General features: G+C 45.7%; 73 protein-coding genes and 5 pseudogenes. 45 read left to right on the forward strand and 33 right to left on the reverse strand.

What is annotated here, in order from left to right:
* Nucleotides 1–240: 240 nt before the first annotated feature.
* A complete protein-coding gene (locus DXD04_RS09395) occupies nt 241–645 on the reverse strand; it encodes a DUF1573 domain-containing protein (RefSeq protein WP_007563525.1) in 405 nt (134 codons plus the stop codon).
* Nucleotides 646–747: 102 nt separating this feature from the next.
* Nucleotides 748–2,958 carry a RelA/SpoT family protein gene (locus tag DXD04_RS09400; RefSeq protein ID WP_117672868.1) on the reverse strand — a complete coding sequence of 737 codons (2,211 nt, stop codon included), beginning with the start codon at nt 2,956–2,958 and terminating at the stop codon, nt 748–750.
* Between the two features lie 134 nt (nt 2,959–3,092).
* Between DXD04_RS09400 and DXD04_RS09405 the strand changes: the two genes are divergently transcribed.
* Complete coding sequence (locus DXD04_RS09405) at nt 3,093–4,616, forward strand: DUF4301 family protein (protein WP_117672870.1); 1,524 nt, start codon at nt 3,093–3,095, stop codon at nt 4,614–4,616.
* Nucleotides 4,617–4,702: 86 nt separating this feature from the next.
* Here the strand turns inward: DXD04_RS09405 and DXD04_RS09410 are convergent, their stop codons facing one another.
* On the reverse strand, nt 4,703–5,617 hold the full coding sequence (locus DXD04_RS09410) for an AraC family transcriptional regulator (RefSeq protein ID WP_117672872.1): 915 nt from the start codon (nt 5,615–5,617) through the stop codon (nt 4,703–4,705).
* Between the two features lie 209 nt (nt 5,618–5,826).
* On the opposite strand from DXD04_RS09410, the gene DXD04_RS09415 reads away from it, so the two are divergent.
* From DXD04_RS09415 to DXD04_RS09435, 5 genes are all read left to right on the forward strand, one after another.
* Complete coding sequence (locus DXD04_RS09415) at nt 5,827–6,852, forward strand: efflux RND transporter periplasmic adaptor subunit (protein ID WP_259296075.1); 1,026 nt, start codon at nt 5,827–5,829, stop codon at nt 6,850–6,852.
* 15 nt (nt 6,853–6,867) lie between these two features.
* Nucleotides 6,868–9,957, forward strand: coding sequence for an efflux RND transporter permease subunit (locus DXD04_RS09420; protein ID WP_117672876.1), 3,090 nt, complete (start codon nt 6,868–6,870; stop codon nt 9,955–9,957).
* A 36-nt stretch (nt 9,958–9,993) separates the two neighbouring features.
* Nucleotides 9,994–11,283 (forward strand): TolC family protein, encoded by a 1,290-nt coding sequence (locus DXD04_RS09425; protein ID WP_117672878.1) that lies wholly within the window; start codon nt 9,994–9,996, stop codon nt 11,281–11,283.
* Nucleotides 11,284–11,806: 523 nt separating this feature from the next.
* Complete coding sequence (locus DXD04_RS09430; protein ID WP_007563542.1) at nt 11,807–12,085, forward strand: LysO family transporter; 279 nt, start codon at nt 11,807–11,809, stop codon at nt 12,083–12,085.
* Nucleotides 12,082–12,714: a LysO family transporter gene (locus tag DXD04_RS09435; protein WP_007563544.1), complete on the forward strand. Its 633-nt coding sequence runs from the start codon at nt 12,082–12,084 to the stop codon at nt 12,712–12,714. Before DXD04_RS09430 ends, DXD04_RS09435 begins: the two co-directional genes overlap by 4 nt.
* Before the next feature lie 51 nt (nt 12,715–12,765).
* Here DXD04_RS09435 and DXD04_RS09440 read toward each other — a convergent pair whose 3' ends face one another.
* Nucleotides 12,766–13,263: a GNAT family N-acetyltransferase gene (locus DXD04_RS09440; RefSeq protein WP_117672987.1), complete on the reverse strand. Its 498-nt coding sequence runs from the start codon at nt 13,261–13,263 to the stop codon at nt 12,766–12,768.
* A gap of 167 nt (nt 13,264–13,430) precedes the next feature.
* Here DXD04_RS09440 and DXD04_RS09445 point away from each other — a divergent pair, with 167 nt between their 5' ends.
* The 4 genes from DXD04_RS09445 (at nt 13,431) to DXD04_RS09460 (ending at nt 18,139) form a co-directional block, all read left to right on the forward strand.
* Nucleotides 13,431–13,760 (forward strand): PadR family transcriptional regulator, encoded by a 330-nt coding sequence (locus DXD04_RS09445; RefSeq protein ID WP_007563549.1) that lies wholly within the window; start codon nt 13,431–13,433, stop codon nt 13,758–13,760.
* 12 nt (nt 13,761–13,772) lie between these two features.
* Entirely contained in the window at nt 13,773–14,852 is a 1,080-nt protein-coding gene (locus tag DXD04_RS09450) for a PspC domain-containing protein (RefSeq protein ID WP_117672880.1), read from the forward strand.
* A 190-nt stretch (nt 14,853–15,042) separates the two neighbouring features.
* On the forward strand, nt 15,043–16,959 hold the full coding sequence (gene dnaK, locus DXD04_RS09455; protein ID WP_117672883.1) for a molecular chaperone DnaK: 1,917 nt from the start codon (nt 15,043–15,045) through the stop codon (nt 16,957–16,959).
* Nucleotides 16,960–17,032: 73 nt separating this feature from the next.
* The gene (locus DXD04_RS09460; protein ID WP_117672885.1) at nt 17,033–18,139 is read left to right on the forward strand and encodes an HAD family hydrolase; all 1,107 of its coding nucleotides are present in this window, start codon (nt 17,033–17,035) and stop codon (nt 18,137–18,139) included.
* Between the two features lie 123 nt (nt 18,140–18,262).
* Here the strand turns inward: DXD04_RS09460 and DXD04_RS09465 are convergent, their stop codons facing one another.
* The 3 genes and pseudogenes from DXD04_RS09465 to DXD04_RS09475 all read right to left on the reverse strand — a co-directional run bounded on the left by DXD04_RS09465 (nt 18,263) and on the right by DXD04_RS09475 (nt 22,544).
* The gene (locus DXD04_RS09465) at nt 18,263–21,196 is read right to left on the reverse strand and encodes a TOTE conflict system archaeo-eukaryotic primase domain-containing protein (RefSeq protein ID WP_117672887.1); all 2,934 of its coding nucleotides are present in this window, start codon (nt 21,194–21,196) and stop codon (nt 18,263–18,265) included.
* Between the two features lie 3 nt (nt 21,197–21,199).
* A pseudogene (locus tag DXD04_RS09470) lies at nt 21,200–21,814 on the reverse strand (DUF3307 domain-containing protein); the annotation flags it as partial.
* 70 nt (nt 21,815–21,884) lie between these two features.
* Nucleotides 21,885–22,544: an RNA polymerase sigma factor sigma-70 region 4 domain-containing protein gene (locus DXD04_RS09475; RefSeq protein WP_117672889.1), complete on the reverse strand. Its 660-nt coding sequence runs from the start codon at nt 22,542–22,544 to the stop codon at nt 21,885–21,887.
* 619 nt (nt 22,545–23,163) lie between these two features.
* Between DXD04_RS09475 and mads1 the strand changes: the two genes are divergently transcribed.
* The 6 genes from mads1 to DXD04_RS09510 all read left to right on the forward strand — a co-directional run bounded on the left by mads1 (nt 23,164) and on the right by DXD04_RS09510 (nt 27,866).
* Complete coding sequence (mads1, locus tag DXD04_RS09485; RefSeq protein ID WP_048927615.1) at nt 23,164–23,517, forward strand: methylation-associated defense system helix-turn-helix domain-containing protein MAD1; 354 nt, start codon at nt 23,164–23,166, stop codon at nt 23,515–23,517.
* Nucleotides 23,514–24,113 (forward strand): BT4734/BF3469 family protein, encoded by a 600-nt coding sequence (locus DXD04_RS09490; RefSeq protein ID WP_087207462.1) that lies wholly within the window; start codon nt 23,514–23,516, stop codon nt 24,111–24,113. The genes mads1 and DXD04_RS09490 overlap by 4 nt, the downstream gene beginning before the upstream one ends.
* Nucleotides 24,064–25,869, forward strand: coding sequence for a DUF3987 domain-containing protein (locus DXD04_RS09495; protein ID WP_117672891.1), 1,806 nt, complete (start codon nt 24,064–24,066; stop codon nt 25,867–25,869). The genes DXD04_RS09490 and DXD04_RS09495 overlap by 50 nt, the downstream gene beginning before the upstream one ends.
* A 101-nt stretch (nt 25,870–25,970) precedes the next feature.
* A complete protein-coding gene (locus DXD04_RS09500; protein WP_117672893.1) occupies nt 25,971–26,339 on the forward strand; it encodes a MobC family plasmid mobilization relaxosome protein in 369 nt (122 codons plus the stop codon).
* A complete protein-coding gene (locus DXD04_RS09505) occupies nt 26,323–27,222 on the forward strand; it encodes a relaxase/mobilization nuclease domain-containing protein (protein ID WP_117672895.1) in 900 nt (299 codons plus the stop codon). Before DXD04_RS09500 ends, DXD04_RS09505 begins: the two co-directional genes overlap by 17 nt.
* The gene (locus DXD04_RS09510; protein ID WP_117672897.1) at nt 27,222–27,866 is read left to right on the forward strand and encodes a hypothetical protein; all 645 of its coding nucleotides are present in this window, start codon (nt 27,222–27,224) and stop codon (nt 27,864–27,866) included. The genes DXD04_RS09505 and DXD04_RS09510 overlap by 1 nt, the downstream gene beginning before the upstream one ends.
* A 204-nt stretch (nt 27,867–28,070) precedes the next feature.
* On the opposite strand, the gene DXD04_RS09515 is transcribed toward DXD04_RS09510, so the two are convergent.
* Entirely contained in the window at nt 28,071–28,877 is an 807-nt protein-coding gene (locus DXD04_RS09515) for a tyrosine-type recombinase/integrase (RefSeq protein ID WP_117672899.1), read from the reverse strand.
* Nucleotides 28,878–29,066: 189 nt separating this feature from the next.
* Here DXD04_RS09515 and DXD04_RS17105 point away from each other — a divergent pair.
* Nucleotides 29,067–29,252 (forward strand): annotated as a pseudogene (locus DXD04_RS17105) (restriction endonuclease subunit S); the annotation flags it as partial.
* 142 nt (nt 29,253–29,394) lie between these two features.
* Here the strand turns inward: DXD04_RS17105 and DXD04_RS09525 are convergent.
* From DXD04_RS09525 to DXD04_RS09535, 3 genes and pseudogenes are all read right to left on the reverse strand, one after another.
* Nucleotides 29,395–29,601 carry a helix-turn-helix transcriptional regulator gene (locus tag DXD04_RS09525; protein WP_117672901.1) on the reverse strand — a complete coding sequence of 69 codons (207 nt, stop codon included), beginning with the start codon at nt 29,599–29,601 and terminating at the stop codon, nt 29,395–29,397.
* Between the two features lie 115 nt (nt 29,602–29,716).
* Nucleotides 29,717–30,420: pseudogene (locus tag DXD04_RS09530) on the reverse strand (hypothetical protein).
* A gap of 4 nt (nt 30,421–30,424) precedes the next feature.
* Nucleotides 30,425–31,945 carry an RNA-binding domain-containing protein gene (locus tag DXD04_RS09535; protein WP_117747470.1) on the reverse strand — a complete coding sequence of 507 codons (1,521 nt, stop codon included), beginning with the start codon at nt 31,943–31,945 and terminating at the stop codon, nt 30,425–30,427.
* 487 nt (nt 31,946–32,432) lie between these two features.
* Between DXD04_RS09535 and DXD04_RS09540 the strand changes: the two genes are divergently transcribed.
* Entirely contained in the window at nt 32,433–33,266 is an 834-nt protein-coding gene (locus tag DXD04_RS09540; protein WP_117672905.1) for a YqhG/Tai3 family protein, read from the forward strand.
* 12 nt (nt 33,267–33,278) lie between these two features.
* On the opposite strand, the gene DXD04_RS09545 is transcribed toward DXD04_RS09540, so the two are convergent.
* Together DXD04_RS09545 and DXD04_RS09550 are read right to left on the reverse strand one after the other, a co-directional pair.
* Complete coding sequence (locus DXD04_RS09545; RefSeq protein WP_117672908.1) at nt 33,279–33,854, reverse strand: Crp/Fnr family transcriptional regulator; 576 nt, start codon at nt 33,852–33,854, stop codon at nt 33,279–33,281.
* A gap of 39 nt (nt 33,855–33,893) precedes the next feature.
* Nucleotides 33,894–35,237 (reverse strand): MATE family efflux transporter, encoded by a 1,344-nt coding sequence (locus DXD04_RS09550; RefSeq protein ID WP_117672989.1) that lies wholly within the window; start codon nt 35,235–35,237, stop codon nt 33,894–33,896.
* Nucleotides 35,238–35,470: 233 nt separating this feature from the next.
* Here DXD04_RS09550 and DXD04_RS09555 point away from each other — a divergent pair, with 233 nt between their 5' ends.
* The 4 genes and pseudogenes from DXD04_RS09555 to DXD04_RS09575 all read left to right on the forward strand — a co-directional run bounded on the left by DXD04_RS09555 (nt 35,471) and on the right by DXD04_RS09575 (nt 40,427).
* The gene (locus DXD04_RS09555; protein ID WP_229035406.1) at nt 35,471–35,833 is read left to right on the forward strand and encodes an efflux RND transporter periplasmic adaptor subunit; all 363 of its coding nucleotides are present in this window, start codon (nt 35,471–35,473) and stop codon (nt 35,831–35,833) included.
* A gap of 478 nt (nt 35,834–36,311) precedes the next feature.
* Nucleotides 36,312–38,138, forward strand: a pseudogene (locus tag DXD04_RS09560) (efflux RND transporter permease subunit); the annotation flags it as partial.
* A gap of 58 nt (nt 38,139–38,196) precedes the next feature.
* The gene (locus DXD04_RS16915) at nt 38,197–38,784 is read left to right on the forward strand and encodes a LytTR family transcriptional regulator DNA-binding domain-containing protein (protein ID WP_259295982.1); all 588 of its coding nucleotides are present in this window, start codon (nt 38,197–38,199) and stop codon (nt 38,782–38,784) included.
* A gap of 272 nt (nt 38,785–39,056) precedes the next feature.
* Entirely contained in the window at nt 39,057–40,427 is a 1,371-nt protein-coding gene (locus DXD04_RS09575) for an MATE family efflux transporter (RefSeq protein ID WP_117672910.1), read from the forward strand.
* Here the strand turns inward: DXD04_RS09575 and DXD04_RS09580 are convergent.
* The 4 genes from DXD04_RS09580 to DXD04_RS09595 form a co-directional block, all read right to left on the reverse strand.
* Complete coding sequence (locus DXD04_RS09580) at nt 40,417–41,145, reverse strand: SDR family NAD(P)-dependent oxidoreductase (RefSeq protein ID WP_178288457.1); 729 nt, start codon at nt 41,143–41,145, stop codon at nt 40,417–40,419. The genes DXD04_RS09575 and DXD04_RS09580 overlap by 11 nt on opposite strands.
* Nucleotides 41,146–41,159: 14 nt before the next feature.
* Complete coding sequence (locus tag DXD04_RS09585) at nt 41,160–45,407, reverse strand: DEAD/DEAH box helicase (protein ID WP_117672914.1); 4,248 nt, start codon at nt 45,405–45,407, stop codon at nt 41,160–41,162.
* Nucleotides 45,408–45,431: 24 nt separating this feature from the next.
* Nucleotides 45,432–46,262 carry a hypothetical protein gene (locus tag DXD04_RS09590; protein WP_117672916.1) on the reverse strand — a complete coding sequence of 277 codons (831 nt, stop codon included), beginning with the start codon at nt 46,260–46,262 and terminating at the stop codon, nt 45,432–45,434.
* Nucleotides 46,263–46,493: 231 nt separating this feature from the next.
* Nucleotides 46,494–49,031 carry a heavy metal translocating P-type ATPase gene (locus DXD04_RS09595; RefSeq protein WP_117672918.1) on the reverse strand — a complete coding sequence of 846 codons (2,538 nt, stop codon included), beginning with the start codon at nt 49,029–49,031 and terminating at the stop codon, nt 46,494–46,496.
* 138 nt (nt 49,032–49,169) lie between these two features.
* Here DXD04_RS09595 and DXD04_RS09600 point away from each other — a divergent pair, with 138 nt between their 5' ends.
* Nucleotides 49,170–51,446 (forward strand): cation:proton antiporter, encoded by a 2,277-nt coding sequence (locus DXD04_RS09600; protein ID WP_117672920.1) that lies wholly within the window; start codon nt 49,170–49,172, stop codon nt 51,444–51,446.
* A gap of 62 nt (nt 51,447–51,508) precedes the next feature.
* Here the strand turns inward: DXD04_RS09600 and DXD04_RS09605 are convergent, their stop codons facing one another.
* The 4 genes from DXD04_RS09605 to DXD04_RS09620 form a co-directional block, all read right to left on the reverse strand.
* Complete coding sequence (locus DXD04_RS09605) at nt 51,509–51,937, reverse strand: RNA-binding S4 domain-containing protein (RefSeq protein ID WP_007563610.1); 429 nt, start codon at nt 51,935–51,937, stop codon at nt 51,509–51,511.
* A 5-nt stretch (nt 51,938–51,942) separates the two neighbouring features.
* Complete coding sequence (pth, locus tag DXD04_RS09610; protein WP_117672923.1) at nt 51,943–52,506, reverse strand: aminoacyl-tRNA hydrolase; 564 nt, start codon at nt 52,504–52,506, stop codon at nt 51,943–51,945.
* Nucleotides 52,507–52,539: 33 nt separating this feature from the next.
* A complete protein-coding gene (locus DXD04_RS09615) occupies nt 52,540–53,136 on the reverse strand; it encodes a 50S ribosomal protein L25/general stress protein Ctc (protein WP_117672925.1) in 597 nt (198 codons plus the stop codon).
* 189 nt (nt 53,137–53,325) lie between these two features.
* Nucleotides 53,326–53,700: a PUR family DNA/RNA-binding protein gene (locus DXD04_RS09620; RefSeq protein ID WP_022053234.1), complete on the reverse strand. Its 375-nt coding sequence runs from the start codon at nt 53,698–53,700 to the stop codon at nt 53,326–53,328.
* A gap of 180 nt (nt 53,701–53,880) precedes the next feature.
* On the opposite strand from DXD04_RS09620, the gene nusB reads away from it, so the two are divergent.
* From nusB to cbiB, 12 genes and pseudogenes are all read left to right on the forward strand, one after another.
* On the forward strand, nt 53,881–54,807 hold the full coding sequence (nusB, locus tag DXD04_RS09625) for a transcription antitermination factor NusB (protein ID WP_007563617.1): 927 nt from the start codon (nt 53,881–53,883) through the stop codon (nt 54,805–54,807).
* A 40-nt stretch (nt 54,808–54,847) separates the two neighbouring features.
* Entirely contained in the window at nt 54,848–55,156 is a 309-nt protein-coding gene (yajC, locus tag DXD04_RS09630) for a preprotein translocase subunit YajC (protein ID WP_117672927.1), read from the forward strand.
* A gap of 12 nt (nt 55,157–55,168) precedes the next feature.
* Nucleotides 55,169–56,203, forward strand: a complete 1,035-nt coding sequence (locus DXD04_RS09635) for a CdaR family protein (protein ID WP_117672991.1) — start codon at nt 55,169–55,171, stop codon at nt 56,201–56,203.
* Entirely contained in the window at nt 56,200–56,805 is a 606-nt protein-coding gene (gene coaE, locus DXD04_RS09640) for a dephospho-CoA kinase (protein WP_117672929.1), read from the forward strand. The genes DXD04_RS09635 and coaE overlap by 4 nt, the downstream gene beginning before the upstream one ends.
* Before the next feature lie 65 nt (nt 56,806–56,870).
* Nucleotides 56,871–57,284: a DUF5606 family protein gene (locus DXD04_RS09645; protein ID WP_022053238.1), complete on the forward strand. Its 414-nt coding sequence runs from the start codon at nt 56,871–56,873 to the stop codon at nt 57,282–57,284.
* Between the two features lie 151 nt (nt 57,285–57,435).
* Nucleotides 57,436–57,945 carry a bifunctional adenosylcobinamide kinase/adenosylcobinamide-phosphate guanylyltransferase gene (cobU, locus tag DXD04_RS09650; RefSeq protein WP_117672931.1) on the forward strand — a complete coding sequence of 170 codons (510 nt, stop codon included), beginning with the start codon at nt 57,436–57,438 and terminating at the stop codon, nt 57,943–57,945.
* Between the two features lie 3 nt (nt 57,946–57,948).
* Entirely contained in the window at nt 57,949–58,989 is a 1,041-nt protein-coding gene (cobT, locus tag DXD04_RS09655) for a nicotinate-nucleotide--dimethylbenzimidazole phosphoribosyltransferase (RefSeq protein ID WP_117672933.1), read from the forward strand.
* Between the two features lie 4 nt (nt 58,990–58,993).
* The gene (locus DXD04_RS09660; protein WP_117672935.1) at nt 58,994–59,740 is read left to right on the forward strand and encodes an adenosylcobinamide-GDP ribazoletransferase; all 747 of its coding nucleotides are present in this window, start codon (nt 58,994–58,996) and stop codon (nt 59,738–59,740) included.
* A gap of 19 nt (nt 59,741–59,759) precedes the next feature.
* Nucleotides 59,760–60,269, forward strand: a pseudogene (cobC, locus tag DXD04_RS17115) (alpha-ribazole phosphatase); the annotation flags it as partial.
* A complete protein-coding gene (locus DXD04_RS09665; protein ID WP_409034801.1) occupies nt 60,270–61,778 on the forward strand; it encodes a cobyric acid synthase in 1,509 nt (502 codons plus the stop codon).
* Nucleotides 61,771–62,784 carry a threonine-phosphate decarboxylase gene (locus tag DXD04_RS09670; RefSeq protein ID WP_117672939.1) on the forward strand — a complete coding sequence of 338 codons (1,014 nt, stop codon included), beginning with the start codon at nt 61,771–61,773 and terminating at the stop codon, nt 62,782–62,784. Before DXD04_RS09665 ends, DXD04_RS09670 begins: the two co-directional genes overlap by 8 nt.
* Nucleotides 62,766–63,707, forward strand: coding sequence for an adenosylcobinamide-phosphate synthase CbiB (gene cbiB / locus DXD04_RS09675; RefSeq protein ID WP_117672941.1), 942 nt, complete (start codon nt 62,766–62,768; stop codon nt 63,705–63,707). Before DXD04_RS09670 ends, cbiB begins: the two co-directional genes overlap by 19 nt.
* Before the next feature lie 153 nt (nt 63,708–63,860).
* Here the strand turns inward: cbiB and DXD04_RS09680 are convergent, their stop codons facing one another.
* The 4 genes from DXD04_RS09680 to DXD04_RS09695 form a co-directional block, all read right to left on the reverse strand.
* Complete coding sequence (locus DXD04_RS09680) at nt 63,861–66,170, reverse strand: hypothetical protein (RefSeq protein WP_117672943.1); 2,310 nt, start codon at nt 66,168–66,170, stop codon at nt 63,861–63,863.
* 41 nt (nt 66,171–66,211) lie between these two features.
* Nucleotides 66,212–68,422 carry a hypothetical protein gene (locus tag DXD04_RS09685; protein WP_181977476.1) on the reverse strand — a complete coding sequence of 737 codons (2,211 nt, stop codon included), beginning with the start codon at nt 68,420–68,422 and terminating at the stop codon, nt 66,212–66,214.
* Between the two features lie 33 nt (nt 68,423–68,455).
* Entirely contained in the window at nt 68,456–70,309 is a 1,854-nt protein-coding gene (locus DXD04_RS09690) for a hypothetical protein (protein ID WP_117672947.1), read from the reverse strand.
* A 297-nt stretch (nt 70,310–70,606) separates the two neighbouring features.
* Nucleotides 70,607–71,515, reverse strand: a complete 909-nt coding sequence (locus DXD04_RS09695; protein WP_117672949.1) for a helix-turn-helix domain-containing protein — start codon at nt 71,513–71,515, stop codon at nt 70,607–70,609.
* A 191-nt stretch (nt 71,516–71,706) separates the two neighbouring features.
* On the opposite strand from DXD04_RS09695, the gene DXD04_RS09700 reads away from it, so the two are divergent.
* Genes DXD04_RS09700 through DXD04_RS09710 form a run of 3 tightly spaced genes read left to right on the forward strand, consistent with a single transcriptional unit; the run spans nt 71,707 to nt 77,394 of the window.
* Nucleotides 71,707–72,816: an efflux RND transporter periplasmic adaptor subunit gene (locus tag DXD04_RS09700; protein ID WP_117672993.1), complete on the forward strand. Its 1,110-nt coding sequence runs from the start codon at nt 71,707–71,709 to the stop codon at nt 72,814–72,816.
* Nucleotides 72,817–72,825: 9 nt separating this feature from the next.
* On the forward strand, nt 72,826–76,017 hold the full coding sequence (locus tag DXD04_RS09705) for an efflux RND transporter permease subunit (protein ID WP_117672951.1): 3,192 nt from the start codon (nt 72,826–72,828) through the stop codon (nt 76,015–76,017).
* A gap of 9 nt (nt 76,018–76,026) precedes the next feature.
* Complete coding sequence (locus tag DXD04_RS09710; RefSeq protein WP_409034802.1) at nt 76,027–77,394, forward strand: TolC family protein; 1,368 nt, start codon at nt 76,027–76,029, stop codon at nt 77,392–77,394.
* Nucleotides 77,395–77,548: 154 nt separating this feature from the next.
* Here the strand turns inward: DXD04_RS09710 and DXD04_RS09715 are convergent, their stop codons facing one another.
* The 7 genes from DXD04_RS09715 to DXD04_RS09750 form a co-directional block, all read right to left on the reverse strand.
* Nucleotides 77,549–78,208, reverse strand: a complete 660-nt coding sequence (locus DXD04_RS09715) for a carbohydrate-binding family 9-like protein (protein WP_117672956.1) — start codon at nt 78,206–78,208, stop codon at nt 77,549–77,551.
* Between the two features lie 31 nt (nt 78,209–78,239).
* Nucleotides 78,240–78,395: a YqaE/Pmp3 family membrane protein gene (locus DXD04_RS09720; protein WP_022053772.1), complete on the reverse strand. Its 156-nt coding sequence runs from the start codon at nt 78,393–78,395 to the stop codon at nt 78,240–78,242.
* A 605-nt stretch (nt 78,396–79,000) separates the two neighbouring features.
* Complete coding sequence (locus tag DXD04_RS09725; RefSeq protein WP_117672959.1) at nt 79,001–79,429, reverse strand: Fur family transcriptional regulator; 429 nt, start codon at nt 79,427–79,429, stop codon at nt 79,001–79,003.
* Between the two features lie 80 nt (nt 79,430–79,509).
* Nucleotides 79,510–80,697, reverse strand: coding sequence for a C1 family peptidase (locus tag DXD04_RS09730; RefSeq protein WP_117672961.1), 1,188 nt, complete (start codon nt 80,695–80,697; stop codon nt 79,510–79,512).
* Nucleotides 80,698–80,738: 41 nt separating this feature from the next.
* Nucleotides 80,739–82,337 carry a dipeptidase gene (locus tag DXD04_RS09735; protein ID WP_117672963.1) on the reverse strand — a complete coding sequence of 533 codons (1,599 nt, stop codon included), beginning with the start codon at nt 82,335–82,337 and terminating at the stop codon, nt 80,739–80,741.
* A gap of 377 nt (nt 82,338–82,714) precedes the next feature.
* Nucleotides 82,715–84,289: an Rne/Rng family ribonuclease gene (locus DXD04_RS09745; protein WP_007563673.1), complete on the reverse strand. Its 1,575-nt coding sequence runs from the start codon at nt 84,287–84,289 to the stop codon at nt 82,715–82,717.
* A gap of 244 nt (nt 84,290–84,533) precedes the next feature.
* Nucleotides 84,534–84,809 carry an HU family DNA-binding protein gene (locus DXD04_RS09750; protein WP_007563675.1) on the reverse strand — a complete coding sequence of 92 codons (276 nt, stop codon included), beginning with the start codon at nt 84,807–84,809 and terminating at the stop codon, nt 84,534–84,536.
* A 208-nt stretch (nt 84,810–85,017) separates the two neighbouring features.
* On the opposite strand from DXD04_RS09750, the gene mutY reads away from it, so the two are divergent.
* The 7 genes from mutY to DXD04_RS09785 all read left to right on the forward strand — a co-directional run bounded on the left by mutY (nt 85,018) and on the right by DXD04_RS09785 (nt 94,294).
* Nucleotides 85,018–86,082, forward strand: coding sequence for an A/G-specific adenine glycosylase (gene mutY, locus DXD04_RS09755; protein WP_022053768.1), 1,065 nt, complete (start codon nt 85,018–85,020; stop codon nt 86,080–86,082).
* A 4-nt stretch (nt 86,083–86,086) separates the two neighbouring features.
* Entirely contained in the window at nt 86,087–86,518 is a 432-nt protein-coding gene (locus DXD04_RS09760) for a single-stranded DNA-binding protein (protein ID WP_117672977.1), read from the forward strand.
* Between the two features lie 43 nt (nt 86,519–86,561).
* Nucleotides 86,562–87,923 (forward strand): gliding motility-associated protein GldE, encoded by a 1,362-nt coding sequence (gldE, locus tag DXD04_RS09765; protein WP_117672979.1) that lies wholly within the window; start codon nt 86,562–86,564, stop codon nt 87,921–87,923.
* A 2-nt stretch (nt 87,924–87,925) separates the two neighbouring features.
* On the forward strand, nt 87,926–88,585 hold the full coding sequence (locus tag DXD04_RS09770; RefSeq protein ID WP_117672981.1) for a 4'-phosphopantetheinyl transferase family protein: 660 nt from the start codon (nt 87,926–87,928) through the stop codon (nt 88,583–88,585).
* 22 nt (nt 88,586–88,607) lie between these two features.
* Nucleotides 88,608–91,604, forward strand: coding sequence for an AsmA family protein (locus DXD04_RS09775; RefSeq protein ID WP_117672995.1), 2,997 nt, complete (start codon nt 88,608–88,610; stop codon nt 91,602–91,604).
* Between the two features lie 100 nt (nt 91,605–91,704).
* Nucleotides 91,705–93,261, forward strand: a complete 1,557-nt coding sequence (locus tag DXD04_RS09780; protein ID WP_117672983.1) for a peptide MFS transporter — start codon at nt 91,705–91,707, stop codon at nt 93,259–93,261.
* 82 nt (nt 93,262–93,343) lie between these two features.
* Nucleotides 93,344–94,294 carry a M23 family metallopeptidase gene (locus tag DXD04_RS09785; RefSeq protein WP_022053762.1) on the forward strand — a complete coding sequence of 317 codons (951 nt, stop codon included), beginning with the start codon at nt 93,344–93,346 and terminating at the stop codon, nt 94,292–94,294.
* Nucleotides 94,295–94,339: 45 nt separating this feature from the next.
* On the opposite strand, the gene DXD04_RS09790 is transcribed toward DXD04_RS09785, so the two are convergent.
* Nucleotides 94,340–95,086 (reverse strand): SEL1-like repeat protein, encoded by a 747-nt coding sequence (locus DXD04_RS09790; protein WP_022053761.1) that lies wholly within the window; start codon nt 95,084–95,086, stop codon nt 94,340–94,342.
* Nucleotides 95,087–95,223: the final 137 nt, after the last annotated feature.

Genomic DNA, 95,223 nt, shown 5'->3' on the forward strand with positions numbered 1-95,223 from the left:
ACTTTGTCAGGAATTAATCTTCAAACTGACAACTATTTTCAGTACACTTCAAAACGCCCTTACGTTTGGAGTCAAACGCACTTGCGTTTTAACTAAAACGTACTTGCGTTTCAATTGAAACGTCCTTGCGTTTTCTTCCAGGCTCAAAGACGTTTTTCCGTGTGTATTTTCGGGCATAAAAAAACAGGAGAAACATCGTTGAAAATGTTCCTCCTGCCAAGTATGAAAAATGATGAATTGTTACTGATTGATGTCGGCTGATGCCGGAGTCATGTCACCTTCTACTACCAGACGGGTGATTTCGTTCTTTGAGTTGGTACGCAGGGTGATGGTCTTACGGAAATGTCCCGGAAATTTGCCGGCACCGTTGTAAGTGACTGTCACCTCACCGCTTTCTCCCGGTTTGATGGGTTCTTTCGGATATTGAGGTACGGTGCATCCGCAAGAAGCAATAGCCTGATGAATTACTAATGGACCGTCGCCTGTATTCTTAAATTTGAATTTGCAAGTTACTTTCGGACTGCTTTCTGAGAAAGAGCCAAAGTTGTATGAGGTCTTTTCGAATGTAATTTCTGCCGTTCCCTGAGCAATGACAAACAATACATTCATGACACATAATAAGGTTGTAAATAAAATTTTCTTCATTTTCTTTGATTTTAATCCTTACTTCTGACAACTTCGCAAAGATACTACTTTTGCGTGAAACTGTTACTTTTGTGCAGGTTAATTAACAAACTTGAAGTGTTGTTATCGGTTTACCTGCTTCACGCCCTTCACCGTTTTAATCTTCTTTATCAGCGATTCCAGCTTGGCGTTGTCGTCTACGGTCACCGTCAGCATGCCCGAGAACAATCCGTCGTGTGAGTCGATGCTGATGGAGCGCAACAGGATGTTGTTCTCCTTATTAATAATAGACGTGATGTTCGTCACGATACCGATGTCGTCATGGCCGATAATACGGAGGGTAATCGGATACTGTTTGCCCTGACTCTTTCCGGCCCAGCGGGCTTTCACGATGCGGTAGGGGAAGCGGGAACGCATCTCCTTGGCATTCGGGCAGTCACAACGGTGAATCTTGATACCACCGTTGATGCTGACGAATCCGAACACTTCGTCACCGTAAATAGGGTTACAGCATCTGGCCAGCGTAAAGTCGAGTCCTTTCAGGTTCCGGTCGATGACCAGTACGTCATCCTTGTAGTCCTTCGCGTCGGTGGGCTGCTGTATGTTGAAGCCTTCCGCACTGCGGTAGCTGATTTCTTCGCGCTGCTCGGTTTCCCGCTTCTGCATGTCAAGGTACTTGTCGATGATGTCGTTCACGTCCATCGATTCGTTGGCAATACTCTGATAGAAGTCGGTTACGGTCTTGAAGCCCAGTTTCCGAATCAGACGCATCAGGATGGCCTCATCATATTCCAGCTTCCGGTTCTTGAATTTACGTTCCAGTGTCTCCTTGGCAAACTGTGTCTGACGGGCTGCAATCTCCTTCAGGGCCTGACGTATCTTGTTGCGTGCCTTCGACGTGGTGACAAAGGTCAGCCAGTCACGCTTCGGTGTCTGCGTATTCGAAGTCATGATTTCCACCTGGTCGCCACTGTTCAGTTTCTGGCGGAGCTGTACATTTTTCCCGTTGACGCGGGCACCCGTACACCGGCATCCCAAGTTGGAGTGGATAGAAAAGGCAAAGTCGAGCACGGTAGCCCCTTGCGGCAGTTTGTACAAGTCACCTTTCGGAGTAAATACGAATACCTCGTCCTTATATAAATCCAGCTTGAACTGGTCCATGGCCTCCATGTCGCTGTCGGAGTTTTCCAGCGTTTCACGGATGGAGTTCAGCCATTCATCCAAGCCGCTTTCTCCCTTTATACCTTTATATCTCCAGTGGGCTGCCAGACCTTTTTCGGCAATTTCGTCCATGCGTTCCGTACGAATCTGCACTTCCACCCATTTCCCTTCCGGTCCCATCACGGTGATGTGCAGTGACTCGTATCCGTTGCTTTTCGGCACGGACAGCCAGTCGCGCAAACGCTTGGGATTGGGCAGATACATATCCGTCACGATGGAATAAGCCTGCCAGCATTCCTGTTTCTCCTTTTCAAGCGGAGAATCAAGAATGATGCGGATGGCAAACAGGTCGTACACGCCTTCGAAAGGACATCCCTGTTTCTTCATCTTCTGGTAGATGGAGTGGATGGACTTGGTACGTCCCTTCATGTGGAACTTCAGTCCGGCATCTTCCAGCTTTTTGCGTATCGGTTCGATAAAAGCCTCGATGTAGCGGTCGCGGGCCTGCTTGGTGGCATTCAGTTTCTCTTTGATATGATAGTACACGTCGTGCTGCGTATATTTCAGTGACAAGTCCTCCAGTTCTGATTTCAGTTTGTACAGTCCTAGCTTGTGGGCCAGCGGTGCATACAGATAGGCAGCTTCGTTGGCCACTTCCAGACGAGCTTCTTCGTTGGGGCTGTTCTTGATTTGCCGCATCAGGTTCACACGGTCGGCAATGATAATCAGGATGACCCGCATGTCTTCGGCAAACGACAGGAGCAGATTGCGGAAGTTTTCCGACTCAATGATGGGGCTTTTGGAATACAGCTCGTTGATTTTGACGAGTCCCCGTATGATGCCGGCCACGTCTTCTCCATATTCCTCTTTGACCGATTCCAGACCGCAAAGATTGTATTTCACGGATTCATGGAGCATGATTCCCAGAATCGAGGCGCGGCGCATGCCGATTTCTTCGGCCACGATGACAGCCGTCTGCATATCCTTGATAATGGGATTCATCTGGAATACATTTCGCGGAATGGTACCTTCTGCCATTGCCTTGACCAGATGGGTTTTCAGCTTGTGGCAGTCATCCTTTTGTAATGTATCTTTCGACAACCGCAGCAGTCGTTTGTAGAGTTGAATCAGTTGTTTGTGTTCCTCTTGTGTAAAAAAGTCGTTGTTCTCCATAATTCCTCGTTTTGCTGTTTGTGGGTAAAGTTACTTTTTTTCTGTTGATATGGTGCACTCTTCCCGTATTTTTTATATTTTTGGACGTAATTCTAAAAACAGAAAGAAATTCATTACCTAAATAAAAAACTATTATGTTAACACACGAAGACAAAGAATTGTTGGCCAAGAAGGGCATTTTGGAAGAAAAGATTGCCGAACAGTTGGCTTGTTTTGAAAAGGGGTTTCCATTCTTGAAGCTTTCAGCAGCTGCTTCCGTAGAAAACGGAGGTATTATGAAAGCCGATGAGAAAGAATGCGAACAGTATCTTGCCGCATGGGATGCATACAAGGCAGGTGATAAGAAAATCGTCAAGTTTGTTCCGGCTTCGGGAGCTGCCAGCCGTATGTTCAAGAATATGTTCGAATTCTTGGGTGCCGAGTATGACAAACCTACTACCGATTTTGAGAAGAAATTCTTCGATCACATTCATGATTTTGCATTCTATAATGACTTGAATGCGGCTTGTTTGGATAATACAGGAAAGAACATCAATGCCCTGTTGTCTGAACATAATTACAAGGCAGTGGTTTCTAACTTGCTGGAGTCTGCCGGACTGAACTATGGAGCGCTGCCTAAAGGTTTGCTCAAGTTCCATCGTTATGCAGATGGCGTGCGTACACCGCTGGAAGAACATCTGGTAGAAGGGGCATTGTATGCTGCCGGAAAGAGTGGGGAAGTGAATGTACACTTCACTGTCTCTACTGAGCATCGTGCATTGTTCGAGAAACTGGTGGCTGCCAAGGCTGCCGAATATGAGGCTAAGTATGGTACGACTTATCACATCAGTTTCTCTGAACAGAAACCGAGTACGGATACAGTGGCTGCCGATATGGAAAACAAACCGTTCCGCGACGAGGACGGTAAATTGTTGTTCCGTCCGGGTGGTCACGGTGCCTTGATTGAGAACCTGAACGACTTGGATGCTGATATCGTATTTATCAAGAACATTGATAATGTGGTGCCCGACCGCTTGAAAGCTGATACCGTGACTTACAAGAAGTTGCTGGCCGGTGTATTGGTTACGCTGCAGAAGCAGGCATTTGAATACCTGGAACTGCTGGATGGCGGACATTATAGTCACGAACAGCTGGAAACCATTATCCGCTTCGTACAGCAGCAGTTGCGTTGCCGCAGAACGGACTTGAAAGAGCTGGAAGATGCTGATTTGGTCATCTATCTGCGTAAGAAACTGAATCGTCCGATGCGTGTTTGCGGTATGGTGAAGAATGTGGGCGAACCGGGCGGTGGTCCGTTCCTGGCCTATAATCCGGATGGAACCATTTCCTTGCAGATTCTGGAAAGTTCTCAGATTGATATGAACGACCCGGAAAAGAAAGCCATGTTCGAAAAGGGTACACACTTCAATCCGGTGGATTTGGTATGTGCCGTTCGCGACTACAAGGGCAATAAGTTCAACTTGCTGAAACATGTGGATAAGGCTACCGGCTTTATTTCTTACAAGTCAAAGAATGGAAAAGACTTGAAGGCACTCGAATTGCCGGGCTTGTGGAACGGTTCAATGAGCGACTGGAATACCGTGTTCGTAGAAGTTCCTTTGAGTACTTTCAATCCGGTAAAGACCGTGAACGATTTGCTGCGTGAACAGCATCAGTAATTTCCGGATAGTGGAAAAATAAAAATGTCCGCCTGTCATCTTTGTGAGATGGGCGGACATCTTTTTTATATATATGAAGAAAGTTATTACACATTTCCTTCTTGTTGAGATAATTTCTCTCTGTATTCTTTCGGGGAAAGTCCTAAATTCCTTTTTACATATTTACCGAAAAATGACAAAGTAGCAAAATTGAGTTCATTGGCAATTTCCTTGATGCTCTTATCGGGAGATTTCAGCAGGCACACTATATCCTTCATGACATAACAGGTGATGAGGTCGGAAGCTGTTTCACCGGAATTTTCCTTACATACAGCCGACAGGTATTTGGAGGTGACAAACAACCGGTTGGCATAGTAGCTTACCGACCGTTCCTTGGGGTAGGAAGATATCAGCAGTTCCATGAAGGCATTGAACAGATTGTTGGACGAATTGAATGCGACCGGTTTTAACTGGATGTATTTCTCCATGGAGTCCTGAAATTCATAGATGAAGGCCTGCAGGAGGGCATTGATCAGTTCCTTCTGGTGGCGGTGAGGAGTACCGGTCAGTTTGGAATTCAGCAGATTATAGTACTGGCAGAAAAGCTGGCTTTCTTCATCATTCAGGGAAATGATAGGATGCTGTTCCAGGTACAGGCGTGAGTACCAGTTGTTTGCGGATGTGGACATCACAAAAATACGTTTGGCATATTCTGGTGAAAGACAGAATCCGCAGCACTCAAAATCATCTCCTATCATGCCGTGTTTGAGCAGCGTCTGCGGGTGACAAATCATCAAATCATTCCGACCGATTTCATAAGAATTGTTGTTGAGAGATAAAGACGCTTTTCCTCGCAGGCATAAGATCGCCAGGAAAAAGTCAGCCCGTATGGGGGAGTATTGTTCGGTTTCACTTACTTTATTTACCTGGTTCAAGATGATAATCTGTTCGTCTTTATAGGCAGCTACCTTTTCCATGATTTCGGTGCTGGACATTCTGATGAGTTCTATTTCTTTCTCCATAACATTGATTAATCTATTCGGTTGCAAATGAACAGAATGTTTTTCAATTCTCAGTGTCCTATTTTTCCTGATGAGTATTCCATAGGGAAGATAGTGGGGACGGATAGAAAAATAGAACACTTCCAAGGTGGTATGTATGCCGTATATTTCGTGTAATGCCTTTTTCTTTGCGCTCACAAATTGCAGACATACTAAACATTTTAGAATTTATGAAAAAGAATTATCTGATGGCCGTTTGTTTGTTTCTGACTGTGATGTCAGGGTGTGGAAATAAAGAGCAGGCACCGCAGCAGGCAGAACCGGTAAAGGTCAAAGTGATGAGCGTAGTATCATCCGTACGTAATGAAGCCGTTCGTTTTTCAGGTACGGTGCAGGAGGAAAACGGCAGTTCATTAAGTTTCCCGCTGATGGGACGGGTAAAGTCGGTAAAGGTCGATTTAGGAAGCCGGGTGCGGCAGGGACAATTGCTGGCTACACTGGATGAGGTTTCGATGCAGAATACGTATCAGGCGGCAAAGACTGCTTTGAAGCAGGCGGAAGATGCCTACCAACGTATGAAAGAATTGCATGAAAAAGGGAGTCTGGCCGAAATGAAGTGGGTGGAAGTACAAAGCAAGTTGCAGCAGGCGCAGTCTATGGAGGCAGTGGCCCGGAAGAATCTGACCGACTGTCAGCTGTACGCTCCGTTTTCCGGGGTCATTGCCGAGAAGAGTCTGGAGGTCGGACAGAACGTCGTGCCTGGTGTTCAGGTGCTGAAACTGGTATCCGACGACCGGCTGAAGGTACGGATTTCCGTGCCGGAGACGGAAATCGCGCGCGTGGCAAGAGGACAGAAAGCCGTGATAGAGGCACCGGTTCTGAATGGAACGAAGGCAGAAGGCGTAGTGACGGAAAAAGGTGTACAGGCCAATCCGCTGTCACGGTCGTATGAGGTAAATGTCGGTATTCAGACAAAAAATACGGGACTGCTGCCCGGCATGGTGACAGAAGTCTGGTTGCAGGATGCCGATAAAAGTCAGGCGTGCGTACTTCCGGCCAATGTGCTTCAGCTGGACGAACACAACAACTACTTCGTGTGGCTGAAAGGTGAGGATGGAAAAGCATCGAAGCGTGTGGTGATGTGCGGCAAGTTCACGGCGACGGGTGTCACGGTGGTGAACGGTTTGAATGAAGGGGATGAAGTGATAGTAGAAGGACAGCAGAAAGTGTGCGAAGGAACTCCTCTGGCACTGTAAAAATGAAGTAAGACAATGGAAAAGAAAAGGAACATAGTGGAATGGGCCACGCACTATCGTCAGATTGTAATTCTGGTGACGTGCTGCCTGGTGGCATTCGGAATATACAGTCTGCCGCAGATGCAGAAAAATGAATTTCCTGATTTTACCATACGTCAGGGAATGGTGATTGCCGTGGCTCCGGGAAATACGGTCAATGAAATGGTGGAACAGGTGACGAAGCCTCTGGAAGACTACATCTTTTCATATAAGGAAGTAAAGAAGGAGAAGACGTTCTCTACTACGCGCGACGGGATTGTCTTTGTGCAAGTGGAGTTGAATGACGAACTGAACAACAAAGATGAGTTCTGGAGCAAGTTCAAGCATGGAGTAGCCACCTTCAAGTCGCAGCTTCCGCCGAATGTGCTTGCCATACAGGTGATGGATGATTTTGGCGATACATCGGCGTTGCTGATTACCATGGAGAGCAAGGATAAGACGTATCGGGAACTGTCCGACTATATGGATGAGCTGAAGAACCGTTTGCGTCGCATCAGCAGTGTGGGACGACTCACCGTGAGCGGAGAAAGGGCCGAACAGATTTCCATCTACCTGGACCCGGAACGTCTCTCGCATTATGGACTGAACGGGCAGTTGATTGCCGGACAGCTGTTTGCCAAAGGATTCGTGACCACGGGCGGACGCATACAGACCCCTCAGTATGTATTGCCGGTGCACGTGGAGAAGACATTCAACACGCTGTACGACGTGCAGCAGCAGATTGTGTACAGCGATCCGTCGGGCAATGTGGTACGCTTGCAGGATGTGGCTCGTGTGGTCAAGGAATATCCACATGCCGACAGCTACATCAAGAACGACGGGACGAAGTGTATCCTGCTGAGTGTGGAAATGAAGAAAGGAAAGAACATCGTACAGATGGAAAATGATATCGACCGCGTGCTGGAAGAGTTTAAGACAGAGCTTCCGTCGGAGGTCAATATGTTCCGCATTACCGACCAGGCACAGGTGGTGGGCGACAGTGTCAATGCTTTCTTGCGTGAGCTGGTGATTGCTATCGTGGCCGTAGTGATTGTGGTGATGCTGCTTTTACCGTTGCGAGTGGCACTGGTAGCTGCTTCCACCATTCCGGTTACCATTTTTATCTCACTGGGACTTTTCTATGCCTTTGGCATTGAGTTGAATACCGTGACGCTGGCTGCCTTGATTGTGACGCTGGGAATGATTGTGGACAACTCCATTGTCATCATCGACAGTTATCTGGAGAAAATCGGAGAGGGAATGTCGCGCTGGCATGCGTCTATCTTCAGTGCCACACATTTCTTCAAGTCCATATTCTCAGCTACACTGGCCATCAGTATCACATTCTTCCCCTTCCTGATTGTGATTCCAGGCATGATACACGACTTCCTGCTGAGTTTCCCCTGGTCCATTACGCTGATTCTGGGCATCTCTTTGCTGGTAGCCATGCTGCTGGTACCGTTCATGCAGTTCTGGTTCATCCGTAAGCCGATACCTTCGCATAAAAAAGGATTCTCGTTCATGGAACTCCTGCAAACCTATTATAATAAGTTGCTTGACAAATGTTTTGCCCATCCGTATGTTACTCTGCTGGGAGGAATCGTTTCCGTGCTGGTGGGTATCTTCCTGATGGGAAAACTGCCGCAAAAGCTGATGCCGGTGGCCGACCGTAACCAGTTTGCCGTAGAAATCTATCAGCCTACGGGCTCGGCTGTAGAAAAAACGGCCTGGGCTGCCGATACCATGGAGCATGTGTTCCGTAAAGACCCGCGGGTGACTTCCGTCACTTCATTTATCGGTTGTTCTTCCCCTCGTTTCCATACGGCATACGCTCCGCAATTAGGAGGAACGAACTACGCCCAGCTGATTGTGAACACGAAGGGAAACAAGGAAACCGTGGAACTGCTGGATGAATATGCTCCGCGTTACACCGATGCTTTTCCGGATGTGCGGGTAAGGTTCAAGCAAATCAGTTTCAGTCAGGCAGTCTATCCGATAGAACTCCGTCTGAGTGGAGAGAATCTGGATTCACTGAAAACCGTGGCCGGGAAATACCTGAGCATGTTGCGTCAGATGCCGGAAATACGGCTGGCACAGACCAACTTCAGTGAACCGCAGACTTCGGCCAAGGTGGTGCTGAAAGAAGATGAGGCTTCTCGTCTGGGCATACAGAATGTGCAATTGGAAAGCACGCTGGCCATGCGCTATGGCGACGGTATAAAGGTGGCTAGTGTGTGGGAAGGAGATTATGACATCCCCGTGACATTGAAAAGTGAGAGAGCCGATTGTGCCGGTTTCTCCGATCTGGAAAACGAACTGATTCCGGTATTGGGCGGTACGCAGGTTCCCTTGCGGCAGGTGGCAGAAGTGATACCTTCCGTAAAAGACGGACAGCTGGTACGCCGGAACGGTATCTATACCATTACGGTCATGGCCGATGTGCGCCGTGACGTGAACGTGACTGCCCTGACGAGTGTGATAAAGGAAAAAGTGGCAGCTATCCCTCTGCCGGATAAAGTGACGTTGGCTTACGGAGGTGACGACGAGCAGGACAATGAAAACCTTCCGCCTATCATGGCAGCTCTGGCCATTGCGGCTTTCATCATCTTCTTCATTCTGCTGGCTCATTTCAAGCGTATTAGCATTGCTCTACTGATATTTGCCAGCATGACGCTGTGTGTGTTCGGTACGGCAGTGGGCGTACTGATACAAGGAGTGGATTTCGGTATGACTTGCACACTGGGTATTATCAGCCTGATGGGAATTATCGTGCGTAACGGTATTATCATGATTGACTATGCTGAGGAACTTCGGGCTACGGAGAAACTATGCGTGCGTGATGCCATTTACCATTCTGCCCGCCGACGTATGCGACCCATCTTCCTGACTTCGGCCGCTGCCTCCATGGGAGTCATTCCGATGATATTGGGCAAGAGCGGACTCTGGATGCCGATGGGTACGGTGATTTGTTACGGTACGCTGATTACCATGCTCTTCCTCTTGACGGTGCTTCCGGTAGCTTACCTAGTGATTTTCAGGGGAAGCAGTCAGAAACGTGCCCAGCTGGAAGCATTGGAGAAAGCCTGATGAGGTGATTAGGAATCAATCAAAAGAAGAATCATTATGAAAACGAATCGAAACAGAATAATAGCTTTTCTATTGATAGGTGGGGCGTGCATGAATGGGGCTTTCGGACAGAAAGCCTATACGCTGGATGAATGCATTCAGGCTGCCTTGACAAACAATGTGCGAATGAAGAATGCAAACAATGAACTGGAAATGGCCAAGCAGGATAAGAAAAAGGCATTTACCAATTATTTTCCGAGCGTGAGCGCGGCTGGAACCGGTTTCATGGCTGATAAAGGATTGATGCAGATGAGTTTGGGACCGGACATGAACATGTCCATGCTGAAGTACGGAATAGCAGGGGGAGTCGGTGCCTCCCTGCCGTTGTTCACCGGCGGACAGATTGTGAACGGAAACCAGCTGGCCAAGGTAGGAGTGGAAGTGAAACGCCTGCAACGGAACTTGTCCGACAATGAAGTATGCCTCACCACGGAACAATATTTCTGGCGGGTAGTGATACTGAAAGAAAAGCTGAAAACCCTGTCCAAGGTCGAAGCCCAACTGGCACGCATCCTGAGTGATGTGGAAGCTTCGGTACAGGCTGGAATCGTGACGCGGAACGATTTGCTTCAGGTACAGTTGCGGCAGAATGAAACAAAGAGTACTCGTTTGCAGGTGGAAAATGCCTTGTCGGTATCCCAGAATATGCTGGCACAGTACACCGGACTTTCATCCGATACCCTTGACGTGGCCTTTGCGGTGGATACTCAGCTGCCTGCACGTCCTGACAGCCTTTATTGCGATCCGGAATCGGCATTGGGACTTACCAGCGAATATGCCCTGCTGCAACAAAACGTAAAGGCCAGTCGCCTGCAATACAAGATGGTGGTAGGAAAGAACCTGCCTACGGTGGCCATTGGCGGAGGCTATGTATACCATAACTTCTTGCCGGAAGACCAGCGTTTCTGGGTGGGATTTGCTACGGTGACCGTTCCCCTGACCGGATGGTGGGGAGGAAGTCATGCCATTAAGAAAGAAAAGCTTCAGGTGAAGAACACGGAAAACCAGTTGGCCGACCAGAGAGAATTGCTGGTTATCCGTATGAAGAATGCCTGGAACGGGGTGAACGAGGCATACGAGCAGATGAAGATTGCCCGTCTGTCCATTGAGCAGTCCACCGAGAATCTCCGCCTGAATACCGATTATTACAAGGCAGGCACCTGCACGATGAGCGATTTGCTTGATGCACAGACTTTGTATCAGCAGAGTCGTGACAAGTATGTGGAAAGCTATACGGATTATGAATTGAAAAAAAGAGAATATCTGCAAGTCACGGGGCGTCGTTAAAACAACTTTTTCTTGATGTGAAGGGCTGTCGGGAAGTATTTCCGATGGCCCTTTGTGATAAATTCTGCATATTAATTGCATATTAATTTGATTTGAGCTATCTTTGCAGCGCAATTGGGAAGCAGATAAAGTAAAAACGTCCTGAAGAAGATGTAGCTTTTTCAGGAACTTTTGTAGGTTTCTCACGTGAGAAACGTAGGGTTCCCGACCGGAAAACGTACGGCTTTGCAAAGTGAAACATAGGTTTCCGGGCAGGAAAACGTAAAAACATATTTTACGTTTTCACAAAAATAGACTAGGGTTAGAACTTACAAAGATTTAGAATATAATATACAGCGTATGAACATGTGCAGGCAACATAAGGTAGTTCGGATAAAGGTCAGTACGGCGCTTTACCGGAGATGTCATGCCCGTGCGCATTGGTTCAGCGGATTTCTTCATGAAAGTTTGTAAGACACGGGAAGTTGCGTCTTCCTGACGTGTTGTGAAATCTTTCTTATAAACTTTTACTCTCAATTTTGTTATGTGGATTATTTTATTGATCGTCCTGGCAGGTATTCTGGCAGGATATAGCCTTCGTATGTGTGCTTTTTTGAAAAAAGTGAATCTGACTATCTCGTGTACCATTTGTCTGATGCTGTTCGTGTTAGGACTTTCCGTGGGTTACAATCCGTTGATTGTGGGAAACTTAGGGTCTTTCGGCGGACAGGCGTTGCTGCTCAGTGTGGCCGGCATTACGGGAAGTGTGTTGCTGGCACGCGTGGTATATCTGTTGTTCTTTAAGGAAGGAGGTGAAAAATGAAAGGAAGTTTGCTGGTATTGTCCATGTTCTTTGTAGGCTGTGTGTTAGGCTACGTGTGGAACTTTTCCGGATGGGAGTTGGGAGATACGCACCACTTGTCCATGTATATTCTGTATGCCCTGATGTTTCAGGTAGGCGTCAGCATTGGCGGTGGAGAGGATTTCAAGGAACTGCTTCGTGGTTTCCGTCCCAAGATGCTGCTGATACCGCTGGCCACCATCGGAGGAACCCTGTTGTTTTCGGCATTGGTCAGTGTGTTACTGACTCGCTGGAGTGTGTTCGACTGTCTGGCCGTGGGCAGCGGACTGGGATATTATTCGCTTTCGTCTATTCTGATTATGGAACTCAAAACCCCCGATCTTGGTGCGCAGCTGGCTACGGAACTGGCCACGATTGCACTTCTGACGAATGTCATCCGCGAGCTGGTGGCACTGGTAGGAGCTCCTTTCATCTGCAAGTATTTCGGGAAACTGGCTCCTATTTCGGTGGCCGGAGTAACCTCGGTCGATGTAGCTCTTCCCTCCATTATCCGTGTGTCTGGAAAGGAAATGGTGCCCCTTGCCATCTTCCATGGGCTGCTGGTCGACATGTCCGTGCCGTTTTTCATTTCTTTGTTTTGCAAGCTGTAGAAGTAATCCCCCGTCTGCAAAGCAAAGAGATGAAAACGGCGGCGGGGAGCCTTAGATGTCCATGCCCATGATGTAATCGTTCATGTAATATCCGTTGCCGATGGGAAAGTCCCCTTCGCGAACCTTTTTCATGCCCATGTGCTCATAGAATCCAAGTGCAGGATTCTGTCGGTTCACATTCAGTTCCATGCGGCAAGGTTCCGGATGAAGTTCCTTGATGCCCTTTATAGCCTGCTGGAACAGTTGCCGTCCGAGTTTGTATTTCTGGAAGTAGGGGAGTACGTAAATCTTCTGCAAGTGAAACAAATCCGTATCCTCCTGTTGGATGGACACATAGCCCGCAGGCTCACATTCCTCGTAAGCAATGTAGTAAATGTGATGCTCTTTCTCCATCTGGTTTCTCAGGCTCTCGCTGGAATACATCCAGTCCATCATGTAATCAATCTGTTCCGGAGTCAGAATGTGCTGGTAGGTAGCCGGAAAGGTCTGTGTCGCCAGCGTCCGGATGACTTCAATGTCTGCAAGAGTAGCTTTTTTAATCGTAAACATAGGCATTTCCTTTTTATAATGTGTTTTCTGCAAAAGTAGTTTATCTTTTGTATGTATGGGTTTTATCGAAACATAAACTTGTTAAAAGTTTTGAAATTATAATACCTTGTAATACATAGTATTAATGTAAAACCTATATTTGTGTCATACAAGATAAATGAGATGAAATGAATGTAGACAATGTAAAATCGCAGATGCGCAAGGGAATGCTGGAGTATTGCATTCTGTTGCTGTTGCACCGGGAGTCTGCCTATTCTTCCGACATTATCCAGAAGCTGAAAGAGGCCCGGCTGATTGTGGTGGAAGGCACGCTTTATCCGTTGCTGACCCGCCTGAAGAACGACGGACTCCTGTCGTACGAGTGGGTGGAGTCCACGCAAGGACCGCCCCGCAAGTATTATGGACTGACTCCGGAAGGGGAGGAATTTCTGAAAGAACTGGAAAGTGCCTGGGACGGACTTTCCGACACGGTGAATCATTTAAGACAAAACATTTAAAAATCACATGACATGAAAAAGACACTGACTGTAAATTTAGGTGGCACCGTATATCATATTGATGAAGATGCCTATATCCTGCTGGATAATTATTTGAACAACCTCCGCTACCATTTCCGTAAGGATGAAGGAGCGGAAGAGATTGTGCGCGACATAGAATCCCGTATTGCCGAACTGTTTGATGAGGCATTGCGTGGCGGATTACAGGTAATTACTATTAAAGAGGTGGAAGAGGTAATTGCCCGTATGGGAAAGCCGGAGGAACTGAATGGCGAAGAAGACGGTAACCCGTCTGCATCGAACAGCAAGACTTTCGATAGCGAATCGACGGAAACTCGCCGCCGCTTGTTCCGTAATCCGGACGACCGTATTCTGGGTGGAGTGGTATCGGGCATTGCAGCTTATTTCGGCTGGGATGTGACTTGGACCCGCATCGTCTTTATTTTGGCCGGATTTTTTATTCATGGTTTGATTCTGGCTTATCTGTTGGCATGGATTATCATCCCGCTGGCACATACGGCTACGGAAAAGTTGCAGATGCGCGGAGAACCCATCAATGTGGAAAACATCGGCCGGACAGTGACCGACGGTTTTGAAAAGGTGAACGAATATGTTCATTCAGAACAGCCCCGCTCTGCCTTGCATAAGTTTGGCAATGGGGTGGTAGCCGTGGTCGGTTTCCTGCTGAAACTTTGCCTGGTGTTGTTGCTGATATGCTGCGCTCCTTTCCTACTGGTAGGACTCATCGTCTTGTTTGCCCTGCTGATGGCCGCCACGGGAGTCATCGTCAGTCTGCCTGCCTTCTTCTATAATATATTGCCTTGGGTAGACTGGGGTGGTGTGTGCACCATGCCGGGAATGATTGTCGGGCTCACCGTATGTGGTCTGCTGATTGTCGGTATCCCGGTAGCCGGACTGATTCAGGCCGTCATGCAGTCGTTCGGTAGCTGGAAGCCCATGGGCACCTCTACGAAAGTAGTGCTGGTATTGTTGTGGATGATTGCCCTGGCCATAGGAATTGTGTTGTTCTTCCAGATTCCTTTCCTGACAGAACCTCTTTTGTCAGCTCCTTTCTGGGGTGAGTTCCTCTGATTTTGTCAGTCTCACCTGAATGTGTGAGACAAGAATGTCACATAAAACAGCCAAAATGGCAGTCCGTGTCAGAAAAAAATGCTGGCACGGGCTTTTTTGTGTTCTGGCATGGCATTTGTCTTTTAAAGGGCGTAACGTTTCGGCGTTACAGAATAAACCAAATTAGAAAATAATAAAAATAGATACAATTATGGGAAAGATTATTGGTATTGACTTAGGAACAACAAACTCATGTGTTGCAGTATTTGAAGGTAACGAACCGGTGGTAATTGCCAACAGCGAAGGTAAACGTACCACTCCTTCAGTAGTAGGTTTCGTAGACGGCGGCGAACGTAAGGTAGGTGACCCTGCTAAACGTCAGGCTATCACAAACCCGAAACGTACAGTATATTCTATTAAACGTTTCATGGGTGAAACTTACGATCAGGTTCAGAAAGAAATTTCTCGTGTACCTTATTCAGTAGTAAAGGGTGACAACAACACTCCGCGTGTAGACATCGACGGACGTCTGTACACTCCGCAGGAAATCTCTGCAATGATTCTGCAGAAGATGAAGAAAACTGCTGAAGATTATTTGGGACAGGAAGTAACAGAAGCTGTCATCACCGTTCCGGCATACTTCTCTGACTCTCAGCGTCAGGCTACGAAGGAAGCTGGTCAGATTGCTGGTCTGGATGTAAAACGTATCGTGAACGAACCGACTGCAGCTGCATTGGCTTACGGTGTAGACAAGGCTAACAAAGATATGAAGGTTGCCGTATTCGACCTTGGTGGTGGTACATTCGATATCTCTATCCTGGAATTCGGTGGCGGTGTATTCGAAGTATTGTCAACTAACGGTGATACTCACCTGGGTGGTGATGACTTCGACCAGGTTATCATCGACTGGTTGGTTCAGGAATTCAAGAACGACGAAGGTGCTGACCTGACTACTGATCCGATGGCTATGCAACGTTTGAAGGAAGCTGCTGAAAAGGCAAAAATTGAATTGTCTTCTTCAACTTCTACTGAAATCAACTTGCCTTACATCATGCCGGTAGCTGGTGTGCCTAAACACTTGGTTAAGACTTTAACTCGTGCTAAATTCGAACAGCTTGCTCACAACTTGATTCAGGCTTGTCTTGAACCTTGTAAGAAAGCAATGAGCGATGCAGGTTTGAGCAACTCTGATATCGACGAAGTAATCCTGGTAGGTGGTTCTTCACGTATCCCTGCTGTACAGAAACTGGTAGAAGACTTCTTCGGTAAAGTTCCTTCTAAGGGTGTAAATCCGGACGAAGTAGTAGCCGTAGGTGCTTGTATCCAGGGTGCCGTATTGAACAAGGAAGCTGGTGTAGGTAACATCGTATTGCTGGATGTCACTCCGTTGACACTGGGTATCGAAACAATGGGTGGTGTAATGACCAAGTTGATTGATGCCAACACAACCATTCCGTGCAAGAAGAGCGAAGTGTTCTCTACTGCAGCTGATAACCAGACAGAAGTTACCATCCACGTATTGCAGGGTGAACGTCCGATGGCTGCTCAGAACAAGTCAATCGGTCAGTTTAACCTGACAGGTATCGCTCCGGCTCGTCGTGGTGTACCTCAGATTGAAGTAACTTTCGATATCGATGCCAACGGTATCTTGAAGGTTTCTGCTAAGGATAAGGCTACAGGTAAGGAACAAGCTATCCGTATCGAAGCTTCATCTGGTTTGAGCAAGGAAGAAATCGACCGTATGAAAGCTGAAGCTGAAGCTAATGCAGAAGCTGATAAGAAAGAAAAGGAACGCATCGACAAGTTGAACCAAGCAGACAGCTTGATCTTCTCTACAGAAAATCAGTTGAAAGACCTTGGCGATAAGATTCCGGCTGACAAGAAAGCTCCTATCGAAGCTGCTCTTCAGAAACTGAAAGACGCTCACAAGGCTCAGGATTTGGCTGGTATCGATGCTGCAAGCGCAGAACTTCAGGCTGCATTCCAGGCCGCAAGTGCTGAAATGTACGCTCAGACAGGTGGTGCTCAGGCTGGTCCTAACGCAGGTCAGGCAAATAACAATGCAAGTCAGGGTTCAAGCAAGAACAATGACAATGTACAGGATGCTGACTTTGAGGAAGTGAAATAAAGAATAAAATAATAGAAATGAGGCATGATTATAAGGATTATGCCTCATTTTTTTATTTATATATATGACATTTATGAGTAAGGAATTTTTAAGAAAGTCAAAAGAGGATAAACCAGTAGTAGCAATATGTTACGACTTTGATAAAACGTTGTCTCCTGATGATATGCAGGCTCAAGGGTATATTCAATCGGTTGGATATGAAGTCGAGTCTTTCTGGAAAGAATCGAACGGATTGGCTGAAGAAAACGACATGGACCAAAACCTTGCCTATATGTTTACAATGATTCAAAAAGCTCATGGAAAGTTTGTTTTTAACAGAGAGGCCTTAATGGATTATGGAGCGAAAGTAAAGTTATTTCCTGGTGTAGATACGTGGTTTAAAAGAATCAGGGAATATGGAGAAAGTAAGGGGGTAATTGTGGAACATTACATCATATCTTCTGGGCTGAAAGAAATGATTGAAGGAACTAAGGTTGCAGATGAATTTGAGAAAATCTATGCTAGTTCATTTTATTATGATAAAGATGGTGTAGCTCAGTGGCCTGCACAAGTTATAAATTATACAAGCAAGACACAATTTCTTTTTAGAATAGAAAAAGGAACATTGGATGTAAATGATTTCGCCGTCAATGATTATTTTGAGCCCGAGAATATTCGTATTCCTTTTAGAAACATGATTTATATAGGTGACAGCGATACTGATATGCCATGTATGAAACTTATTAATACCAATTCCGGCCATTCAATAGGAGTTTTTAATCCGGAAACTCAAGATAAGAGAAAAGTGTACAAAATGATGGAAGATAAAAGGATTAAATATTTTGCTCCGGCAGATTATACAGAAAATTCAGAATTGGATATTCTCGTAAAAACTATAATTGAACAAACGGCTTCAAATGAAAAACTTGTGTCTTTTCATTATAAAAATCAAAAGGAGCAGCTCAATCAGAATATAAATGTAGAGGTTCAAGAAGTTAAAGAAAAAGAAAAACTCATATTGGATTTGGAAAACAGTAATAGTTTTGCGCGGACTCATTTTGTTATTTCAAAATTGAAGGCTTTCAATAACTGGAGTGATAAAGAAAGACAACAATTAAAGCAAATAGCAGAGAAAAATAATCAAGTATCTTACATAAAAGATGACGAAGACATAGCGTTTTTCTATTCGTCCCTTGGGTAGTTTATTATTCTATTTCTGTGTCATCCAAGAATTCGTCATAATATAAGACACTGTCCAAAATTTTCCATAGCTTTCACCATCGTATTTCTTCACTATTGCTGGAAAATGGATGCCATTAAATATTTAATGGGATATACGAATGTCAGAACCACGTGGATTCATATGTTCATCGTACATGATATCAAGTAGCTCATTTGCAAGTTTACCATCTGTGATTTTAATAATGTTATCTTCTTCTGTTACATAGCCAAGTATATTGATACTGCCATACCAGACCGTGGACCTATCTATGATACACGAGGATAAAGATAGTTTAGGTACAATCTTTACATATAATCCTAAACTTTTTAGATAATTCGTCTGACTGCTTTCCTCTGATGTAAGAATTGCAATTTGAACACCACTTACATGAAACTCTCTGAGCATTTTAACAAATGTGTTTCGTTCTGTACGATAGAGTTTTGGAGAGGATATGACAATAGATTGTCTTGAACTTTTCAAATTTTGCATAAATGCCAAACGGAATGTGTTACCATTGAAAATCTGTCCTTCATATGATGATGTTTGTAAGTCATCTGTATTATCAAACAGTGTCTGAGTATCTTTTGACAGTACACGATAACCGATGGCAGAGTATCCTTTTAGGCGTTTACGATACATATTCTCACAAACAGGTTCGTGTATATCAATATAGTCATAAATACGAACATCTTTCTTGCCCTCATTCTCACGGTGCAAACGTCCGGCATATTGTGCCACCAATCCTTTCCATGAGATTGGTAGTGCCAAAAACAGTGTATCAAGTCGTGGATAGTCAAATCCCTCTCCCACATATTTTCCCGTGGCTACTATTACAAGAGGGGCATCTTTGGGTATATCCTGTAACTTTTGCAGCGTTTCTCTCTTGTTCTTTGCAGTCCCTTCTCCTGTGAGTTGTATGATGTTGGCTACATGCTGCTTCAACATTTCGGCAAGCAATTCTACATGAGAAGTTCTGGCAGTAAGTATTATAGGTGTTCGGCCTGCAGCCACAACATTAAGGACATCCTCTATTATAAGATTATTCCGTATTTCCGATTCTGCGAGGGATTGTGATAGTGCCGTAAACGATTGTTTATCATCGGTAACAGGTCTGTAAGATGTAAATCTCGGCACAAGATAACGCTGGAACGACTGCTGCTGTATCTGTGCCTTGGCATCGGCAAAAAAACGAATCGGACTGCATTGCATGAAGATAATAGGCTGCAAACCATCTTTGCGGATAGGAGTGGCAGTAAGTCCATAGACATAATGTGCCGTAACGTGTTTTAATACATTCTCGAATGTGATGGAAGATACGTGATGACACTCGTCCACAATGACCATCCCGTATTCTTTTACAAAAGGCTTGACTTCGTCATTGTCAAAACATGACTGTATAAGAGCTATATCAATAACGCCATGCAACGTGTTAGAGGTAGAATCAAGACACCCGACCGGAGAAAAAGCCTTCTTCCTGCCTCGTTTCTTGGAAATCTCCTCTTCTGTAAAATTTATGTCAAGAAATTCAGACAGACATTCATGCCATTGCATAAGCAATGCCTTGGAGTGTACCAGAATAAGTGTATTTGTCTTTCTTCTGGCAATCAGAGCCGCGGCTGTAACAGTCTTTCCAAAGGCTGTTGTTGCAGACAACACTCCGTTGGAATATGGCATGAGGGCATTAATGGCATCCAACTGTTCATCGCGTTCCTTTCCTTTGAATATTACGCCAATAGGTTTACCATGATTTGTATTATTAACTATTTCATAATCAATTTTGAGGGAATACAGTATGTCGATAATGGCATCCTCGCACCCCCGAGGCATTGCCAGATATTCATCGGTAAAATCTGCACGGCAGATAATACGAGGAATGTTATATGTGGAAATACGCATCGCTTGTTTGCTGTAAAATTCAGGATTTTTGAACGCCGCAATATGTTTCAAATGATTACTAGCCTTATCTGAAATAGACTTTAAAGGAATATATATCCTGTCTGATTTATGTATTATAAGTCTGCCGTTAAAGTCTTCCTGGCTCACATCTTGTACGACTGGTATTTCCCACGGTTTATTTTCCGAAGATGTGGCCAATGTTCCAAAATCTTCCTGCTGATGCTGTGTCAATAATGCATCTACGGTATCTTCATCTATTTTTCTTACATTGTATAGGTATGTCCATTGATCCTGGAACGGGAGAAACTGATCATCTACAAAAATGCTGTTTCCTGCTTTCCTGGCTTTTCCCTGCAATGGTAACGCAATGAGATTGCTGAATCCGCCTTCCGGTACTTTATCCTGATTGGGAAAGAAACGATCGTATGAATCGAATGTAATCCGTCCATTGCGCTTCATGGCTTCCGTAAGAATTGTATTGCCTAATTTCCTTACTTTGCAGGCCGGTATGGGTTCATTAAAGAAAGTCCACACATGCGCACCATTGCCAGAGCCAGAGCGTGAGCGTTCTATACTGAACGGAATTCTCCACTCTCTACAAATGGAAATAAATGCCAATACGTCGTTCTTATATCCATGAGTGCAATTTTTGTCATCAAAATCAGCACACAGGAAAGAACATTTATTATCAGAATTAACGACGTACAGACCGATAACATCACATCCGTTCTCATCTTTACCTTCCAGATGTCGGTATATGTCTTGATTGGTTAACGGGGCAAAATTGCGGTTGGGACACTCTGCGCATTTATGCTTTTTCTTGTCACATATTCCTCTACGCCATTCGTTGATGCAGACAGGTTGATAACCACCCTTTTCTGTGGTTTTGCTGAACCATCGTCGTGCAAATACATCATCTCGTCCCTTGAAAAAGTTACGGAACAATGCAATTTTCTCATCAATAGAGAGTTTGATTGGAGGATATATTATGGAAGAAAATGCTGTGCTTTCATCAGCACATTTGATGGTGGAATACACTATACCATGCTGTGAAAGTATTGACTTCAGTTCTTCATTTTCGGCAAGCAGAGCATTGTATTTAATGACAAGCGCATTGTATTTCTCTTGAAAACTGTCCATCTGTTATTTTGTTACCATTAAACCACACAGCAATGCAATTCCAAAACTTAGAAACGTTCCGGCAAGGACATACTCTGTTTTTGCTGTATCCGTGTCTTTGAATCGAAGTATGGATTTTGCCGCTATGATAAAACCGATTGCTTCATATTGCCCAAGGATAACGAATATGATGGTAAGAATTCGTTCTAAATTTCCAATTAACGCTCCTGCATTTTTGATGTTTTCACAGGATTGTGTTTCTCCAACTTGATATTTTTTTAAGACCAACTTAATCAGGATGTTTGCAGGCTTGATGCACAATAATATCGCTAATATGAACAGAGGTATTGAGAAGCTGCCATTGCAATCCATTGATTGGATTGGTAGCTTTGTTGTAGTGTCAAAGGAAGATGTCACTATAATCAATATCGCCCAATGAACAATCTGATCAATCACAAAATTCCATAATCCTTTTGGGCTATATGTTTTGATAACATCTATCACCAGATGGGAAAAAGCAATGGCAAGGGCATAAAATCTGAATTCATAAACAGGAACAACTACCCATGATACCACACCGATAATAAGCGAATGCACATACAGGAACCAGCTTTTGAATTTCCTTTCCTCTTTCTGTGTACAATATTTATCATTTTACAGGTAGAAGTCGCCTATGACATGTGCCAATATCAGACTTAAGAATAACCAACTATTCATATTCCTCAAAATTTACCTGTTCAAAATATTTTATGGCTTCTTCTATACAATACCATTTTGTGGCTGTAGAAGCATTATTTACACTGGCTTGGGATATACCCAATTTCTTAGCAATGTCTGCCTCTTTGAAACCAAGCAATTTATAGTAAACGACTTCACTTTGGCGCACAGTCATATCATTTAATATGGCATCGGCCAATAGGGCTATAGTTTGTAATGGGGCAGATAATTGCTTGTTACTTGTTTGTACAGACATGGTTCCCTTATTTAAGGAACTCATTTCCTCAAGTGCACGTCCTGACAGATATATGGCCTCACCATCCCAAATGCCTTGTTCGGTATCCACTATTCTCATATCTCCGATACCAATAGCCATCCTTATTCCGTATGTATGGAAATTTTTCGTCTTTTCATTTTTAGCTGTGGAAAAAGATTTGATGCAGGATTTGATTATAAAGGCTATCCGGAATACGTTTGATACACTTTGCATTACGCACTCTATATAATCCCCTTTGATTTGGCGACCTTCAAAATCAGGATAACTCACTTTTAGCAAGCCAAATAATGATTCTATCCTTTGCTTTAATCCTATAGTTTCATTCACAGACAAGGAAGTGGATGCTACTATATCTGCTGAAATTGTTGCAAACATATTATGGTTCATTGATTCGATGGCAAATGTATGAATTTTCTTTTATTTCGCCAATGATTATAGGTAAAATAATCTATAATAATAAAATATAGATAAATGAATCTATAATAATAATTTATATACAATATAGCCTATAATTGAGTAGAAAGAAAATTACTTGGTTTTTCCACTTACTTGATTCACTATAAAAAATTTTACCGGATAGCTAAATCTTTAATGTGGCATACAAACATTAGCCCCCAGATTTATATGCCCATCGTGAACGAACAGAAAGAAAAAGCAGCTAATACATTACACATCGAAAATTTGACTTTGTAGGTCATGGTGGAAACTTCCACCTTTGAGCATCAATGACTTATAACAAAGAATCATAAACACATCATAATTTACCCCTCATTAAACCCCTGCTTTTTGAGGGGTATTTTGCATCATAGACACTCTCAATAGAGAGCATTTTACTATAAAAAGAGTTTGCTCCCTCTTTTATTATCCTTTTATGTTAATGAAAATTAAATCTATCGGTGGTGAATGAGTGGGTAATTGGTGGCTTTCAAGCACCTATTTAGCACCCATAAACATACATATATTTTTGCGGCATTAACTCTAAAATACGAAAGATATGGCTTATAAAGTAAATTCGTTGGAGGAGATGCCAAATGCATTGTCCTACCTGATTGAGTCCGTAGAGGCTCTACAATCTAAAGTAAATGCCCTGCAGAATAAGCAGGCAAGTAATTCACCCAAGTGGATGGATATAGATGAGCTCTGTGCTTACCTACCATCGCATCCTGCCAAGCAAACGGTTTATGGATGGGTTTCAGCCAAACAAATCCCCGTACATAAAATAAATAAGGCTCTGGCTTTTCTACAATCAGAAATTGATGACTGGTTGAAGAACAAATCGCATAAGACACAGGATGAACTGATGGAGGAAGCCAGACGATTTGTTGAATCCAAAAAGATTATCAGATGATGGGAACGGCTGATTATTGTTTTTCATTCTTTCGCAAGCCCATCCAGAACATCGAACCGATAAGAGCTGTAGGTATTGTGGATGTGTACCGCTATATCACTGGGCATTATGCACAACCACAAACCGAAGCCTTGCGTCTGATGGCTACTTCTCCTGAAGCCAAAAGGTACAAAGCCACCCATTTTGACTATTGTACTTTTTCTGGACTATTCCGTAAACGGAATGAGAGGGAACTGATAATGCACTCCGGATTGATGTGTCTGGATTTTGATCATGTGGAAAATATTATGGAACTAAAGCAAAAGTTACTCAACCATGAGTATTTTGATACGGAACTGTTATTTGTCAGTCCATCCGGTAATGGATTAAAATGGATAATACCCGTTGACTTGAAAGGCTGGGAACATTCCCGGTACTTTAAGGCTGTTACCAACTGTATCAAAGCAACAGGCTTGCCATTGGTAGATATGTCCGGAAGTGACGTTGCTCGTTCATGTTTTTTGCCACATGATCCACAAGCATATATTAACCCTAAATACAAAGATGATGTCAAAGAAAATATTTTTCGCCCAAGATTGGGAGAATGTCCCTTCTGAAATACAGCAAACAGATATGCCAAGTATTACTCCACTATATAATAAGGTGGAGGAAGATGTGGAAAATATTGTCCGGGAAATAGAGCAGCGTGCCATTGATATAACACCCAATTATAAAGATTGGGTAGAATTGGGCTTTGCGCTTGTGGACGGATTGGGAGAAAATGGACGAGAGTATTATCACCGCATTAGCAGGTTTTACCCTAACTATCAAAGGGAAGAAACCGACAAACAATATACACATTGTCTGCAATCCAAAGGACAAGGTATTACCATTCGTTCTTTTTTCCATCTTGCAAACCAAGCCGGAATTTCGCTGGCTCCATTCAACAAAGAACATTTATCCATTTTGCCAAATATCCAAAATGGAAAAACGGGTAAATGGATAAAGTCAGAGGAAGAACTTCCGGCATTTCCTGAGTGTGTATTTGAGCATCTTCCCCCTTTTCTAAATGAGGTTGTCAACAATTCTATATCGCTGGATGACCGTGATACAATATTGATTGGGGCGATTGTGTGTTTGTCTGTCTGCTTTCACAATATTTGTGGAGTGTACGATGAACGCATCGTTTATCCGAACCTTTATCTGTTTGTAGTAGCAGATGCCGGTATGGGGAAAGGTGCATTGACTTTATGCCGGGAACTTGTAGCACCTATCAATCGCAATTTGCATGAACTTTCAAAACGATTGGAGCTGGAGTACAAGGAAGCAATGAACGCTTACATCAAAGGCAAGAAAGATGGTGGAATGACCATGCCAACTGAACCGCCTATGCGAATGCTTGTCATTCCTGCCAACAGTAGCGCAAGTTCTTTCCTGAAGATATTGGGAGATAATGACGGAATCGGACTGCTATTTGAATCGGAAGGTGACACATTAAGCCAGACTTTGAAGTCGGACTATGGTAATTATTCAGATGTATTACGAAAGGCATTTCATCATGAGTTAGTCAGTTTAAACCGCCGCAAGGACAGGGAATATTGCGAAGTCAGCAATCCAAGAGTGTCAGTCGCTTTGGCTGGAACTCCCGAACAGGTAAGGAAATTGATACCTGATGCGGAAAACGGTCTGATGAGCCGTTTCTGTTTTTATATCATTCGTTTCAATAGAGGTATAAGAAACGTGTTTGCCACAAATGATATTTCCCAATCCAAGAATGCCATGTTCAAACTGATGGGGGATAAATTCTGCCATCTGCATGAAGAATTTGTCAGACAAGGCAATTATTCCTTTTCTCTTCCCTCTGATTTGCAGGAACACTTTATAGAATATCTCAGTCGGGTGAATGAGGAATGTTGTGACGAAGTAGATAACAAGATGCAGGGTGTAGTCCGACGGATGGGGCTGATTGCCTATCGTATAATGATGGTGTTGACTGCTGTCCGACATTTGGAGAATATGACTCACGAATCATCTTCCTCTAACAAGACTATACAATTGATTTGCCATAAGTATGACTATTCCATAGCCATGAGTATCTGTGAAACCTTGCTTTGCCATGCAGTGTTCATCTATCGAAACTTGTCAGGAAATCAGCCCAAACGTTTACAATCCCTTTCACAAGAAACGGGCATTTACGCACGAAGGAATACCCTTTATAATATGTTGCCAGGAACATTCACCAAAAAAGATTATGACGCAACTGTTTTAGCTTTAGGTGAAAATGGAAGTACGGCAAACAAATGGATAGAAGCCTTTATCAAAGATGGAAAACTAAGCCGAATAGAACAAGGTAAATATAGGAAGATTTTTTGAGTGGCAAGTTTGTGTTTTAGTGTCACTAAAACCTATGTGGCAAGCGGATAGAACTGCCACTCTCAAAAAATCAATTTATGCACATCAAAGTTTATATAAGTATGAAGGAAAAGAAACTTGGTGGTCGCCCAAAGTTGGCGAGTTACCAGAAACGTACGAAATGTTTCCGGGTAATGTTTACCGAGAACGACTATATCTATATACAATCCAAAGCCCAACAGGCAGGATTGTCTGTCAATGAATTTTGCCACCAGGCTGCAATGGGCTGTGAAGTCGGTCAGCGCATCAGTCCGGAAATGATGTCGGCAATCCGTGACCTTTCCGGTATAGCCAATAATGTCAAGCAGATCGCCCATCAGATGCACATCTATGGTTTGGAAGCAGTGAAACAACAATGCTTTTCTATTATATCAGAAGTCAGCAGAATTATCACCCAAGTAAAAAATAACAATCATGATAGCGAAGATTAAAACAAGAGCCGATTTTAGAGGAATAGTAAATTATGCCAATGACCAAAAGAACAAGAAAAAGAGTGCTACACTTTTGGCACATGAAGGTGTTTGTGCTATCAACAACAAAACCATAGCAGATTCTTTTCAGATACAAACCTCTATGCGTCCGAAAGTAAAAAGTCCGGTGAAACACGTATCTCTTGCTTTCTCTCCGCAAGATACCGTCCGTTTTCCCAATGACGAAAAAGGAAATACACTTATGGTGGAGATTGCCAAGAAATGGATGGAGCAAATGGGGATTCGCAATACCCAATATATCATAACCAGGCATCATGATACGGAACATCCACATTGCCATATCGTATTCAACCGGATAGACAATGACGGTAATCTCATTTCTGACAGCAACGAAAGGATACGAAATGCAAAAGTCTGTCGTGCTTTAACCAAAGAGTATAAACTTTACTTTGCTCCTAAAAACAGCAAAGCCAGAAATAAAAGCCGTTTACGTCCTCATCAATTACGTAAGTATAATCTTCGTTCCTCAACTCTTGATGCGTTGGCGGCATCTCGCTCATGGCATGACTTCTTCCATATGCTCAAAGAGAAGGGAATAGATGTACGTTTTAATCATGCAGAAAACTCTGATAATATTCGTGGTATATCCTTTTGTATGGATGAATTTAGCATTGCCGGTTCTAAACTTGATTCAGATCTAAGTTTTAACCGTCTTTGCGCAACATTGGGTAATGTGGCAACAGAACTTATAGTGCAACCTCATCAAGCAATTGTTCCTAGTGCTGGCGGAGGAACTAATAACGAACAGGGATGGCGGGATGATAAAAGCAAGGATAACCAAAGAAACGAACCTTTTTATAAAACCTCAAAACGTAGAAGATAATGAAAGAAGATGTAGTAGCTGCAAATCTCGCAAATTTGCGTCAAAGTATCAATGAATTGAAGGAATGCGTTAATAGGCAGAATGTAACTCCAAACCAACCGGAGCAACATATAAAGGTGGATTTGGATGAAAAGACCATTTATAATGGAGTTGCCAAAAGCTTCTGTACTTGCTGGAATGATGCACTGTCAGTAGTGAAGAAACATGTTTGGAAACAACAACCTGATACATTACCATTTTCACAATGGTTTCCAAAACTGGTCGAACTGTTTAAGCAAAAATCTAAGTTTCTTGAATACATATATAGCCACGTTTGTGATTACAATCTCAATCGCCTTAATATTGAGATTAATACAGAAAATATATTAAAACAGCAGGATGAAATACTTTCAAAAATCAATGAGCTGAAACATCCAATAACCGTTATTCCACCCAATATCAATGGGATGTTTATACGTGGGCATCATATTAAACTTCGATATGTTGTGGCTATTGTAGTAATTATTTTGACGTGGGCTGTTGTTGCTTCAGTTAGTAGTCTGAAATATAAGGAAGAATCTTTTGCGCATTATTCCATGTATCGGGCGGTGAAGGAACAAAGTCAATCTTTTATTGAAAAAATGGACAACGATAAAAGGAAATGATTAGGATATGATTAAATATTTCTTACTCTAGTGTTTGCTTTAATATCCTTTAAACTTCTGATAGGTCGCAAAGTATTATATGTTACAGAAAATGAAAAATAGACTACCAAATGCCTTCATAATTTTGGAGGCATTTGGCTCTTATCTAAAAATATACGTTTTGTATGACTACGCAAGTAACCTTATGAGTAATAAGAACTAGTGTTACCATGTAATGACCTTATCGACAATCTCCTGCTGTTCGGCACTGCTACGTCGCAAATAAATACGAGTAGTTTCTATACTTTCATGCCCCATCAGGTCGGCAAGCAAAGAAATGTCATTGAACTTCTCTAAAAAATTCTTGGCAAAGCGATGGCGGAACGAATGAGGATAAACCACTTTCTCATTCAATCCGTATTTAATAGTATAATTTTTTAATTGTTGCGCAATTCCTCTGGTGGTGATGCGCTCGCCAAAGCGATTGAGGAAAAGATAACCGCTTGTACGCTTAGTTTTACCAAACCATTCTGTGGCTTCCTTACGTAAAGTCTTCGGAATATAGATGCGGCGAATTTTACCACCTTTGGTGTAAATGTCAAAATATCCTATTTGTACGTGTTCCACCTTCAGCTGAATAAGTTCGCTAACTCGTGCACCTGTGGCAGCGAGAAAGCGAACAACGAAATACCATTCTTGATTTTCTTCCTTTTTCAGTTTGTTCTTTAGGAAAACATAGTCGGCATTGCTGATTACATTTTCTAAATAACTACGCTGTTGAACCTTGACGGATTTTAATCTTAAACGAGATTTCCCCATACAATCAAGATACTTGTTCATAGCCTGAATGCGGAGATTGACTGTTTTTGGTTTAAACTTCTCAATAAGGTAAGTCTTATAGATCAGGAGATTCTTTTTATTCAAATCCTTGTGTCGAGAATAGAACTCCTTGATGGCATACAAGTATGCCGAAATAGTGTTTTCTGCCATATTACTTTGACGCAAATACTCTTCAAAGCTTTTAATATCCATTTCTATTTTTATTAGTGAAACAATATGTTATCACCAAATAAATTACGATGATAATCAAATGCGTTGAATTCCTATTATGAGAAGTTGCTCGTCATCGCATAACAATATAAAGCGATGCACACACTATCACAAAAATTAAATAAGCTTTTATCAGACAGAGCAGAACTTGACCTTTCTTTGGCACGGAATTTACAAAAATCAATTCTGCAAGAAGCAATACAAGGCAAGTTAGTCCCTCAAATAGCAGATGAAGGAACTGCCGAAAAGTTGCTTGCCGAGATTCGCAAAGAGAAAGAACGCCTCATAAAAGAAGGTAAGCTAAAAAAGTCAGCATTGTCTGATTCTATTATCTATAAAGGTGACGATAACAAGTACTCGACCATCCGTAAAATAGTACTCTTCACGCATATTTACACTTACTGCCCATCCTTTTTGTTGGAGTGCAGGAGTAATGAACAGAGTGCGTATCTCTTGTTCTTTGAGCTCTTTCTTGTTTACTTCCATAACAATAACTCATTTATGGTTTTACACTGCTGACAATCAAATCCTTTACATCAATATTAAGAACTTTGGCTATATCATTAAGTGTTTTAAGGTCTGGTTGAACTGAGTTACTACACCATTTACTTACAGTACAATTAGATTTTCCAATTTGTTCTGCAAGCCATTTTCCTGTCTTCTGTTGTTCGACAAGCACAACTTTTAGTCTGTTTAAATTAGCCATGAAGTAAAATGTTTTAATCCAAAGGCAAATTTATATAAATTGCCTGATAGTATAAGTAACTTCCAATAAAATTATATTATAGGAAGTTGTACAATTAAAATATGACATTGTTTTTTTAATTATTTTCTTTCTCCCTTCTCTCTTTTACCCTTTCCTGTCCTGGCATTTTTTTAGCCAACACACTTCCTCCTGCAGGAAAATATATAGGAAAAACTTTATACAAGAAACTTACAATATCATTACGCTTCTTACCCATGTTGAAAAAAGCAGAACAAACAAAATACATAAGGTCTTGCTGACTACATGTATCTTTTTGCTGAATAGATATTGATGGAGCGATTATCAAGTCATGTTCTGCAAATGCGCAGGCACAGGCAAGAATAGCTTTCTGCTCTTCCTCAGTAAATACTTTGATTTTTTCTGTTAACCATTCAAGTTCTCCTTTGAGAAGTGATTTTTGCTTTTCATTTTGATGTTTTAATAGAGCATTTACATTTTTTTGTTGCTTTTCTGTCAAGGCATTTTCTAATGCTTGATTTTTTTGTTTAAGAAGATTGAATTTCAGCAAACCTGCAATGTACATACAAAAATATCCCACCGCAATATCGAATATTAAAATAAGCAGGTATTCTTCACTTGAAATTTGCGTAAACTTAGTCAAATATTCATTGATAGGAATAACGGCAAATAGCATGATGATGGCTATTGCATAAAGCACTATATATCGAGTTTTATGTTTTATTGCTGTAAAGAAGCAAACAAAAAAGCGATTACCAAAATGGCAACTATAACACAGAGTGGTATAAGATATATTCCCATAGGTCTATTCTTCTGCTTTAGGATTAATTACAATACGCCAATAGCCACCATGATCTGCTCCCTCTCTGACAAGCAATCCTTTGGCTTTTAGATTTGCAATCTGCATTTCAATGGCTCGTTTACTGACTCCTATTTTTTCCGCCATCTTATCTTGAGATATAGAGCCATCTGATATTACAAGGTCAAGAATGCTTTGTGCAGTCCGTCCCAATCGTTTTTGTTTCACCGAAGAATTTTGCAAATCACCGAAGGTTTTCACCGAAGATTTCTGTAAATCACCGAAAGTTTTCACCGAAGATTCTTCATCGATAGAGTACTTTTCGAAGCTACTATTTACTCTGTTGGCAACTTCTTCTATAGGTATCCTTCCGTTCTCTCCCCAATTCAAATTATAGAATGTGGTATAGAAAGAAATTGCTTCCGTTTGATATTGTGGTTCTTTGCCCGGCAGGAAATTAGGCAGTTTCTCCGTAAGTTCCCGCATTTTCCTTAAGCCCGAACCGCGTTTCTCCATATAGTCCAATTGAGTAAACATATCCGCAATAACTGGATTACGGCGCATGGACGGCACTTTGTATATGTCTCGGTCTTGAATTTGTGTGCCATCAAGCATTGCTCCTGGTGATACCAATTCTACTCGGTCATCATAGATGTCAATATGTACTTCACCACCCATAACTGTGTAATCTCTATGGATAAGATGGTTTACCAACCCTTCAAAGATAGCACGGTCGGAATAGTCGGGGAGATTCAGGCGATAGTTCGGCATCTTCACCCATCCACTCATGGTATAGTTCTTGATGAAGTCCATACCATATTTCAAAAGCAATACGAGATTTGCCCGATGTTCTACGGAACTGATAGCATCGTCTTTATAAAGTCCTGTCCAACGTGTGCAGAAAATTCGTGATTGGAATACAGTGCAATTATCCACAAACAGCAATCCGGCATTGGTCAGTTTACCGTCAGATGTGACAAGTCCGAATGACTCCAAATACTTATCGTTCCATTCCTGATGGGTTTGTTCGAGGAAAGTGTTGGCAAGGATAACGAAAGAATGTTTGTTGGCATCCACTTGTGTAGGCAGCGAATCCCAAGTCATGTGCGTACCCTTTAATACCAATGAAAGAAGTTGTTGCGAATTGCACTCCACACTTTCATTACCAACTCTTGTATAAGCTGTACGTGTTCCGTCTTGATAATAATAATATGGTGTCAGCGTTCCTGCCTTTACTCTTACTTCAAGCAAGGCACGTCCTTCGTGTTCGATCGGGATAAGTTGTACGTCAGGTACCGGGTCAAGTCTTGCCTTTATCATTTCACTGATAAAGTCGGCATCTGCTTGTGGATTCTCCAAGCCTACAATCATTCCGTCATCGTTTACTCCATAGAATAGGCTGCCACCGTCCGTATTGGCAAAAGCCGACACAGATTTAAGCCATGACTTTACCTTCTTACGTTCCAGCATTTCCTTGAAATCGTAAGACGAGCATTCCGCTATCAATGTATTGTTATGAATTTGCATCGTTTTCTTTTTGTTGTTTGGGGATAAAGCCCAAGTTCTATATACAAAGGTAAGGATAAAACCGGATATTATGTTAAAATTGCCCCATTAATTTGATTATTATGTGTTTATATCACGATATTTATCAAATAAATCTGTACTTTTGCAGTAAAGAGTTGTGGTTGCTTATGGATGCTTATTTTCGGGTTTCCGCTATATTTGCAACACGTTCACGCAAGTTGCTCATACAGAGATACTGTTGATTTTGAGGAAGTAAAATAATCTGTAACAAATAGATAGAAGAGATTCCGTATAATCCGAAAGGGTTATACGGAATTTTTTTATGCTTTGATACTTAGTATATATTGGCTAAAATGACAAATAAAAAAGTGTAGTCTTCATACTTTGTGGGGATTTTTCTATATTTGTACAGATTAGCTTGAAGGAACCGCGAACAAGAATGTTTCCAGCTGTACAATCTGGAGATGCAGTCTAATTATATTATACCATGAAAAGAAAGTTTATATTTATATCTGTTTTGTTGCTTTGTTTTAGTACTATTTGCTTCGGTGCATGCATAGATGAAATTAAAATGTTCTATACGAGCTATATGACGAATATTTTAAATGTGGATTCAACCAATGAAATACTGTGCAAGAAGTATTTAACTGAAGAATTGGCTGCTAAACTCCAAAGAATGCGTAATGCCACGGGAGGAGATCCGATTATACGGGCGCAGGATATGAATTCAGATGCAATTAAGACATTAAATGTAAGAGAAATTGCAGACGATTGGTATATGGTAAGCTATCTTTGGAATGAAAAAGATAGTGCTAGTCTGGTGGAGATTCCATTAAAAGTGGGGTGTGTGAATGAAAAATGTAAGATAGTATATATTACCCCTATTGAAAATGGTAGTCAATATGGAAATGAGTGGTTGACCGGTTTTGAAAATACAGCTTCATATAAAATAGATAGTTCGTCGGGAGAATCATTGGTCGAAAGTTTTTATAAACTTTACGTGGCTACCTATTGCAGCATGTGTAGCGATTTGAATTCCAAGTTGCAGTCTTTTCGCTTGTCTCATCTGTCTCACACAGCTTTAGAACAATTCAAGAAGGTAGAATTAGAAAATCTACAGGATGGCTTCGGGGGCTATGACCTTTTGATTACGAATTTTGATTTCGACAGTATGTGGTTTTACAGTCTGAAGGTTGTTCCGTTGGAGCCTGATAATTATCAGGTTACTTATCAGGCCGGGAAGTATACGCATCAAATAAATATTCAAGTTGCATACCGGGACGGTAGATATTGGATTAATGCCATCACTGGAGTTCGATAAGTATTCATACCGTTATTTCTTCTTGCTCAGTTCTGCCCGTATACGACTGAGCGACTGAGGTGTGATAAATAAATAAGAAGCGATGTGCTTCAGCGGTACGTGCTGCAATAATTCCGGATTTTGCTCCAGGAGTGTCAGGTAACGCTGTTTGGCTTGTGCAGCACCTCCGTTTATCATCCAGTTTTCCATGTCCAGAAACTGGCGTTCAAAGATGACTCTTCCGATGTTGGCGAACAAGACGGAAGAAGAGAAAAAAGTCTCCAGCTTGCTTTTAGAAATACGATAGACACGGCTGTCGCTCATGGCTTCGATGGAAACCAGAGAAGGAAGTCCGGCCACATATCCCCAGGAGGAAAAGATACTGTCACCTTGAAAGGCAAACCAGAGCGAAATGTCCACTCCGTCGCGCAGATAATGTCCTCTCCAGATGCCGTCGGCTACTAGATAGAAGGAAGAGTTACGCTCTCCCTCCCGTACGATATGTTCCCCTTTCCGGTAGGTTAGCAGTTCCATCTGTTCCAGCAGCTTTTCGGCTTCCGGCTGTGCCAGTCCGTATTTTTCACGAAGTATCTCAATAAAAGCTTTCATACTTTTCTGCGTTTATGCAGGCACAAAGGTAATAAATCTTTAGCTTCGTTTTCTGCGACAATAGATGGTAATGACAAAAAGAAAGGTCAGCAGTTCGGAAACGGGGACAGCCAGCCAGATTCCCGGTACTCCCCACAGGATGGGCATCAGCCAGAAACAGAACAGGATGAGGATAAAACCACGCAGCAGGGTGATGGCCATGGCCGGACGGTCGCGTTCCACACTCTGGAAATAGCCGATGGATACAATGTTGATGCCGAAGCACACGAAGCCGGAAGCAAACAGGGGAAGTCCTTTGACGGCCAGGTCGTGTGCCGGATAGGAACTGTCGATAAACCACGAGGTGATTTGAGCGGAGAACAGGGTTGTAACGGCAAATACCACGACACCGCAGGAGATGGCGGTCAGCAGGGCCAGGAGAAAGGCTGCCCGTACGCGCTCCGGATTTCCGGCACCGAAGTTGTAGCTGAGAATGGGCTGTGCCGACTGGGCAATGGCATTGTATACCATAAAAATGATGGGGAAGAAGTAGCAGGCGATGCTGTAGGCAGCTACTCCGTCTTCACCCAGGTAGTGAATGAATACGTAGTTGCCGGTAAACATCATAGTGGCAATGGCTGCTTCACAGAGGAAACTGGACAATCCCAGTTTGCACATATAGCCCGTGTTGCGGAGGGTGAGACGCAGACTCTTGGATGATAATTTCACTTTGCACAAGTGCAGTACCCGGTGCGGCTGCATCAGGTAAATCAGAATCATCAGGGCGCCTACGATGTATCCCAGGCTGGTAGCTAAGGCCGCACCGAACATTCCCCATTTGAAAACGAAAATAAACAGATAGTCCAGTCCAATATTCAGCAGGGCCGGTATGATGTTGCACACCATGGCATAATTGGGCGAGCCGTCCAGTCGCACGAAGAACATGCCGGAACTCAGCAGGGCACTGAAGACCAGGAAGGGGACAAACCAGTGCATGTATTCCGTGGCGAGAGGCAGCAGACGGGGAGAGCTTCCCAGCAGCAAGGCAATTTTCTCCACGTTGCAGAGGATGACTGCGGCGTAGGCGATGAGCAATAAGGAGGAAACCACTACTGCTTGCGTAATATTGATGCGGGCGACCTTTACCTTTCCTTGCGACAGGTGAATGGAGGCTACAACCGATGCACCGATACCGAACATCAGCGCCACTCCCGTATTGATGAGAAAAAGCGGAGCCGTAATGTTGACGGCAGCCAGGGCGTCACTGCCGATACCTTTTCCCACAAAAATGCCGTCGGTAATGATGAAGATGGCCGAGAAAATCATTCCCAGCACCGTAGGGATAAGTAATTTCCGGAATAATTTCGGAATGTCCATACTTCCGAAGTCAATACTGTCTTTCATGTCTTTTCTCTGTTTTTGAATTTGGCTGCGAAGGTAAGCCAATTCTTATACTAAAAAATTCACAAATGGTAATAAATCATTTTTTAGCCTCTTCCTGCAAATGCACCGAAAAAGGTTTGGGTGGCCGGTTTCTACGCTTCAGTCACTTCAGGCGCGGCTTGGGAATAATTCCCGTGAAAGGGGACGATGGGGCCTGCTATCTTTGTGGCGTAGAATGATAATATTGTAGAAGAATGAAAACAGAGATTTTATTTCTTGCAGGGATGTGCTTGTGCGCATGCAGCCGTACGCCACAGGAACAGACTTCTTTTCCCAGCGTGAAGGTGGTTCATGCCGAAGTCATGGAGGCTCCCTCTTCACGGTGCTATACGTTTATTTCGCAGCCTTACCGCTTGTCTGAATTATCTTTTCGGGTGGGAGGGCCTGTGCATGCATTTGATGTGCAGCAGGGACAGTTTTTCCGGAAGGGACAACTGATTGCGGCCATTGATGAACGTGATTTTGTTATCCAGAAGCAGCGCACGGAGGCATTGTATCGTCAGGCGGAGGTTGATTATGCCCGTATATCCAGCTTGTATGAGGCTGTCTCAAAATAGAGAAATTGGACAGACATACTTATAATTTATAAGTTATAGTATTAAAATCTCCTGCTTTTAGCCATATCATTAGAGTAAACTAAGGCTGAAACAGGAGATTTTTTATTTCTAAGTTTCAATCTGTAATATTTTTACTTTTGCAATTCTATTTTGAGACAGCCTCATGAATTATGAGCAGGCAAAGGCAAACTATGAACGCACCAAAGCGGATTATGAAGCGGCAGTCAACGCGTGGGAAGACAGCCGTCTGTATGCGCCTTTCGACGGTTATGTGCAGCAGGCGCATATCGAGCGCTACCAGGATGTGAAACCGTCGGTTCCGGTGGTGACGTTTATCGACCTTTCACGCATCAAGGTAGAAGCCTACGTGCCCGAGGATATGGCGTTGCAGATGCGGCAAAAAGATTCTGTGGCGTGTGTGGTCCGCTTCAATGCACTTCCTGACAGGGAATTTGTGCCTTCTGAATATTTCCTGACGCAGCGTATGTCGCTGGCAGCCATTATCATTGCCATGGGTATGCTGGTGGACAATGCCATTGTGGTGTACGATGCCGCACTGGTGAACATGCAGCGGGGCATGCGGAAAAGAAAAGCCATACTGGATGCCGTGTCGGGCACTTCCATGCCGCTGTTGGGAGCGACCCTGATTGCGGTACTGACCTTTCTTCCGGTCTACCTGTCGCCGCATATCACTGGTGAAATCCTGTCTTCACTGTTCATTGTCATTGCGGTATCTCTTTTGCTGAGCTGGGTACTGGCCATTACGCAGAATGTATTCTTCGTGCAGGAGTTTGTGCGTCGTCCGCGTCCGGATGAGCTGAAGGGCGAATTGTTCAGCGGCCGTGCATACGACCTGTTCCGGCAGGCATTGAGATGGACTATACAGAGACGCTATGTGGTTTTAGGAGCGATGGTGCTGTTGCTGGTCATTGCCGGATGGGGATTCCGCTTTATTCCGCAGCAGTTTATGCCCTTGCTCAACAAGCAGTATTTTTCGGTCGACGTCTGGTTACCCGAGGGTACACGTATAGAAGAAAGTGACCGTCAGATGACGGAGATGACAGCCTATCTGAATTCGTTGGAAGGAGTGAAAAAGGTGTCGTCGTTTGTCGGGCAGACGCCGCCCCGTTATTACCTGGCCAATGCGGCTTATGGTCCGCAGCCTAATTATGCGCAATGCCTGGTAGAAGCTGACACGCCGGAGAAGTCACGTGAGCTTCAGGCTATGTTGTACGACCGTTTGCCGGAAATGTTTCCGGACGCGCTGGTTCGTGTGAACAGTTTCGAGATAAACTCCATTCCGCAGGCCTTGATTGAGGCACGCTTCTGCGGAGATGATCCGGAGGTACTCGATTCTTTGACCAACCTGGCGCTGGAAATCATGCGGAAGAATCCCAAGGTGCTGAATGCCCGCAATGAGTGGGGAAACATGGCACTGATGATTAAGGCCGATTATGATCCGGTAAAGGCCGGAAGGCTGAATGTGGGACGGCATGACATGATGAATGCCGTGAAAGCCGTCAATGACGGTACGGCTGTAGGGGTATATCGTGACCGCGACAAGAAAGTGCCGGTGTTGCTGCATACGGATGTCAAAGGTTCCTGGGACATGGAAAGCGTGGAGGATTTGCCGATATGGAACGGGCGTAATTCTGCTCCGCTGGGGCAGGTGGCCAACAGCATCGGACTGGCATGGGAATATCCCCTTGTGCGCACGTACGACCGGAAGTTTTCCATGGCTGCCCAGTGCGATGTAAAGCGAGGACATACCATGAAAGAAGTTCACTCTGAAATCCGGGAAGAGATTGAGCGCATTCGTCTTCCGGAAGGATATACCTTCTTCTGGGACTCACAGTACAAGGACCAGAAAGAAGCCATGGCTGCACTGACTAAGTATTTCCCGCTGGCACTTATCATGTTGCTGGTCATTCTGGTCATGCTGTTTGGCAACTTTCGTCAGCCCTTGATTATTTTCCTCATTCTACCCTTGTCTTTGATAGGGATGGTCTTTGGTCTGTGGGTCACCGGATTTCAGTTTGGCTTTTTCTGTATCGCAGGCTGGCTGGGATTGCTGGGAATGATTATCAAGAATGTGATTGTGCTGCTCGACGAGGTAAATATTCAGCAGAAGGCCGGTGTGGAGCCTTATACGGCTGTGATAGAGGCCACGGTTTCCAGAGCCCGTCCGGTATTGATGGCGGCCCTGACCACGGTGTTCGGACTTTCCTTTGCCACCCTTCTGACACTGTTTGTCACTCCGGCCTTGTACACGGTTTTCTATAAAATATCCAAACGGGGTGAATAAAAAGAAGAAATGTGTGGCCCAATAAAAAATGTTTCTCTAATTTTATAACTATATTGAGATGAATAGAAGAATGATGATGTGCTGCATGCTGGGACTGGAGCTGGGAGTCCATGCCCAGGAGAGTGTATTCTTGCAGCAGTATCGTGAAAAGGTGAAGGCCTATTTTCTTCCTTCGCTGAGCGGAAATGCCAATGCCAGTTACACGGGTAACCCGCTGGAACTCTACAGGGAACTTCCGTCCATAGAAACTCCGCTGTATTTTCAGGGGCGTGACACCAAGTACGGGGCTTCCGTGACTTTGTTGCAGCCGGTCTACTCGGGAGGGGCACTGAAAGCCGGACTGGAGAAATCCCGAAAGGAAAAGGAGAGTGCCTTGTACGAAGAAAAGCGGGTGACGAACGACGTGCTGTATCAGGCAGACCAGTATTACTGGAATAAGGTGGCCAAGGCGGCAACGAGTGAGCAGCTGGACGGGCGTGTCTTTTTCCGGGTGAACCGCCAGTTTATCCTCTCGGCCGATTCCATACGCAATATTCAGCACTACTTCAACGGAAAGGCCGTGGTGAGTGTATGGCCGGCGTATGATGGTACGATACAAATTAGCCGTGAACGGATGATTCTTTTGAAAATGTGGTTAAATAGCTGATTCTTTGTGCTTTATAAATCTGTTGGGATAGGTTGAAAAAACGCCTTTGCGTTTGATTCAGAACGGCCTTGCGTTTGAAGTAAAACGTAAGGCCGTTTCAGATAAAATGTACTTGTGTTTGGTTTGAAACGCAAGTGCGTTTTCTTAGTGCTTGATTTAAGGCAAAAATATTGCTCGAATTACCTTATTTAACGGGATGATTTTCTTTCGTTTCGTGACTTTCGTGTACTTTTGCACGCTTATTAAGATTTTAAGGATAACGAGAGGAAATTATGGCACAGTCTAAAGAGATGACATCAGGGCCGAGTCTGCCGCTGATTCTGAATTTTACTTTTCCATTGTTGCTGGGCAACCTGCTCCAGCAGACGTATTCGCTGGTGGATGCGGCTATTGTCGGAAAGTTCTTGGGTATCAATGCGCTGGCTTCTGTTGGTGCCAGTACGTCGGTCGTCTTTTTGATTTTAGGGTTCTGCAACGGGTGTTGCGGAGGTTTCGGCATTCCGGTGGCACAGAAGTTCGGAGCTCGCGATTATGTGACGATGCGGCGCTATGTATCGGTCAGTCTGAAGCTGGCGGCGGTGATGTCGGTCGCGGTAGCCATTGTCACCAGTCTGCTTTGCGGATTTATCCTGCGTTCCATGCGCACACCGGAGAATATCTTTGAAGGGGCTTACCTCTATCTGCTGATTACCTTTATCGGTGTGCCGTGTACGTTCTTCTATAATTTATTGTCCAGCATCATCCGTGCGCTGGGCGACAGCAAGACCCCGTTCTGGTTCCTGCTTTTCTCTACTATACTGAACATTGTGCTCGATTTGTTCTGCATCCTTACGTTAGGGTGGGGAGTGGCCGGAGCAGCCATTGCTACGGTCTTCTCGCAGGGGTTGTCGGCCTTGCTGTGTTACATCTATATGTACCGCAAGTTTGACATCCTGAAAACCGAGCCTGCCGACCGTCGTTTCCGTAGCGACCTGGCCCGTCAGTTGCTGTACATCGGGGTACCGATGGGATTGCAGTTTTCCATTACGGCCATCGGCAGCATCATGTTGCAAAGTGCGAACAATGCGCTGGGTACGGCCTGTGTGGCAGCTTTCACGGCAGCCATGCGTATCAAGATGTTTGTGATGTGTCCGCTGGATAGCTTGGGAATGGCCATGGCGACCTATTCCGGACAGAATTACGGGGCCGGAAAGCCGGACCGCATCTGGATGGGTATCAAGTCGGCCACGCTGATGATGACCGTCTATGTCATAGCGATTGGTGCCCTGATGTGGGGACTGGCCGAGAAGTTTGCCCTGCTGTTTATCTCACCGGATGAGACCGAGATTATCGACGATACGGCTTTGTTCCTGCACATCAACACTTCTTTCTTCTTCTTGCTGGGTATGCTCAGTATCTTGCGCTATACCATTCAGGGAGCGGGCTACACACGGCTGGCTATGTTCTCCGGTGTGTCGGAAATGGTGGCCCGTGTGCTGGTCAGTCTGATTGCGGTTCCGTTGTGGGGATTCTGGGGCGTATGCTTCGGCGACCCGACAGCCTGGCTGTTTGCCAACCTCTTCCTGATTCCGGCATTTATCTATGTGTACCGCCGTTTGCAACGGATTGTGGTGAAAGAAGGACGGGTGGTGGCTAATTCCTGACAGGCAGCCGCTTCCAGAAGAAAGGGGGTATCAGTCGCCAGAGAGCTACCAGTATACGATAGCGCCAGTCAATCACGACAATGCGTTTCTTTTTCTCCAGGGCACACACAATGTGGCGGGCCACTTTCTCCGTATGCATCAGCATGGGATAGTGTTTGCCGTCGTTCAGGAGCCCGGTGGCTACGAATCCTGGACGGATATCTGTAAACCGGATGGGAAGTTTCTGGATGTGAGCCAGTTGCTCCAGCGCATCGATGTACGTGTTCTGGAAACGTTTGGTGGCAGAATAGGCCGGAGCAGCTCCCAGCCCTTTGGTTCCGGCAATGGAACTGATGACCGCCAGGTGTCCTCCTTTCTGTTGGGCAAAGTAGCGGAAGGCGGCTGTCACCATGCGCACAAATCCGGTGCCGTTGGTCTCCAGCGTGCGGAGTTCGATTTCCGGTGTCAGCTGGTAGTTTTGATGACCGATGCCCGAGCAGTGCAGGTAGAGGTCTATGCCTCCCATTTCTTCAATCAGTTTCAGCAGGCGGTCGGTCGCATCCTCCTGACAGATGTCGATGGCCCGGATGTGGATACGCTCCGGAGCCAGTTGCTGCAGTTCTTTCAGATTCTCTTCACGCCGGCCAGCCAGTCCGAGTATCCATCCTTTCTGGAGCAGTTGCAAGGCCGTTTCTTTTCCGATACCGGAAGTAGCCCCTACGATGAGGGCACGCTGTATAGGTTTTTTATTCATCAGTTGGTACGTATTTCATAAAGGAATTCCTGCGAAACTGGAACTCCTTCGGTAGGTTCACAATGGATTTTTCCGAAAAGGGGCATCTGCGGCTGGAGCGGCTTCAGCTCTGCCGACAGGTGGTTGCAGAATGCCGTGTAGGAATGGTTGTGCATGCAAGGCCCCGCATCGTCACGGTACACCAGTACGTAATGGTTCAGGGGACGGGCATGCACCAATTGGTTGATTTGCAGAGCCAGGTCGCGTGCTTCTCGCGGAGCGATGCGGTCGAACAGACTGGAGAGGTTGAAAATCACCAGTTCGGTCAGTACGGCATGGGCTTGCCAGAAGGCAGCAGGCACGGCACTCAGGCGGGGATACCAGTTTGCCTGAATGTGCTTGTAGGCTGGTGAACGGAAAAAGGCTTCGGCCGTTTCTCCCATTTCCTGCATGGGATAGATGCCCGTATAGGTCAGGTCTAGATGGGGAAGGGAACGGCATACATCGGCAAAAGCCAGTCCCGAAGCTCCGGCTTCACACGAGAGATCGCAGAACACCACGCGTCCTGATACCTTACGGATGAGGTCGTGCTGCCAGTTGCCGCTTCCGGTAAAGAGGGCCTGGGCAGCGGCATATTGTTTCCGCATATAAAAATAGTTGTAGGCCTGGCAGAAGTCAGATGGGGACATCTCTTCGGGCAGGGTGCGGAAGTCACTCCGGCCGTAGGCAGTGGCTTCACGGTAGTAAGTTTCGTTTTCTTCCAGCTGTGCCGGTGGAGCTATCAATTCCGAGAATATCTGCTTGAAATGCGCTGGCAGGGAATAGGTATCGTCTGCCACTTCCCAGTTCTTCCGGTACGAAGGCAGGGTGAAATCTCCCCGGCAGAACGAGAGGGCATCCGTTTCCAGGTATCCGTTGTGCAGGCGGATGTACTCCATCAGCTTGTAGAAGGTGATGTTGGCCCCGAGGATGTGCGGGTTACCCGTCAGCAGCAGTTGCTTGCGGGCGCGAGTCAGTGCCACATTCAGCTTGCGGTCAATCAGGAAATTGCCCTCCTGAAACGTATTGGCCGTAAGGAAGTTGAGCTGGCTGAAATTCTGTATGGTAAACGAATAGATGATAATGTCGCGCTGGCTGCCCTGGTAGCGTTCCACCGTGTCGATGGAGATGTCCTGCAAAGCAGGCAGCTGGAGGCGCGCAATCTCTTTTCGTATCATGGCAATCTGGTTGCGGTAGGGCACGATGACACCTACCGTCCGGTTCGGGTCGAAACGGGATTCCGTCAGACGGTAAATATGGCCTAACAGAGTGGCTACAATCCGGGCTTCGTTCGGGTTGGTCTTGTCCGAGCAGGTCAGGTGGTCTGGAGCTTCTGCGGGAATGAACACCATTCTGCGTTCCAGCAGCAACTGGTCGATGGTGTCTTGCGGAGTCAGGCCGGCTTCGTAAGGCGTTTCTTCCAACTGATGAGGAAGAGGCACGCTCTCCAGTTGCTCCCGGTAGTAGAACGTCTGGTTCGGGAACTCGGCAATGGCCGGATGCATGCGTCCTTGCTTGTGAAGGATGCTGCGGCAGGTATCCGGACTCGATTTGTAAAGGCGTTCGAACAGCGAGTTGCGGCAATCTTCCAGCCCGATGTTCCGCAGCAGGAGGTCGGTCACGGCAGCTTCTTCCGCACTTTGCTGGGCAATGGCCGGCAACTGTTTGTAGTCGCCCACCAATACGAACTTGTCGATGGCGTTATGCTGCTGATGACGGGCAGACAGGATACCTATCAGGTCGGGTTCCAGAATCTGTGAAGCTTCATCGATGATGGCCAGCTGGAAATGTTTCAGCGTGAACAGGTTGAGGCGGTTATTGATGGCGGTCGTGGTACCCACAAAGATACGTGTGCGTGCCATTTTCTGCTGGATGTCGGTCAGTTTGGGACAGTCATCCAGACTGTATTTCAGCAGGTAAGGCACGAAACGCTTGTCGCACGACAACTCGTTGCCGATACGGATGAACGGGGTACGGTCGGCAATGCCGGAATCCGTGAGCATGGCACAGATTTCATCCACCGCCCGGTTGGTGTACGACAACAGCAGGATGGAGGTGTCCGGTTCGCTCAGGGCTTCTTCCACCATGAAGCGCAGGGCACACGAGGTCTTTCCGGTGCCCGGAGGACCCACCAGCAGAAAGTAGTCTTTGGCCTGTTTTTCTTTCAGGATGAGTTCGTTGAAACGACCGTAATCGCCGTTCAGTTTGACGCCCTCCAGTTGTGCAGGCGGACGTACGCCGAGCAGCAGTTCTTTCCGGTCGGCCTGTGCGGACAGAAAAGCATACAGCCCGCGGAATCCGTTGTTGGCGGACGTGTCCGAAAAATCGTGTTCTACGGCAAACACCTCTTCTTTGCCGCCGATAATATCTTTATTTTGCTGTCCGTTGCGCAGCACTAAGGTCATACGGTCCGGCTGCAATTCCAGAATGTTTCCCTTCATGAGAATCTGCTTTCTCATGTCCGGTTCTTCCTTATACGCATAGAGAATCACCATGTCGCCCGTGCGGAAGTTGGGCAGGAAGTCTTCGTCCTGTGTCGGAATGTGCAGTTCAATGAGGTCGTATCCTTTGCCGGGGCCGCTGCTTTGTTTCTCCTGGATGGTCAGTCCGGTCAGGATATTGCCCGCCTCCAGTTTTTCGTGCAGCGGGATATGCCAGTTGCCGGCAAATCCGTGAGACGCATCGTTGCTTCCTCCGGTCTTGCTGAGAATCTGTTCCTTTGATATGAACGTGAAAAAACGGTTGAAGTAGGCCCGCTCCAGCGGTGTACAGCGTTTCAGCGTATTGATGGCCGTCTGCAGTTGCGGTTCCTGGTAGTCGTTCCACAGCTTTCCTCCAATCTGCAATTCGTTCAGCAAATCGATGCTCAGTGAGTCTACAATTTCTCCGATGGCTCCATCGCCCAGTCGCATCTCGTTGTGTACGATGTAATTTCGGAGCTTGATGCTCTCCCGGAACAAATTTTCGGCAAAATGTTCTATCAGCAATCCGTCGGCATATTTGGAATAGAGCAGGAAGGTTTGCATATTGGCGGTTTCCTGTCCGAAATTATACATCAGTACGCCTTGGTAGAGCATCATCTGAATGAAATGGTCTTCCTTATGGCGGCGATGGTATTCGTCGCGCTTTCCGGCCTTCTGTTCGATGAGTACCTGGAAGTCTTTCTGCATCATGTCCACACGTCCCTGCAATCCCAGTTTCTCACAAATGAAGGAGGCTTCGAGCAGGGTATTCTTCTTGTTGAAGTTCCGTATGTTATGAGGCAGCACATCGTGAACAAACGAGCGGATGTTCATCATCTGCGCCTGTGCCTGTGCGTGAAAGTCGGCCGGAAGGGAGCAGGTACAGAAGTCGAGGGCCGAAGCGGCGAAGAATTTCTTGATGGTGCGGGGGTAGCTCACCGGCTCCTGCGGCTGCTCGTTGATATAGTCGTCGAGAAACTGGCTGGCCAGGTTACCCATCAGGATGGGGGCCGTATTGGCTCTCGGCTTGATTTTGTTCATGAAATAGTTGAGCGGGTGGTGTCCGTACTCCCGAAAACAGGCGGCCAGCGAACTGATGTCAATCAGGTAATCGGGGTGAATCACAATAAGGTTGGGAATGTAGTGATTTTCCTCGTCCACACGCACATCGAGCAGGTTCAGCGGCAGATTTTCTGAAAGCAGGTCTTTCAGATAGAGCAGGTCGCCGTCATACCCACCTTTGGCATAGTTGATGATGATGAACGGGTCGGTTTCGCTGTCGGTCGCTGCAAAAATCTGCGTGTCGTTCCAGCTGGTCACCGAAGCCCGTACGTACGGGATGTGCGACAGGCGTGTACCCTGATACGGACGGTTGGAGTGGGGGATTTCCGGAAGGATGGAAGCCGGAATGTCTTCTTCAAAACCCAGTGAGACAAAGCGCACCAGTGCCCGCAGGTCGTAAAGGTATTCCTGCATGTCGGCCTGAAAACGGTCGCCCATGGCTGCGTTACAGTTGCGACGCATGGTCTGGATGGCATAGCGGTCGGAGGGAGTCATTTTCTTCTCCTTGCAGATGTAATCCAGACGGGAAAACAGGTTGGCGAACGAGAGCGTGACACCAGTGGTCAGTTCATAACAAGCCTGCTCCAGCACTTTGTGGAGCAGGATATATTTAGCTTGTAAATTGTCGGGGGCAGCCGTCGGCTGATGATGAATCCGTTCGATACGGTTGAACAAATCGAAGGATTGAAGTTCGATACGAGACATGTGCAAAAAAGTGTCGGCAGAATGTTAGGGCAGCTTGGTCAGGTGATAAATCCGATACGCCTTGGTGAGTCCGCTGAACTCTCCTTTGTATTGTGCGGTTACCTCTTCTTTGATAAAACAGTTGGTGGTGGCAGCTCCTTCTTCGTTTGTAGAAGAAGTGTTGTCAGTAGTCTGGGTAGAAGAGGTTTCGTTTTCGAACAGCATGAAAGTGTATGTTCTCTTGGTGCTTCCTGCCATTTCTGCCTGAATCTGCTGGTAAGGTTCACCGGTATCTTCCGTGTACTTTAATGTACGTTCAAAAAGTCCGATTTGATAGCTTCCGGTATAGTTAGGGAAAATTTTCAAATCGCCGTATGACAAAGAAGCGTCAGAGTAGGTGAATAGCAAGCGTCCGCCTGACTGAACCGGAGCGTCTTCGGCAATTCGTGCAAGCAGTTCCGCTTCTTCTCCTTTGGTTAGATTATCACCTTCCACTTCTGCACTGATGCTTTCTATCCGGTAGTTGCTTTGCGGGTTATTGACAACAATCGTCAGTGTGTAACTGTTGCCTGAGCGGTCGGCAATAAGGGTAGAGGTTTCTCCGATGCTGACCGGAATGAATGTCAGTGTGTCACCGTCGTAGCGGTAGTCTACGATTTCCTTATTTTCATTTTTGATGGTATAATTTCCTTCTCCTCCACGGATTAAAAATTTCTCTCCTTTACTGAACGGACTGATTTCCAATTGGCCGTCAGTGATTTGTTGATGGTCGGTAGCACTTACTAGGTAAATGGGGCCGTGGTCATCCTTGCATGCCATAAAGGAAAGGATGAGTACAATCAGAAGTATTCCATGAAAAAAATGTGTTCGTTTCATAAGTCGTATATTTGAATTGTTGCTTCAAATATACGACTTTTTTTGAATTTATGAGGGGGATGGGGTAAAAACAAAGCCAATCAGTACAGTTCTTTTCATTTAAGACTGACAGTGAATGTTTGAGTACTTCCCTTGCAGTACTTCAGTACTTTCACGGCAGTACTGTAGTACTTCGCCGTCAGTACTTCAGTACTGCCAAGGAAGTACTGGGATTGGATAAATCCCTTTCAATCAGTTCTTTTCTTTCAGAGTATAATCACCGGCTTTTTCATCAATCAGTTGTTGCAGTTCTGAAAGTGCAGGTACTTTCCCTTGGAAGGTAATGATGGCTTCCGGCGGAGTGAGTGTAACCTGAGCGGAGGCTCCTTCCCACATGTTCAGTACTTTCTCTACACGGGTGCGGCAGTGATCACACATCATTCCCTCTATCAGGTAGGTTTTCCGGTTTTCGGAAGCAGAGGGAGCTGTGGTTTCCGGCTGTGGGGTAGCTGTTTCCGTTGTGGGTACGGTGGTTTCTTCAGTGGGTTGTACTTCCTCCTGTACGGTCACTGTGGTGTGTGCGAATTTCTTCCGTTTCAGTCGCAGACTGTTGCTTACCACGCTGACACTGCTCATGGCCATGGCGGCACCGGCTATCATCGGATTCAACAGGAAGCCGTTGATAGGGTACAGAATACCGGCGGCTACCGGAATACCTATCAGGTTGTAGATGAAGGCCCAGAAAAGGTTCTCGCGGATGGTGCGTACGGTGGCCTGCGAAAGGCGGATGGCATCAGTAATCTTGTTCAGGTCGGACGAAATGAGCGTCATTTTAGCCACGTCCATGGCAATGTCGCTTCCTTTTCCCATGGCAATGCTGAGGTTGGCTTGAGCTAGTGCCGCACTGTCATTGATACCGTCGCCCACCATCGCCACGATTTTGCCTTCCTTTTGCAAGTCCTTGATGAACTGGGCTTTCTGCTGCGGAAGCACTTCGGCCTGAAAGTGGGTGATGCCGCATTGTGCTGCAATTCTTTGGGCCGTTTCCGGATTGTCACCGGTCAGCATATAAGTTGAGATTCCTATCTCCTGCAATTGTCTGACGGCTTCTCTGGAGGTCGGCTTGATGCGGTCGGCAATGGCTATCAGTCCCAATGCTTGTTGTGAATCGGCCAGCCAGATGACGGTCTTGGCTTCCTGGCTTAGTCGGGCAGCTTCTTCCGTCAGGGCAGGGGACACGGTAAGATGGTGCGTCTCCAGCAGTCGGCGGTTGCCGGCATAATAGTAGGTACCGTTGATTTTGCCTCGTACTCCTAATCCTGTCAGACTTTCAAATTCTTCCATGGGAAGTATCTGGCGTGTCTGATGCTGCACGATGGCTTGTGCCAGAGGGTGCTCGGAAGCGCTTTCCAGGGTAAAGAGCACATCGCCTAACGGAGATTGAAGAAGCGGGTCGGAGATGTCGGTTACCGTGGGGCGTCCTTCGGTCAGTGTGCCGGTCTTATCGAGTACGATGGCGTTCACTTTGCGGGCTGTTTCCAGACTTTCCGCATCTTTAATCAGGATACCGTTTTCGGCCCCCTTTCCGATACCGACCATGATGGCCGTTGGTGTGGCTAATCCTAATGCACAGGGACAGGCAATGATGGTGACGGTGACTGCGGCCAGCAAGCCATGGGTGAATCCGTTGCTGCTGTCCAGCCATATCCAGACTAAAAACGAAAGAACGGCAATGCTCAGGATGGTAGGCACGAAGATGGCCGCGATGCGGTCTACTAACTGCTGTACGGGGGCCTTGCTGCCTTGTGCATCTTGCACCATGCGGATGATATGGGCCAGAACGGTTTCACTTCCCACTTTGTCGGCGATGAAACTGAAGCTTCCTTTCTGGTTGATGGTGCCGGCATATACTTTGGCACCGGGAGTTTTTTCGGTAGGAAGCGGTTCGCCGGTGAGCATGCTCTCGTCTACATAGGAACTGCCTTCATATACGGTTCCGTCCACGGCAATGCGGCTGCCCGGTTTGACAACCAGTCGTTGCCCCTGCTGTACTTGTTCCACGGGAATTTCTTTCAGCTGTCCTTCCGGAGTGAGTATGGTGACAGTGGCCGGCTGTAGTCCCATCAGTTTTTTGATGGCTTCCGACGTATTTCCTTTGGCTTTCTCTTCCAGTAACCGTCCGAGCAGGATAAAGGAGATAATGACGCTGGCCGCCTCGAAATAGACGTGAGGGTGAATGCCTCTGCTCAGCCAGAACTCCGGCCAGAACAGGTTGAACAGGCTGAATGTATAGGCAATGCCAGTACTCACGGCTACCAGCGTATCCATGTTGGAAGTGCGGTGCTTCAATTGTTTCCAGGCATTGCGGTAGAAGTCTCTACCCAGCCAGAATACTACGGGAGTGGAAAGAATCCACATCACGTAATTGGCGTACGTCCAGTCCATGAAGCACATGCCGATAATGGCTACGGGTACGGAAAGCATCAGCGAAAAGATAGTACGCTGTTTCAGTTGACGGTATTTCCTGCTATGTGCATCTTCTGCTATTTTCTCTTTTTGGGCATTCGTTTCAATGACCAGGTCGTATCCGGCATTCTGAATGGCATCTTTTAATGTTTCGGGTGTACATTCTTGCGGGTTGTATTCTACGGTGGCCGTAGCGGCTGCATAGTTCACCTGAGCATGGTAAACACCCGGCTGACGGTTCAGTGTCTTTTCCACCCGTGTGGCACAGGCGGCGCAACTCATGTCCAGCACCGGAAAGGTTTGTGTAGTTTTAGTAGTATTCATATTCTCTTTATTTAGAATGGGACAAAATTACAACATTATTGGTTGAATAGGAAACTTCTGTTTCATATTTATCTCTCAGGGGGATATTTCTTGTAAGGAATTCGTTATTTTTGCGCAAAATAAAATACAACTGTTATTATGTCGCATTTAGCTCCTCTTATCAGTGATTTGGCCTTGATATTGATTAGTGCCGGAATCATGACGTTGCTATTTAAGAAATTGAAGCAGCCTTTGGTGTTAGGCTATATTGTCGCAGGTTTTGTCTGCAGTCCTCATTTCACGTTTACTCCTTCGGTGGTAGATGCAGATAATATCCAGACGTGGTCGGAGATTGGTGTCATCTTCCTTTTGTTTGCGCTGGGACTGGAATTCAGCTTCAAGAAACTGATGAAAGTGGGAGGTTCGGCGGTCATATCGGCCTGTACGATTATCTTCTGCATGATACTGGTCGGTGTGTTTGTGGGCTGGATGTTTGGATGGAAACAGATGGACTGCATTTATTTGGGAGGAATGCTGGCCATGTCTTCCACCACCATTATCTATAAGGCATTTGATGATTTGGGACTTCGGCAACAGCGTTTTGCCGGGTTGGTGCTGAGTATTCTGATATTGGAAGATATTTTGGCCATTGTGCTGATGGTGATGCTTTCTACCATGGCCGTAAGCAAGAATTTTGAAGGAAGTGAGATGATTTACAGCATCGGAAAACTGGTGTTCTTCCTGATTCTCTGGTTTGTGGTAGGTATTTATCTGATTCCGCTCTTCTTAAAGAGGGCACGCAAACTGATGAGTGACGAGACGTTGCTCATTGTGTCCTTGGCCTTGTGCTTCGGGATGGTGGTGCTGGCGGCCCGTGTGGGCTTCTCTCCAGCCTTTGGCGCATTTATCATGGGGTCCATTCTGGCGGAAACGGTGGAATCGGAACACATTGACAAGCTTGTGGCTCCGGTGAAAGATTTGTTTGGAGCTATCTTCTTCGTGTCAGTCGGAATGATGGTCGACCCGAACATGATTGTGGAATACATCTGGCCGATTCTGGCGATTGTGGTAGCCATATTGTTGGGGCAGACCATCTTTGGTACGGGAGGTGTGTTGCTGTCAGGTCAGTCGTTGAAAATCGCCATGCAGTGTGGATTCAGTTTGACACAGATTGGTGAATTTGCCTTTATCATTGCGGCATTGGGAGTAAGTCTGAATGTGACGAGCTCTTTCCTATATCCGATTGTGGTGGCTGTATCCGTGATAACGACCTTCCTTACTCCTTATATGATTCGTTTGTCCGGTCCTGCTTATGGCTGGGTGGACCGGCATCTTCCGGTATTCTGGAAGCATTTGCTGGAGCGTTATTCGGTAGGAGTGCAGCCTGTAAATCATCAGAACAACTGGAAAAAACTGTTGGGAGCGATTGTGCGTATCACATTGATTTATCTGGTGCTTTCCATTGCGATGGTGGTACTGTCATTCAACCTGTTCCTTCCTCTTTTGATTTCCGCACTGGGAGGTTTTTGGGGAAAAGTGTTGGGAGCGGTAGTGACCATCTTGTTGATTTCTCCTTTCCTCCGTGCCATGATTATGAAGAAAAATCATTCCATTGAGTTCAAGGCACTCTGGGCGGACAGCCGTTTCAATCATGCACCGCTGATTTCAATCGTATTGCTTCGCATTGTGCTGGCTGTATTGTTTGTGGTCTACATCATCAAGTATCTGTTCCAGGCCTCTGCCGCGCTTATGGTGGGTATTGCTATTCTGGTCGTTCTGCTGATGATTTTCTCCCGTTTCTTGAAAAAGCAGTCAATCGGGATGGAAAGGGTGTTTGTGCAGAATCTCCGTTCCAAGGAAATCAAGAAAGCGTATTTGGGAGAGAGTCAGCCGGAATATGCCGGACGACTGCTGGACCGTGATTTGCACTTGTCGGATTTTGTGGTTCCTGCTGATTCGTTGTGGGGAGGAAAGACCTTGATGGAACTTGATTTTGGAAAGAAATACGGAGTGCATGTGGCTTCTATCATACGAGGTGCGCACCGTATTAATATCCCGGGTGGAGGAAACCGGATTTTTCCGAATGACAAGTTACAGGTTATCGGTACCGACGAACAGTTGTCTGTTTTCTCCGGACAGCTGGAAAAGGTGGCCGAAGGTTACAAGGATGAGGACTTTGAGAACCGCGAGATGTACTTGAAGCAGTTTGTCATTGCACGTAACTCACCGTTTTGCGGACGTACGATTCGTGAAAGTGGCATCCGCAATAAATACCATTGTCTGGTGGTCGGAATTGAGTCTGCCGACGACAGCAACCTGCGGCAGCCGGAAGTCTCTTTTGAATTGCAGAAAGGCGATGTGGTATGGGTCGTAGGAGAGGAAAAGAATTTGAATGCGTTGTTTGAAGCCTCTGAGGTAACAGCCAAGGCAGAATAAAAAAGCTGGACTTGCACAAGTGAATAGGCAAGTCCAGCTTTTATTTTTAATGCGGACAATATTTATTCTTCATCCTCCTCCTCGTCATCAAAGTCGAAGTCAAAGTCATCCAGGTATTCTGGCATGAAGAACTCGTCCAAGTCTCTTCGTTCTTTCTTTGTGGGACGTCCTGTACCACGGGCACGGTCTACGAATCCGCTGATTTTACTCATCTCCAGCAATTCATACTGGTCGGGTGTAGTCACGTTTTCCATGATTTCCGGTACCAGTTTGGCTCCCACTCTTTTTTCAATGGCCTGCAACACCTTGAAGGAATAGGTTACAGGAGGCTTTCTGACCTGTACCACGTCCCCTGGTTTTACCATTCGGGCAGGTTTCACCTGAGAACCGTTGATCGAGATTCTTCCTTTTTTGCAGGCTTCGGCAGCAATGGTTCTTGTCTTGAAGATACGTGCAGCCCACATCCATTTGTCAATTCGTGCTTCCGGCATGTTTTTTATTTGTTATTATATTGATTCATGGTGATGTTCAGTCCGGCCAGACAGAAACTCTTGATGATTTCCTGTGCTACCTCCAGACGTTCCGGCATCTGCTTCATGGATTCTTCGTCGAAATGTCCGAGAACAAAATCAATTTGTCCTCCTTTCGGGAAGTCGTTTCCGATGCCAAAGCGCAGGCGGGCATAGTTCTGAGTGCCTAACGTAGCAGCAATGTGCTTTAATCCGTTGTGGCCTGCATCACTGCCTTTTCCTTTCAGTCGCAGGGTTCCAAAAGGCAGGGCCAGGTCATCTACTACAATCAATACGTTTTCTAGAGGGATTTTTTCTTGTTGCATCCAATAGCGTACTGCATTCCCACTCAGGTTCATGTAAGTGGATGGTTTGAGCAGAATCAATTGTCTGCCTTTTAGCGAGAGCTGGGCGGTAGCTCCATAACGTCCGTCGCTAAAAACAATATTGGACGCCTTAGCCAAGGCGTCCAATACCATAAATCCTATATTATGACGGGTTTCGCGGTATTCTTCACCGATATTCCCCAGTCCAACAATCAAGTATTTCATTGAAAGGATTTTTGTAGTTTTAGGTTACTGAAATTATTTACCAGCAGCAGCCTGAGCACCACGAGCAGCACGAGTCAATTTAACTGCACAAACCACAGCTTCTTTTGCGTTCAGCAGTTCCAGACCTTCGTATTTCAGTTCACCCACTTTGATAGTTTTACCCAATCCCAGCGGAGTTACGTCTACAACCAGACGTTCAGGAATTACATTGTACAAAGCTTTCACTTTCAACTTACGAATCTGCAGAGCCAATTTACCACCGGCTTTCACACCTTCTGCCAAACCTTCCAACTTCACAGGAACTTCCATTACGATAGGTTTGCTTTCATCGATCTGATAGAAGTCAACGTGCAGAATTTTGTCTGTTACAGGGTGGAACTGGATATCTTTCATGATAGCATTTACAATCTTGCCATCAATGTTCAGGTCTACAACGTAGATGTGCGGTGTGTATACCAAGTTACGCAAGCCTTCAGTAGGAACTGTAAAGTGAGTAGCAACCTGATTGCCGTTTTCATCTTTCTGAGTTCCGTACAATACGCAAGGAATACCATTGTCTTTACGAAGTTCACGAGTGGCTTTCTTACCAGTTTCAGTTCTCAAAGAACCTTTGATTTCAATTGATTTCATTGTTTTTAATTTTTTGTGTTACTCTAAATTAAGTTGATTGTTTGCTTAATTCGCCATCACACGATGTGGTATATCACACGATGAGCTTGAAAAAGCGGCGCAAAGGTATGCATTTTCTTTTTACCTTCCAAATGTTCATGGAATAAATTCCTGTAATTCAAGTTGGAATCAGTACTTTTGCGCTTTATCTTAAAAATCGATGTCAATTTTTATTTCTTCAGATTGTGAAGGCATTTCTTCTGTAGCTGTAGCAGGCTGATAATGTGCTTCACTTGTGGTACCCTGTTCGTGTCCGATAAAATCGATAGCTTGCTGCAAACCGTTCATAAACTTCTCAAAATCTTCCTTGTACAGGAAAATCTTGTGTTTTTCAAAATTAACCTGAGGATCATCTTTGTCAAGAGACACTACTTTCTTGCTTTCTGTGATAGCAATGAACATTTCCTCTTTCCGGTTTTTCTTTACATCCAAGTAGTAAATTCGTTTTCCAGCTTTGATAGCTTTGGAGAAAACGATTTCTTTGTCGTTTTCAATAGTCGTACTTTTCTTCTTCAGTTCTTCCATAACTCACTGTTACTAATAAAAATGCGTTCAAATTTGAATATTTTTTTGCAATGTGCCAAAAGAGAATGAGGAAAAATGTCGAATCTCTGAAAAAAAAGAAAAAATATAATGCTTTATGGTGTGTAATAAAGGAAAAATGCTTACTTTTGCCCACCTAAAAATATAGTTTGTTTATATATTATGATTAACAGAGTTCTTATTCGTCTGAAGATAGTTCAGATAATTTATGCGTATTATCAGAACGGAGGTAAAAATTTGGATACTGCAGAAAAGGAGTTGTTCTTCAGTTTATCTAAAGCGTATGATCTGTACAACTATCTTTTGCTTTTGATGGTAGAGGTAACCAAGTATGCCAACAAGCGGTTGGATGCAGCAAAAAACAAGTTGGTTCCTACCAAAGAAGATTTGTCTCCCAACATGAAATTTGTAGAAAATCGCTTCATTGCGCAGTTGGAAATCAACAAACAGTTGAATGCTTTTGCTTCTTCTCAGAAGAAAACCTGGGAAAATGAAGGCGATTTCATTAAAAACCTGTGTGAACAAATCATGCAGAGTGATATATATAAGGAGTATATGGCCAGCGAAACTTCTTCATACGAAGAGGATCGTGAATTGTGGAGAAAACTGTACAAGAAAATTATTTTCAACAATACAGCTCTTGATGAAGTTCTGGAAGACCAGAGTTTGTATTGGAATGACGATAAGGAAATCGTGGATACTTTTGTGTTGAAGACTATCAAGCGCTTCAATCCTGAGAACGGTGAAAAGCAGGAACTTCTTCCTGAATTTAAGGATGAAGAAGATCAGGACTTTGCTCGCCGCTTGTTCCGTCGTTCTATCCTGAATGCAGATTATTACCGTCATTTAATCAGTGAGAATTCAAAGAACTGGGATTTGAGCCGAGTAGCTGTGATGGATGTCATCATCATGCAGATTGCATTGGCTGAGATTCTGAGTTTCCCTAACATTCCGGTAAATGTATCGTTGAATGAATACGTGGAAATTGCCAAGCTGTATAGCACTCCGAAGAGTGGCGGTTTCATCAATGGTACTTTGGACGGTATTGTTAATCAATTGAAAAAGGAAAACAAGCTGACCAAAAACTAATATATTTGTCCAGCTATTATTAATCTAAACCGAAAAACGTATGAATTTGTTAGCTGTAGTATTGCAGGCACAGGGAGGAGCAGATTACTCTTTCCTTATTATGATGGTGGCTATTTTTGCCATTATGTACTTTTTTATGATTCGTCCCCAGAACAAGAAGCAGAAAGAAATTGCCAAGTTCCGCAAGAATTTGGAAGTAGGACAGTCTGTAGTAACTGCGGGTGGAATTTATGGAAAAATCAAGGAAGTAGAAGATAATACTGTTGTAGTTGAAGTTGCTGCCGGTGTAAAAATCAAGGTAGATAAGAACTCAATTTATGCAGATGCACAGGCTCAGCCTGCGAAATAAATATGAATGACTATGTTCGATCGAAAGAACATAAAGAGATATTACTTGATACTTGTACGAAAAATCAGGAACTTTCTGCTCAGTGCCAAGAGCAGAGAGTTTCTGATTTTTCTGTTTTTCGTGTTCGTGTCGCTTTGTTTCTGGTTCTTGCAGACCATGAACGACACGTATCAGACCGAGTTTAAGATTCCGGTCAGACTGAAGAATGTGCCGAAAGAGGTGGTCATGACGTCTGAACTGCCTGATGAGATTCGGGTGAAGGTAGAAGACAGAGGTACGGTACTGCTGAACTACATGCTGGGACGTACTTTCTTTCCGCTGACTTTTAACTTTGAGGATTATCAGGATAAAGGTTCTTATGTCCGCATTCCTCAGACTGAGATATTGAAAAAAATCAGTGCCCAGCTGAATAACTCTACGCAACTGCTTGCCGTACGTCCGGACACACTGGATTATATCTATTCAAGGGGAATACCCAAGAAAGTGCCGGTAGCAGTGGGTGGAGAAGTATCGGCTGGCAGACAATATTATGTGTCGGATATTCGGGTAATACCTGATTCTGTAGTTGTCTATGCCCCTCAGGGTGTGCTGAATACCATTCTGACAGCGTACACACAGCCCTTCCATTGGACTAACGTAACGGATACGCTGAAGAAACATATCAACCTGCAAAAGCTTCATGGAGTGAAGTTTGTGCCATCATCCGTAGATGTGGTGGCTTGTGTGGATATGTATTCAGAGAAGACGCTGGAAGTGCCAGTGGTGGGAATCGGTTTCCCGAAAGGAAAGGTTTTGCGGACTTTCCCGTCGAAGGTGCAGATAACTGTGCAGGTGGGACTGAAGAACTTTAAGTCTGTGACGGAGAAAGATTTTCTGGTCGGTGTTTCTTACGCTGATGTGGTGGCGAATAAATCAGAAAAACTGCCTCTTACCGTAAAACGCTATCCGGATGTAGTAAGTCACGTGCGTGTGACTCCTTCCTCTGTAGATTACTTGATTGAACAGCAGACCGTAAGCGAACCCTCTAAAGAAAAAGAATCAGAATGATCAAGATTGGAATCACAGGAGGTATCGGGAGTGGTAAATCCTATGTGTCGCATTTGCTGGAAGAAGCAGGCATTCCTGTATACGATACGGATACGGAAGCCAAGAAACTGACGCTTTCTCATCCACGAATACGTGAGGGGTTACTGGTTTTGTTAGGAGAGGACGTGTATAAGGCAGACGGCTCATTGAACAAGCCCGTGCTGGCAAATTACTTGTTTGCCTCGACAGAGAATGCTGGACGCGTTAACCGCATCATCCATCCTTGTGTGTATGAAGACTTCCAACAGTGGGCAGACCGTCAGGCCGCATCCGGAACGGAGGTGGTAGCTATGGAGAGCGCCATCCTGTTTGAGTCGGGCTTTCACACAGCCGTGGACTATGTCGTGATGGTGTATGCTCCCTTGGAGTTGCGTATAACGCGGGCTATGCAGCGGGATGCCGCTACGGAAGCACAGATAAGGGCACGTATTTCTGCACAGATGGATGACGAAGAAAAGAAGCGTCGGGCAGACTATGTCATTTTCAACGACGAAAAATTACAGTTGGATACGCAGATTGCGGCGTTGGAAGAGTGGCTTGCTCACAGAAAAACGGGCCGATAGTTTGTGTATGTCATTCGTGCGTTGTATTTTTGTCACTCGTAATTAAATTAATCATTAGAGATAATATGTTGAAGACTATTTTAGCGATTTCTGGAAAACCAGGTTTGTACAAACTGATTTCTCAGGCAAAGAATATGCTGATTGTGGAAACAGTCAGTGCAGATAAGAAAAGAGTTCCGGTCTATGCCAGTGACAAGGTAATCTCACTGGGCGATATTGCCATGTATACTGATGCAGAAGAAGTAGCTTTGGGCGAAGTGCTGGAATCTGTAAAGAAGAAAGAAAACGGTAACGTGACTTCTTTGGATTACAAGAAAGCTTCTGCAGAAGAATTGCACGCATTTATGGCTGAGGTATTGCCTAACTACGACCGTGACCGTGTACATACCAGTGACATTAAGAAATTGATTCAGTGGTACAACTTGCTGGTGTCAAACGGAGAAACTGATTTCGTAGAAACAGAAAAAGCAGCCGAATAAAGCAGAAGAGTCGTACAGCTTGATGTACAATTTGGAACAGGAAACTGTCTCAAGGTAAACGGATGCATCGTTCCGGCTACGGAGTGCACATTTGCCTTGAGACAGTTTTTATTTATATACTAACGGAAGCTGAAAACCACAGCAGAAGATTATGAAGAAGATAATACTGATTACGGGCGGCGAGCGCTCTGGAAAAAGCAGTTATGCAGAACGTCTGGCTCATGAGTTGTCTACATCGCCGGTGTATATGGCTACGGCAAAGATATGGGACGAGGAATTTCGTCGCCGGGTAGAACGTCACCAGCAAAACCGGGGTCCGGAGTGGACGAACATCGAAGAAGAAAAGGAACTGAGCCGTCATGACATTACGGGACGGGTGGCTGTCATTGACTGCGTGACGCTCTGGTGTACGAACTACTTTGTGGAACAGCCGGAAGTGTCACTTGCTTTAGAAGCCTTGAAGCAGGAATTCGACCGTTTTACCGCTCAGGATGCGACCTTTATTTTCGTCACGAACGAGATAGGTATGGGAGGCGTTTCCCCCAATGAGGTACAGCGTCGTTTCACCGATTTGCAAGGATGGATGAACCAGTATATTGCTTCGAAAGCCGATCAGGTCGTACTGATGGTTTCCGGTATTCCGGTTAAAGTGAAAGGATAAATCATGCGTAAGTTTACTATAGCACCTATTGCCTGTTCGGAACTGGAGCAGGCAGCCCGTGAAAAGATTGATAACCTGACGAAACCGAAAGGTTCTCTGGGGCGTCTGGAGGAATTGGCCCTGCAGGTTTGTATGATTCAGCAGACCTTGTCGCCTTCGTTGAACAATCCTTATAACTTGCTTTTTGCAGCTGATCATGGTATTGTGGAAGAAAAGGTCAGTGCTTCGCCGAAGGAGATTACCTGGCAGCAAATCAGTAATTTCCTGCACGGAGGAGCCGGTATCAACTTTTTGTGCCGTCAGCATGGATTCCGCCTGGAAATTATCGATGCAGGTGTGGATTACGACTTGCCCTACGAAAAAGGCATCATTGATATGAAAGTCCGTCGCGGCACACGTAATTTCCTTCACGAAGATGCCATGACACCCGAGGAAATGAATCTGTGTCTGGAGCGTGGAGCGCAATGCGTAGACCGTATTCATGCCGCAGGTTGTAACGTGGTGAGTTTCGGCGAAATGGGAGTAGGAAACACCTCCGCTTCTTCCTTGTGGATGAGTTGCCTGACAGGTATTCCGCTGGAACAATGCGTGGGAGCCGGCAGCGGACTGTATGGAGAAGCCATGACCCATAAGTTCCGGGTGCTTCAGCAGGCTCTTCAACATTTCTCGGGCGAGCATACGGTGGAAGAAATCCTGTGTCGTTTCGGAGGACTTGAGATGATGATGGCAGTAGGTGGCATGTTGCGTGCGGCAGAGCTGCGCATGGTCATTCTTGTGGACGGCTTTATCATGACCAACTGCATACTGGCTGCTTCGCGTTTGTGTCCCGACGTACTTTCGTATGCCGTGTTCGGACATCAGGGAGATGAAAGCGGACACAAGCTGTTGCTGGACTACCTGCACGCCCGTCCGTTGTTGAATCTGTCATTGCGTCTGGGTGAGGGAAGCGGCTCCGTCTGTGCTTTTCCTATCCTTGATTCAGCTGTGCGGATGCTGAATGAGATGGATACCTTTGCCCATGCTTCCATTACCAAATACTTCTGACCTCATGAATAATTTACTGGCTGCCCTGATGTTTTTCACCCGTCTGCCTTTCTGGCGGATTTGTACCGTGCCGTCCGAATGTTTCCGGCACGTGGTGAGCTACTGGAGCCTTTGCGGATGGCTCACGGGAGGAGTGATGGCCCTGTCTTTCTGGGTTTTCTCCACCTGGTTTCCTCTGCCGGTAGCGGTACTGTTGGCCTTGTGTGCCCGTCTTTTCCTGACGGGGGCTTTGCATGAAGACGGTCTGGCTGATTTCTTCGACGGATTTGGGGGCGGACGCGACCGGGAAGGCATTCTCCGTATCATGAAAGATTCCCATATCGGGAGCTACGGTGTGCTGGGGCTGATATTGTATTACTTGCTCTCGTTCTCGTTATTGGTATCCTTGCCTGTGTCCGTCATTCCCTGGGTGCTGTGCGTGGCCGACTCTTTCTGCAAGTTCGTATGTAGCTTCATGCTCCTGTTTCTTCCGTACGCCCGAAAAGAAGAAGAAAGTAAGGCCAAGGTGGTCTATACCCGCATGAGCCTTTCGGAGTGGATAGCCAATATTGCAGGCGGATTGTTGCCTTTACTGCTTTTGCCTCTTTCTTATTGGGGGATGCTGTGCTTTCCATGTGTACTTTTCATTGGATTGGGCTGGCTGCTCAAGCGACGTTTAGGAGGATATACCGGTGACTGTTGTGGTGCACTTTTCCTCCTGTGTGAGCTGGCGTGCTGGATGGGAGCAGTAGTGATGGCATATAATTTTTAATACGGTTAGACATAAGAAAATGAAAGTATATTTAGTTCGACATACTTCGGTGGATGTGGCACCCGGGACGTGCTACGGGCAGACCGATGTGCCGCTGCGTGCTTCGTTTCAGGAAGAAGCAGAGGCATGTAAAAAGGCCCTTCAGGATACGGGAATGCATTTTTCACGTATCTATACCAGTCCTTTGTCCCGCTGTACACGCTTGGCGGCCTATTGCGGCTTTCCCGAAGCGGAACGTGACGAGCGGCTGAAAGAGATGAACATGGGTGAGTGGGAGATGCAGCGTTTCGAGGAAATAACCGACCCGCGCATCCAGGAATGGTATGACGATTACCTGCGGGTACGGACTACCGGCGGCGAGTCGTTCATGGACGTGCTGGCCCGTGTGTCCGACTTCTTTGACCACCTGGACCGTACTTCAGGTCCGGCACTGGTGTTTGCCCATGGAGGTGTGCTGGTAGCTGCACAGGTCTATGCCGGTAAGGTGAAACTGGAAGATGCCATGAAAGCCTTGCCTCCTTACGGAGGGATGGTGGAAATCGACCTGCCGCTTCCGCGTTTGCATCCGCTCATGCTGGCCGGAACGGGAAGTGATGTAGGTAAGAGTGTGCTGGCTGCGGCGCTATGCCGTATCTTTTTGCAGGACGGATATCATCCGGCGCCTTTCAAGGCACAGAACATGGCGCTCAACTCGTATGCCACTCCTGAAGGATTGGAAATCGGTCGGGCACAGGCGGTGCAGGCTGAGGCTGCAGGAGTACCCTGTCACACCGACATGAATCCTTTGCTGCTGAAACCGACTTCCGACCATACCTCACAAGTGGTACTGAACGGCAAGCCTATAGGCAACCGAAGTGCGTATGCCTATTTCCGGACAGAGGGACGGGATGAGTTGCGCAGGGAAGTGAACCAGGCATTCGATCGCCTGGCAGCCCGTTACAATCCGGTAGTGATGGAAGGAGCGGGCAGCATCTCGGAAATCAACCTGAAGGATACGGATTTGGTAAATCTGCCCATGGCGCGTCATGCCCATGCGGATGTGATTTTAGTGGCCGACATCGACCGGGGAGGCGTGTTTGCCAGTGCCTACGGTTCGGTGGCCTTGCAGACGCCGGAAGACCGCAAGCGCATCAAGGGAATCATTGTCAATAAGTTTCGTGGCGACCTTCGCTTGTTTGAGTCGGGTGTGAAGATGATGGAAGAAATCTGCGGCATTCCGGTGTTAGGGGTGATACCGTATTACCACGACATCTACATTGAGGAAGAAGATTCGGTGGAGCTTTCCTTGAAACAGCGGAAAGCGGTGCAGGGGAAGGTCAATGTGGCGGTGGTGCTGCTCCGTCATCTCTCGAATTTCACTGATTTCAATATGCTGGAGCATGACGAACGGGTAAACTTATACTATACGAACAACGTGGACGACCTGATGAAGGCCGACATTATTCTGCTGCCCGGCAGCAAGAGCACCATCGACGATTTGTATGAGCTGCGTCGTAACGGAGTGGCACAAGCTATTCTTCAGGCACGCCGCAACGGTGCTACCGTGATAGGAATTTGTGGCGGATACCAGATGATGGGTCAGCGTATTGCCGACCCCGACGGAGTGGAAGGAAGCATCAGCCAGATGCCCGGACTGGGACTTCTGCCGACAGAGACGGTTATCGAAGGAGAGAAGGTGACACGTCAGGTACGTTTTGCTTTCTTGTCTTCCGAAGAGCCGAACTGCACAGGATACGAAATCCACATGGGGCGTACTTCGGCAGTAGAAGGAGAGACTTTGACTCCGTTAGTACGTCTGGAGAATGGAGAAACGGATGGCTGTGTGGTGAACCGGAAATGTGCCGGTTCCTATATTCACGGTATACTGGATAATCCAGAAGTGATAGAATGGCTGCTGGATCCGTATGCCGAAAAGTTGGAGCAACCTCAGCTGGATTATGCCGCTTTCAAGGAAGAACAGTACAACAAGCTGGCCGACCATGTGCGGAAGCACCTGAACATGCCGCTGCTTTACCAAATACTGACTCAAAATGATTAACGGACACGGAGACGACGCCTATCGCTATACGGCCATTCGTGCCAATTTCAGTTCGAATGTGTACCACCGGGTGAACCATGACGGGTTGAACCGCTACCTGTCCGGATGCCTGTCGTGCATCCGTTCCTATCCAGAACCGGAACCCTATGCGCTGGCTGCCGAGCTGGGTCAGTTGCATGGTGTCAGTCCGGAGGAAGTCTGTGTGACGAACGGAGCCACAGAGGCTATTTACCTCATTGCTCAGGCTTTTCGCGGGAGTCATTCTGCTGTATGGATACCGACCTTTAGTGAGTATGCAGATGCCTGTCGTTTGCACGAACATCGAGTGGAAGGCATTTCCAGCTTGGAGAAACTGACAGACGACGAAGGGATTTTCTGGCTGTGTAATCCGAACAACCCCACGGGACAGACATGGGATGCCGCTACGCTTCGCCGCCTGATAGCCACATATCCCCGAAAGTTGTTTGTCATCGACCAGTCGTATGCGCTGTTTACGGAGAAAGAGGTGCTGTCCGTAGCCGAGACGGTGAAGCTGCCTAACGTATTGCTCCTGCATTCCATGACCAAATGCTATGCGGTGCCGGGGCTACGTCTGGGAGCGGTGACGGGCAGCCGGGAACTTCTTTCCCGGATACGTGCCTGCCGTATGCCCTGGTCGGTCAATGCCTTGGCCGTAGAAACTGGACATTATTTGCTACAGCATCCGGAGGAATATCGCATGGACATACAGGCTTTGCTGGCTGAGCGGAAACGGGTGACCGATGCGCTGGAAGCATTGGGTGGGGTAGAGGTACTGCCTACGGATACGCATTATTTCTTGGCGCGGCTTCGGCAGGGTACTGCGGCACAACTGAAAGAATTCTTGGCTACCCGGCACGGACTGCTGATTCGCGACGCATCCAATTTCGAAGGACTGGATGCGCGTTATTTCCGTATCGCCATACAGACGGAAGAAGAAAACAATCTATTAATTGAAGGCATACACGAATGGATACAGAACTCGTAATGGGATTGATTCCCCTGGCAGGAGGCTTTCTGCTTGACAAGATTTTAGGTGACCCGCTGTGGTTGCCCCATCCGGTGGTAGGATTCGGAAAACTGATTTCGCGGTGTGAGCGCAGAGGAAATCAGGGAGCTCACCGCAGACGGAACGGAGCGTGGACCGCAATAGGGCTGGTTGTGCTAACCTTTCTGGTGAGCAAGGGGCTGCTGGAAGCGGCAGCTCTGCTGCATCCCTGGGTAAAGATAGCACTTTCGGTAGTGGCCGTATTCTATTGTCTGGCCGGGAAAACCCTGATAGATGAGGTTCGGATGGTGTTTGAAGCGGCGGATACTTCGCTGGAAGCCGGGAGAAAACAGGTGGCCCGCATCGTGGGAAGAGATACTTCTTCCTTGACTGACCAGGAGGTGCGTACGGCTGCCCTTGAGACTTTGGCCGAGAATTTGAGTGACGGTGTCATCGCTCCGCTTTTCTGGTATTTTCTGTTGGGGGTGCCGGGGATGCTGGCGTATAAGATGGTCAATACTCTCGACTCTATGATTGGCTACCGTAATGCCCGTTATAAAGATTTTGGCTGCTGGGCGGCCCGCATGGACGACGTGGCCAATTACCTTCCTGCCCGACTGACTGCTCTGCTGATGGTGCTGGTTTCCGGTCGCTGGTCGTTGCTGAAGTTCGTGGCACATTACGGGCGGATGCATGCCAGTCCCAATTCCGGTTATCCGGAAGCGGCACTGGCCGGAATCCTGAACTGCCGTTTTGGCGGTCCGCACGATTATTTTGGCGAGACAGTTTACAAGCCTTTTATCGGAGATAATCCTCGTCCGTTGGATAGTCGGGATATGCGTGTGGCCATCCGTGTCAACCGTGGGGCTGAACTGTTGATGATATTGCTTATGATAGGGATGTATTTTGTTGTAATTCAATGATTTATTGAAATTCTCCTTAAGGACTTCAATGAGTATAAAAAAACGCAAGTGCGTTTGAACTAAAACGTAAAAGAGTTTTGGTCCAAACGCACTTGCGTTTTAAGTAAAACGTCCTTGCGTTTACTTTGAAACGCAAAGACGTTTTGAGGGTTGTTATTCATAGATGTATTCTACGTCCGATTTCTTAAAGCGAAGAAGTCGGGTGTCGTTTGATCCTGCACCGTTCTTGTTGGGATAAAGCCCTGCCATTGTTCCGTTATAAAACCATCCTTGTCCGTTGCTGGGCGAGTGGGTAGCCCATAACATGGCATTGTAGTGTCCATGTTTGATGCCACTGTCATCCCATTGTGCTCCGGGACCGTACCATACGAGTGGTTCGTATTGCTGTTCTGCATTATTGTACATCTGAATGTAAATCAGGTCAGACAGCGCTACGCTTCCTACGGTAACATCGTTTCTTCTTCTTTGGCGACGCTGAATGTTTGAGCCTCCGTTCCATGCCGTGGTATGGCTTCCGTCCCACATCAGCCAGATGGTTCCACTGGTTGAGTTTAAGACTCTTTCAAAATTCTCCATGGAAGGAAGTTCGTAGCCGTCGGGTGCCATGGCGGTGGCATCCAGTCTGTTGATATGAGCGCTGGATGGACCGTATCCTTTCAGTTTAGCCACTCCACCGTCGTCAATCACTTCCATACCCTGCGTGGTTTTTCCCTGATACTGCCACTTCCATAGTTTGAAGAACTCTTCAGGAGTACAGTCGCGCAGGTAATCAAAAAGCGTCTTTCCTGCCTTGGCAGCCGGGTCGTTAGAAGAAAGTATCTGGTCGCTGAAATTCTTTGAATCTCCCATGGCATTGTATTTGCACCACCATACACCGTTGAGGTAGGTAACAGGGAGTCCCCAGTTGCGGCGTACGACCGTGTATTCTTCTCTGTCCGTACCGTCGGTATTGCAGATTACCAGTGTAGCTTTCTGCTTGCGTCCGTTGGCCGTTGGGTCATTGGGTTTCCAGCCTCCTATGATGCGGAATGAGTTGGGTGTTTCATCCTGCTCATCCAGCTTAATCCAGTGACCTTCACCACTTTCGTATTCCACCGTCAGTTTTTTAGACTCCGGCAGAGTGATGAGTCCCAATTCATTGTCAATGTAGCGTCCGAAGTCAAATTCATAGCCGTCATGGAAGTGGATGAGCCCTTCCAGTTTAATTGGGTTTTCAGATAAGACTAATGTCAGAGCGTCTTCCTCATAATTGTGAAGCAGTCCTTTCCGGTGGAATCTGAGCTTCAGTTCTTGGCCTGCAACGCCAGGTCTCCATTGTTCTTTCTGAATACGGAACAGGTTCTTTCCTATCGTTTCCGGACGAGTACCTCCCAGTGATTCAATCTTTATCGGCATATTCCCTGGAATGAGTTCCAGTTCATCATCACAGTCGATGGCCAATGTCATCTCTGTAGCTGTATGAGGAAGGGTTACCTGTGTCTTTTCCTCATTTATCACCACATTCTCAGGAAGAATAGACGTCTGGGTATCTACTTTTAAGTTGCCCATGCCGGAAGAAAGGGTATGGTCGCCTCCGTTTTTCCATTCAACGATGTTCAGTTTGGCTTCTCCCGTAGCAGAATCCGTAGTAATCTCTAATGTGTACACTACGTTTCGTTTCAAAGTAGATGGAAGGGTAGATTCCAAAGTAGTCTCTTTCCCATTCTTCACGATTTCCATGCTCGCCTTTAAATCTTCTCCAGACTGCTCGTACACGTAGGCGATGCCTTGGGTATTCGTTTCCAGCCATTGTGGAAACTCAATCGAACGGTCTTTTACACCCGCATCAGTCGGTATGGTGACCGGATTTTGCGGAAACAGGAAAGTGTGGTGCGTCATGTTCTTGAGCACGACCTTTTTCACCTTGATGGAGCTGGTGGTCCGGATGGAAAGGTCAAAACGGGCGATACCTCTTTCCAGGTGGAGGTGGAGCGCATTCTCAGCAGTCTGTCCTAAGTCAATCATGCCAGAGAAAAATTCCGGTGCATGTATGTAGTCTTCAGCATGTGCAAACGTAATCTGTTGCCATTCATCTTCGGTGATGCCTTGTGCTTTCAGTTCCTGCACATTGATCTGGTCGGCAATGTTGGCCAATATGTAGAGATGACCTGTCTGTTTGTCTGTCTGAAACATATACTGGCCGTCTTTCTGAGTGAACTGGGTATAGATTTCCGTCATCGCACCGTCTTCGAACAGGCAGGCCTGCAGCTCTTTTATCTCACCTTCACCGGGAAGAGAGGAGTTTTCTCCTTCCACCTGGAACTCATTGATGTGAGTAGTGATAGTTCGGACTGGTGTGCTGCTTCCTCCGTCTCCTGTACCTCCTCCTTCTCCTCCGCTGGGGATATCTTCTCCTCCACAGGCTGTTGTAAATAATAGGGCAGAAAGTATGCCGAAAAACTGTATGTATTTTTTGATGTACATATTATACTGGTTTATTTGTCTGTTTAGATATTGTTGTTTTTTTACTCGTAGATGTATTCCACCGGTGTCTTGATGCATCGGATAGTACGGGTTTTCTGTGCATTGTTGCCTGTATACTTGAACCAGTTTCCTCTGCCTTCACTGTTTGAATAACCTTCTATCATCCAGGTGCTTCCTCCATTTCCATAGGTCGCCAGCAAAATCATCATCTTTGATATGCTGGTTGCATCCCATTGGTGACCTAAGCCGCAGATTGTCCAGTGGCTGCCTTCGTATTCAAAATCATAGAAGGTAACCGGACCGTACTGCAATCCCTGGAAAGTCGCATTACGTTCTACGACCTTAAAGTTGAGGCGCTGGCCTAAACCATTGTTGAAGGCACCGGGGTTGAAGTAACCCAGATTGAAATTCGTGCTTCCTGTAAAGAAACGGTAGTCATCGAAGTCCGGAATCTGGTAACCGTCGGGTGCCATGACGGTAGGAGACAGAGTCCCGAAGTTGTTCGTCTGGCTTTTGTATCCTTCGTAATAGAATGAAGAGTCATCATGAGTAAGTTGTAACCCTTCAGGATTTCCGGCCTGATACTGGTCGCCCAGAATGTGCAGGAATTCATCGTCAGAGCAGGAAGTCAGGTAGTCTGCCAGACTGCTGTCTTTGGCAGGGTCTGAATTAATCAGAATCTGATCGTTGAAATTCTTCACGTTACCTCTCAGGTTGTACTTGCACCACCATGTACCGTTGACATTAACTACCGGCAATCCCCAGTTGAGGCGTCGGATGGTATAAGTCTCCGGATGGCTGCCGTCTTTATCTGTAATGATTAATTCGCCGGCCTGCTCTCTTCCGTCTGCTTTCGGGTCATTGGGTTTCCATCCTCCTAACAGACGATAGGTATTGTTACCTTCATCAGTGAGTTTCATCCATTGTGCTTCTTCTTCTCCGAATCTCAGTGTGGCGGTTTTTCCTTCCGGCAAAATCAGGCGGGCCAGTTCTCCGTCCACGTATCGGTTGAAGTCACATTCTCCATTTTCGTCAAACTGGATAAGTCCGCTCAATTCTATCGGATTAGGCGTGAATACCAGTACCACTCTACCGGTTTGTACCTGGTCTTTGTGAACATCCAGATATACGTATTCATGTTTGCTGCCCGGCATTTTCTGTCTGCTGGCGACATTAATCTGTGCAACGGGAGAAAGTTCTCTGGAGCGAGTGGCTGGAGTGACTGTGACTCCTTCAGCTCCTCCAAAGATGCTGACTTCGGCTCCTGTTTCGGCTGCCAAAGTCAGCTGGAAATTACTTTCCCAGCAAGGAACGAATACGGTGTCACCACGCTCGTTGATGGTTACTCCTTCTGACAGTTGTGAATTCTCTTTATCGACCAGTCCTTTGAGTGTAAGACCTGATGCGGATGAGTCACCGCTTTCCCAGTTATCCGTCAGTACTTCCACGTTCAGGTTTGCACCGTTTCCATACACTCTCAGCGTGTACACCGTGTTACGTTTCAACGCCGGCAGGGTAGTTCTTAACCTATGCCATCCTCCATTGGCGGTCATCATAATTTCCACCTCATGACCGTTGGATGTTTGTTCCGGAAGGTAGTAAAGAGATTCCTTTCCGTTTTTAAACGGATGCTCTCCGAAGTCTTTTGTCAACTCGTTTTTTTCCAGGTCCGTCAGTACGCTTTGGTTACCGGCTTCATGTACTAAACCTGTCAGAGCTACTTCTTTTATTACGATGCGGTTTACTTCTGCATCTTGAAATGAAGACTCCAGGTCGATACGGGCTACCGCACGCTTTAAAGCTACAGAGAAAGAGGTGTTACCTGAACTCAAATCGGCCATTCCGTTCATTAACATATATTCTGATGCCATTTCTTCTGAAGTGGCGGTCAAGTTCAGAAACTCGTCCAGAGTTGTGACATCGTCTGTCAGATTAGCCTTTGAAATCACGCTTTCACCATTGGCCAGAAAATAGATGTTTCCCTTTATCTGCTCAAGGTCAAGCTTGCACATTCCTTCATCGTTTACTTGTAAGGATTTGAATGATTCCTTCAGTATTCCGTTTTCAAAGCGGTAGGCATTGAGTGTATGTATTTGCTCATCAGTGTTTGTGTCTGTTTCATTTGTCATTCCAGTTCTGGAAAAGTTGACGGTTAAAATTCCGCCTGAGTCGGGTGACTGCTGAAAATCTTCCTGCAGACAGCCACTTAGTAAAAACAAGCCTGCGCTTGCCAGCGTAAGTATATATTTCATATTCATTTTTTCATCAGATTTAATTTCGTTTGTTTATTTGTATCGGTGAGGGTTTTGGGCACTGTTCAAATAGTTTTTGGAGTTGATAGGCATATCCTGGATGTTGTTGACATAAAAATTGTTCATCAATTTTTCTGCCCATGGTCCATAAGTAAACGAACTGTTGTGTCCGTATCCCATTACGTGTCCCAGCTCATGGAACATGATGCTGCACGAGTAGGTATTAAAGTAGTGTTCAAACCATCCTTGCTGGTAACATCCAAAGGTACTTCCACCTCCTAAACCAATGACTCCGTTTCCTGGGTAGACCAATCCCACCTGAAGGGTCTTGGCCATCCGCATCTGTTGCAATACCGCTTCCACCTTTACGGGCTGTTTGTTGTCATCGTACAGCTGGTCGGCATTATCACGCAGAATCTGTTCGTGTTCCGGCATGTCAATCATATAGGTGAAGTTCAGGAAGAGGGCTACCGACTCACGGCAATGCACCGGGCGTATTCCCATCCAGTTACCTACCGGACCACCGTCTTCTCTTTCCGGATCTCCGCCATACAGGCCCCAGTAAATATTCCATCCATGCTTGATATCCTGCAGCTTGGCCCAAAACGGGTCATCCGATTCTATTTTCAGTACAGCATTCGAAAGTTCGGCAGCCGTTTTCTTGCTTATTTCAATCACTTTTCCTGATTCCGTGCGGCACATTACTGAACGTTCTATCAATGGAATCTCTTCATAAAAATCGCAGAATGCCGGAATTGAATCAAAATAGGCCAGGTCGAAATACTCATTGCTTACTTGCGGCAACTGCATTTTTATCAGTACGTTACTCAGATTACGGGGAGAGTAAAAACGTGCGTGCAGTTTTCCTTCTTCGGTAACCGACACCTGAAGCGGTTGTGAAGTATTGAACTTCCGGAGTGACGGATTGGTGTACACTTCTTTTGTTTCATCGTCCTGCAGGATGGCTTTATGTCCGCCTGCATTGTATGCCGCAGGTGTGATGAACATCACTATATCCTTGTCATCCGGATGAGTCACTACCGATTCTATGTGATGAATGTGATTGCTGCTTAGTGATTGATGCTCGAATCCATACACCTGACGCCTTTCCTCCTTGCGGTAGTTGCGGGTGGAAATTGTGATTTCACCGTTGAGGTGCGCATTTCCACACAGCGGCATGAAGAGGTAGGAAGTCTGCTCATTCAAGGAAATCGGGTCGAGGGTGCCGTTGCTTTCACCGCTCAATTCTCCGCTGCCCGAAAGAGTGGTATAAAACCGTACATCACCGAATGACAGACTTTTATCTGTTACCGCATTGCGTACGTAAGGATTATGGTAGGTGAAATCGAAATCAACCCGGCTTACAATCCGTTTTTGGGTTATTTCATCTGTAATTGAAGCCGTTTCCTGTATTCCGTCGGCAGTCTGTACCTCTATGACTGAGAAAGGAGTTTGCGAATAGAAATATTCAGCCTCCAGTGGTTTCTGCAAATCTTCCGGAAATGCCAGCCACTCATCTTGTATACGCTCAGGAGTATGAACGGTGGCTTTATCTTTGGTGGCATCGCCCTGGATTCCTAAAACCAGCAGACGGTAATTTCCTTTGTGCAGTCCTTCGGTATAAATTGTGGACGTAGAGGCTTCATAATAGCTCTTGATATTTTTGACCTTTTCACCGTTTTCATCCACAATGAAATAGTGCAACTCATCGTATGGAGAGGTTTCCTTTCCAGAGATACGTGAAGTACTTCCCTCATATCCATCCTTTTGTAATTTGAATAAAATCCCGGATTTGTTTGTAGTAGACGATGTGTCTAATTGTTCTTCCTGGTTACAAGAAACCAATAGCAAAGTGCATAAAAATGCAATAAAAGTAAGTTTTCTCATTTTGTTGTTGTTTTCTCGTTGATTACAATCTATTAAACCAACCCTATAACTTTTTCCGTCGAAAAAATAACTAATTAGTCGTTTTATAGTTTAGTTTGTTTATCTCGTTAATGTTTTTGCCTATTCATGCTTTTAAACGTAATATTTCCGTTTTTGTTCAGGCAATTTTTTCTTGATGCTTTAATTTTTGAGAATAAGGGTACGTATTTGTTTGATTATAAAAAGGATAACGTATGAAAATAAAAAAGCAACAGCGTGGATTTGCTGTTGCTTTTGGGTTGATATATATTTGTTTTGCTATTTTTTCTCTTGACTGCTGTTGCGATATTCCGTAGGTGTCATTCCTAAGTATTTTTTTACATATTGTGCAAAAAACGACACATTGGGGAATTCAAAATCCACAGAAATTTCCTTAATACTTTTGTTGGAATGTCTCAGCTCCGGAATGATATGTTCAATGGCATTCTCATGAATCAATGTCAATGCATTTTTCCCGCTGATTTGCTTGACGATGCGCGACAGATACTTCGGCGAGTAACAGAATAAGTCGGCATAATAAGTCAATGTACGGTGTTTACCGTTGTCGGCTGTCAGCGCTTCCATGAATTGCTTGAAGATGAAGTCGGGTTGTTTGACAGGAGTGTGATATCCTTGCTTTTCTTTTTCAATAGACTTGCGGGTGGTTTCGGCCACCATCTCGCCATAAAATGCTGAAGCAATGTGCAGCAGAATCTCTTTCTGGTATTTGTCGGGTGGAGTCTGTATCTTGTCCTCTATCAGTTTCAGGTACTGGTGAAACGTTTCATTCCGGTTTTCTCCAAAATGCTTGATGGGGTTTTCCTGTATGTAACATATCGACTTCCAGCTATATTTCTGAGTCTGGGTCAGCCGTTGGATAAAGCGGTTGGAGAAACAGAATACTTTTACCTTATGGTTGGGACTGGCCATTACCTGACCTATAATAGTATTGGGCAGGCTAATCAGCAGGTCGTTGGCCTGTAAGTGTCGGGCCACGTTGTTCAGTTCCAATTTTACTTCTCCTTCCTCACAATAGAGCATCAGAAAAACTTCCAGTTTGACATTCCGGTTTTCCGGGAACACATTCTCCAGGCGTTCGGTCAGAAACATGTAATCGTCAATATGGCTTTGGGCATCGCAATGTGCCTGAAGCATTTCTATGTGAATATGTCTAATAATCTCTTCCATAATTCTTTTTTGCAAAGATGAAGATTTTTGGTCAAGGTGCTATGTCTTATTTTCTCTCAAGAATGTCTTATTTTCCATATTTCATGATTTTGACGGAAGGGTGGAGAAAATTGAACATCTCTGTGCGAAAATCGGTTGCCTTCCTTTTTCCCTTGCTTGCTACTTTTGCGCGAACAAAAAAAGAAACGAATATGACGAAAAAGATTGGAAAATTAAACGTATGGCTGATGTTGCTAGTTAGCTGTGCGATGGGGATAACTTCCTGTAAGACGGAAACCAAAGAAAACACTCAGAAAGGCTATAATCTTGTAACGCTTACAGCAGATACGGATAAGGAAATCATGACTTCGTATTCTGCCTCTATTGAAGGTATGCAGGACATTGACATTTATCCGCAAGTGTCAGGATATATTGAAAAGTTGAATGTATCCGAAGGAGATGTCGTACGACAGGGAGAAGTCTTGTTTGTGATTGACCAGGTTCCTTATAAGGCGGCTTTGGAAACGGCAGTTGCCAATGTGGAAGTAGCGAAAGCCAGTCTGGCTACAGCTGAACTTACGTATAAAAGTACAAAGGAACTGTACGCCAAGAAGGTAGTCTCCAGCTTTAACTTGCAGACAACTGAGAATGAGTATCTGACTGCCAAGGCACAGCTGGCACAGGCTAAGGCACAGGAGGTAAATGCGCGGAATAACCTTTCTTATACGGAAGTAAAAAGCCCCAGCAACGGGGTGATTGGCATGTTGCCTTACCGGGTAGGAGCACTGGTCAGTTCCAATATGTCGCAACCGCTGACCACTGTGTCAGATAATGACACCATGTATGTCTATTTCTCGATGACTGAAAATCAGCTTTTGGCTTTGGCACGTCAATACGGTACGATTGATAAGGCAGTAGAAAATATGCCGGCCATTCAGCTTCAGTTGAACGATGGCTCTGTGTACGAAGAAAAGGGAAAGATAGAATCTGTCAGTGGCGTGATTGACAAGGAGACGGGTACGGTAGGTGTACGTGCGGTATTTCCGAATGCTTCCCGTTTGCTGCACAGTGGGGCATCGGGTAACGTGCTGATTCCAAGTGTCTATAAGAAATGTATTGTGATTCCGCAGGGAGCTACCGTACAGTTGCAGGATAAGATTCTGGCTTATAAGGTGGTAGACGGAAAAGCGGTATCTACTTTAATAAAAGTAGCTCCGGTCAACGATGGGAAAGAATACATTGTGCTGGATGGACTGAAAGCTGGAGATGAGATTGTGGCCGACGGAGCCGGAATGATTCGTGAAGGAACGCAAGTAAAATAACAGACGATTATGAAAGGAAATATATTCATTAAGCGGCCGGTGATGGCCCTCTCCATATCGGTTCTGATTCTGATAGTGGGATTTATATCACTTTATACACTTCCCATGGAACAATATCCTGACATTGCTCCGCCTACCGTACGCGTGGAAGCCACTTATACTGGTGCCAATGCCGATGCGGTGATGAACAGTGTCATCATGCCGCTGGAAGAAAGTATCAACGGGGTAGAAAACATGATATACATTACCTCTACGGCTACCAATGCGGGTACAGCCGAAATCCTGGTATATTTCAAGCAGGGTACCGACCCGGATATGGCAGCGGTGAATGTGCAGAACCGTGTGTCTGCCGCACAAGGTCTGCTGCCTTCCGAAGTAACCGCTATTGGCGTCAGCACCATGAAACGCCAGAACAGCTTCCTTCAGATTAACAGTCTTATCAGCCCCGACAGGCGTTATGATGAAACCTTCCTGGCCAATTACCTTGACATCAATGTGATTCCCCAGGTAAAACGTATTCAGGGCGTAGGCGACGTGCAGCTGATGGGAGATACTTACAGTATGCGTATCTGGATGAAACCCGACAAAATGGCACAATACGGACTGGTTCCTTCTGATGTGACAGCCGTATTGGGTGAGCAGAATACGGAAGCACCTACGGGCTCATTGGGTGAAAGTTCGGACAATGTGTTTCAGTACACCATGAAGTACAAAGGTCGTCTGAAGAGCGTAGAAGAATTTGAAAACATGGTCATACGTTCGCAGAAAGACGGGTCCGTGCTTCGGGTAAAAGATATTGCGGAGGTAGAACTGGGACGTGAATCCTATAGTTTCCATGGCGAAGCAGATGGAGTTCCGGGAGTTACTTTCATGGTCTTCCAGGTGGCTGGTGCCAATGCTACGGCTGTAAACCAGGAAATCTCCGACTTGCTGGATGATATTTCAAAAGATCTTCCGGAGGGAACGGAGTTTATTCAGATGATGAGTGTGAACGACTTCCTTTTTGCTTCTATCGACAATGTGGTTGAAACCCTGGTGATAGCTATTATCCTGGTAGTGTTGGTGGTTTACTTCTTCTTGCATGACTTCAAGAGTACCTTGATTCCTTCCATTTCCATCATTGTGTCACTGATTGGTACGTTTGCCTTCCTGTCGGTGGCCGGATTCAGTATCAATATCCTGACCTTGTTTGCCCTTGTGCTGGCCATCGGTACCGTGGTGGATGATGCGATTATTGTAGTGGAAGCCGTACAAGCTAAATTTGATGTGGGGTATCGCTCGTCTTATCTTGCCACAAAGGATGCCATGAGTGATGTGACGATGGCCGTTGTGTCGTGTACCTTTGTCTTCATGGCTGTATTTATTCCGGTGACTTTCATGGGAGGAACTTCTGGGGTATTCTACACTCAGTTTGGTATTACGATGGCGGTGGCTGTAGGACTCTCCTGTATTAATGCCTTGACGCTCTGTCCGGCTTTATGCGCCATGATGATGAAAGCTTCTGACACGGAGAAAAGTATCAAGAGCTTCAGCGGTCGTATCCGTGCGGCTTACACCGTGTCATTTAATACGATGCTGGGCAAATATAAGAAAGGACTGATGTTCTTCTTCCATCATCGGTGGACTGTATGGGCTTCACTGGGTGTTGCCACTGTATTGCTGGTATATCTGATGTCGACTACCAAGACCGGACTGGTGCCTCAGGAAGACCAGGGAACCATGATGATTAATATCAGTACCTCACCTGGTAACTCTTTGGCTGAAACTAATAAGGTGATGGACAAGGTGCAGGATATATTGAAAGCTACTCCAGAGATAGAGCATTATTCGCGTATTACGGGATACGGATTGATTTCCGGGCAGGGTACGTCATATGGTACAGTCATCATCCGCTTGTATCACTGGGATGAACGAAAAGGTAAGGAACATTCGGTGGAAGCTGTCATGAAGCGCTTGAATGCTCAGTTCAGCGAGATAAAGGAGGCGCAGGTATTCTGTTTCCAGCCTGCCATGATTCCGGGATACGGTACCGGTAATGCGGTGGAACTTTATATGGAGGATAAAACGGGAGGCGACATGCAGCCGTTCTATGAGTCCGTACAAAAATTTATTATGACCCTTAACGAACGTCCGGAAGTGGCAATGGCCTATAGTTCATACGCCATGAACTTCCCTCAGATTGCGGTGGATGTAGATGCAGCTAAATGCAAGCGTGCCGGAATCAGTCCGAGTGATGTGCTCGATGTGGTGGGAGCCTATTGTGGAGGTTCGTACGTATCTAATTACAATAAGTATGGAAAGGTATACCGTGTCATGATTCAGGCTTCACCCGATGCCCGTTTGAATCAGCATGCGCTGGACAACATGTTTGTGCGTAATGGAACGGAGATGGCACCGGTCAGCCAGTTTGTGACACTGCGTTCTGTCTTAGGTCCGGAAATTGCCAAACGTTTCAACTTGTATAATACGATTGATGTGAATGTGAACGTGGCCGAGGGATATTCTACCGGTGAAGTTCAGAAAGCCATTAAGGAGGTTGCAGCACAGGTACTTCCTTCTGGCTACGGTTATGAATATGGAGGTATGGCACGTGAGGAAGCCAGCAGCGGAGGAGCACAGACCGTGTTCATCTATACCCTCTGTGTGGTATTGATTTACCTGATTCTTTCCTGCTTGTATGAAAGTTTCCTGGTGCCGCTGGCAGTAATTCTGTCCGTTCCTTTCGGATTGATGGGAAGCTTCCTGTTTGCCCGTGTGGCAGGGTTGGAGAACAACATCTATCTTCAGACTGGTGCCATCATGTTGATTGGTTTGCTGGCTAAAACAGCCATCTTGATTACAGAATATGCCATTGAACGCCGTCGTAAGGGTATGGGTATTATCTCTTCTGCTTATTCGGCAGCTCAGGCCCGTTTCCGCCCTATTATCATGACCGTCTTGTGTATGATTTTTGGTATGCTTCCGTTGATGTTCTCATCCGGTGCCGGAGCGAACGGAAACAGTTCATTGGCCACGGGTGTAGTAGGAGGTATGCTGATTGGTACGTTGGCCCTGCTCTTTGTGGTTCCGGTTTTCTTTGTGGTGTTCGAATACCTTCAGGAAAAATTGCGTGGCCCTATGCAGAAGGAACCCGACCAGCAGATTCTATATGAGAAGGAACAGACCTTGATTGAGAAAAGTGCCTTTAACACAGAAAAGTAAATGAACAATATGAATACATCAAAGATAATCGCATGTGGCGCAACGCTCTTGCTGAGCAGTTGCGGAATATATACCAGCTATGAACCGCAAACCTCGGTTCCCGAGAACTTGTACGATGAAGAGGTCACAGTTTCCGATACGGCAAGTATCGGAAACATTCACTGGCGGGATTTCTTTACAGACCCTTATTTGCAGGATCTGATTGAAAAGGGGCTGGCACAGAATACAGATGTGCAGACAGCCAGTCTGCGTGTGGAAGAAGCGAAGGCTTCTTTGCTTTCGGCCAAACTGGCTTTTCTTCCTTCCTTTGCTCTTTCTCCGCAAGGAGGTATCAATACGGTGGAAGGTAGCAAGGCTTCACACACCTATACGCTTCCGGTGACGGCCAGTTGGGAACTGGACATTTTCGGGAAACTACGTAATGCCAAGCGTCAGGCTAAATCTGCTTATCTGCAAAGTGAAGATTATAAGCAGGCAGTATACTCCAGCCTGATAGCCAATATTGCGAATACATATTACACGTTATTGATGCTCGATGAGCAACTGGAGATTTCCCGTCAAACGGCCGATACGTGGAAGGAAACCGTGGAGTCTACGCAGGCCCTGATGGATGCGGGACAGGCCGATGAGGCAGCCGTTTCACAGATGAGAGCTACTTATTATGAAGTAGAGAACTCGGTGATGGATTTGGAAGAACAGATTAACCAGGTGGAAAACAGTCTGTCTTTGCTGCTGGCAGAGACACCGCATAAGATTGCGAGAGGAAAACTTTTTGGTCAACAATTCACCTCACGTTTGTCTGTGGGAGTTCCACTTCAGATGCTTTCCAACCGTCCGGACGTGCGTATGGCCGAACGTGACCTGGAACAAGCGTTTTATGTGACCAATCAGGCTAATTCAGCCTTTTATCCGTCCATAACCTTAAGTGGAAGTGCCGGATGGACAAATTCAGTGGGTGGACTGATTACCAATCCGGGTAAGTTTGTTACCTCAGCACTGGCTTCACTGACGCAGCCGCTGTTTAACAGAGGAACGTTGATTGCCCGCCGGCGCATTGCCAAGGCACAGCAGGAAGAGGCTCTTCTGGCTTTTGAGCAAAAGTTGCTGGATGCCGGTACGGAAGTGAACGAAGCGCTGGTGTCTTATCAGATAAGCAAAAGGAAAAAAGATAATTACGAAAATCAGGTGGCTGCCCTGGAAAAGGCTTTCACCAGTACGTCACTGCTGATGCAGCATGGCAACACGACCTATCTGGAAGTGCTGACTGCCCGGCAGACGTTGTTAAATGCCCAGCTCTCTCAAACCGCTAACTGTTTCAAGGAGATACAAAGCCTTATCAACTTGTATCAGGCGCTGGGTGGAGGACAGCATATTTAGTTCTCTTTTTTAGTTTCTATTGTGTTTGCAGGCGAATGTTACTTGACTGCTTTTCCTCTTTTCTCTCTCTCATACTTATATTCATTTTTGTATTCATACCCTGAGAGGAAAACAGTCAAGTACATTCGTTCTTGTTTTTTATTGGTGCAATTTCTTATTCAAACATAATTTTACCGAAAAATTCCGGACAGTGGAAGCAGGGCTTCGGCAAGTCTATTTTGTTCCATGACAGGAAGTGCGGGGTATGTTGTAAGTCGCCGCATTTGTAGAAATTGGCATGAGCAGTCATTCCTTTGAAACCTTTAAGCTGATGACGGAAGAATGCTTCCTTCGGGATGCAAAGGGCCAGCTGCCAGCCGCATTCTCCCATACGTTCTTCAAAAGGAGCTTTGTCGAGCGAGGTCCAGCGGTCTACTTTTCGGGTGATTTCCACTGGTGCATGAGGTCTGTCGCCCGGTCTTCCACCACCGATGAGCAAGGTACCTCCACAGTTGCATTCAAAGTTATAATAGATATTTTCTTCCTGGTCTTCGGGAAGCTGGAAGAAGAATTCACAGCAGGAGTCTTCCCATACTCTGCCGTTATCTTCTGCTGCTACGGCACGTACGCTTTCTTCCTTGACGCGGTAGTTCAGCAAAATGGCATCTCCCGTGTGAGCGATGCGGAATTCCACTTCAGGACGGTAAGGATAGTCCTTCCAGTTTACACAATCGATAGCCTGAAATTCAATATGGTTTTCATCGAGCAATGCCGGAATGTCTTTTGCCGGGACAAGTGAATGTCCTGTAATTTCATGTACATGTAATTCTTTCATGGTGATTTCTTATTTAGTAATTGAATTAGATTTATTCTTGCTTGTTCAAAATTATTAAAGCTCCGATAACTCCCGGAATCCATCCGCACAGGGTGAGAATGAAGACAATCAGTACTGAGCCGCAGCCTTTATCAATCACGGCAAGAGGCGGAAAAATAATGGAGAGAATAACTCTGATTAATGACATTTCTGTATCGTTTTTGGAAATTTGCAGGAAAGTTATTGAAAAGATTCGGAACTGGCAATAATTTGTGACAGATTCAGGAACTTTCTTTCAATATCATCTTATGTGAAGAACTATTTTACAGGACTTTGGCTTCAATACAAAAAAACGAGTGCATCGAAGCGGATACACTCGTTTTTTTATGATACCTCTGAAAGGTATTGTATACAGTAAACTTTACAACTTTCTGTCAAAAAGACCGAACATCCCCCGGTCTGCAAAGGGGTTACACACTCATTAGCTGAGCATTACGTAACCCCAAATCATCGGGTCTCCCTTGAAGACCTTCTGAATGAAATTCTTCATCGTTTTCATGTTGTTACCCTTTCTTTTTAGTGAATAAAAAACTTTAATACCTTAAATCTAAAACCTAATCTAAAAATACGTCGTCATCCCGACGAGGTAAAAACAATCTTTTTAAATCCTATAACAATCTTTTTCCTGGTAACCGTTGAACTTTCGTTCTTGATTACGCTGCAAAGATAGGGCTTTTTTGAATAGAATATATGTTTTATAACATGAAATTTCGATTTTCCGGTGTTTTATTGATGTAAATCAACAAAACGGCTTTAAACGGAGTGCTTGGCGGCGCACTTGGCGCAGATACCTTTCACGATGTAGTTCACTTTTCGGGCAATGAAGCCTTCGGGCAGGTCGATGTGTGGTATCAGGTCTTCGTTCAGGCAGTAGGTATTCTGGCAGATTTCGCAATAGAAGTGGCAATGGGCCTCTTCTTCGTGGCAGTGTCCGTGGTTGTGGCAGATGCAGTATTTGTGTGAGCCGCTGCCGTCGTCTACACTGTGTATCAGGTGGTGCTCGTGGAAGAGCACGAGGGTGCGGAAGATGACCGACTTGTCGATGCTGTCGAGTTGCCTTTCCAACGTGCTCAGGCTGAACGTGTCACTGTTACGGGCAATGGCTTCATAGATGAGCAGTCGGGTAGAGGTGGGACGGATGCCGGCCGACTCTAAAATGGGACTATAGTCTTCAGTTTTCATAAGAAATGGATGCTTATCTGTTGACAGCAGCAAAGATAAGCATCCATTTTGGTAACCTGGTTGTTTTTCAGGCAGGTTTTTTAGTCGGCCAGTCCGAGCTTTTTCTTCATGTCCTTGCTCAGGGCACCCTTGTGTACAAGCACGTAGATGGTCTTGGCACGTACGTAGCTTTCCGACATGTTCAGGTAACCGCCGAAATCATTGCGGTCGGTTCCCCAGGAGTTTTTGGTGATGTAGTATTTCGTGCCGTTCTGGTCCTTGGCAATGCCGGTGAGGTGCATCAGGTGGTCATCGGTTGTCACGAAAGATTCGTATCCTTTCTGGCGGATTTCGGGAGTTACCTTGACTTCCGGACAAGGATATTCAAATTTGAAGGCTTCGTTGAGTCTTTCCTGTGCATCCATACCTTGCCAGCGGGCAAAGTCAGTATCCTTCAGGTCTTCTGTCTTTCCGGTTTCCGGATTGATGGCTACTCCGTGCTTGAAAGAGAAACCTTTTTCGCTGACGTCTCCGTCCCAGCATACGGTGTAGCCGTTTTTCAGCGCATAGTCTGTAGCTTCCATCATCTCATCCAGCGGAAGGTTGTACATCTTGGCATGTTCCCAGTTGTCGGGAATCTCTACTTCAAAGGCCTGGTAGTAGGGCTTGTGGGTAAAGCTGGTCAGCATGACGTAGTCTTCGGGATGGATGTCCAGGCTCTGTGCGAAGGACTGCGGAGTGTATTCCTTGCCTTTGTAGGTGAATTTTTCAGGCAGTTCGCCCATGTAGATGTCGAACAGGCTCTTGATCAGCTTGTCGTATTCCGGACTGCGCTGGCGCATCTGTACGGCCTTTTCGGCAATGACTTCCATATAAGAGGCCAGTTCCTTGTGGTTGTGGGTAGGAGAGTTGTAATTGATACCGCTGTACACTTCTTCCGGCACGATGCCTACCTGAGTGAAAGCCGTAAACCAGCTGGGTGAGATGCTTCCCTGACCGATGTTGCCTTTTCCGTGGCGCAGGTAGTTGTCGTTCAACTGGTTCATGTATTTCTGACGGACAATGTACATTTCCGAGAGATCAAATTCACCTTTTCCCTGACGCAGGAGTTCGGCTTCGATGAAAGAGGTAGTGGCAAAGCACCAGCAAGTACCGGTAGCAGCCTGATTCTTGACCGGAGTCACTTTCTGGTTGACTACGGTAGTAAACTGGTAGCCTTCGGCCTTGGGCTGTGCCTGAAGCGTGGCCGAAGCAAGAAGTAATGCAGAGATAAATGTAACTGTTTTCATATCTTTTCTATGTGTTTTTTTATGTGTGTATTAATAAGGAATCAGAATCCGAAACGGTAGTCATTCCAGTATTTGGCGGTCATTTCGTCCCAGCGCAGAAGGGTAGCTCCGATAAAGTCTTTGGTATAGTCGGTCAGATAAGCCTTAGCAGCTTCTTCTCCCTGACTCTTGACCAGCTCGGCATAGCGTTGTTCCACCATCGGCAGTTCTTCCAGTCCTTTTCTTTCAAAATGGAGCAGGTTCTTTTCCAAAATCTTCCGGGCATTTCCCCATCTCACGGTAGCCAGCTTGTTGGCCTGGCGATAGTGCCACAAGGCAGCATCCAGGCGGTAGCGGTGGTTGCCGCAAATCTTGAACATTTCTGGCATGTCGGTCGTACCGCAGAAGATGGGCACGCGCGGACTCTGTCCGGGGTTGTCCATGCTAAACCAGCAGACACCTCCCACGGCATCCGGAAGCCAGTCGCGCAACTGGATAACGGTAGAGTACGCACATTGCGGCACGGCCACGTTGCGGTTGGCTGTCACGGTACCTTTTTGCAGGGCATTGAACAGCTGTACCTCGTCGGTACGCATCCACGGGTTAGCACGCGGACTGGTAATGGTATCGGTCTTTCCGGTTTTTCTGTCTTTGACAGCCACTTTCAGGTTTTTCGTTACGCTCCATTCCGTGCCTTCATACGTCTGGCGCAGGTAAGCCATCACGTCGGCATTGCTGATTTTCTTTTCCGGTTTTACACTCAGCGGCAGTTCCTCATCGTCCATGCTAAGCTTGAGCGACGGAGCCAGTGTGCTCAGGATAAAGAACTCGCGGATGCTGAATGCCTGCATCTTGCCGAAATAGTTCGGACCTCCGTAAACTTTCCAGAACTTGAACGGTTCCTTGCCGTCCCACAGCTTGAGTTTCTTGGCCACGCTGAACACGTTTTCAGAAGCCATATAGTTACGTGTATCCTTCAGGTTGAGTGTGCTGATGCGTGAGATATTGGCCGATACGCCCACTTCATCGTCGGGGATACGTACGGCAGCCCATACACCGCCAATCTGGTCGGGACCTTCGCCGAAAATTTCAAAGTGCCATACTTCCTTCGGGTCGGCAATGGTCAGACATTCGCCCGAATCGCCGTAGCCGTATTCCTTCACCAGCTTACCCATGAGCTGAATGGCATCGCGAGCCGTGGTGCAGCGTTGCAATGCCACGCGGGCCAGTTCTTCAATCATGAACATTCCTTTAGGGTTCCGCAGGGTATCCCGTCCGCTGATGGTAGTTTCTCCCATGGCCAGCTGCTTCTCATTCAGGCACGGATAAGCCGTATCCAGAAAAGCGTAGGTATGTTTGGCTTGCGGAATCTGTCCTTTTACGGTCAGTTTTGTCTGGTCGTTGACCGATTCCGTGTGCATGCGTCCGTCGTAAATGTTCATCACAGTGTCGTTGGCAAAGTCTGCTGCCGGTACTACGTTTACCCACGTACGGTACCAGCTGTCGCAGGTGTGGCTCGTCATGACAGAGCCGTCGGTTGAGGCCAGTTTCCCTACCATGATACTGGTACAGCAGTCCGGATCGCGCGGCAAAGTCTGTTGTGCCAGCAAAAGCTGAGAGAATGCAACCCCAATAACGAATAAAATGTTACGTATTTTCATGATTTTATATTAAAATGATACCTTTCTGCAAAGGTAGTAAAAAAAGGAGGAAATCGACAAGGGCATAAAGGATAAAAACAGAATTCCGGTGTGTAACGTGCTGGGGTGAAATAAGAGAAAACATCAGTACGGAGTGTTCCGAAAGCCTTTGCTGTAATTATGTTTCCCTGCCGCGAAACCTATGTTTCCCGGTGCGGAACCTTATGTTTCTCTTGTGGAAAACGTAGGTTTTTGCGGAGAGAAACATAAATCGTGTGGCACGGTTGCTCGTTTATTTCCTGTACGTTTTTCAATCAGGAAAGAGAGGGGGAAGGGGCTTTGCCTTTGGAGACAAAAAAGGCCGTCTCCCTTGTTTTCGGTGGGAGACGGCCTTCAGATTATTTAATTTCGAATTCTTCCTTCATGTCCATTTCCTGGTTGTTCACGTCAAAGAATTTATATTGCAGGAACGCCAGGTTCTGGTTCGGAACGATTTTGATGCCAAATCCATATTTCATCTGCCATTTGCGCTTCATGGACATGAGTCCCTGATTTACGTAGGCAGCGACATAAGGATGAATGTGTAGTGTGAATTTCTTCACTTTCAGCTTGTTGACCATATAGTCAATCTTACTTTCCAATGTATCGGTAAACAGGATGGAAGGTTTGATTTTTCCTTTTCCGAAACATACTGGGCAGTCCTCATCAGTAGTGACATCCATGGCCGGACGCACACGCTGGCGCGTGATTTGCATAAGTCCGAATTTGCTCAGAGGAAGGATGTTGTGCTTGGCCCGGTCTTTCTGCATGTTCTGGCACATGCGTTCGTAAAGTTTCTGCCGGTTTTCAGCCAGGTTCATATCGATGAAGTCTACCACAATGATACCTCCCATATCCCTTAGACGAAGCTGGCGTGCCAACTCATCGGCTGCGCCCAAATTTACGTCGAGTGCATTCGCTTCTTGTCCGTTGGTCGATTTGGAACGGTTTCCGCTGTTTACGTCCACCACATGGAGTGCTTCCGTATGTTCGATAATCAGGTAAGCTCCGCTCTTGTAGGAAACGGTTTTCCCGAAAGAGGATTTGATTTGCTTGGTGATGCCGAAGTTATCGAAAATAGGGAGCTGGCCGGTGTAGCGCTTCACGATGCCCGTACGCTCGGGAGCAATGAGTGCTACATAATCTTTTACTTCGTTGAAAACGGTTTCGTCGTTCACATAGATGTTTTCGTACGACGGGTTGAACAAGTCGCGCAGCATGGCTACGGTACGGCTTGTTTCCTCATAAACCAGTGAGGGCAGTTTGGTGGCCTTCTGTACTTTCGTGATGGTTTCTTCCCAATGTTTCAGCAGGACTTTCAGTTCCGCATCCAGTTCTGCCACGCGCTTTCCTTCGGCCACGGTACGTACGATGACTCCGAAGTTCTTAGGCTTGATGCTCTGCAGCAGTTGTTTGAGGCGTGCTCTTTCCTCGCTGGATTTTATTTTTTGTGAAACGGATACTTTGTCGTTGAAAGGTATCAGTACCAGATAGCGTCCGGCGAACGACAATTCGCAGGTCAGTCGCGGCCCCTTGGTGGAAATCGGTTCCTTGACAATCTGTACGATGACTTCCTGTCCCTGCTGGAGCACGCTGGAAATGGTTCCATCCTTTTCAATGTCGGGCAGCATGGAAGCTTTCGACATGGGATAGAGCTTTTTCCGGTCGCTGATTACTTGCTTGAGGTACTTCTGGTAAGAATGAAATTGTGGTCCCAAGTCCAGGTAGTGAAGAAAAGCGTCTTTCTCAAAGCCTACGTCTACGAAGCAGGCGTTGAGGCCGGGCATGAGTTTCCGGACTTTTCCTACGTACATGTTACCTACGGAAAAGGAGAGGTTTCGTTCCTCTTTCTGGAACTCTACCAGGTTCTTGTCCTCCATGAGGGCGATAGAAATTTCCTTGGGCTGTACGTCTACTACTAATTCGCTTGTCACTTTGTTACTTGGTTTTTTGTTTTTACTAGGTTGCTAATTACACAAAGAACAAACCTGAAAGGCTTTTGTTGAGCTTTGCAAGTTTGTTCTTTATTGAAGTCGGACAGACTAACAATTATTTTTTGCTTTTATGTCTGTTCTTTCTTAGTCTTTTTTTACGTTTGTGTGTAGACATTTTATGTCTTTTTCTTTTCTTTCCGCTTGGCATAGCTTCAAAATTTTATGGGTTAATACTAAATGTTAATTATTTTTTTACTGATAGAGTAAATGTTTTTGCTGGTTTAAATGCCGGAATATTGTGTTCCGGAATAATAATGGTAGTGTTCTTAGAAATATTACGAGCAGTTTTCTGCGCTCTTTTCTTTACAATGAAACTACCGAAACCACGGAGGTAGACATTCTCATCTTTCGACAAAGATTCTTTTACTGATCCCATGAACGCCTCAAGGGTTGCTAATACTGTTGCCTTGTCAATACCTGTGTTCTTGGCAATTTCGTTTACAATATCTGCTTTAGTCATTGCGCTAATAATTATTGTTATACGTTATCTTAAATTTTTGGACTGCAAATATATAGCTTTTCTGTATCTTTCGAAAATTTCTCGGGAATATTTTTTTAGAAAACTCGTGCTTTTTTGAGAGTTACGAGTCTTTTATACAGCTGTATGACGTGGTTTTTCTGTATATGTCGGGCAAATGTATTATTTTTGCAGCCAAATTATAGATTGGATGAATTTGTTTGCGACTACAATAATTGACTGGTACAAGGAGAACAAGCGTGACCTGCCTTGGCGTGACACTAAAGACCCTTATAAGATATGGATTTCGGAAATCATTCTTCAGCAGACCCGTGTGGTGCAGGGATATGACTATTACTGCCGTTTCATGGAGCATTTCCCGGATGTAGAAACACTGGCAAAGGCTTCAGAAGACGAAGTGATGAAGTGCTGGCAGGGGCTGGGCTATTATTCGCGTGCCCGTAACTTGCACGAAGCTGCGCGTACGATTGCCGAAAAAGGAGCTTTCCCCGTGCGTTATGAAGATGTAAGGGCATTGAAAGGGGTGGGAGACTATACGGCCGCAGCCATTTGTTCCTTTGCTTACGACATGCCGTATGCGGTGGTCGACGGGAATGTGTATCGCGTATTGTCTCGGTGGCTGGGCGTGGAAGAACCCATTGATACAGGAGCAGGGAAAAAACTGTATGCTTCGCTAGCCGATGAAATGATGGACAAGTCGCGTCCGGCATTGTATAATCAGGCCATCATGGATTTCGGGGCCTTGCAATGTGTGCCGTCGTCGCCTTCCTGTCTGTTTTGTCCGCTTTCAGACAGTTGTGTGGCCCTGCAAAAGAATTTGGTGGATAAACTTCCCTGGAAAGCACGTAAAACGAAGGTATTAGATCGTTATTTTTCTTATATTTACGTGCGTGCAGGCGTGCATACATTTATAAAAAGGCGTGAAGCCGGAGACATCTGGCAGAATCTGTATGAGTTTCCGCTGATTGAAACGGAACAGGAAGTGGGGGAAGAAGAGATTTTCTCTCTTCCGGCATTCCGGGAACTGGTAGGTAACCGCTCCATACGTATGTTCCGCGTGGTATCGCCTGAGGTGAAACACGTGTTGTCACACCGGGTAATCCATGCCCGATGTTACGAAGTAGAATTGGAAGAGGAAGATGCTGTTCTTTCTGGATTTCAGCGCGTTCTGATTGACGATTTGCATAAATTCCCGGTGTCGCGCTTGATATCTCGTTTTTTTTCGTTACTTTTGAAACCAAATTATAAAAAATAAAATCATGTCATTGAATAAAGTACAATTGATTGGAAATGTAGGGAAAGACCCTGAAGTAAGATATTTGGACAGTGGAGTAGCTGTGGCTACTTTCCCGCTGGCTACCACAGACCGTGCTTATACGCTGGCCAATGGCACACAGGTGCCTGAACGTACGGAATGGCATAACATCGTGTTGTGGCGCGGACTGGCTGAAACTGCCGAAAAATATGTACACAAAGGCGATAAACTGTATATTGAAGGGAAAATCCGTACTCGTTCATACGACGACCAGAATGGAGTGAAACGTTATGTGACGGAAATTTTTGGTGACAATATGGAAATGCTGACTCCGCGTGCTGCACAGCCTACTGCCCCTGCACAACCACAGGCCGCTTCGCCGGTTGCCGCTGCTGCTCAGCCTGAGAACAATCCTTCGGATGATCTGCCGTTTTAATCTCAGGCGGTCTTAAATAGATGTTTAACTACAGGTAGATAGAATGGACCCTGACTCGTGTTTGCTCCGCTGGACGGAGCTTTGTGACGGAATTACCGTAATGCCCCTTTCGTTAGGGGCTGCTTTTGCTTTGCTGCTTGCCCTTGCGTTATTATATACTTCGGGCTTTGTTTCTGCTTCTGAAATAGCTTTCTTTTCGTTATCTCCTTCTGACTTGAACGATATAGAGGAGGAGAATCATCCTTCTGACTCTAAAATCAAGGCCTTGCTTGATGATTCAGAGCGTCTGCTGGCCACTATTCTGATTTCGAATAACTTTGTCAATGTGACGATTATCATGCTGTTGAACTATGTGTTTGCCAGTGTGATTGATTTTGGAGAGGCAAAAATTCTGGAGTTTTTGATTGTAACGGTCGTATTGACCTTCCTGCTGTTGCTGTTCGGAGAAATTATGCCGAAAATTTATTCGGCACAGCACACTTTACCCTTTGCCCGTAAGGCGGCTCCCGTAGTAACGGTTTTGCGTACCGTATTTTGGCCCATATCCTCGTTGCTGGTCCGGTCTTCTTTTTTCATCAACCGATTTTCACAGAAGCGGAAAGTCCGGAACCTGTCGGTCAATGAACTTTCTCAGGCGCTGGAATTGACGGATATTCAGGAAACACCGGAAGAAAACAATATGCTGGAGGGAATCATCCGTTTTGGAGAAGAAACGGCGAAGGAAGTAATGACCTCCCGTCTGGATATTGTGGATTTGGAAATACATTCTACCTTTTCAGAGGTATTGAAGTGTATCAATGAAAACGGATATTCACGCATTCCGGTGTATGAAGAAACGCGTGACCATATCAAAGGAATCTTGTATATCAAGGACTTGCTGCCTTATCTGGATAAGGGTGAGGATTTCAAATGGCAGAACCTGATTCGCCCTGCCTTGTTTGTGCCGGAAAATAAGATGATTGGCGATTTGCTGCGTGATTTTCAGACGAACAAGATTCACATCGCCGTAGTGGTGGATGAATTTGGAGGTACGTCGGGCATCGTGACGATGGAGGACATCATCGAGGAGATTGTCGGAGAAATCAATGACGAATACGATGAGGAAGAGCGCACGTACGTGAAACTGACGGAAAACGTGTATGTATTCGAAGGAAAGACTCTGTTGTCGGATTTTTATAAGATTATCAAGGATAGTGAGGAGGTATTTGAGGATGTTTCTGGGGATGCGGATTCACTGGCCGGCCTTTTGCTGGAACTGAAGGGAGAGTTCCCCGCATTGCATGAGATTATCAATTACCAGAATTACCGTTTTGAAATTCTGGAGATGACTTCGCGTCGTATCCAGAAGGTGAAAGTGACCATCTTGCCTGTGGCTCAGGAAGAAGACGAGTCGAAGGAGAAGTAAGTATGCCGCTGCTGAAGATTTGGACGGAGGAAAATGGCCGATGGGGAATCTGGCAGGTGACGGAAACGCTGGAGGAACTTTATGCCTGTCTGTCGGACGACGTGGTGCGGCAAGAACTTGAACGTCTGAAAGCTCCTTCCCGGAAAATGGAATACCTGGCAGTCCGTGTGCTACTGAAAACGATGTTGGGAAAAGAAGTACGGATTGGACATGAAACTTCCGGAAAACCGTTTCTGACAGGAGGGGAGTATCATGTATCCATTTCTCATACGAAAGGATATGTGGCAGTCGGTTTGCATGAGTCTGCTCAGTCCGGCATTGATATTGAGGCTTATGGCGAGCGGGTACGGAAGGTAGAGTCTCGGTTTGTGAGGGAAGACGAGATGCCGGAAAGAGCACGGATGGAGTCGCGTGAAGAACTGTATCAGTTGCTCTTGCACTGGTCGGCAAAGGAAACCATGTACAAAGTGCTTGATATGGCAGAAGTGGATTTCCTGCAACACCTCAAAGTGTGCCCTTTTAAACTATCTTCCTCCGGAACGTTTACGGGTGAATCATATCGGAAAGCGGACAAGGCCCGTTTTTTGATTCATTATCTGATACATCCTGAGTTTGTCTGTACCTATTGTCTGAATACCGCTTGCAGCACAAACAATGGATGAGTTTGTTTATGAAAGAAAAAAGATGAACAAGAAATTACGTAAAACAATTCGGCTGACGGCCATTTCGTTAGGAGCGTTACTGACTGTATTCTTGTTGGCCGTAACCATCGTGGTGAATTTTATTTTTACACCGGAAAAGTTGACGCCGGTGGTGTTGAATGTAGCCAATCAGTCATTGAATGCCCGTTTGCAGATGAAAAGCGTGGAACTGACCTTCTTTTCCACCTTTCCTCGATTCGGACTGAAGGTGACGGATGGAGTATTGGTGTCCAAAGCCATTAATGACACGTTGTGGCAGAAGACCGATTCACTGGTTTCTTTCAAGAAATGTGTGGTAGTGGTGAATCCGGTGGATTATCTGCTGCATGATAAAATCAGCCTGCGCTATCTGGGACTGGAAGATGCGTCGGTATATGCTTTCAAGAATAAGGAAGGAAAAAGCAACTGGGACATCGTGAAGAGTACGGAAGAGACAGTAGAAGAGGATACCACATCGCAGAAGCCTCAGATTCAGGAAATAGACATAAACCGTGTGGCCTTGAAGCGTACGAACGTGACGTTCGACGACAGGGATACAAGGGTATACGCCCGCGTGCAGAACCTGAACATGAATCTGAAAGCTTCCTTGAAGAAAGATTATTCCATGTTGGCACTGGAGTATGACAACGAGAATTTGCTCTTCTGGCAGGACGGACAGCTATTGGTGAATCACCTGGCTGTAGGACTGAATGCGGATATGCAACTGGATCGTGTTTCCCGACGACTTACGCTGAAGGATACGGGACTGACATTAAATGGAATAGCCCTCGACTTGTCGGGTACCCTTGGGCGGGATACGATTGGCGGACCGGCTTCGGTAGATTTGACCTATAAGTTGCATGCCCCGTCGCTGGAAACCGTGTTTAATATGATTCCAGAGAGTGTGCTGAAGCGTCAGGAGCTTACTGCCAAAGGAGAGGTTACGTTAGAAGGAACCTTGAAGGGGCTTTATGGCAAACAGCGGATGCCGGAAGCTACACTTCACATGAGCATTAATCAGGCTTCGGCGAAGTATGCCGATTTACCTTGTGGTATTGACGACCTGACGGCTGAATTTAGTGGGTACGTTGATTTCATGCGCCACAAGCCCTCGTATGCTGATTTGAAAATATTCCGTTTCAAGGGAGCTCACACCGATATATTAGCTGACGGAAAAGTGGAAGATTTGTTGGGCGACCCTGACATCACTTTTCATACCCGTTCGGAAATAGACCTTACGGCACTGGCCAAGACTTTCCCCTTGCAGGAAGGAGTGTCGATAGGTGGTCGGGTGGGAGCCGACTTCCGCTTGCATTGTCGCTTGTCGACTATTCAGAAGCAGGACTGGGGGCGTGTTCGTTTGAAAGGAAAGCTGGATATGCAGGACATGTTCTTGCGCGATACCAAGAAGAATTTTGAATTTACCAGCCAGGCCGCTCTCCGTTTCATTGGAGAAGACAATCTTGCCGCACAAATGAACATTCGCAAGGCTTCCTTGCGTACTGCGGCTATTTCTGCCAATCTGGATGAATTGAATGCCACCGTCCGGTCTACGAATCCGCAGGATACGACCCGTCTGATTGACGTGGAATGTAAATTGCAGATGAGTCGTCTGAAAGGAGAGATGGGTGATTCGTTGAAGGTGTTCAGTAAAAAGGCAAAGGCTTCCTTGCACCTGCAGCCGGGCAAACTGAATCCGGCCATGCCGAATATAAAGGTAGCCTTGGAGACCGATACACTCTTCTGCCGTATGGGCGGTATGAAAATGGGTATGGACAAGGGAGGCTTTAACTTGACGGCTGAAAAGGTACGCGATTCAGTATGGCTTCCCAAAGGAATTGTCGGATTCAACCGACTAACTTTAAGAATCCCTGAACTGGCTTTGCCGGTGAGAATGCGAAAAACAGCCGTAACGGTAGGCGATAGAGTTATCACTTTGAAGAATGCCAGCATGCGCATCGGACGTTCCAACTTGACGGCAAGCGGATCGGTTTACGGCTTGTATGCGGCAATGAAGAAAGGAAAAATGCTGAAGGCCAATCTGGAAATTGCTTCCCGCAACCTCGATTGCAATCAGTTGATTAATGCACTGAATTTCCCGCAGGATACACTTCAGATAGAGACCGACACGGTATCGTCGGCAGAACCGATGCAGTTGTTTGTCATTCCGAAGAATATTGATTTCGAGTTGAAGACCAACCTGAACAAGGTGACTTACGGGAATATGGTGTTTGAAAATGTGCAAGGAGCGGTAGATATTCGCAATCAGGCGGTTTATCTGAAAAAGCTGACCATGCGCGGACTGGAAGCAGACTTGGAAACCACGTTGGTATATCGTGCCCGCAGGAAAACAAGAGGCTATGCCGGTTTTGACTTCCGTTTGCGCAAGGTAAATATCGGTAAGCTGGTCGATTTCATACCTTCGCTTGATACGATTGTACCGATGCTCCGTTCCTTCAAGGGAATGGTCGATTTTGATGCTACGGCCGAGGCTGTGCTTGATTCCAACCTGAACGTGAAGATTCCAAGTCTGAAAGCGGCCATGCACATCAAAGGCGACAGTCTGGTACTGATGGATGGAGAAACCTTTGCCGAAATATCCAAGACACTGATGTTCAAGAACAAGAAACGGAATGTGTTCGACAGTATTTCGGTGAACCTGACCGTGCAGGACGGCAATGTGACGGTATATCCGTTCTTACTTCAGATAGACCGCTACAAGGCGGCTGTGGGAGGAACTCAGGGTCTGGATATGAACTTTAACTATCACATCTCTGTGCTGAAATCGCCGCTGCCGTTCAAGGCGGGAGTGAATATTACCGGAAACCTGGACAAGATGAAAATCCGTATCGGCAAGGCGAAGTATAAAGATGCAGTTACGCCTGTGGAAATCCGGAAAGTGGACAGCACACGTGTAAACATGGGGCAGGAGATTATTCATAGCTTTGAACGCGTAATAAGCCGTACATACAGGGGAAAACTTCCGCAAGGTGCTGAGTGAGGTAAGTTTGCATATTTATCTGAATAATTGTATATTTGCGAACGAGAGACAGAATTTATACGAGTATTAACACTATTAATTATTAAAATCTTCATTATTTATGTTTAACAAGCATCCTAAAGGTCTGATACCGGCTGCACTTTCTAACATGGGGGAGCGTTTCGGCTACTACATCATGAATGCCGTACTGGTATTGTTTCTTTGTTCTAAATTTGGTATAAGTGAGGAAAAAAGTACACTTATCTATTCATTCTTTTATGCAGGTATTTATCTGTTAAGTCTTGTGGGGGGGCTGATAGCCGACAGAAAGCAGAATTATAAAGGTACAATCATGGCCGGTCTCGTGGTCATGGCTGTTGGATATATTGCATTATCTATTCCTATTACTGCCAATGCAGGTAATACATCCTGGTTGCTTACGCTTACTTGTATTGCCTTGTTCTTTATCGCATTTGGTAATGGTCTGTTCAAGGGAAATCTTCAGGCCATTGTAGGTCAGATGTACGATGACCTTGAAGCAGAGGCTGCAAAGAAGGGGGAAAAGGAACTGATTGAAGCTAAGAGCAAGAGAGATTCCGGATTCCAGATATTTTATGTATTTATCAATATTGGTGGACTTATCGCTCCGTTTATCGCTCCTTTGTTGAGAAGCTGGTGGCTGAGTGCACACAATATGGTCTACAATGCTGGTCTTCCTGCTCTGTGCCATGAATATATAGCAAAAGGTGCAGACGGTATGTCGGCTGAGGCTATGGGTAACTTGAATCAGCTGATGTCACAGTGTGTGGGTGAAACTTCCGATATGGCTGCTTCTTGCGCACAGTATTTGCAGGTATTTAATGAAGGTATTCATTATTCATTTGTTGCATCTGTTGCCGCAATGCTTATTTCTTTGATTATCTTCTTTGTGACCAAGAGTCAGTTCCCAAATCCGGGGAAGAAGGAAGCAGCTGCTGCTGTTACTTATACAGCTGAAGAAAAGGCTACCATGGCTAAGGAAATCAAACAGCGTCTTTACGCCTTGTTTGCAGTGCTTGGCGTGGTTATTTTCTTCTGGTTCTCATTCCATCAGAATGGTACTTCACTTTCACTCTTTGCGAGAGACTTCGTTGATACATCTACAATTGCTCCGGAAATATGGCAGGCAGTGAATCCTTTCTTTGTGATCACATTGACTCCGGTCATCATGATGATTTTCGGTTCTCTTTCAAGAAGAGGCAAGGAAATTTCTACTCCGCGTAAGATTGCCATCGGTATGTTCATCGCAGGTTTGGCTTATCTCTTCTTGTCTGTATATTCACTCATTATGGGTTATCCTTCTGCTGCAGAATATCGAGAACTTCCTATTGACCAGCAGGTAAAAGCCGGTGCATGGGTGTTGATTGTTCTTTACTTCCTGCTTACGGTAGCTGAGTTGTTTATCTCTCCACTTGGATTGTCATTCGTTTCGAAGGTGGCTCCAAAGCATCTTTTGGGACTTTGCCAGGGATTGTGGCTTGGTGCAACAGCTGTAGGTAATCTTCTGTTGTGGATTGGCCCACTTATGTATAACGCCATTCCTATCGGATATTGCTGGGCTATTTTCATGATTGTATGCCTCATTTCAATGGGAGTCATGCTGTTTATGGTAAAATGGCTGGAACGTGTAGCAAAATAAATTAATGACATCATTATAGATTCTGAACCCCTCATGTGATTCAGCATGAGGGGATTTTTATTTAACCTTAATATTTTGAGCTATGTTTAATGTAAGGTTTAGTTTATTGTTTTGCGTTGTTTATGTATTTTCCGGGTTTTCTTTAAAAGCGCAAGATGTAAAGGTCTCTTATGAGGCTATGGGAAAGAACTATATTCTGAAAGCGGAAAATAGTTCATTCTATCCTTATACTATTCAGATTGTTTTTACGAAACTTACAGGAGCTTCTGGAATGACAACGGATGTTCCTTATATTTCTGTAGCAGGTAATGGAATTAGCCGGTTGTTGACCTTAAAACGTGAAGTGGAAGAAGTACCTGTCGGCTTCGCTTATCAAAGTAGGAGTTATAGGGGGAACTGGAAAACTGATTCAGATTCATCTTTTGTTTATCTTCCACCTGTAGCTCCAGGGAAAAAAGTAGATATTCATATATTGACTTCCTTGGAGGATTTTTTTCAAAGAGATAGAAAAGGGAAAAAAGTGACAGGATTGGCTTTTCGTATGAATGAGGGAGATACAGTGTATGCCATGCGTGGTGGATTGGTTTGTGATGTTCATCAGTATCAAGCTTCAGAGGCCGAGAAACCTGGAAGCAGGGTGTATGCACGAACCGAAAATTATGTAGTTGTTTATCATAAAGACGGGAGTTTCGCCACTTATAAATTATTTAAGAATGAAGGTGTATTTGTAGAGCCTGGAGAAAACATAGAGGCGGGAGAGCCGATTGGAGTTATTGGCGGAAACAATTATCGTCAAGGAGCGCATTTACGTCTGCAAATGAGTGGATGCTTTGGCGATTCGGATAAGGATTATGCCATAGAAGGAAGAGCATATCATTCATTTATACCCATCATAGCAGTTAATGAATCAGAAACTTGTAAGCCTGATGGGCAAACTGCTCAGTTTGAATCTTCTCATCCGGCAGACTTGATTATGAAAGAAATGAGTAAAAGGGAAAAGAAGCAATATCTGAAAAAGATGAATGGAAAATGAAGGGGAGGTTGCCTTAGTCTTGAAGGAAGCCTCCTCTCTTTAATGTTAGCGTAATTTTCCACTGCCATGACAACTTGGGCATTGTCCTCCGCCATGACATATACTGCAATCATGATATATTCCGTTGTTATCTTTCCATTCTCCTCTGCCTGCACACATGGTACATCTTCCTGTTCCATGGCAGTTAGGGCATGCTCCATAGTCTTTTGTTGAGTTTGATTGATTGCTGTTATTGAAGTTACGGTTCATCATTGCTGCATTTCCTTGAATTTCTATTTGCATCTTAAGTGCATTTCTGAAATTTTGTCTTGTTTGGTCAGTGGCTGGCCAAAAACCATTTTGGTTGATTCTCTCTATAGCCTGTTTAGCATTTATACTACCATACTGGCTACCTAATGAGTAACATTCTTTGGCTAACTCATGATTTACGTTTACTCCCATTCCTAGCTCACAACAAACACCGATAAAAAACATTGCCTCTGCATTTTCTAATTTCATGGCTTCTTCAAAGGCGTCAAATGCTTCTTTGTAATTTCCGTGTACTAATGCAGCTTGTCCTTTTCCGCATAATCCTAAAGCTTTTCCATATTCATACGCTTTCTGGTTTTGGTATTGAGGGTCAGCCATCAGTCCGCTACCGCCACAAAAAAGGCATGAAGCGTAACCAGCTCTTCCCGTACCTCCACAATAAATACATGTAACTTTAGGTATGTTTCTTTGTGCGTGGCTTGCTAAAGGTAAAGTTAGTAATAGGTATAGCAATATTTGTAGTCCTGAATATAATGTTTTCATATGTTCTGATTAAATTTTGATGGTTGTTTATATTAGAATGCATAGCCCAACTTGAGTTGGAAATTGTTTGTGAACAGGTTTCCACTGCATATTCCGGCGGATACCCGTTCAGCATTTCCGGTGATATCCGTTCAGTC

The sequence above is a fragment of the Phocaeicola plebeius genome, from assembly GCF_003437535.1.
GTDB lineage: Bacteria > Bacteroidota > Bacteroidia > Bacteroidales > Bacteroidaceae > Phocaeicola > Phocaeicola plebeius_A.

What these genes read in the sequence shown, in the direction of transcription:
- DXD04_RS09395 (WP_007563525.1), bottom strand. Translation starts at nt 645, where the DNA reads ATGAAGAAAATTTTATTTACAACCTTATTATGTGTCATGAATGTATTG.
- DXD04_RS09400 (WP_117672868.1), bottom strand. Translation starts at nt 2,958, where the DNA reads ATGGAGAACAACGACTTTTTTACACAAGAGGAACACAAACAACTGATT.
- DXD04_RS09405 (WP_117672870.1), top strand. Translation starts at nt 3,093, where the DNA reads ATGTTAACACACGAAGACAAAGAATTGTTGGCCAAGAAGGGCATTTTG.
- DXD04_RS09410 (WP_117672872.1), bottom strand. Translation starts at nt 5,617, where the DNA reads ATGGAGAAAGAAATAGAACTCATCAGAATGTCCAGCACCGAAATCATG.
- DXD04_RS09415 (WP_259296075.1), top strand. Translation starts at nt 5,827, where the DNA reads ATGAAAAAGAATTATCTGATGGCCGTTTGTTTGTTTCTGACTGTGATG.
- DXD04_RS09420 (WP_117672876.1), top strand. Translation starts at nt 6,868, where the DNA reads ATGGAAAAGAAAAGGAACATAGTGGAATGGGCCACGCACTATCGTCAG.
- DXD04_RS09425 (WP_117672878.1), top strand. Translation starts at nt 9,994, where the DNA reads ATGAAAACGAATCGAAACAGAATAATAGCTTTTCTATTGATAGGTGGG.
- DXD04_RS09430 (WP_007563542.1), top strand. Translation starts at nt 11,807, where the DNA reads ATGTGGATTATTTTATTGATCGTCCTGGCAGGTATTCTGGCAGGATAT.
- DXD04_RS09435 (WP_007563544.1), top strand. Translation starts at nt 12,082, where the DNA reads ATGAAAGGAAGTTTGCTGGTATTGTCCATGTTCTTTGTAGGCTGTGTG.
- DXD04_RS09440 (WP_117672987.1), bottom strand. Translation starts at nt 13,263, where the DNA reads ATGTTTACGATTAAAAAAGCTACTCTTGCAGACATTGAAGTCATCCGG.
- DXD04_RS09445 (WP_007563549.1), top strand. Translation starts at nt 13,431, where the DNA reads ATGAATGTAGACAATGTAAAATCGCAGATGCGCAAGGGAATGCTGGAG.
- DXD04_RS09450 (WP_117672880.1), top strand. Translation starts at nt 13,773, where the DNA reads ATGAAAAAGACACTGACTGTAAATTTAGGTGGCACCGTATATCATATT.
- dnaK (WP_117672883.1), top strand. Translation starts at nt 15,043, where the DNA reads ATGGGAAAGATTATTGGTATTGACTTAGGAACAACAAACTCATGTGTT.
- DXD04_RS09460 (WP_117672885.1), top strand. Translation starts at nt 17,033, where the DNA reads ATGAGTAAGGAATTTTTAAGAAAGTCAAAAGAGGATAAACCAGTAGTA.
- DXD04_RS09465 (WP_117672887.1), bottom strand. Translation starts at nt 21,196, where the DNA reads ATGGACAGTTTTCAAGAGAAATACAATGCGCTTGTCATTAAATACAAT.
- DXD04_RS09475 (WP_117672889.1), bottom strand. Translation starts at nt 22,544, where the DNA reads ATGTTTGCAACAATTTCAGCAGATATAGTAGCATCCACTTCCTTGTCT.
- mads1 (WP_048927615.1), top strand. Translation starts at nt 23,164, where the DNA reads ATGGCTTATAAAGTAAATTCGTTGGAGGAGATGCCAAATGCATTGTCC.
- DXD04_RS09490 (WP_087207462.1), top strand. Translation starts at nt 23,514, where the DNA reads ATGATGGGAACGGCTGATTATTGTTTTTCATTCTTTCGCAAGCCCATC.
- DXD04_RS09495 (WP_117672891.1), top strand. Translation starts at nt 24,064, where the DNA reads ATGTCAAAGAAAATATTTTTCGCCCAAGATTGGGAGAATGTCCCTTCT.
- DXD04_RS09500 (WP_117672893.1), top strand. Translation starts at nt 25,971, where the DNA reads ATGAAGGAAAAGAAACTTGGTGGTCGCCCAAAGTTGGCGAGTTACCAG.
- DXD04_RS09505 (WP_117672895.1), top strand. Translation starts at nt 26,323, where the DNA reads ATGATAGCGAAGATTAAAACAAGAGCCGATTTTAGAGGAATAGTAAAT.
- DXD04_RS09510 (WP_117672897.1), top strand. Translation starts at nt 27,222, where the DNA reads ATGAAAGAAGATGTAGTAGCTGCAAATCTCGCAAATTTGCGTCAAAGT.
- DXD04_RS09515 (WP_117672899.1), bottom strand. Translation starts at nt 28,877, where the DNA reads ATGGATATTAAAAGCTTTGAAGAGTATTTGCGTCAAAGTAATATGGCA.
- DXD04_RS09525 (WP_117672901.1), bottom strand. Translation starts at nt 29,601, where the DNA reads ATGGCTAATTTAAACAGACTAAAAGTTGTGCTTGTCGAACAACAGAAG.
- DXD04_RS09535 (WP_117747470.1), bottom strand. Translation starts at nt 31,945, where the DNA reads ATGCAAATTCATAACAATACATTGATAGCGGAATGCTCGTCTTACGAT.
- DXD04_RS09540 (WP_117672905.1), top strand. Translation starts at nt 32,433, where the DNA reads ATGAAAAGAAAGTTTATATTTATATCTGTTTTGTTGCTTTGTTTTAGT.
- DXD04_RS09545 (WP_117672908.1), bottom strand. Translation starts at nt 33,854, where the DNA reads ATGAAAGCTTTTATTGAGATACTTCGTGAAAAATACGGACTGGCACAG.
- DXD04_RS09550 (WP_117672989.1), bottom strand. Translation starts at nt 35,237, where the DNA reads ATGAAAGACAGTATTGACTTCGGAAGTATGGACATTCCGAAATTATTC.
- DXD04_RS09555 (WP_229035406.1), top strand. Translation starts at nt 35,471, where the DNA reads ATGAAAACAGAGATTTTATTTCTTGCAGGGATGTGCTTGTGCGCATGC.
- DXD04_RS16915 (WP_259295982.1), top strand. Translation starts at nt 38,197, where the DNA reads ATGAATAGAAGAATGATGATGTGCTGCATGCTGGGACTGGAGCTGGGA.
- DXD04_RS09575 (WP_117672910.1), top strand. Translation starts at nt 39,057, where the DNA reads ATGGCACAGTCTAAAGAGATGACATCAGGGCCGAGTCTGCCGCTGATT.
- DXD04_RS09585 (WP_117672914.1), bottom strand. Translation starts at nt 45,407, where the DNA reads ATGTCTCGTATCGAACTTCAATCCTTCGATTTGTTCAACCGTATCGAA.
- DXD04_RS09590 (WP_117672916.1), bottom strand. Translation starts at nt 46,262, where the DNA reads ATGAAACGAACACATTTTTTTCATGGAATACTTCTGATTGTACTCATC.
- DXD04_RS09595 (WP_117672918.1), bottom strand. Translation starts at nt 49,031, where the DNA reads ATGAATACTACTAAAACTACACAAACCTTTCCGGTGCTGGACATGAGT.
- DXD04_RS09600 (WP_117672920.1), top strand. Translation starts at nt 49,170, where the DNA reads ATGTCGCATTTAGCTCCTCTTATCAGTGATTTGGCCTTGATATTGATT.
- DXD04_RS09605 (WP_007563610.1), bottom strand. Translation starts at nt 51,937, where the DNA reads ATGCCGGAAGCACGAATTGACAAATGGATGTGGGCTGCACGTATCTTC.
- pth (WP_117672923.1), bottom strand. Translation starts at nt 52,506, where the DNA reads ATGAAATACTTGATTGTTGGACTGGGGAATATCGGTGAAGAATACCGC.
- DXD04_RS09615 (WP_117672925.1), bottom strand. Translation starts at nt 53,136, where the DNA reads ATGAAATCAATTGAAATCAAAGGTTCTTTGAGAACTGAAACTGGTAAG.
- DXD04_RS09620 (WP_022053234.1), bottom strand. Translation starts at nt 53,700, where the DNA reads ATGGAAGAACTGAAGAAGAAAAGTACGACTATTGAAAACGACAAAGAA.
- nusB (WP_007563617.1), top strand. Translation starts at nt 53,881, where the DNA reads ATGATTAACAGAGTTCTTATTCGTCTGAAGATAGTTCAGATAATTTAT.
- yajC (WP_117672927.1), top strand. Translation starts at nt 54,848, where the DNA reads ATGAATTTGTTAGCTGTAGTATTGCAGGCACAGGGAGGAGCAGATTAC.
- DXD04_RS09635 (WP_117672991.1), top strand. Translation starts at nt 55,169, where the DNA reads ATGTTCGATCGAAAGAACATAAAGAGATATTACTTGATACTTGTACGA.
- coaE (WP_117672929.1), top strand. Translation starts at nt 56,200, where the DNA reads ATGATCAAGATTGGAATCACAGGAGGTATCGGGAGTGGTAAATCCTAT.
- DXD04_RS09645 (WP_022053238.1), top strand. Translation starts at nt 56,871, where the DNA reads ATGTTGAAGACTATTTTAGCGATTTCTGGAAAACCAGGTTTGTACAAA.
- cobU (WP_117672931.1), top strand. Translation starts at nt 57,436, where the DNA reads ATGAAGAAGATAATACTGATTACGGGCGGCGAGCGCTCTGGAAAAAGC.
- cobT (WP_117672933.1), top strand. Translation starts at nt 57,949, where the DNA reads ATGCGTAAGTTTACTATAGCACCTATTGCCTGTTCGGAACTGGAGCAG.
- DXD04_RS09660 (WP_117672935.1), top strand. Translation starts at nt 58,994, where the DNA reads ATGAATAATTTACTGGCTGCCCTGATGTTTTTCACCCGTCTGCCTTTC.
- DXD04_RS09665 (WP_409034801.1), top strand. Translation starts at nt 60,270, where the DNA reads ATGGTGGAAATCGACCTGCCGCTTCCGCGTTTGCATCCGCTCATGCTG.
- DXD04_RS09670 (WP_117672939.1), top strand. Translation starts at nt 61,771, where the DNA reads ATGATTAACGGACACGGAGACGACGCCTATCGCTATACGGCCATTCGT.
- cbiB (WP_117672941.1), top strand. Translation starts at nt 62,766, where the DNA reads ATGGATACAGAACTCGTAATGGGATTGATTCCCCTGGCAGGAGGCTTT.
- DXD04_RS09680 (WP_117672943.1), bottom strand. Translation starts at nt 66,170, where the DNA reads ATGTACATCAAAAAATACATACAGTTTTTCGGCATACTTTCTGCCCTA.
- DXD04_RS09685 (WP_181977476.1), bottom strand. Translation starts at nt 68,422, where the DNA reads ATGAAATATATACTTACGCTGGCAAGCGCAGGCTTGTTTTTACTAAGT.
- DXD04_RS09690 (WP_117672947.1), bottom strand. Translation starts at nt 70,309, where the DNA reads ATGAGAAAACTTACTTTTATTGCATTTTTATGCACTTTGCTATTGGTT.
- DXD04_RS09695 (WP_117672949.1), bottom strand. Translation starts at nt 71,515, where the DNA reads ATGGAAGAGATTATTAGACATATTCACATAGAAATGCTTCAGGCACAT.
- DXD04_RS09700 (WP_117672993.1), top strand. Translation starts at nt 71,707, where the DNA reads ATGACGAAAAAGATTGGAAAATTAAACGTATGGCTGATGTTGCTAGTT.
- DXD04_RS09705 (WP_117672951.1), top strand. Translation starts at nt 72,826, where the DNA reads ATGAAAGGAAATATATTCATTAAGCGGCCGGTGATGGCCCTCTCCATA.
- DXD04_RS09710 (WP_409034802.1), top strand. Translation starts at nt 76,027, where the DNA reads ATGAATACATCAAAGATAATCGCATGTGGCGCAACGCTCTTGCTGAGC.
- DXD04_RS09715 (WP_117672956.1), bottom strand. Translation starts at nt 78,208, where the DNA reads ATGAAAGAATTACATGTACATGAAATTACAGGACATTCACTTGTCCCG.
- DXD04_RS09720 (WP_022053772.1), bottom strand. Translation starts at nt 78,395, where the DNA reads ATGTCATTAATCAGAGTTATTCTCTCCATTATTTTTCCGCCTCTTGCC.
- DXD04_RS09725 (WP_117672959.1), bottom strand. Translation starts at nt 79,429, where the DNA reads ATGAAAACTGAAGACTATAGTCCCATTTTAGAGTCGGCCGGCATCCGT.
- DXD04_RS09730 (WP_117672961.1), bottom strand. Translation starts at nt 80,697, where the DNA reads ATGAAAACAGTTACATTTATCTCTGCATTACTTCTTGCTTCGGCCACG.
- DXD04_RS09735 (WP_117672963.1), bottom strand. Translation starts at nt 82,337, where the DNA reads ATGAAAATACGTAACATTTTATTCGTTATTGGGGTTGCATTCTCTCAG.
- DXD04_RS09750 (WP_007563675.1), bottom strand. Translation starts at nt 84,809, where the DNA reads ATGACTAAAGCAGATATTGTAAACGAAATTGCCAAGAACACAGGTATT.
- mutY (WP_022053768.1), top strand. Translation starts at nt 85,018, where the DNA reads ATGAATTTGTTTGCGACTACAATAATTGACTGGTACAAGGAGAACAAG.
- DXD04_RS09760 (WP_117672977.1), top strand. Translation starts at nt 86,087, where the DNA reads ATGTCATTGAATAAAGTACAATTGATTGGAAATGTAGGGAAAGACCCT.
- gldE (WP_117672979.1), top strand. Translation starts at nt 86,562, where the DNA reads ATGGACCCTGACTCGTGTTTGCTCCGCTGGACGGAGCTTTGTGACGGA.
- DXD04_RS09770 (WP_117672981.1), top strand. Translation starts at nt 87,926, where the DNA reads ATGCCGCTGCTGAAGATTTGGACGGAGGAAAATGGCCGATGGGGAATC.
- DXD04_RS09775 (WP_117672995.1), top strand. Translation starts at nt 88,608, where the DNA reads ATGAACAAGAAATTACGTAAAACAATTCGGCTGACGGCCATTTCGTTA.
- DXD04_RS09780 (WP_117672983.1), top strand. Translation starts at nt 91,705, where the DNA reads ATGTTTAACAAGCATCCTAAAGGTCTGATACCGGCTGCACTTTCTAAC.
- DXD04_RS09785 (WP_022053762.1), top strand. Translation starts at nt 93,344, where the DNA reads ATGTTTAATGTAAGGTTTAGTTTATTGTTTTGCGTTGTTTATGTATTT.
- DXD04_RS09790 (WP_022053761.1), bottom strand. Translation starts at nt 95,086, where the DNA reads ATGAAAACATTATATTCAGGACTACAAATATTGCTATACCTATTACTA.